We start from the raw sequence: 112926 nt of genomic DNA, 5'->3' as shown, positions 1-112926 counted from the left end.
GGCGTTTCGCCGATGGAGCAAAACTAATCGGCATCCCCGAACCCTATGCGAGCGCTGACGAAACCCTGATCATCGAAGCTTTTGCCGAGAACGAGCCCTTCGAATCTGTCCCCGTAGACCGCGTCTGGGTCGAACCGGGCGAGGATGTGAAGCTGGCGCTGAAGCCGGGGCGTTATCGGGTGCGAGCGGTGCGCCCGGTCATATTGCGGCCCGCTGGCTCACCAACCACACCCGGATAGCGCTGGCGAGGCCCGGCGGCGTTTCGGCCCGAATCCGCTCCGCATCGATCCGCGCGACCAGCGCGCTGATCGGCACGCCCTCGCGCTGCGCCGCCGCGCGCAGCATGTCCCAGAAAACGGGCTCAAGACTGATGCTCGTCTTGTGCCCGGCAATCGCAACCGAGCGTTTGACCGGCGGGTGGTAGGGCGTGGTCATCGCGAAGGTTTACTCCACCGCACAGGCGCGCACATCAATTTTTTGGGGTGGTTGGCGGGATACGCGGGTCGTAACGGTGCGCCATGCGCTCCGACCTTAATCAGCTCACGCAAAAGGAGAAAGACGTCCTGCGCCTTCTCGTGCGCGGGCATGACGCCAAATCGACGGCGCTCAGCCTCGGCCTGTCGGTGCACACGATCAACGACAGGCTGCGCGAGGCGCGTCGGAAACTTGACGTCACCAGCAGTCGGGAGGCCGCGCGGCTGCTTTATGAAGCGGAAGCGGCTGACCCCCAAAAAGATGCGCGCACGCTTTTGGGGGATGCGAACGCGGCGCGAGAGACCGATCCTGATCAAGTCGCCGCGGTGTCTGACCGCGCGATTCTCTTGACAGGAGGATTTGTGTTGATGCTTTCATTCACCCTCGCCGCTGCGATGCTTGCTGTGTCGGCGCTTTCCGACGATCGACCGCCTGGCGATCCGGCGACGCCACTTGAAACCGCGCAACTTCAGGAGTTCGAACGATCGGCGCTTGCATGGCTGGCGCTCGTGGACGCGAGCGATTGGACGGCCAGCTTCGCTGCGGCAGGCCAGTCCTTTCAGGAACCCAACACCGTTCAAACGTGGCGCGAGGCGTCCGAGCAGGCGCGCGTGCCCCTGGGTGCGGTGATCGAGCGGGAAACCGTCACAGCCGATTACGTCAACGCGCCGCCGCATGGCTACGTTATCATGGAATTTCGCACCGACTTTGCCAAGCGGTCCGGTGCCACCGAGAAGGTGACGCTCGAACGCGAGGGGGCGCCTGGAAAGTGGTTGGCTACGTAATCGATTGATCGGGCGCGCGGTTCGCCAAGCCTGAGGCGCCAAGTCTAAGTCACGAGGTCTACGCCGCTGTCGCCTTGTCCATTGGCGTGGTAACCGTTCCAGGCGCGCGCGGGCCGAAGGGTTGCAGGCGAAGCGCGGCGAGCGCCAGTTCGCGCAAGGGTAGGGGGCTTTCGAATTGCAGGCCGTGGCGCGTCGCGCTCTCGCCCGCTTCGCGCCAGACCACTTCGCCCCGCAGCGGCCCCATGCCGGGAAGCTGAAAGCCGATCAGGTGCCCGCGTTCGAGTGGCGCTTCGCATTCGAACTTTGCGCCGTGGGTCGAGATATCGATGAGGCGGGCGGTGTGGCTCGCGCGGTCGTCGGTCACGCGCACGGATGCGGGAATGGTTAGCCGGATGGGCCGCAGGCGAAAGGGCGCGCGCTCATGCAGGAATTCATCGAGCGCGATCGGCCCGGCAAAGCGGTAGCCCGCTTGGCTTTCGGCCTCCCAGCAGCGCTCGATCGGGTAGGTAAGGCCATTGCCCAGCGCAAGGATGAGGCGGGCCTCGGGCGGGCTTTCGTGAAGAAAGCCGAGCGTTACGCCCTCGTCCGAGACATCGCGCACCAGGCAGACATATTCGCCCGTCTGACACACGATCTTGGCGCTGCGCAGCAGGAGCGAAGAGCGCCTGACAGAGCGGGTCTCGCTCGACAATGCGAGAGCGGTTTTGGTCATCGAACACCTCCTGCCGGGCTGGCCGGCGAATTCCGGTGAACAAGACCTAGCGCCTTGTGGTTAACGACGCGTCAAGCAAGGCCCCCGCCTAAGCGCTGGCCGTGCCCTCGATCTCGATGAGGATATCCGGGTGGTAGAGCTCCCTCACCCCCAGAAGCGTGCAGGCAATCTGCGCCCCGGCCTCCGCGTGGATCGGCATGATCTGGTCCGCGACCTCCATGAAGGCGGGCACGTCAATTGTGTACATGTTGAGCCGGACGAGGTTGGCGGGCGTCATGTCCGCCGCGGCCAAGGCGTCGACCACGTTCGCCCAGGCCACCTTGTATTGCGCGACCAGATCGCCCGGATGGAGCGGCGCGCCTTCGGCGTCCGAGGCGGTCTGACCGGATAGGTAGAGCGTGCGCTCGCCGCCGCTTACTTCGACCGCGTGATTGAGGCGAAAGCCCTGCATCCAGGGGGTCGGGTTGTGCGGTGTGACCTTCATCTTTGCGCCTATGTTCGCAGCGGTCCGGGAAAGGGCCTCAATACATGTGCTGTCCGCCATTGATGCTCATCGTGGAACCGGTGACAAAACCGCCGTTCTCCGAGGTCAGGAACGCGACACCGCGCGCGATTTCCTCGGCCTGGCCCAGTCGGCCGACGGGTATTTTGGCGACGATCTTTTCCAGGACATTTTCCGGCACGGCGGCGACCATATCGGTGTCGATATAGCCCGGCGCGATGGCGTTGACGGTGACGCCGAATTTCGCGCCCTCTTGCGCCAGCGCCTTGGTGAAGCCGTGAATACCCGATTTGGCTGCGGCGTAATTGACCTGGCCGTACTGCCCGGCCTGGCCGTTGATGGAGCCGATATTGACAATCCGCCCCCATTTGCGCTCGCGCATTCCGGGAAAGGTCGCCTTGGCCATGTTGAAGCAGCCGCCCAGATTGACGCGCATGACGTCGTTCCAGTCCTCAAAGCTCATCTTGTGCAGCGTGCCATCGCGCGTAATGCCTGCGTTGTTGATGACGATATCGACCGGGCCGTGATCGCTCGCCACCTTTGCGCAGCCTTCCAGGCACGCCTCGTGATCGCCGACATCCCATTTGTACGCGGGAATGCCCGTTGCATCGGTGAAGGCCTTCGCCTTTCCCTCATTGCCCCCGAAATTGGCGATAACCGTATGCCCTTGCCGCTTGAGCCGCTGGCAAATGGCTTCCCCGATTCCGCGCGTCCCGCCGGTTACAATGGCGACTCGGCCCATGGTGATCTCTCCCGTGATCGTTTGGCGCGAGAGGGTAACCGAGCCGCCCCGTCAGGCAACACAAAACGCCCGCAAACACGGCGCATCACACTAAAGTTGTACGAAAAGGCGGCTCGATCAGAACTTGATCTGCGTGCCGACATAGACGGCCTGGCTGTCCTGATCCGCGTTGGTCAACGGGCCGAGGGGGCCGAAGCGTTCGCGTTCCTGGCTGAGGCGCACGCCCGCCGTTACGTCGATCTTGGACGAGATACGGAACGCGCCACCCACATCGACGGTCTGCGCCGCCAGATTGTCCAGGGTGTTGGCCGAGCGCCCGCTCACCCGTTCGCCCTCCAGTTCGATGCGCGGTCGCAGCCGGCTTGGCTTGTCGTTGGCAACCTGTTGGGTCGGCTCAAACTCCGAAAGATCCGGCATGCTGAGATCGCGGACCGAATCGGGCAAGGTCACGGTGCGCGCAAAGCTCTGATAACCGCGCGCCGTTCCCAGGTTGAAGCGCGCGGTGTTCAGCGAAGAAATGCCTTCACCGGCGCCCGGAGCCGCCTTGGCCGCGTTGCGCACGCTGATCGCCTGCGCGGTGTCTTCATCGACCCGAATCGCAACCGTTACGGTGCGCTTGCCCAGAGCGGGATTCGTCCCCGCGGGGGTGAAGCGCACCCCCTTTTCTCTTGACTTGTCGGCGATCCGGGCCGCCAATTCGGGGTTGACCGAGGCGGGCGTGAAGAGATCGAGCGCGCTCACTTCGCTCCTGGACGGATCGATGCCGAGCGTCACAAGGGCGAGACTGGCGGTCGGAAAGGCAAGCATGGCCACAGCGGACGCGGCGAGAAGCGGCAGCTTGAACTGCTTCGAAGCTTCCCCTTTCCTGCGCCATTCCATGACTTGTTACTCCCAAGGCCGTGCGGCTTTCCTATCTGGAAAACCTTAACTGAACGCGGCCTGATCAGCCCGCAGACTCGCGCAGTATCACAGTAGCATATGGTTGCCGTAGCGTCTTGTACAATCGATTCCGGGCTTTTCGCTTGAAGAAGCGCGTGACCTGTGGCCCCGTTCACACACGCAGTTCACACACGCGCCGCCGCCGCATGGCCTATCCGCGAGGCCCATGCTCAAGGCCCACACCCAAGGCCCCCGTACAAGACCCATGCACACAAACCTTGCTCCACACCCTTTGCTCGCCCTTGCCGCGCGCGGCGCGGCCACTATAGGATAGCCAAATGTCAAAAATGAGGAACTGCGCCGCCGTGCCTAACGCCACCTTTGCAATCTCCCGCGCCGCGCTCGCCGTGGCCGCGATCGCCGCGCTGGCAGCCTGCGGAGGCCGCGACCGGCCCACAACCGATCTGCAGTCGGCCCAGATCAACGCCATCGGCGTGAACGCCTATCTCTGGCGCGCGGCGCTGGAGACGGTCAGCTTTGCACCGTTGCTTCAGGCGGACAGCGCGGGCGGGGTCATCGTAACCGACTGGTACGCCAACCCTTCCAATCCGAACGAGAGGGTTAAGATGACCATTGCCATCCTCGATCAGGACCTTCGCGCGGACGCTCTTCGGGTCGCCGCTGTTCGGCAAATCGCCCAAGGCAATGGCTGGGTCGACGCGCCTGTTCAGGCGGCGACGGTCCAGAAGCTGGAAGACATCATCCTCACCAAGGCCCGCGACCTGCGGCGCAAAGCGGTCCAGGGCTAACTTCTCACTCGCATACGGGCGCTTGCCATGACCGACACCCGATTCGATCCGTCGAAAGCTGACGGGCGCTGGCAGCGCGCGTGGGACGAAGCGGGCACTTTCATCGCCGATTCGAACAGCGAAAAGCCCAAAAGCTTCATCCTCGAGATGTTCCCCTATCCCTCGGGCCGCATCCATATGGGCCATGTGCGCAATTACACGATGGGCGATGTGCTGGCGCGTTACAAAAAGATGCGCGGATGCGAAGTGCTCCACCCGATGGGCTGGGACGCGTTCGGCATGCCTGCCGAGAACGCCGCGATGGAAAAGAAGGTCCACCCCGGCGAGTGGACCCGGTCCAATATCGAGGCGATGAAGGCGCAATTGAAGCGCATCGGCTTCGCGCTCGACTGGACCCGCGAATTCGCGACCTGCGACCCCGAATATTACGGGCACGAACAGGCGCTGTTTCTCGATATGTACGAGGCGGGTCTGGTTTACCGCCGCCAGAGCGAGGTCAACTGGGACCCGGTCGATATGACGGTGCTCGCCAACGAGCAGGTGATCGACGGGAAGGGCTGGCGCTCGGGCGCCGAAGTCGAGAAGCGCAAGCTGGATCAGTGGTTCCTCAAGATCACCGATTTTGCCGAAGACCTGCTCGCCGGGTTGGACGAGCTGGAGGATTGGCCCGACAAGGTGAAGCTGATGCAGGAAAACTGGATCGGCAAGAGCCAAGGGCTCGAATTCAGCTTTGAGCTTTCGAACGGTGACAAGCTGCCGGTCTACACCACGCGCCCGGACACGATTTTCGGCGCAAGTTTCTGCGCGATTGCCGCCGATCACCCGGTGGCTCAGTCGTTGAGCGAGAGCGCCGACGTCGCCGCGTTCATCGAGGAGTGCAAGAAGGGCGGCACGACGGCGGCGGAGCTTGAGACCGCGGAAAAGCTCGGCTTCGACACCGGCATCACCGCGCGGCACCCCTTTACGGGCGCGGCCCTTCCCGTGTTCATCGCGAACTTCGTGCTGATGGATTACGGCACCGGCGCGGTCATGGGTGTGCCAGGCCACGACCAGCGCGACTTCGAATTCGCCACCAAATACAAGCTGCCCATCGCCCGCGTCGTTGCCAGGGATGTGTCCGAAGCCGATGCGCCGATGGGCACCGAGGCTGAGCCGGGTGACGGCGTGATCGTCAATTCCGATTTTCTCGACGGGATGAGCGTCGAGGACGCCAAGGCCGATGTGATCGCGCGCGCGGAGAAAGAGGGCTGGGGCGAGGGCACCACGGTGTGGCGCCTGCGCGACTGGGGCATTTCGCGCCAGCGCTATTGGGGAACGCCCATCCCGATCATTCACAGCCCCGATCACGGCCCCGTACCGGTTCCGCGCGATCAGCTCCCCGTGACGCTGCCTGAGGATATCGATTTCGAAACCCCCGGCAATCCGCTCGAACGTCACCCGACCTGGAAGCACACGACCTGCCCGATCAGTGGCAAACCGGCCCTGCGTGAGACCGACACGCTCGATACGTTCACGAATTCCAGCTGGTACTTCCTGCGCTTTGCCTCGCAGCCGGAGGATGCACCGTTCGACCGGCAAGAGATCGCGAAGTGGCTTCCGGTCGAGCACTATATCGGCGGGGTCGAGCACGCGATCCTGCACCTGCTCTACGCCCGCTTCTGGACGCGCGCGCTGGCCAGGATCGGTCAACTTGATGTGAAAGAGCCGTTCGCCGCGCTCTTCACGCAAGGCATGGTGACGCACGAGACCTACAGCCTCGGCGATGGCAGCTGGCTGAGCCCGGATGAGGTGACAAAGGACGGCGCCGACTGGATCGCGATCGAAGACGGCGCTCCGGTTACCGCCGGCCGCGTCGTCAAGATGTCCAAATCGAAGAAAAACGTCGTCGACCCCGACGCGATCATCGCGGATTACGGCGCGGACGCGGTGCGCTGGTTCATGCTGTCCGACAGCCCGCCCGAGCGCGATCTGCCGTGGTCGCAGGACGGCATCGAAGGCTGCGCTCGCTTCGTTCAGCGCCTGTGGCGCCTTTTCCAGCAATACGATCCCGACGCGACCGGGGAGGACAGCGCACAAGACAAGGCTCTCGCGCGCAAGGCCCATCAGGCTATCGTTGCGGTTGCCGAGGACATCGAGGCGCTCGGCTTCAACAAGGCGGTCGCCCGGATTTACGAGCTGACAGGCGCAACCGAGAAGGCCGCGCCGAGCGCCAGCCGCACCTTCGCGATCCGCACACTGATGAGCCTCGTGAGCCCGATGATGCCGCACCTCGCCGAAGAAGCCCATTCGCGTTTTGGGTCCGCCGCCGGGAACGAAGGGCTGATTGCCGATGCCCCATGGCCCGAGCACGATCCCGCGCTGCTGGTCGAGGACGAGGTGACGATTGCCGTGCAGGTGATGGGCAAGGTTCGCGATACGATAAAGGTGCCCAAGGGGAACACCCAGGAGGCGAATGTCGCCATTGCCATGGCCAGTAAGAATGTGATTCAGAACCTGGGTGGCAAAGAGCCGAAGCGCACAATTTATGTCCCTGAACGACTGATCAACTTTGTTGTCTGAAAGCACCTCGCATCACCCTGAACTTGTTTCAGGGTCCACCGCCGCTACAACCGTGATGCTCGCAAGTGAGATGGATGCTGAAACACGTTCAGCATGACGAGATCGGAAGAGTTTAAATGAGACCGCACGTGTTCGCGATTCTGGCGGCCCTTTGCACGTCCCTATCGGCTTGCGGGCTCCAGCCGATGTACGCCGGGGGGGCGAGCGCTCCGGTGGCGCAGGGGCTTGCGGCGATTGACGTCCCGCCGATCCCCGGACGTTCGGGCTGGCTTTTGCGGAACGCGCTGGTTGAGCGGTTCGAAGCGGGGGGCACGGCGACGCCCGCTTTTCGTCTGGATGTGCGCATCGACGACGCGCTCGAAGCTTTGGGCGTGCTCAACGATGACACGATTAGCCGCGAGCGCCGGATCCTGCGCGCCCGTTACCAGCTGATCGAGCTTGCCACGGGTGAGATCCTCCTGGACGCGACCTCGGGGGCGGACGCGGGTATTGATGTTGTCTCCAGCGAATACGCGACCATTGCCGCAGAACAGACCGCGCTTGAAAACCTTTCCAAAGAGGTGGCCGAGCGCATGGCGACGCGTGTCGCTCTTGCTCTGCGGGAGCGTGCCGAGGCGTCCTCGCCCGGCGAATCATGAAGGCCGCCAACAAGGACTTTGTCCGGGGCCTTCCACGATCGGTCGCTCAGGCCTCGATCTTCTTCTTCTGCGGACCGGACGAAGCGGGCGCGAGCGCAGCGGCGGAGAAGGTGATCGCGGCTCTACCCGATCCGGGAGAGCGGATCGAATTGTCGGGCGCCGATTTGCGCCGTGATCCAGCGAGCCTCGGCGATGAAGCGCGCTCGGGCTCGCTGTTCGGCGACAGTCGGCACATTTACGTCCGCGCAGCAGGAGACGAGGCGCACGACGCGCTCAAGACCCTGATCGAGACGGCGCAGGCCGGTGCGGGCGACGCGGCGCCGGTCGTGATCGTGGCGACATCGGCGACCGACAAGTCGCGCACGGCCAAGCTGCTCGAGAAGCGCGATGACGCGCTGGTCGGCATGTTTTACCAGCCCGATCTCAACTCCGTGGCGGCTTCGGTTCGCTCGATGGCGGACGCGGCGGGCCTCAGGCTGAACGGCGACCTTGCAGAGCGTATCGCGCGCGCCGCGGGGCTCGACGTTCGTCTCGCGCAGTCGGAGGTGGATAAGCTTGCGCTCTATTGCGACGCCGATCCGCAATCGCCGAGCCCGGCGAGCGTGGAGGATTACGCCGCAATCGGCGCGGCGACCGAAGAAGACGGATTTCAGCCGCTTGTGAACGCGGTGCTCGGCGGAGAGCTGTCGCGGCTGCCGCGCGAGCTTCACCGTATGCGCGAACTGGGCCTCAATCCGGTCGGACTGCTTCTGGCGATCGAGCGGCGTGCGGCGCAGCTCGCGCAGATCACGGCCAAGCTGGGGCCGCGAGGCAGCCTGGACGGTCTCAACAAGGGGGAGAAGGCGCAACTGGGCATCTTCTGGCGCGAGGAACGCGATATTCGCCAGCAGCTTGCGCGTTGGCAGGCGCGCAAGCTCGATCGCCTGATCCCGCGCCTTACCGCCCTGCACCGCCGACTGCTCGCCAACAGCCAGGCGGCAGAGACCTTGCTGGCGCAGGAATTGACGGAAATCGCGCGCTTTGCGGCGCGCCGGTAACACTCCGGCGCAATTTGTCTTTTCGCACCTGCAAAATTGTGGTGCTTGCGGGTGGACGTCTACATGGGTAATTGCACGTAGATAAGCCGCAAGAAGCGGGGTTAGTGGCTAATGAACAAGCTTGGCGCCATAGCGCTTGAGGCGGCTCAACCGGACCAGGTTGAGCGCAAGATCGTCGCCTCGCTCGAGCGTCGTCGGCTTCGCGCTTACATTCTTCTTCTGATCATCGACGCGGCTGCGCTGCACGGCGCCTTCATGCTCGCCTCGCGCCTTTATCTTGGGTCCTGGGGCGAGCAAGAGATCATTCTGGCCGCGCAGGCGCTGTTGCCGGTCTACTTCACGATCGCGCTGTACAACCGCACCTATAGCCTGCGCGCGCTGGCGGATTGGGTCTTTGCCCTGCGCCAGGCGGTCACCGCGCTGATCATCTCAAGCGCGCTGCTCGCTTTCCTGGCCTTCTACACTAAGTCGAGCGCGGAGTTTTCGCGCGTGTCGGTGACGCTCGGGCTCCTTTTCTTTGTCGTATCGATTGTCGCGGTGCGCCGGTGCATCCCGCTATTTGTCGACACGTTCTGGGAAGGGCGCGTGCGCAACGAGCTCGTGATCGAAGACGGCGGCCCGCAATTCGGGCTTGAAGGCGCGGTGTCGATTTCGGCCGAGAAGTACAATCTCGATCCCAGCGCGCATGATCCCTTCATGCTGGATCGCCTGGGCAAGCTGCTGCGCAATCAGGACCGGGTGGTGGTCAGCACGCCAAGCGAACGGCGAGAGAACTGGGCGTTCCTTCTGAAATCAGCCGGGGTGCAGGGCGAGATTGTCAGCGAGCCCGCTCACCGACTGGGCGCGCTCGGCGTGCACCGCTACGAAGACAAGGGGCGCACCACACTGGTGGTCTCGACCGGGCCGCTGGGAGTGCGCGCGCGGATCACCAAGCGCCTGTTTGATGTGACCGCAGCGCTCGGCGGTCTCCTGGTTCTTGCACCACTGTTTGCTGTGATCGCCCTATTGATCAAGCTGGAGGATGGCGGCCCTGTGCTGTTCATCCAGCGCCGGCTTGGGCGAGGCAATCAGTTCTTCGATATGTACAAGTTCCGCTCCATGAGGCCCGAAGGCCGCGATCTTGACGGCACCCGATCGACCGCGCGCGGCGATGAACGCGTGACGCGCATCGGCGATTTCATCCGCAAGACCAGCCTTGATGAGCTGCCTCAGCTGTTCAACGTCCTGCTCGGCGATATGTCGATTGTCGGTCCGCGTCCGCACGCGCTCGGCAGCCGGGCGAACAACAAGTATTTCTGGGAAGTCGACGGGACCTATTGGCAGCGGCACTGCCTCAAGCCCGGCCTGACCGGTTTGGCGCAGGTTCGCGGCCACCGCGGCGCGACCGAGCTTGAAAAGGACCTCACCGACCGGTTGCAATCGGATCTTGAGTATATCGACGGGTGGTCCTTGCGCCGCGATGTCGAGATCGTCTTCAAGACGCTTTGGGTGCTCCAGCACGACAACGCGTACTGAAGTACTGAAGCCCGCCCGCACTAGTCTTGCGAAAGGCCGCTCGGCGGGCTCAGTTTTCGGGCTCGTCCTCTTCCTGCGGCACGGTGAAGGTGCCACGCACGCGCCCGTTCGTCGAACCCGCAGGAGCGCTGCCACCCGACGCCCGGCCATCCACACTCGAAATGCCTGTATCGAGGTCGATCACAAGGCGACCGCCCGAAAGCGTGTTGTTGCCCTGGCGAAGCCGCACATCGCCCGAAAGCGTGATGATCCGGCGACTGAAATCGTAAACAGCCGTGCTGCCCGTCGCCCGCTGGTTGCCGCGCGCCACGCTCACACCGCCGGTTGCGGTAATCTGCTTGAGCTCAAGCGTTGAGGCGTTGAGGTAATTGAGCTGCATGCGCGCCGCGCGAACGGTCAGGTCGTCCTGCGTCACGATGACGTTGTCGGAAAAGACCACGCGGTCCTCGCGCTCTTGCGCCACGATCCGGCCAGCATCGATATCGACCGGCGCGCGGGTGTTGTGCGCGGAGAAGCCTTGCGCGCTCAGCTGCATGTCTCCCATCAGGGCCAGCGTCAGCGTAAACCCGCCCAGCGCATAGACGATGGACAGCCCGGCAAGCGAGGACGCTCGACCGATCGTGCGTTTTAAGGTTTGCGTATCGCTCATTCGGGCATACTCACTTTGCCTGGGATCACGGTGAGGCGCGCGTCGCCGTCGAGCGTGACTGTCCGCGCGGCAAGATCTGCGCGCATGGATTTTGCCGTGAAATTCCCCGCCGGGATTTCGCCCGTCACACCCTTGTCTCCCACCATCTCCCGCCTCTTAAGGCTCACCGATACACCAGAGGCCGTCATCCGGTATCCATCCGCTGCGATCAATTGCACAGGACCGTCAATGTCCACGACATCCTCGTCGATGTCGTAGACGCCGCCATTGGCCGAGAGGCGCGCCGGGCCTTCGGGCAGCAATATTTGGGCGATCAGATCGTCCATGCGCACCAGCCCCTCGACGCTTGAGCGCTGAATGGCCTCGCCCGCCGTGATGGAAAAGGGCCGCCCCTGATCGTCGCGCCCGCGATACATGGCGTTGTCCACGCGCAGGCGCTCGTCAATGACCGACACTTCGTTGCGATCGAGCAGAAAGCTGACTTCGCCGCGAGGGGAAAGCGGGGTGATGACCATCAACGCCGCGATCACGCCGACGCCGATGGGCAGGACGCGGGCCAGAAAGCCAACCAGCTTGTCGTGACGACCGCCGGGCGCGGCGAAATGCTGGCGCCGACTGCGCAGAGCCTTTGCCTCGCTCGTTTCTATGCGCCGCTTGATGACCATTTGGTGTGCCTTGCATTCTCCGGGCTCTGGCCTGCGTCCGGCCTTCTCAGGGTCTATTCGTGGCTGAAGATATCGCGATCCGCCCAACCGGCAATGTCCAACGATGCGCGGGTGGGAAGAAACTCAAAGCACGCCTCAGCCAGATGCAGGCGCCCTTCGCGTTCAAGCCTCACCGTCAGTTCGTCGCGCAGCCGGTGCAGATAGCGGACATCGGACGCCGCGTATTCGCGCTGGTCATCGCTCAGGATCGGACCGCCCCAGTCCGAGGATTGCTGCTGTTTCGACATGTCGACATCGAGCAGCTCTTTCGAAAGGTTCTTCAGCCCGTGCCGATCGGTGTAGGTGCGCACCAGCTTGCTGGCGATCTTGGTGCAGAAAACGGGCGCGGCCATCACCCCCAGATAATACTGGATCGCCGCGAGATCGAACCGGGCGTAATGGTAAAGCTTAACGCGGCTTTCGTCGGCGAGGATCTTGCACAGGTTCGGCGCGTCGTATTCGCTGCCAACGCCAAAGCGCACGAGATGCTCATCGCCCGAACCATCGCTGATCTGCACGACGCAGAGCCTGTCTCGGGAGGTGATGAGACCCATTGTTTCCGTATCGACGGCAAGCGCGCCCGTTCCCTGGAGCACGCCTTCGGGCAAGTCTTCTTCGTGAAAATGCACTGTCATTGTGTTCGCCCTCTACGCGGATTGGGGATAGGTGGGAAGGGGTGTGTGGTGGGGCTCGCCCGGGTCGCGCTAACCTGGGCTCCATGACCGCTGAGTCCATCCCTGAAAGCTGGCGAGACACGCTGGATCCCGCGCTGGCCAGTCCCGAAGCGCGTCGTCTGGGTGGCTGGCTGCGCGCCGAGGAAGGCGCGGGCAAAGCGGTCTACCCCCCGCGAGGGAGCCGGCTGACCGCGCTGGCGCTCACCCCGCTCGATACGGTCAAGGTCGTCATCCTCGGGCAAGACCCCTATCATGGGCCGGGACAAGCGCATGGTCTGGCGTTTTCCGTGCAAGACGGCGTCAAGGTTCCCCCCTCGCTGGTGAACATCTTCAAGGAGATGGAGAGCGATCTCGGGCTCGCGCGTCCGAGCCATGGCAACCTGACCAAGTGGGCCGAGCAAGGCGTCCTTCTGCTCAACAACACGCTGACGGTCGAGGCGGGCAAGGCGGGCAGCCACGCCGGGCGCGGCTGGGACGCGATCACGGACGCTTGCGTCGCAGCGGTGGCGGAGCGCGGGGATCCCACCGTGTTCATCCTGTGGGGCAGCCATGCGAGGAAGAAGGCGGGGCGGATAAGAGCGCTCGGCTCCGGCGCGCATCACCTGGTGCTGTCGAGCCCGCATCCCAGCCCGCTCTCGGCGCACAATGGCTTCTTCGGTTCAAAGCCGTTCAGTCAGGCGAACGCGTTTCTGGAAGCGAATGGGCGCGGGGGCATCGACTGGGCGCTTTGACGCACTTTCGACAAGTCAAAGCGGGCGGCTCGGGCGAGTGCTGCTAGCTTTGACCCCGGTGTCCGAGCGCGGCTTCGAGAACCAGTTCGACCCGCTCTTCCACGCTCGCTTTTGGGAGTTCTACAACCCCGATCTTGAGCGCCGTCAGATCGCGCCGCAAGCGGTCGGCCTCGTCTCGCGCCATTTCGAAGGAGTGCGGACGATCCGGCGTGCGCTCGTAGATCTCGGGCCAGGGCGGGGCGAAGAACACCGGCTGTGCGTAGGAGAACCCGCTCGGTATCAATTCGGTGATCGGAACCTTGGTTCGGCTCGCGCGGCCTGACAGGGCATCGAATAACCCGCGATCGTGAAATGTCGGTGCATCCTCGGGCACGGGACAGTCGAGGTCGGCGAGCGACATCGCGGTAACGGCTTCGAAAAACCCGAGACGGTCCTCCCAGGGCTTCGGACCGCCGCGATGGATCACGCGCAGGCCGGGTTCGTGAACGACGCTATATCCGCGCGCTTCCAGGCGATGGGCCAGCGTCGACTTGCCACCGCCCGAGCATCCGGTGATCAGGTAGCGCCTGTTCACACAGCGTTCCAAGCGCTTTGCGGCCAGCGCGGGTCGGTCAGCGCGGCAGCTCGCTTGCGCCCATCAGCGCTTCATCGACGCTGCGCGCGCATTGGCGGCCTTCGCGGATGGCCCAGACGACAAGGCTTTGACCGCGCCGCATGTCGCCGCAGGCGAAGACGCCTTCTTCGCTGGTCGCGTACCGCTCGGTGTCCGCCTCGACATTGCCACGGTCCGTCAGCGCAACACCGCTCTGATCGAGCAGGCCCTTTTTCTTGGGGCCAAGAAAGCCCATTGCGAGGAGGATCAGATCGGCCTTGATCGTGAATTCGCTGCCGACGATCTCGCGCATCTTGCCGTCAACCCATTCCACCCGTGCGCATTCGAGCCCGGTGACGGTCTCGCCATCGCCGATCACGCGCTTGGTCAGCACCGCCCAGTCGCGCTCCACGCCCTCTTCGTGGCTCGACGAGGTGCGCAGCTTGACCGGCCAGTCGGGCCAGGTAAGCCCCTTGTCTTCGTGCTCGGGCGGCTTGGGCATGATCTCAAGCTGGGTAACGGACGCGGCGCCCTGGCGGTTCGAGGTGCCCACGCAGTCCGAGCCGGTGTCGCCGCCGCCGATGACGACGACATGCTTGCCCGTCGCAAGCAGGCTGCCGCGCGGCGCGGCGCGCAGTTCGTCATCGCCCGCATTGCGCTTGTTCTGCTGGGTCAGGAACTCCATCGCCAGTCGCACGCCATTCATTTCGGCGCCCGGAATGCCCAGAGGGCGCGCGTCCTCGGCTCCGCCCGCGAGCACGACCGCGTCGAAGTTCTCCTTAAGGCTGGCGAAGGATACATCGACGCCGACTTCCTTGCTGGTGCGGAATTCGACACCTTCGGCTTCCATCTGCACCGCGCGGCGATTGATGAGGTGCTTTTCCATCTTGAAGTCGGGAATGCCGTAGCGCAGCAGACCGCCGATGCGGTCGCTCTTTTCGAACACGGTGACGCTGTGCCCGGCGCGCGCGAGCTGCTGCGCGCAGGCGAGTCCGGCGGGGCCGGAGCCCACAATCGCGACCGACTTGCCCGTCTTGGTCTCGGGGATCTGTGGGTGGACCCAGCCTTCCTTCCAGCCCCGATCGATGATCGCGCACTCGATCGATTTGATGGTGACCGGCTGGTCGATGATGTTGAGGGTGCAGCTGGCCTCGCACGGAGCGGGGCAGATGCGGCCGGTGAATTCGGGGAAGTTGTTCGTGCTGTGCAGCAGGTCGAGCGCGGTCTTCCAGTCGTTCTCGTAGACGAGGTGGTTCCAGTCCGGGATCAGGTTGTTCACCGGACAGCCATTGTGACAATAGGGAATGCCGCAATCCATACAGCGCGAGGCCTGGTCCGAAAGCACCTTGTCGCTCGGCTGCACCACGAATTCGCGGTAATTGTTCAGGCGCTCTTTCGGGTCGAGATAATCGCGCTCGCGCCGATCGAGTTCCAGAAATCCGGTGTCTTTGCCCACGTTTGTTCTACCTCAAATCAATTCGTCATTGCGAGCGAAGCGAAGCAATCCAGAGCGTTTGAGCTCAGCGGCCCTGCATTGCCGCGTCGCTTCGCTCCTCGCAATGACGGTATCAACACAAGCTACTCCGCCGCCACGCTTGCGGCTTCTTCGCGTTCGGCCTCCAGCGCTTCGAGAGCGCGCTTGTAGTCCCGCGGCATGACCTTGACGAAGCGCGGCAACGCTGCGTCCCAGTCCGCCAGGAGTTCGTTCGCGACGGCGCTGCCTGTGTGCAGCTGATGCCGCTCCACCAGGATACGCAGCCGCTCCGCGTCGTGGCGCAGCATGTCGCCCATGCCGAAGTCGTGCACCGAACGCCCGCGCTGTTGAGGCCGCCCTGTTCCCTCGTCCAGATCCGCTTCGGCGCTGATCGGCAAAAGATCGACCTGCGCGTGATTGACCAGCGACTGAAACACGCCGTCCGGATCGTAGACGTAGGCCACCCCGCCGCTCATGCCGGCAGCAAAGTTGCGCCCGGTCTTGCCGAGCACAACCACCACACCGCCCGTCATATATTCGCACGCGTGATCCCCGGTGCCTTCGACCACCGCGATGGCGCCCGAATTGCGCACCGCAAACCGCTCGCCGGCGACGCCGTTAAAGTAGGCCTCGCCCGCAATCGCGCCATAGAGCACGGTGTTGCCGACGATGATGTTCTCGTTCGCGTTGCGCGGCGCGCTATCGGGCTGGCGCACAATGATCCGGCCGCCCGAGAGCCCCTTGCCGACGTAATCGTTGGCATCGCCAACAAGGTCGAGCGTGACGCCGTGGGCGAGCCAGGCGCCAAAGCTCTGCCCGGCGACGCCGGTGAGGTTGATGCGAATGGTTTCGGGCGGCAGGCCGTCATGCCCGTGCGCCTTGGCGATTTCGCCCGACAGCATCGCGCCCACCGTGCGGTTCACATTGCGGATGTCGCAATCGATCTGCACCGGCTTTCTCGCTTCGATCGCGTTCTGGCACTCGGCAATCAGTCGCACGTCCATGGCGCCGCCCAGACCGTGATCCTGGCTCTCGGTCTGGCGCAGGCACGATCCGTCCTGAAGCTCGGGCTTGTAGAGGATGCGGTCGAGACTGATCCCGCGCGCCTTCCAGTGGCGGTGCACGCGGTTCATGTCGAGCCGGTCCACGCGCCCGACCATCTCGTCCAGCGTGCGAAAGCCCATTTGCGCCATGATCGCCCGCAGCTCTTCCGCCACGAAGAAGAAGTAGTTGATCACGTGTTCGGGTGTGCCGGTGAAACGCTTGCGCAGAATCGGGTCCTGCGTCGCAACGCCGACCGGGCAGGTGTTGAGGTGGCACTTGCGCATCATGATACAGCCCGCCGCGATCAGCGGCGCGGTGGAGAAGCCGAACTCGTCCGCGCCTAGCAGCGCTCCGATGGCGACATCGCGTCCTGTGCGAAGCCCGCCATCGACCTGCACCGCGATGCGGGTGCGCAAATCGTTGAGAAGCAGCGTCTGCTGCGTTTCGGCAAGGCCGATCTCCCACGGGCTGCCGGCGTGCGTCAGAGATGTGAGCGGCGAGGCGCCCGTTCCGCCATCATAGCCCGAGATCGTCACATGGTCCGCGCGCGCCTTCGAAACGCCCGCCGCGACCGTGCCCACACCGACCTCGGAGACAAGCTTGACCGATATGCGCGCCTCGGGCTGCACGTTCTTGAGATCGTGGATCAGCTGCGCAAGGTCTTCGATCGAGTAGATATCGTGATGCGGGGGCGGCGAGATCAGTCCGACCCCCGGCGTCGAGTGTCGCACCGCGCCGATCCGCTTGTCGACCTTGTGTCCGGGCAACTGGCCCCCTTCGCCGGGCTTTGCGCCTTGCGCCATCTTGATCTGGATATCGTCGGAGTTGACGAGGTATTCGGTTGTCACGCCGAACCGCCCGCTTGCCACCTGCTTGATCCGGCTGCGCATCGAATCGCCGTTCTCGAGCGGCTGAAAACGGAACGGCTCCTCGCCCCCCTCGCCCGTGTTGGATCGCCCGCCAATCCGGTTCATGGCGAGCGCCATGGTCGAGTGCGCTTCGTGGCTGATGGAGCCAAGGCTCATCGCGCCGGTGCTGAAACGCTTGACGATCTCGCTTGCGGGTTCGACCTCGTCGATTGGCAAGGGCGTTTCGGCGGTCTTGAACTCCATGAGCCCGCGGATCGTCAGCAGGCGTTCGGACTGCTCGTTGATCGACTTCGCGAATTCTTCGTATGTCTCCGCCTTGTTGCCGCGCACGGCGTGCTGGAGTTGGGCCACGTTCTGAGGGGTCCACGCGTGTTCTTCGCCGCGCAGGCGGAACTGGTAGATCCCGCCCACATCGAGCATTCCCTCGTATAACGGGTTATCGCCATAGGCCTGCGCGTGGCGGCGCACAGCCTCTTCGCCGATTTCCGCCAGACCGATGCCTTCGATCGTGGTGGCGGTGCCGGTGAAGTAGGTCTCGACGAACGCGCTTGAGAGGCCGACTGCATCGAAGATCTGCGCGCCGCAATAGGACTGGTAGGTCGAGATGCCCATCTTCGACATAACCTTGCGGATGCCCTTGCCGATCGCCTTGATATAATTGGCTTCCGCCTGGGCAGGCTCAATCTCCGGATGCTTGCGGGCGCGAATTTCTTCAATGGTTTCAAACGCGACGTAAGGATTGATCGCTTCGGCGCCATAGCCGGCGAGCACGCAGAAATGGTGCACTTCGCGCGGCTCTCCGGATTCGACCACCAGGCCGGTCTGCATCCGCAGGCCCTGGCGAACGAGGTGGTGGTGCACCGCAGCCGTCGCCAGCAGCGCGGGCATGGGGATGCGGTCCGGCCCTTGCTTACGGTCAGACAGCACAAGGATGTTGTGATCCTGCAAGACCGCTTCGGTTGCGGCCCAGCACATCTCCTTGATCGCGAATTCGAGGCCTTCGACCCCGCTCTCGGCGTCCCATGTGATATCGATGGTCGCGCAGCGAAACGCGCCGTCGAGCGTGGTCTCGATCGAACGGATCCTGGCGAGATCCTCATTGGTGAGGATAGGCTGTTCGACTTCGAGCCGTTTGTGCGTGCCCGCGTCGCGCCCGAGCAGATTGGGCCGCGGGCCGATCATCGAAAGCAGGCTCATCACCAGTTCCTCGCGGATCGGATCGATCGGCGGATTGGTGACCTGCGCGAAGTTCTGCTTGAAATAGTCGTAGATCAGCCGGGAGCGACTGGAGAGCACCGCGATCGGCGTGTCGGTTCCCATAGAGCCGATGGGATCATCGCCTTTGAGCGCCATCGGTTCGAGGAACTTCGACAGGTCTTCCTGCGTGTAACCGAACGCCTGCTGCGCTGCGAGCAGGGTGGGTGTTTCCTTGTTCTCATCCTGCGGAAGCTCGGCAAACTCCGGATCGACAATGTCCAGATCGTCCAGCTTGAACTGCGCCTGGTCAAGCCATTGGGCGTAAGGCTGCGCGGCGGCGAGATTGGCCTTTAATTCGCCGTCCTCGATGATGCGGCCTTCTTCAAGGTCGATCAGCAGCATCTTGCCCGGTTGCAGGCGCCATTTGCGGGTGATGTCCGCCTCGTCGAAGGGCAGGACGCCGCTTTCCGAAGCCAGACAAACGATATCGTCCTTGGTTACACAGAAGCGTGCGGGCCTGAGGCCGTTGCGGTCGAGCGTGGCGCCGATCTGTCGGCCATCGGTGAAACACACCGCCGCCGGGCCGTCCCACGGCTCCATCAACGCGGCGTGATATTCGTAGAACGCCCGGCGCCCCTCATCCATAAGCGTGTTGCCGCCCCAGGCCTCGGGCATCAGCATCATCATCGCATGGGCAAGGCTGTAGCCACCCGCCAAAAGCAATTCCAAGGCGTTGTCGAGGCAGGCCGTATCGGATTGGCCATGCGGGATGATCGGCCAGATCTTGTCGAGATCGGGGCCGAGCAGATCGCTTTCCATCGTGCGGCGGCGCGCGTTCATCCAGTTCACATTGCCGCGCACGGTGTTGATCTCGCCGTTATGCGCGATCAGGCGGAAGGGGTGGGCCAGCCGCCAGCTCGGGAACGTGTTGGTCGAAAAGCGCTGATGCACCAGCCCCAGGGCCGAAACGCAGCCGGGATCGCGCAGATCGTCGTAAAAGCTGTTGACCTGATCGCACAGCAACAGGCCCTTGTAGACGATCGTGCGGCTCGAAAAGCTCGGCATGTAGAGATCGTTCAGGCTGGGAAGGTCGTGCTTTCTGGCGAGATCTTGCAGCGGGTTCTGGACCTGCTTGCGGATCACCAGAAGCTTGCGCTCAAAGGCGTCCTGATCAGGTGTCGTCTCTCCGCGCGCAATGATCGCCTGTTGCATCACCGGCATCGAATCGATGACAGCGTCGCCCAGCCCATCGAGCGTCGTGGGCACATCGCGCCAGCCAATCAGGCGCTGGCCTTCCTTGGCGATAAATCGCTCGAACCGCTCAGTAATAAAACTGCGCGCGGCCTCATCCTGAGGCATGAAGCACTGCGCCACCGCATAATCTCCGGGCTGCGGAAGCGAACGCTCGTGCGCATCGGCCCATTTGCGGATCAACGGATCGGGTATTTGCAGAAGGATGCCCGCGCCATCCCCCAGAAGCGGATCGGCTCCCACCGCGCCGCGATGATCAATTCTTTCAAGGATTTGCAGCGCCTGGCGCACAATGTCGTGGGACTTTTCGCCTTTGATATGCGCGATCATGCCCACGCCGCAGGCGTCGTGTTCGTTGGCGGGGTCGTAGAGACCCTGGGAGACCGGGTGTCCCATGGTGTGCGTTCATCCTGTCAGATGCCGGCCCTGGCGATGCGTGCACATTGGCGGTGTGCCAAGGGTGCTGTTGGGGAGCCAGACGGCGTGCTCTCAGACCCTGTGCTGAAAACGAGTCAGAACAAGGAGCGTTTCGCTCACTCCCTTGCCAAGCAAAAAATGGTTTTGCAACCGCGCAGTGCGACGGAATATTACGCCTGAGTAAAGCTTGCCTTTAACGCTGTTGCGTGCAGCTTACGCAAAGTCGCGCGAGCGTGAGGATTTTGCATCCCTTTCGGACCTGGTCTTGGGGCCGGATTGCGCTGCCAGCGGGTTGCCGGCTATCAGGCCGCGCCCTGCAGGTTCTGGAGCTTTGCAAGTGCCTCGCGCAGATCGCGCTCGGCATCGCTGGGCGAAGAGGGGCTCGGACCGCTGGCCTGCCCGCCGAAAGATGCGCCAAAGCGCCCCGGTTTGCGGGTTTTCTTAGTGACTGGCGCTGGCGTGCGTTCGTTCTCGGTGAAGGCTTCAAGCACCTTGAGCGCCTCCGCCAATGCGCGTTCGCGCTCCGGACCGATGTCCGGCAGCGTGCGCGCAGCGCCGCTTTCCGAACGTGTCGGCTGAAGATCGTTCAAGGCCGCTGCGAAACGTTCGACCAGTTGGACAAGACTAAGGTCCCCCGGCGCGGTCTGACGCAGTTTCTCAACGCCCGATTGGGCCGAGGCTCTGGATGCCAGCAAAAGCGCCGAAGCGGCGCTGGCGGCGGCCTTTTCCGCTTCTTCAAAATCGCGGTCCTCTTCGACCTCGGTGTACGCGCCAAGGTCAAGCTCCTCACTCGCGGCGGCTGGCGGGGCCTTTGCAGGCGCCGCTTGCGTCTCCTCATCGACATCGGGCGCGTCGGCGCGTTCGGTAACCGCGTCCTGTATATTGGCGCTCTCACGCTGGTCATCGATGCGATCGACCTCGGCTGGCGCAACAGGATCGTCTTGCTCGCCAATCTCCTGGTTTTCCTCGCCAAGATCCGAGGCGGGGTCGATCGGAGTTGGGGCGAATGGAATAAGGTCATGTTCGGGGTCGCTATGCGTCGGTTCAGCCTGCGCACCGCGTGTCAGCGATTGGCGCAGCGCGCGCGCGACCAGCGCCGCAACGGCGCCTCCGATGATCGCAGCGATGGCGGCGATGCTCAAGCGAGCGGAAGGCCCAAAGCCCAGAAGCGCCGAGAGCCCCGTCATGTCGGCGTTTGAGAGAGACAGAACGCTCAGGCCGAGCAGGGCCGCGCCCCAGACCGCAAGGATCGCAACGAAGAAGCGATGGCGAGCAATGGCTTTCGTTGGAAGGGCGGCGAGAGCCAGATGACGCCATGAGCGCGCCGCGACCTTGGCGTCGTCCTTGGCTTTCTGTTCCGCGGCCTTGCGCTCGGCGTTCGCCCGCGTTTCTTCACTTGCCATGGCGCCCCACACCTTTCAGTCCCTGCGCTTGGGAACCGGCACGCGATGCGCGAGGGCCTCACCCTTGCGCGCGCGCTTTCTCTTCGTCTGTCCGCGATCTCACAGTGGCATTCGCCCGCGCCGAGATGTCGGACGGTCCTCCGCTTTCGCGCTTAAGAATGGTTAACAGGTGATGGTAAACGGAATGATAACGTTCCACGTTGCGCGCCCAGTCGTGACGCTCGTGAACACGGGCGAGGGCTGCTGCGCGCATCGCGGGCCACACCTCGCGCGCTGTCAGCAGCTCTGAAAGAGCGGTGGCGCACGCCGCAGGGTCGTCGGCTGAAAACAGCGCGCCGGTGACCCCGTCTTCGATCAGTTCGCGGTGCCCGCCGACATCCGATGCGGCCACCAACCGGCGCTGCGCCATCGCTTCGAGCGGTTTGAGAGGGGTGACAAGATCGGTCAGGCGCGAGCGCTTGCGCGGATAGGCGAGAACGTCGATGAGCGAATAATGGCGCTCGACCTGCGTGTGGGGAACGCGGCCTGCAAAAATCACCGTATCGCGCTCGGGTAGCCGCTCTGCGGCGAGGCGCCACGCCTCTTCCATGTTGCCACCGCCCACCACAAGGAGCCGCGCGCCGGGATGCTCGGCGCGCAACATCGGCATGGCGGCGATAAGATCATCGACGCCTTCATAATCGTACAAGCTGCCGACATAGCCGATCACGCTCGCGCCTTCGACAAGCCCCAGCGCTCTGGCCAACGCGTGATCGCGTGGCGGCGGATCGCCGAAAAGCGTCAGATCGACCCCATTGCGCATCACCCCGATCTTGCCCGCTGGAAGGCCGCGCGCCGCGAGATCATCGCGCAGGCCGTCGCAAATCGTAAAGACCGCGTCCGCCTGGCGCGCCACTTCGGTCTCGACAGCGCGGGTAAGGCGGTATTTGGCCGAGCCTTCGACGCCGGTTTTGTTGCCGACCGCGGCGTCTTCCCAGAACGCGCGGATCTCGTAGACGAACGGGACGCCTAAAGCTCTCGCCGCGCGCAAGCCCGCGGCTCCGCACAAGGCGGGGGAATGGGCGTGGACGACGTGCGGGCGCCACTCTTTTGCGATAGTCTTGATCGAGGCGGTGAGCGCGCTGACCTCTCGCAGCTCGCGTACCAGAAGGGGGCCGGCGGCCCCTCCAGCGGTGCGGTGGAATGTCAGCCCCTCGATGCGCTCCACCGCCCCAGCCTCGGATTTCCCGGAGACTTCGGCTGCATGGCGCGGGCCGGTGACCGCGCGCACCTCCAACCCGATCGCCTGCTGCGCCTTGAGTATGGCGCGCGTGCGGAACGCGTAGCCGCTGTGCAGCGGCAGCGAGTGATCGAGAACGTGAAGGACGCGCATCATGATCTGAAGGCCTAGCCTCGACGTGCTTAACGAGGCGTCAACTGCATTGCCCTATCGTCCGTTTGCGGGCGTTACCCATGGCGTCGCAAAGACAGCGCGCGAGCATGATCGATTACATTGCCCTTTCCATTGGCCACGGCCTGCTTGCGCTGGCTTTTCTGCGCTTGGCCGCGCGCGGGCAGGTTGACGTCGATCCCTTGCTCGAAAAACTGCGGAAGACGAACCAACAGCGCCAGGCTTCTCGCCGCTCGAAGCCCGGTACCAAGCCGTTGAGACAGGATCGGGCGACCTGATGCTGGGCGCGGTCTTCCTCGCTTTTGCGGCCTATGTGTTGCTGCTCGGTTTGCGTCGACCGTTCTTGTGGGTGCTGCTCTACATCTACATCGATATCATCGCGCCCCAGCGTATCGCCTGGGGGCTTATCGAGAACCTTCAGATTTCGCTGATCGCCTTCCTTGCCGCGTTTGGCGGATATGTCGTTCTTGATCGCAAGGAGGCGGTCGGCTTCTCTATGCGACAGGGCCTGTTGCTTGCCTTGCTTGCCTACTGCTTCTGGACGACCGGGAACGCGGAGTTTCCCGAAGCCGCGCAGACGAAATGGGACTGGGTGTGGAAGGCGCTGGTTTTCGCAATCTTCCTCCCCTTCACGCTAACCACGCGCGCGCGGCTCGAAGCGCTGGCGCTGACCCTTGTTCTGAGCGTCGGCATGATCGTGATTGCAACCGGCATGAAGACGGTGCTGGGCGGTGGCGGGTACGAAAACCTCAATTTCTTCGTCGATGACAACAGCGGGATCTACGAAAGCTCGACGCTCGCGACGGTGGCGATTGCGCTCATCCCGTTGATCTGGTGGTTCACGCGGTATGGCACTATCTTCCGGCCGCACTGGACGGTGAGCGCGTTTGCCGCCGGGCTCATCTTCGCCTGTCTGCTTATCCCGATTGGCACCGAGGCGCGCACGGGCCTTGTCTGTATCGCCGCGCTTGGCGTTCTGATGCTGCGCTACACAAAGCGGCGCGCGCTTTATCTGGGCGGAGCCGCCGCTCTCGGCCTCGCCGCTCTGCCTTTCCTGCCGCAGAGCTATTATGAGCGAATGGCCACGATCGCCGAGCCTGACGGGGACGAGAGCGCCTCCACCCGTGTTGCGGTTTGGAAATGGACGCTCGAATATGTCGAGGACAAGCCGCTTGGCGGAGGCTTCGACGCCTTCCTTGGCAACAGCTTCACCTATCGCATGCCGGTGAGGGCCGAGAGCGGCAATACGAGCGTTGTCGAGTATGTCGAAGTGACCGACGAAGCGCGCGCGTTTCACTCCGCCTTCTTCGAAGTTCTCGGTGAGCAGGGCTGGCCGGGGCTGACGATCTGGCTGGCGCTGCACGCGCTGGGTCTGTGGCAGATGGAGCGGATTGCGCGGCGCTGGCGCGCGCGCGAACGCGCTGGGTTTGCAAAAGACCGCGACGCTGCGGGCGATCCTGGAGACGATGAAGGGTGGATCGCTCCCATGGCCACCGCGCTCCAGCTGGCGAGCCTTGTCTATCTGGTGGGAGCGACCTTCCAGGGGATTGCCTATCAGCCGGTCATGCTGATGATCATCGGATTGCAGATCGGGCTCAATTCCTATTGCCGCCGGATCGAATCGGCGCGCGGTCGCGGCGTCCTGCAAAACCGCCCCGAAACGCGCCCGGGAACCCGTCAGGAGCGCTCCGGCCCAGCCGAGCCCACCTCGGCCAAAAGCGCTGCGTCCAGCGATACCGTAACGGCATAGGCCGCCGACCCTGCCGCAGCGCCGACGGGGCGTTGCCTTGGCCTTTCCTATGCGTCATGAAGCCCCCTGAAAACAGCGCCCCACGCACGGGAACGCGCGCATCGACGAGAGGAGGAGCTTTATGACCCCGCAGGATCTTGCCGCGAAAGTCGGCGAAAACATTGGCAGCAGCGAATGGGTGGAGATGAGCCAGGAGCGCATCAACCAGTTCGCCGATGCGACCGGCGATCACCAGTTCATTCACGTCAACGAGGAAGCCGCCAAAATGACGCCGTTCGGCGGCACCATCGCGCACGGCTTCCTAACACTGTCGATGATCCCCTATCTCGGCGCCAACAGCGATATGCCCAAGATCGAGGGCGTGAAGATGGGCGTGAATTACGGCGGCAACAAGACCCGCTTCATCGCGCCGGTCCGCGCCGGCAAACGCATTCGCGGCCATTGGAAACTGGTCGAGATGATCGAAAAACGCCCGGGCCAGTGGCAGCAGACCGCCGAGATCACGATGGAGATCGAAGGCGAGGACAAGCCCGCTCTGATCTGCGAATGGATCACGCAGTATTTTGTTTGATTATTCTGTGAGCCCCGGCGAAGGCTGGGACCTCCTTCATCCCCGCGCAACATCTCTTGAGATCCCGGCATTTGCTGGGACTCGCGCAAGTTAAAGGACACCTTCAACCATGTCACGCGACGCAGTCATCGTCTCCACCGCCCGCACGCCGATTGGGCGCGCTTACAAGGGCGGCTTTAACGCCACGCCGGGCGCCACGCTCGGTTCGTATTCCTTTGCCGCCGCCGTCGAGCGCGCCGGCATCGACCCGGCCGAAATCGACGACGTTGTCTGGGGCAGCGCGCTTCAGCAGGGCGCGCAGGCGGGCAATATCGGCCGCCAGGTCGCGCTGCGCGGCGGGGCTCCGGTGACCGTGTCGGGGCAGTCGATCGACCGCCAATGCTCAAGCGGCATGATGGCGATCGCCACCGCAGCCAAGCAAGTCATCATCGACAACATGGACGTGGTTGTGGGCGGCGGTCAGGAATCGATCAGCCTCGTTCAGACGCCCGATATGCGCGTTGCGCCCGATCCCTCGCTGATCGCGATGCACAAGGACATCTACATGTCCATGCTCAACACCGCTGAGACCGTGGCCGTGCGCTACAATGTCAGCCGCGAAGCGCAGGACGAATACGCGCTGCAATCGCAGATGCGCACCGCCGCTGCGCAGCAGGCCGGCAAGTTCGACGACGAGATCGTGCCCGTGACCACCACCATGATGGTCAAGGACAAGGAGACCGGCGAGGTTAGCCAGCAAGAAGTCACCATCGAGAAGGATGAGGGCAATCGCCCGCAAACCACGCTTGAGGGTCTTGCAGCGCTTAATCCTGTCATGGGGCCCGACAAGTTCATCACCGCGGGCAACGCCTCGCAGCTGTCGGACGGCTCGTCCGCCTCGGTCGTAATGGAAGCCAAGGTTGCCGAGAAGAAGGGCCTTGAGCCCCTTGGCCGCTATGTCGGTATGGCGGTCGCGGGTACCGAGCCCGACGAGATGGGCATCGGCCCGGTCTTCGCGATTCCCAAGCTGCTGGAGCGCACCGGGCTCAAGATGGACGATATCGGCTTGTGGGAGCTTAACGAGGCCTTTGCCGTGCAGGTGCTCTACTGCCGCGACAAACTGGGGATCGACAACGACATCCTCAACGTCAATGGCGGCTCGATCTCGATCGGTCACCCCTATGGCATGACCGGCGCGCGCTGCGTTGGCCACACTCTGATCGAGGGCAAGCGCCGCGGCGCGAAGTATGTCGTGACGACGATGTGCGTGGGCGGCGGCATGGGCGCAGCGGGGCTGTTCGAGGTCTTCTAGACGCGTTGGCTTGCGCTCACGGCTAGCGGGCTAACGCTCGCGCCTGAGCGGAAGGCGGCCTATCGGTCGGCGCGCGGTCGCGCTTTGACTGCCGTGACCAAGAGTTAAGGGCGGCGTGGAGAGCGATCTCTGCGCCGCTTTTTCGTGTTTGCAGATGACAGATTGGCGCGTTTCGCGGTACGCTGCGCGCGGGATCACCCCAGAGAGCGCCTCCATGATTACAAGCGACTATCTGCGCTCGATGGCGCGCTACAATCGCTGGCAGAACGATAGCCTTTACGAGGCGGCGGCAGGGTTGTCCGATGCGGACCGGCGGCTGGATCGCGGCGCGTTCTTCGGTTCGATCCACGGCACGCTTTCGCACATCTATTGGGCTGACCGCATCTGGCTGTCGCGCTTCGATTTGTGTGAGCCTCCCGACGTTCCGAACCGCGAAAGCGCGCGGTTTGTCGAGGATTTTGGCGAGCTAAGGGCCAAACGGACCGAACTGGATGCGACGTTGATCGAGTGGTGCGATGCCTATGAGCCGGGACCGATCAAGGGTTCGCTTGAGTGGTACAGCGGAGCCATCCGTGCGAACGCCAAGGCGCCGCTGACCGTGATCCTCACTCACCTTTTCAACCACCAGACCCATCACCGTGGGCAAGCCCACGCGATGCTGACCGCCGCTGGGGCAAGGCCGAAGGACACGTGCCTGTTCATCATGCCCTTGGACCTGTGGCCCGAGGCATAAACTCAGGCGCTTAGACGCTGGGATCGAACGGTGCGGTTCGAGCGGCTCGGTTAAGGGCCAAAGCGGACCGGTTCGATATCCTCATCGCGGTTTTTGTCCATCGCAATCATCTTGGGCACTCCGCCCAGTCCGCCAAAATCCACCGCGTTTAGATCAATCATCCGCACTCGCCGGTTGTGCTGAGTGTGATAGTAAAAGCGCAGCTTGTTCATATCGGCTGATGATGTGAACTGCGTCGAACTGAGCACCAGGCCACCTTCGTGCTCTTCTCCGCCCGTTACGCCGTGCGCCGGCACATTGAAGTTATCGAGGATGCGGAAGCTTTCACGCACTGTGTCATAGCCACCTTTAGTGGGGCGCGATGTCTGGCTGAAAGCCACTGCGCGCACAAAGCGCGAGGGCGGGGTGAAATCGCCAGGCAGCCCGATCATACCGCTGCCAGCGCCCAAAGGCGCAAAGTCCACCTTTGACACCGTGCGAGTGGGGAGTGCGGTAGCCGACAGGTTGATGTAGTTGCGAAGGTTGGTGATGTGCCAGTCATAGGCTGGCGAATTGGTGATCACGCCGAGCGGCGCTTCATGGAGTTTGACCTCCTTGCCGACCACTTCGATAACCAATCGGTCTCCAGTTGCATCAGCGACGAAATAGTGGACCGGAGGCGTGAAACCGAGCGCCGGCTCGGCCACGCTTACAATTTCGAGGTCGGCCATCGCTTCGCGCACTTCGGCAACGGTTGCGAAATTGCCAAGGAAGTAATTGATCACATCGGTCGGTCCGAGCGAGGCGGCGCGGCGTTCTTCATTCATTTCCGGGAAGTCGGCAAAGCCAGGCAGATAGAAAATCCCTCCCGACAAGCCCTTTTCGTTAAGGCCATCCGTGGTGAGCAGCTTGCCCAAGCCTGTGGCGCCGACATATCCATACTTGGTGGTCCAAGTCGCACCCGCCTTACCGTCAGCCATGGTTGCCGCCATGGCAAAGCCGGGCGGGATAAGTGTGACGGAAGATTCAAGGTCGAACGCGCTCCATTCCATGGTGCGCGCGCGAATGTGAGACCCGTCTTCGCCTTGCAACATTATGCCAGTGCAGGCTTGCGCGGCCTGCGCGAAACAAAGCGCCCCGGCAAGCGCCGCTGCGAGGGTGGATTTGAGTGAAGCAACTTTCATGACGAACATCCTCTCCTTTTGCCCCGTGATACTTTGTATCTTTGATGGCAGGCTTATCGAAGACCATTTGAATGGCCATTCATTCATTGTCGCGATTTGTAGCTGGATTATGCCTCAGTCAGATGACAAGGGCTAAGCTGCAAAGTCTTACCGGAAGAAGTTGCCCGCTTGATAGGTGATCGCTTCGATCACTTGCGTGGCGCTTGCGTTTTCGCTGATCAGCCCGGTCCCTTCGCCCACCGTCACATGCGCGCGGGAATAGTCCTGCGCCGCGACGCCGGCTTTGTAGTCGGCGATGGCGGCCTCAGGATCGGCGCGCAGTTCGTCGAGCCGGTTTTCCCACTTGCGATGGAGGGCGTTTCGCAGCGCGCGGAAATCGTATTCGGCGGGCCAGTTCTTCTCGCGCAGGATATCGAACACGCCCGAGCGCGCGGTGTCGTCGCCGCCTGCTTGCACCGCTTCTGCAATGGCGGCGTCAGCTGCGAGCGATTCCTGCGTTGCCCATAGCCGCGAGCCGATCAACGCGCCATCCGCACCGAGTGTCATCGCGGCGGCCAGCCCTCGCCCGTCCGCAACCCCGCCCGCCGCCAACAGATCAACGTGAGGCGCGTGAGCCGCCAGCCAGTCGGCGATCTCGGGGACGAAGGTGAAGGTGCTGCGCCCCTGGGCCGATTTCATGCCGTGCCCACCCGCTTCAACGCCCTGGCCGACGATTACACTGGCGCCGGCATCGACCGCTTGCGGCAACTGCGCCATGGTCTGGATCTGGCAGATAAGCGGAACACCGCGCGCCACGATGTCGCGCGCAAGCTCGCTCGGATCGCCAAACGACAGCATGATTGCGGCGGGAGGCCTCTCGCGGTCCAACACGTAGTCAAGCGCCGAGCGGTCTTCCTTCATCCTCCAGGTGATGAAGCCGCATCCCAGCTGGGCCGCCGCTTCTGGCTGCGTTGAAAGCGCCTGTGCGGCGATACCGTATTCGCGCTGCGTCCAGCCTGGATCGCCATAGCCCCCGCCGATTAGCCCGAGCGCCCCGGCCTTGGCGCACGCCGCCGCCAGCTCACCGCCCGAAGCCAGCGCCATCGGCGCAAGCGCAATCGGAGTTGTGAGCCCAAAGCGTTTGGCGAAGGGGCTGTTTGCTAGGCGATCACTCATCGCGCCCACATCTATCGGGGCCGCGTTTTGGCTTCAACGCAAATGCGCTTGCCTGTCGCTTGCCGCGAGGCTTCTGTCCACCTTCGAGTTTGGCCGGGAGTGAGCTCTTTTCATGCACTCACGTTATGGTGCGCTCGCGCAGGCAATGACGGCTGCTTGGACTTGCTCCGTTAGGTCAGCGCTCTTGCGCGTGCTCGGCGATAAACTCCTCGACCACCGGCGCGATCTTGTTGCGCCAACGGCTGCCGTTGAAGATGCCGTAGTGCCCGGCGCCTTCGGCCATGTAGTATCGTTTCTTGTCCTCGGAGAGGCCGGTTGCGAGCTTCAGCGCGGCCTTGGTTTGGCCAAGGCCTGAGATGTCATCGCGCTCCCCTTCGATCGCGAGCAGCGCGGTGTCGGTGATTTTGGAAAGGTCGACGACTTCGCCGCGGTGCTCGAAGGTTCCGTTCGGGATCGAGTGCTTCTGGAAGACTTCCTCAACCGTCTGAAGATAGAATTCCTCCGTCATATCGCACACGCTGCGATACTCGTCGTAAAAGTCCTTGGTCGCCTGCGCGCTGTCCTGATCGCCGGCCGTGAGGTGTTTGAACATCTCGTAATGGCTCATCATGTGGCTTTGCAGGTTCATGCTCATGAACGCCGAAAGCTGCATGAAACCGGGATAGACGCGGCGCCCCGCGCCAGGATACTTGAACGGCACGGTCGCGATAACGCTTTGACGGAACCACTCGATCGGGCGCTTCATCGCATGGTTGTTCACGCTCGTCGGGCTTTCGCGCGTGTCGATCGGCCCTCCCATCATGGTGAGCGTCAGCGGCGTGGCGGGCGACTTGTGCAGATTGAGCAGGGCGGTTGCCGCGTAGGCCGGCACGCTGGGCTGGCAGACGGCCATCATATGCGGACGCCGCCCTTCGTTCTTGGTTGTGATGTGCTCGAGAAACTCGATCAGGTAATCGATGTAGTCGTCAAGATCGAACGAGCCTTCCTCAACCGGCACGACCTTGGCGTCTGCCCAGTCGGTGATGAAAACCTCGGCGTATTCGAGCATCCGGGCGACCGTTCCGCGCAAGAGCGTCGCGTAGTGGCCGCTCATCGGAGCAACGATCAAGATCCGCGGCCGGTCCTTCCCGATCCCCGCCACGCGAAAGCGCTTCAGGTTGCCGAAGGGGCGCCGGAGGACGGTTGCCTCGGTTACCGGGTAGAGCTTGCCGTCCACCGGCACTTCCTTGATGCCGAACTTGGGCTTGTCGTAGCTCGCCGTCGCGTGCGCGAGGACATCGAGCGCGTTGGCGGTGATTGGCGCGAAATTCGAAAACCCGAACGGAACAGCGGTTCGCCCGAGCATCTCGGCGCTCATCGAGGCCAGCGAGCTGACCGAGTTCATCCAGTTGCGCTGCAATTCGTACGCTTGGTACAGCATGAGATAGTTCCCTTCGTCCAATTCGCCCGAAACTAATCGAAGCCAGGCGATCCACGCGCGCAAGGGCTGATCCGGCATCCTCTCACGGCGGCGCGTCGAGGCCGTTCCCGTGGCCCTAACACGACTTGAGCAGGGCTCTTTTGGAGCCCCTGTTTCCCGCTTACTTGGAGATTCTTATCCTATTGTGCAATGCACAATTTCCCCGTTGAGACGCTGCACCCCCGAAAATTTGCGCTTTTACACGTGAAATTCCGAAGGATTCCCCCTAAGTCGTCGGCTCAATGACCGGCGAAATCGCGCACCTTTCCCAAGACGATATCGAAGAAACGCCCGCCGATGCGGCGTCGCCGAGCGGCGCGGGGGACGAGCCCGCGACGCTCGAAGATGAAGCCGACGGGGCCAAACCGCGCTCGCTAAGGCCGCTGGCCATGATCTATCGCGAAGCCGGAAAATACCCGCGAGAGGTCTTCTTTGCCTTCTTGGCGTTGGTGATCACCGCCGCGGGGACCTTGGCGCTGGCTCCGGCGGCGCAGTTGATCGTGGATCGCGGCTTTGGGGGCGGGGCAGGCGACCAGCCGGGCGATATCGCGCGATGGTTTCGCTACCTCTTCCTTCTCGCAATCGTTATCGCGCTCGGCACGGCGGCCCGGTTTTATTTCGTGAGCTGGATCGGTGAGCGGGTGGTGGCCGATATCCGCGCCAAGGTTCACCGCAACCTGATGCGCCTTTCTCCCGGATTCTACGAGGAGAACAGCCCCAAGGAGATCGCCAGCCGGATGACGTCGGACACCGCGATCATCGAAACGGTGGTAGCGACCACGGTCTCGATTGCCTTGCGCAATACGTTTCTGGCGGTCGGCGGGACCGCGTATCTGTTCTGGTTGCTGCCCGAACTGACGGTGTGGCTGGTGGTCGGCATTCCCGGTGTGATGATCCCGATCATCATTTTCGGTCGCCGCATTCGCAACATCTCGCGCGATAGCCAGGATCGGATCGCGGATGTCGGTGCGATGGTTTCCGAAGTGCTGGGCTCGATGAAGATCGTGCAGAGCTTCAATCAGCAGCGGCGCGAGGCGGATCGGTTTGCCGAGGCGGTGGATCGCACGTTCCAGACCGCGCGGCGGCGGATCATATTGCGCTCGGTGATGACGGCGCTTCTTATCTTCGCGATCTTCGGCTCAATCGTCCTGCTGCTTTGGCGCGGCGCCGAAGGCGTTGCGGCGGGCGAGATAACCGGTGGCACGATCCTGGCATTCATCTTCGGCGCGATGCTGGTGGCGGGCTCTTTCCAGGCGCTTTCGGAAGTCTATGGCGAGTTGCTGCGCGGCGCGGGCGCGGCGTCCCGCCTGGCTGAACTGCTCGCCGCCGAGCCCGATATCGCTCCACCGGCGCGCCCGGAACGCCTCCCCGTCCCGGCGCGAGGAAGCCTCTCGTTCCGCAATGTGACCTTCCGCTACCCCGCCCGGCCAGAGGTCGCGGCGCTGTCTGACTTCAGCCTTGAGATAGAGCCGGGGGAGACAGTCGCGATCGTGGGTCCCTCGGGCGCCGGCAAATCGACGATCTTCCAACTGGTCGAGCGGTTCTACGATCCTCAGGCGGGAACGATCCGCCTAGACGGAGTGCCGCTCACCAAGGCCGACCCCGCCGATATACGCGAACGGCTGGCGCTCGTGCCGCAGGATGGTGCGCTGTTCAGCGCCGACGCGCGCGACAATCTGCGTTACGGCAAATGGGACGCGAGCGACGCGGAAATCTGGGAAGCGGCGCGTGCGGCCAACGCGCAAGATTTCCTGCTGGATCTGCCTGAGGGGCTCGACACCTATCTTGGCGAAGGCGGCACGCAATTGTCGGGCGGGCAACGCCAGCGCGTGGCGATCGCCCGCGCGCTGCTGCGCGACGCGCCCATCCTGCTGCTGGACGAGGCGACCAGCGCGCTCGACGCCGAAAGCGAACAGCTTGTGCAGCAGGCGCTTGACGCGTTGATGGAGAACCGCACGACGCTGGTGATTGCGCACCGGCTGGCGACGGTTCGCGCCGCCGATCGGATCGTGGTTCTCGAAGAAGGCCGCATTGTCGAACAGGGAACCCACAGCGAGCTTGCGAGCGCCGGTGGCCTCTACGCTCGCCTCGCCTCGCTGCAATTTGCCTCGAGCGAAGCCGCCTGAAGCACAGTCGGCACGGGCATAGCTCGATCACAGGGCGTTGACTTGGCGCGCGCGCGTGCCATGGCGCGCAGAACATGACACTATTTCAATTGCTCATCATCGCGATTGTGCAGGGGATCACCGAGTTCCTGCCGATATCCTCATCCGGGCATCTCATCCTCATTTCCTTTTTTACGGGCTTTGAGGATCAGGGGCCGCTGATCGACGTCGCCGTGCATGTCGGCTCTCTGCTCGCCATCATCGTCTACTTCTTCAAGGACACGTTGACCCTTGCGCGCGGGGGATTTGCCAGCATCGGGATCGGAGCAAAGGCTCCGAAGGCACCCGCCGAGCGGCGCCTGTTCTGGTGGATTGCGCTCGGCACCGTTCCAGCGGTCGTATTCGGCCTCTCGATCAAGCTCGGCGTGTTCAACGGCCTTGCGGCCAGCGTGTTTGGCATCACCATCGTGGATGATGACCTGATGTCCTCGATCCGCTTCACCGACCTCATCGCCTTTAACCTCATCACGTATGGTATCCTGCTGGGCCTGGCGGATTGGCTGGGGCGTGAAGAGAAGGTGTTTGAGGATATGACCTGGCGCGATGGTTTGCTCGTCGGGATGGCGCAGGCGCTCGCGATCATTCCGGGCACCAGCCGGTCGGGCGTCACCATGACGGCCGCGCGTGCGCTGGGCTTCAGAAGGGTGGAGGCCGCGCGTTTCAGCTTTCTGCTCTCGATACCGGCTGTGGCCGGGGCCGGCGTGTTGATCGTGCCGGAGATTTTCGAAGCGGGTACTCAGCTGGCGCTCGATGCCCTGATAGCGGGCGGGATGACCTTTCTGGCGGCGTTTCTGACGATGGCGTTCCTCATGAACTTCCTGAAGCGCGCCTCGATGATGGTCTTCGTCCTCTACCGTGTCGCCATGGGCACCGCCTTGCTTGTCTTCTTTTGAGAGACGGCCTTTTCCGCAGAGTAAGACTCGACGAACTCGGAACCCGAGAGCCGCTCGCACATTTGAAAGGCAATACCTTCGTGTCACTCGGGCTTGACGGCCCGACAAGTTGACACACAGTTAATGTCAACACCCGGAAACAGCATCTGAATGGCTCTTCTCGTACTCTTTGTTCTTGGCACAACCATCGGTTGGCTCGCGTCGATCCTCGCTCGCACCGAAGCCGCCGGAGCTATCCTGCGGCAAATGGGCATCGGTATCGTTGTTGCGATTGGCTGCGGCCTGGCTGTGAACAGCGGCAGCGTGCTGGGCGGGCTTTCGCTACTCGCGCTTGGTGTCGCCGCGGGTGTCACGATAGCGGTTCTTGTGTTCTATCACGCGGTGCTCAGCCGCGGGGCCGATGTGGAAGCCTAAACGGGTTTCGCCCCGCTCCCGGCTCCTCCGCGCAGGTGATATTCCTGCGTCCCCCGGTTCAGGACATTGTCCACATCGATGACCGCGCTGTTGGCGTAAGTGAACCCGGCAGGCAGGTTGCGATAGAGGCGATCAAAATCACGTTCCACCGTCTGCCGGTAGAGATCCTCGAAGCTCTCGATCACAAAATAGGTCGGCTGAAGATCGCTGATCACGTAATCGGTGCGCATCACCCGGTCGACGTTGAGCATGATGCGATTGGGGCTCTCGCCCTCGACAGCGAAGACGGCTTCGGTCGGGCCTGAGAGGATCCCCGCGCCATAGGCCTTGATCCCGTCCGGTTCTTCAATGAGGCCGAACTCGACCGTATACCAGTATAGCGAGCCCAGCGCTTTCAGACGGTTGTAGCGCATCGCCTTCCATCCCGCGCGGCCATATTCCTGCATGTAATCGGCAAAGACGGGATCGGTGAGCATTGGCACATGGCCAAAGACGTCGTGAAAGACATCGGGCTCCTGAATGTAATCGAAGGTCTCGCGTGTGCGGATGAAGTTGCCCGCGGGAAAGCGCCGGTTAGCGAGGTGCCAGAAGAAGACGTGATCCGGGATCAGCATCGGCACGGGAACGACGCTCCACCCGGTCAGCGCGGTCAGCTCTTCGGACATGGCTCCGAAATCGGGAACGCCGCCTTTGCCAAGATCGAGCTTCTCAAGGCCTTGCAGAAAGGCGCTGGCCGCGCGGCCCGGTAACAGCTCCATCTGGCGTACGAACAGATCGTCCCAGATCGCGTGGTCTTCGCTGGAATACTGGGTTTGCGAGGGCTCCAGCCAATCGTCACCGACATGCGAAGGTTTCGCCAGCGGCGCGGTGAACACGCCATCGGGCAAGTCGGGCAACGCGGTGTAGTCGGTTTCCGGATCAGCAAGAGTGGCCATGTCGATCAGTTTGGGGCTAGCCTGCGCCTTGTACAAGACAAAAGGAACAAACATGGCGCTCAAAGGCAAGGAATACCGCAAGCTTCTCGAACCGCTCACCGAAGATCTTGTGGCAATGGCGCGGTGGGCACGCGTGACCGGCGCGCGCGTCGTGGTGCTTTTCGAGGGCCGCGACACGGCGGGAAAAGGCGGAGCCATCCGAGCGGTGCGCGACAAGCTGAACCCGCGCCAGTGTTACACCGTCGCGCTCAGCAAGCCGACCGAAGACGAAAACACCCAGTGGTATTTCCAGCGCTACATCAAGCACCTGCCCAGCGCCGGCCAGATCGCCTTGTTCGATCGCAGCTGGTATAACCGCGCCGGGGTGGAAACGGTCATGGGCTTTGCCAAGGACGAGGACGTTGAGCGGTTCCTTGAGCAAGCCCCGGTGTTCGAAAAGCTGCTCACCGACGATGGCATCTTGTTGTTCAAGTACTGGCTCACCACCGATCAGGAAAAACAGGAGGAGCGCCTGCTGGAACGGGCGCAGGATCCCCTCAAACGCTGGAAGCTTTCGCCGATCGATCTCGCCGCGCGTGAGAAATACGACGCCTACACCAAGGCGCGCGAGGCGATGCTCAAGGCCACCCATTACGAGCACGCGCCTTGGACTCTGGTCGACTTCAACGATCAGAAACGCGGGCGTTTGACGCTGATCCGCGACCTGCTGGACCGCCTGCCCGATACCTATGTTGACCCACCAGAGATCGACCTGCCGGATCTTGGCCGAAAGCCCAAGGCCGAGAGTTACGGTGTGCTGAAACCCATCCAGCCCTATCCGATTTGAATTGACCAAAAGCGCTTTCTGATATAAATATGATATCATAATTAATCAGGAGGTGCTTTGATGAATTCCCCGAATACGCCGGTCGCCGCGAGTAAGGAGCGCACCGGCCATGCGTTCAACGGTTATGGCATGCTGGCCTTGCTGCTTTTCCTTTTCGCGATTCCTCCGCTGTACTTCCTTGCCGGCCTCGGCCCGGCGCTTGGTCCACAAGTTGGAATCCCAGCCCTGGCGGTGTGCGCCCTCGGATTTGTTCTCATTGCCGTTGGCTTTTTCATGATCCAGCCGAACCAGGCGGTCGTCATCACGCTGTTTGGCGAATATCGCGGCACGGTGCGCAAGGAGGGCCTGCAATGGATCTGGCCGTGGATGGGCAAGAAGAAAGTCAGCGCGCGCGCTCACAACATCCATTCCGACAAAGTGAAGATCAACGATCTGCGGGGCAACCCGATCGAGATCGCGTGTAACGTCGTGTGGCGCGTCGCGGACACCGCCCAAGCGGTGTTCGACGTCGAGGACTATGAAGAGTTCGTCAATATCCAGATCGAAGCGGGCTTGCGCACGGTCGGATCGCGTCACCCCTATGATGACATGTCCGACGAGGACGAGGTAACGCTTCGTGGAAGCGCCGATGTCGTCAATTCCGAATTGCGCGAGGAGCTCAACGAGCGGCTTAAGGTCTCCGGTATCATCGTTGACGAAGCGGGTCTGACCCATCTCGCCTACGCGCCCGAGATCGCCGGTGCCATGCTGCGCCGCCAGCAGGCGGATGCGGTCATCGCCGCGCGCCAGAAGGTAGTTCTGGGTGCGGTCGGGATGGTCGAGGACGCGCTGACCAAGCTGTCGAGCGACGGGATCATCCAGCTCGATGATGAGCGCAAGGCGGCGATGGTCTCCAATCTGATGGTTGTCCTGTGTGGCGACCGCGAAGCGCACCCGGTCGTGAACACGGGGACGCTCTACCAGTAACGCAGGACCTCGTAGGAGGCAGCCATGGCTGCGCCCAAGACCAAGCCACCTGCAAAGAAGGCTTACGCGCTGCGTCTCGACCCGGCGGTTCACGCCGCGGTTGAGCGCCTTGCGGGCGCGGAACTGCGCTCGGCCAACGCGCAGATCGAGGTGCTGCTGCGCGAGGCGTTAAAAGCGCGCGGGATTGAGCCGGGCCACACCAAGCCTGCGCGCCGGGGCCGCCCGCCCAAGGACAGCGGATAGGATGATGGCTGTCAAAATCCTGCGAGTGGATGTCACCCTGTGTTTGGAGCGCGATGTTAACCGCTTGCCCATCATGGATGAAGGCGCCGCGTGGTCAATCGTAGGAACTATGATGATCCCTTGCTTGCGATCCATCCGGGCCGGGCCGCGCTGAGGCGTTGGCGGACTATGTGAGGGGAGGAGGAGAGACGACATGACAAGTCTTAGCCGACCGTGGTTCGCGGCCAAACGCTATGGCTTTGGCGCGGGCCTACCGATTGCCTGGCAGGGCTGGGCGGCTTTTGCGGGCTATCTTGCGCTCACACTGACATGCTCGATCGTGATGGAGCGCGGCGACACCATCGCTCAACGGATTGCGTTGGCTGCGCTGGTCCTTGCGACAATCGCGCTCATCAAGATTGCGAAGTCACGCACGCGCGGAGGCTGGCGCTGGCGCTGGGGAGAGGCGGAGTAGGGCCGCGCTGCGTGGACCGGAGGCGCGGCCGAGAAGCGCGGAACCCCTTGTCACAGCGCCGCTTTGGCTTCCATGATCTGCCGCCCGTCGCTCGCAAACGCACCCAGATCATAGCCGTCATCAGCGCTGCGCATCGCAAGGTGCAGCGCTTCCCCCGCAATGGCCGGGGAGACCCCGCGGAATCCGAAGTCGCGTAGCCGGTTTTCACCGAGCTCGCTCGCAGCCAGTCGCAACAAAAGGCTTGCGGTCAGCGGCCCGTGTACGACGGGGCCGCGGTAGCGCTCGACATCGCGGGCATAGGCTGCGTCATAGTGAATCCGGTGGGTGTTGAAGGTTAGCGCCGAATAGCGAAACAGCAGCCGAGAATCGGGTGTAAGGGTGCGCACCGCGTCCCATTCGCCATGCTCGAACACGCCTTCGCCCGGTTCAGGCGGACTGAGCGGAGCGTCCGGTGCGGCGGCGTTGCGGTAGACAAGCGTTTGCGTCTCGCGCACCGAAAGCGTTCCGTTCGCACGCGTTTCGTGCTCGACATCGACAAACGCAAGCTTGCCCGAGCCGCCTTCTTTCTCGCTGATGGCTACGACGCGGCTCGCGCGCTTTATGGCGGCTCCCAGCGCAATGGGCGCGATGAACTGGATCGCGCTGGAAGCCCACATGCGGCGCGACCCGGAACCGAATTGGGGGAAGGGCGGCAGAAAGCTGCCCGGGCTTTCGTCGCGGATCGGGTGTCCGTCCTCGCCCAGCGACGCGGTCGGCGTATCGGGTGTGCACAGCGCGAAATGGATGCCTTGCGGCATGGCACCATCAGAGGGCCTCGGCAGGTCAAAGGTCGCGCACCATTGAAAGGCGCGCTCGGGCGTCAGCCGGTCGCGGCTCGCCTGCTCGCGTCCGATCCAGGCGTTAAAGTGGCTCATCTAGCTGGCGCGTTCGAACACCGCGGCGATCCCCTGCCCGCCGCCGATGCACATCGTCTCAAGCCCGATCCTGGCGTCGCGGCGGCGCATTTCGTAGGCCATGTCCGCGAGGATGCGTCCGCCGGTCGCGCCGATCGGATGGCCAAGCGAAATACCCGAGCCGTTGACGTTGAGGATATCGCGGCGCGTGTCATCATCGCTCCAACCCCACCCTTTGAGCACGGCGAGGACTTGCGGCGCAAAGGCTTCGTTCAACTCGACGAGATCGATATCGTCCCAGGTGAGCCCACGCCGCGCGAACAGCCGTTCGACCGCCGGGACCGGTCCGATGCCCATACGCGAGGGGTCGCAGCCCGCCGCCGCCCAGCCGCCGAACCACAGCATCGGCTCAAGGCCGAGCTCTTCGAGCTTGTCTTCCGCAACCACCAGGCACGCGGCGGCGGCGTCGTTTTGCTGGCTGGCGTTGCCCGCGGTCACGATCGCCTCCGGATCCCGCTTGCCATCGATCGCGCGCAGCTTGCCAAGTGTCTCCATCGACGCGTCGGCCCTGTACCCTTCGTCCTTTGCGAATGTGACCGGATCGCCGCGACGCTGAGGCACATCGACGGTGACGAGCTGCGCGTCGAACTTGCCTTCGTCCCAAGCGCGCGCCGCATTCTGGTGCGAGCGAACCGCGTAAGCGTCCGCCTCCTCGCGGGTGATCGAATAGTCCTTGGCAAGGTTGTCGGCGGTCTCGATCATGCCGGTGATGACGCCAAAACGTTCGATCGGCTGGCTCATCAGACGGCCGCGCGAAAGCCGATCGTACAGCGTGATGTCGCCCATCCGCGCGCCGCCGCGCCCCTGGAGAGTGTAGTGCTCGACGTTGGACATACTCTCGCAGCCGCCGGCGACCACGACGTCGGCCATGCCGGTTTCGACCATCATCGCCGCGTTGGCGACCGACTGAAGGCCCGAGCCGCAGCGTCGATCGAGCTGGTAGCCCGGCACTTCAAGCGGCAGACCCGCCGCAAGCCAGCTCCAGCGACCAATGGCTGGCGCTTCGCCGCTGCCATAGCCTTGGGAGAACACGACGTCGTCGACCCGCTCGGGGTCAATTCCGCTGCGTTCGATCAGGGCCTTCAGGATGACGGCGCCGAGTTCCCCGGCGTTGAGGTTCGACAGTCCTCCGAGGAACTTGCCGACGGGCGTGCGCAGGGGGGTACAGATTGCGGCTCTACGGGTCATTAGCGGTCCTCGTAATTGGCGTTTTCGTCAGACAGGGCGACGGTGCCGGCGTCGATCAGTCTTGCGATGGCACCGGAAGAAAGACCCAGCTTCTCGGCCAGAACCTCTTCGGAATGTTGGCCAAGATAGGGCGCGGGAGCCGGATCGCCGACGCGCGCGCTGGGGATATTCGCGAAACTGCGCGGGGCGGGGTACTCAAAGCCCGACGGGTTGGCGGGCGAGGGACCGAACAGCGGGTTGTCGGCGACCAGAACCGGATCTTGTGCGGCTTCGTGATGCGAGCGGTAGCGCTCGAAGGTGCAACCATGCGCCGCCATGCTTTCTTCGAGCGCTGCGTAATCGCGAGCTTGCGCGGCGGTCTGAAAGATCTCGAACAGGCGGTGACGGTTCTCGAATCGCGGACGGTCGCCCCCGTCGAAGTCGACGCCCAGTTCCGTCTCGAGCTCGGCGATGGGCTGAGCGACGTCGAAAGCATCGACCAGGCCCTTCCATTGCTTCGGCGTCAGCGCGGCGACCATGAAGCGTGCGCCGTCCTTCGATTGAAAATCGCGCCCGAACGCGCCCCAGATCGCATTGCCAAGCCGCTCGCGATCGCCGCCGCGATAGAGCATCTCGGCCATCGTGCCTGAGTTCGCAAGAGTGCCGATTGCCACATCACCAAGCGGGACTCGCATCTCGCTGCCCTGACCCGTGGTGTCGCGGTGGCGCAGAGCGGTCATCAGCGCGAAAGCGGAATAGGCGCCGGTGATGAAATCCCAGGCGGGAAGCGGCTGGCTGATGGGCGGTGCGGTTTCCGGATCCCACTCTTCCGGCCCTGTCATCAGTGGATAGCCCGAGGCGGCGTTAACCGTGAAGTCCATCGCCTGACGTCCATCGTGCCACCCCATGATGCGCACGCTGATCAGACCCTCCGGGTCATCCGTCCGCTTCGCCTGCATCGCTGCATGGCTGAGGAAGCTTTGCTCCGGCAGGTTGGTGATGCACTGACCGGTCCTGGCCGCCAGCTCGACGCACAGTTCGCGTCCCTCGCCTGAACGCAGGTCCAGTGCGACCGATTTCTTCGCGCGGTTCAGGTTCTCCCAGGAAAGCGAACGCCCTTCTCGGGTCAGCATGAAGCGATCATAATCAAGCCCGCCCGCCTTGTGATCGACGCGAATGACCTCCGCGCCCATCTGCGCGCAGTAGAGCCCCGCCGTGGGCGAGGCGACAAAGCTGGAGACCTCGATAACACAGAGGTCATTCAACAATTGGTACATGGGTCAGCTACCCTTTGCGCGGACCGGAAAGGGCGGATCCGCAGATCAGTCAAAATCACCCGTTGGCCGCTTCCCATTCCCGCAGCATGTGCTTGGCGATCTGGAGCTGGAGGATCTGGGTGGTGCCCTCATAGATCCGGTAGATGCGCGCGTCGCGGAAGTACCGCTCGGCCTCGTACTCAGCGAGGTAGCCCGCCCCGCCGTAAATCTGCACCACGCGGTCGACCACGCGCCCGCACATTTCCGAGGCGAAGACCTTGAAGGCGGCCGCTTTGACGAGGATGTTCTCCCCCCGATCGGCGCGCTCGGTCACGTCTTTCATCATGCATTCGGCGGCGTAGATCTCCGTTTCGCTGTCCGCCAGCATCGCCTGGATCAGTTGGAAGCGGGCAATGGGTTCGCCGAAGGCCTTGCGCTCGTTGGCGTAGCGGATCGCGGAATTGAGCGCCCGCCGCGCGTAACCCGTCGCCGCCGCGCCGACAGAAATGCGCCCGTTGTCGAGGCTCTGCATGGCAAAACGAAAGCCCTTGCCCGTTTCACCGCCAAGCAGCGCGTCGCCCGGCACCTTAACATCGTCGAGCATGATGTCGGAGATGTGGCTGCCCTCCTGGCCCATTTTCTTGTCCGGCGATCCGGTCGAGACACCTGGCGTATCCATCGGCACCAGAAACGCGCTGACATGGGCATTCTTGGGCAGCGCCTCCTTCTCGGTGCGAGCCATGATGAGCGCGACATCGGCGTGCGGCGCGTTGGTGATGTAGCGCTTGGTGCCATTGAGGATCCAGCCATTGCCATCGGGATCGGGCACCGCTGTGGTCTGCATCGCCGCGGAATCGCTGCCCGAGCCCGGTTCGGTCAGTCCAAAGCACGCTATCTTGCCTTCGACCAGCTGGGGATACCACTGCGCGCGTTGCTCTTGGGTCGCGCCGTTCTTGAGAGCGCTCGAAAACATGCCGACATTGATCGAGAAGATCGAGCGGTAGGCGGGCGCGGCGTTGGCCATGATGTTCACGACGCGCGCGTATTGCGTCATGTTGAGCCCGGCGCCGCCATATTCCTCGGGGACGGTAAGGCCGAACAGCCCCATATCCCGCATCTCGGTAACGATTTCTTCCGGGATGCTATCGTTCTCAATGACTTCGCTCTCGGCTGGAATCAGGCGCTCGCGCACATAGCGTTCGAGCTGCTCGGCGAACTGTTCGAACGTGTCTTGGTCCATGCCGGTGTTGAAGGTCGAGGCGTCGGTAATCGGGGCGTTCATGGGATCAGTCCTGTCGCGGATCGGTCTGTTCGGGCGTCTCCCCCTCGGCGGGGCCCAGAGGTGGAAGCGCGTCGTCTGGCAGGCGCTGCGCGTCGAGCATTTCAGCCGCCTTGTCGAGCGCCTGCTTCTCGCCTTCGCTGATGGCGCCGGGGCCCTTGCCGGCCTGTTCGCCGCCGCTGCACGCCGCCAGAGGCAGCGCCGCAATCAGCGAAAAGGCGAGGCAGTTGGCGCTTGGCATGAAGGGGTCAGTCGATGATCTTGTCCACTTGATCGACCGCTTCCTCAGCCGCATCGAGCGCGTTCGAGGCGGCGTCTGCAGCCGCCTCGGCTTCAGCGGCGGCGGCTTCGGCCTGCGCAGCGACGTCGGCGGCGTTTTCAGCCGCCGCGTTGGCCGTCTCTTCGCTGACCGCTGGCGGGCCTTCCACGCCTTCCAGATCGGTCGCGTCCTCGTCTTCCACCGGTTCATCGGTAACCGGCTCAAGCGCTTCATCGGCCGCCACTTCGACCGTATCGGGCGTGGCTTCCGTTGCGCTGTCCTCAGCCGATCCGCAGGCGGCGAGCGCGAGCGAGAGCGCGCCAAGCGATGCAAAAGTGGTGAAATCCTTCATGCTGTCCTCCTCAAAACCGCCCAAGGCGCGGCCTTTCCTTTAACTAACGCTTCGGGATGTAAACGCACTACCGGTGTTAAGCCAAGGAGGAATCGCTGCATCGAAACGGCACAGCGGACAGCGCAGCCTTGGCTCGCGCCGGTGGCAGCGTAGACCTTGCGCGTCATGAGCCATGCCCCCGATCCCGCGCGCACAAGGTCACCAACGATCCGCCGGATCGCGGCGCTCCTTGTGCTTTTCGTTCCGGCGCTCGGCAATCCGGCGGGCGATACAGCGCAGGCCGAGGCGCGTTCGGCGCCGTTCACCGTCGTCGAAACGGGCAAGTCCTACGCCTCCTTGCAGCGCGCCGTCGATGCGATCGGCGACAAGCGCGGGACGATCCGGATCGCCTCGGGAACCTATCGCCAGTGCGCCGTGCAAGAGAGCGGTGTGATCGCCTATCTCGCCGCCGAGCCGGGCAAGGCGGCGCTGGAGGGCCGCGCCTGTGAGGGCAAAGCGGGCCTCGTGCTGCGCGGGGAGGGCGCCGAGGTGCGCGGGCTGACGTTTCGCAATTATCATGTACCCGATGGCAACGGCGCCGGTATCCGTATTGAGCGTGGCCCGCTCGCCATCGCCTATTCCCGCTTCCTCGACAGCCAGCAGGGCATACTCTCGGCCAGCGATCCGGCTTCAGAGATCACGATCCTGCGCTCAACATTCAGCGGGCTTGGCACCTGTGTGAACCCCGCTGGCTGCGCGCATTCGATCTATGTTGGCGGCTATGGAAAGCTCACCGTGCGAGAGAGCCGGTTCGAGCGCGGGCGCGGCGGGCATTATGTGAAATCGCGCGCGGGCGTGGTGGTGATAGAGGACAATTCGTTTGACGACGCTGGCGGCGTTAAAACCAATTACATGATCGATCTGCCCGCCGGCGCGACCGGATCGATCGCTAACAACTGGTTCGTGCAGGGCAAGAGCAAGGAGAATTACTCCGCCTTTCTTGCGCTGGGATCGGAGGAAATCCTGAACCCGTCCGATGGCCTGCGGGTGACGGATAACGAAGCGCGCTTCGTCCCTGGCGTTCGCCGTCAAAGCGCGTTTCTTGCCGACTGGACCGGCGCGCGCGTCGCGATGGCGAACAACCGTCTGGCGGCGGGGTTGACGCAATATGAGCGGCGCTAGGCTTTGAACGCGGGGGCGTAGGTGACCACGCCGCTGGGCAGCTCACCATCCAGCACCAGGCATTGAAAATACTCAGCCGGCGGGCCGGGATAACGCAGTTGCGTTTCATGGCGAAAGCCAAACCGCGGATAGTATTCGGCGCTTCCGAGTAACACGATGCCCTTGGCGCCGCGCTCGCGCATATCGGCGATGCCATGGCGAATCAGCGCACTACCAATGCCTCGATGATGCAGCTCCGGCCAGACGGATACCGGCCCTAGACCAAACCAACCCTTTGTCCCGTCTTCGATCTCAACGGGCGAGAACGCGATGTGCCCAACGATCCGTGTCGCGTCCTCCGCCACAAGCGAAAGAGCGAGATCGCCATCCTTGCGCAGCGCGTTGACAAGGTGTTGTTCGTCGCCTTCGCTAAACGGCATATCGCGAAACGCCGCCTTGGTCAGAGCGAAGATCGTGTCCTCGTCGCCCGGCGCTTCCGGCCGGATCGTGACGGCGAACTGGGGACCGCTCATAGCAACAGGTGCCCCGAGCGATCGCGCTTGGTCGCGAGGTATTTGGCGTTGTAAGGATTGTCGGGCAGTTGGTGCTGAACCCGCTCGCTCACCGTAATGCCTGCGCGTTCAAGGCTCTTCACCTTCGCGGGATTGTTGGTGAGCAGCCGGATCGACGTCGCTCCGATCAGCTCCAGCATCCGCGCCGCGGTTGGAAAATCGCGCGCCTCATCGGGCAGACCCAGCCGGTTATTCGCATCGACCGTGTCGAACCCCTGATCCTGCAAGCGATAGGCGCGCAGCTTGTTGATGAGACCAATTCCGCGCCCTTCCTGGCGCATGTAGAGAACCGCGCCCCAGCCGCCGTCTTCGCGCGCGTGCTTGTCCATCGCGGCGATGGCCGCGTCGAGTTGCGGGCCGCAATCGCATTTGAGACTGCCCAGAACATCGCCGGTCAGGCACTCGGAATGCAGGCGCACCAGCGGCTCGCGATCGCCGCTCTGCTTGCCGATGATAAGCGCGATGTGCTCACGCGTGTCGGCGGTCGAACGGAACGCGATGATCTCGCTGTCTTCGCTTGCCGCGACCGGAAGCCGCGCGCGGGTGATGACCTTGAGCGCGCCGGCGTCGGTGTAGGCGGCAAGGTCTGTCGCTTCCAGGGTGTGCGCTTCGCCTGCGTCCGCCGGATTGACCAGAAAGGCGGGCAGGATACCCGCGATCCGCGCCAGCTCCATCGCCGCGCGCGCGGTGTCATCCCAATCGAGGGTCTCGGCCTTGAACGGCCCCTTGAATGGGTTGCCAAGGTCAAGCGCCGGATCGGCAATCGGAAGGGCTTGGGCAAGGTCAAAGGGCTCGCCACCACGGATCAGGACCGGCGCGTGCGGAACCGCCGCTTCGCGCTGATTGGCGAGTTTGAGCGTTGCGGCGCGGGCGGCCGATACCAGCATGCGCGGCGCGCTTGCCTGCCGCGCGATGGCGGTTTCCACCGGCAGTAGCGTGGGCCCATCCTGAAACGCAAGCGGCCAGCCGTGGCGCAGCGCGTCCACCGCCTGCGCCGCGCGCCGTTCTGGGGAGGACGGCAAGCTCAGAGGTCGAACTCCGTTACCAGCGGGATGTGGTCCGACGGCTTCTCCCAGTCGCGCGCGTCTTCGAGCACGCGGTGCGCCCTGGCCTGGGCCGCGAGCGGGGCGCTCGCCCACATGTGATCGAGCCGTCGCCCGCGATCATTGGTTCGCCAGTTGGGCGAGCGGTACGACCACCAGCTGAAATAGCGCTCCGGTTCGGCGACGAACTCGCGCCCGATATCCACCCAGCCATGCGCGTCCTTGAAGCGCTGCAAGGTCTCAACCTCGATCGGCGTGTGGCTCACCACCTTGAGCAGCTGCTTGTGGCTCCACACGTCGCTTTCAAGCGGCGCAATGTTGAAATCTCCGACAATCAGCGTCGGACGTTCCACGTCATCGGCCCAGCGCGTCATGCGCTCCACAAAATCGAGCTTCTGACCAAATTTCGCGTTCTGCTCGCGGTCCGGCACATCGCCGCCGGCGGGGACGTAGACGTTCTCGATCACGACGTCTTTGCCAACCAGTTCCACACCCACGTGGCGCGCTTCTCCGTTGGCCTGCCAGTCGTGACGCGAAACCTCGTGGATCGGCAGGCGGCTTACCGTCGCAACGCCGTGATAGCCTTTCTGCCCGCAAATCGCCTGATGCGTGTAGCCCATGTCCGCCAGAGCCTGGGCTGGAAACTGGCTCTCCAGACACTTGATTTCCTGAAGGCACAGAACGTCCGGCGCTTCCTGGGAAAGGTATTTCTCGATGATCGGCAGGCGCAGCCGGGCCGAGTTGATATTCCATGTCGCAACCGAAACCATGGCTGCAGACTTAGGAGCGTGGCCGGGCACCGACAAGCTTTAGCTTTCGCCCCGCAACCTTGTCGGATAGGGCGCCGCACAACGTTTCCAGCATCAAAGGGGCCTGCCATGATTCGATCCTTCAAGCCCATCCTTGTCCTTGCCACTGCTAGCCTTTCGCTCAGCGCCTGTGTGGCCGCGATCAACAATACGAGCTACGCGCCCCGTGCCGGCGAAGCCCCCAGCGCTGAGCGCGTCGTATCCGCGACCGCTGCGCCAACGCGATCACCGGGGAAGGCGAAGAACGTGATCCTGCTGATCTCCGACGGGATCGGCTTTAACGGCTGGCTCGCCGCCGATTATTATCAGGGCAAGGCAGGTGCGCAGTCCTATCAAGTCGTGCGTCCCGACGGCACTCGGCCCGTTGTGCTCGGCATGGCGCACAGCTCGCTCAACCTGGTGGACGAAGAAGGACGCCTTTTGCCGAGCGCTTCGGATGTCGAGCTGGCGACGGGGGCGGTTGAGCAGGGCTACGATCCGCGCACGCGCTGGGAGCGGTTCGAAAACACGTTTGCAGGCGATTTTGCCCCGGAGGCCAAGAGCTACACCACCTATACGGACAGCGCGGCGGCAGGCACCGCGCTGATGACCGGGCGCAAGACCGCGAACGGGCGCATCAATATGGACTGGAGCGCGAACGAACGGTTCCGCACGATCGCGCAGGTCGCAATGGATCGTGGGCGCGCGGCGGGCGCGATTTCTTCTGTAATGGCCAGTCACGCGACGCCCGCTGCAGCCATCGCGCACAATGTCAGTCGCAACAATTACGATGAGATATTCAACGAGATGGTCGCGAGTGACCTCAATGTGATCATGGGCGGGGGCCACCCGCTCTATGATGCAAGCGGGCGCCCGAAGAACCCTGAGAAAGAGCGCGACTATCGCTATGTTGGGGGCTCTGAGACACTTGGCGCTCTGACCAGCGCAGCGGGTCTCAACGGCTTTGCCTTCATCGATGCGAAGGAGGACTTCGAAGCGCTCGCAGCGGGCGCCAATGTGCCTGAACGCGTGGTCGGCATCGCGCGCACCGGGTCAACGCTTCAAGCCGGGCGCGAGGATCTGTTGGACGTCGACACGCCTTCGGGCATGGCGTTCAACCCCGGCGTCCCCGACTTGCCGACCATGGCGCTTGGCGCGCTCAACGTGCTCAATCGGGACGAAGACGGGTTTTTCCTGATGATCGAAGGCGGCGCGATCGACTGGATGGGCCACGCCAACAACATGCCTCGCTACATTGAGGAACAGGTCGATTTCAACGCCACGGTCGACGCGGTTATCGCTTGGGTGGAGGCGAATTCCAGCTGGGAGGAAACGCTCGTGATCATCACGTCGGATCATGAGTGCGGCGGCATCTGGGGCGAGGGCACTTTCACCAACAGCGCCGGCGGCCCGATCGCGGTCGAGCGCACGCCCGAAGCGCTCACCGCCGCGCGCTTCAACCCGGCCGAGGATACCTTTAACGGCTTCCTCGCCGTGCAGGATCGCGGCAAAGGAAACATGCCTGGCTATCAGTTCGCCTCGGGCAACCACACCAACGAGCTGGTCCCGCTTTGGGCGATCGGCATCGGGTCGGAGAGATTTGCGCAATTCACCCGCACCGACACGCGCGCCAGGGCCCTTTGGGGTGAGCCTTATCGCTGGAATGGTGACTTCGTCGACAACACCAGCGTCTTTCAGGTGATGGAGATGGCTCTGAGGGAGTGATTGCTCCCTCGGCGGCCACCCAGAGCCTACGCCCCCCCAACGAAAAACCCCTGTCCCGGGGGCGTTGGGACAGGGGTTCCGTTTGAGCGTTCGTCACGCTTGCACAAGGCGTCTCTCAATCGAAGACCAGGGCAACAGGGGGGAAACCCGTCTTCGTCCACCTTGTATTCCTGTGTTTACGGGAGTGTGGCTTTCGCGCAAATGAACGCCCGCTTGGGTTTGTCGCGTGCTTACAACTTTTCGGCGTTGAAACGTTTATTTCGGGCGACGAGATGAGCGGCGCGGATCGCGAAAGGTGAAAGTGCTGTCTGCCACCGAAACGCCGTATCGGTGATTCGAAAGCCGCACTGTCGTGCGATAGTTCTGCGCGTCCTTTGCGACCCAGTTGACCAGCTGCAAGCCGCCGGGCGCGCGCTCATTCCGGAAGAAAATCAGGTTGATGGCACCGTATTCCGGCTTCTTGGGATCCTCGACTATCACGCTGACCACGTCCTGGCTCCCGGTCTCGACAAGGGTGCCGTAGCGCTTCACATCGCGTCCGGGATCCAGCAGCGCGCCAAGCGGAGTGTTCTTGATCGGCCAGCGTTCGACTTGCCCCACCTCGTAGTCGATCATGTAGAGCGATTTACCGTTCGAAACCATCAGGAAGTCCGCATCCGACCCGTAATCGAAGCGGATCTTGCCCGGGCGCTTGAGCGTCAGGACGCCGCGCACGCTGTTGTTCTGGCGGTCGGTCTGGGTGAAGTCCGCGCGCATTGTCGAGATGCCGCGCAGCGCGGCGACCGCGCGGTCCAGATCCCCAGGCTGCGTTTGCGCGTGCGCGGGCGAGCTGGGGTTCAGCAAGGCTGCGGTCGGAAGCGCCGCAGCGCCCAGTGCGAGCAAACCACCCGCAACCAGACGGCTGGGTCTGAAAAGGAGGTTCGAGCGGATTGTCGGCAGAAGCGTCTTCATGGCCTTCATCCTGTCTGAAGGGCCTTGAATAGCGCCTGAATCGTTGAGGGGCGAGGCGACCGCAAGCCCGACGGGCTTACTTGATCTTCGCTTCCTTGAACTCGACATGCTTCTTCGCGACCGGATCGTATTTGCGGAACACCATCTTCTCGGTGATGTTGCGCGGGTTCTTCTTCGTCACGTAGTAGAAGCCCGTGTCGGCGGTCGAGACGAGCTTGATCTTGACGGTTGCGGGCTTCGCCATGGCGGTTTCCTAAAGATCGGGTGGTGGTCGCCCAAACCAGGGGCAAACCAAAAAACAAAGGGCGGCGCTCAGCGCACCGCCGCACAGACGCGCGCCATTGGGCGATTCTGGGGGAGAAGTCAAGAATGCTCAGCATTGATCGGGCCATTCACTGCGCTTAACGGCATAGGCATGGCCGACCCGGACCGCCCAATCGCGCTCGAAGCGTACGAAGCGCTCGCCGACGGCTACGCCGCAAAGGCCGAGACCAAGGCGGAGAACGGCTATAACGAGCATCCCGCAATCCGCCGGGTGATCGGCGCTGTCACAGGCCTCGACGTTCTTGATGCAGGATGCGGGCCTGGATTCCTGACCCGCGATCTGATCGCCGCCGGAGCGAGCCGGATAGCGGCGTTCGACGTCAGCCCGCGCATGGTGGAGCTTGCCCGGGAGCGCAACGGCCCCGAAACACCGATCATCGCAGCGGACATGGCCAAGCCGCTGGATTGGCTCGCGGATGCTTCTTTTGACCTTGTGGTGTCCTCGCTGGCGCTCGATTACGTGCGCGACTGGTCGAAACCGCTCGGCGAGTTTCGGCGCGTCCTGAAGCCCGGCGGTCGCCTGGTGTTCAGCGTCCAGCACCCGCTTGGGTCCTACCTCTGGTTTCGACCGGAAACAGCATTCGGTGTGCACTACTGCGAGGCGAGCTGGCGCAGCTTCACCGAGGAGCCCGTCATCGTGCCCGACTACTACCGGTCCTTCGAGGAGATCGTCGGTCCCCTCCTGTCGGCGGGCTTCGCGCTTGCTGGCGTTCATGAGACCCGCCCGGTGCCGGAATTGGAGCAAATCGACCCCGAGAAGTACCGCCGCCATTCGACGATCCCGACCTTCATGGTGATCGAGGCGCTGCGCCAATAGTCTCACCAATCCGCCCTGCCCGGCTTGCCGCGATTGGCCTTCACTTGCCCGCGCGCTTTCTTGGCTTTGAGGCGCTGGACCTTGCCCACCCGGTTCACGCGCGTCTTGGCCCGGCGCTTGGGCGCGCGGTGGGCGGCATCGAGCATCTCTTCCAGCTTTTCGCGCGCGGCCTGGCGGTTGGCGTCCTGCGTGCGGTGCTGGCGCGCGGTGATCAGCAGATCGCCCGAGGCGGTGAGCTTCGAGCCGGCAATCTCGCGCAGCCGCGCAAAGACGGGCGGGGGCAGGCGCAGCTGGTAGACATTGACGCGCAGCTGGACTTCGGTTGCGACCTTGTTGGCGTTCTGTCCGCCCGGGCCGGAGCCTGCAAGGAAGCTCTCCGCCGCGAGGGCGTGGGCGCGATCGAGCAGCGCCCTATCCATTCTCAGCCCCAGCCCCAGCCTCTGCCCCATTCTCAGCCTCAGCCTCAACCACACCAAGCGCGACAAAGTCGGGCGGCAGCGGCGCGCGCGCTTCGATATCGGGCTTGCCATCGCGCGGCATAACCAGACCCGAGGCGTGCAGCAGGGTACGCGCGGCGCCTTTCCCGCGCTGGTCTTCCGAGCCGTAGATCGGATCGCCCAGAAGCGGCGCGCCAAGGCCTTTGTGCGCGTGAATGCGCAGCTGGTGGGTGCGCCCCGTTTCGGGAGTGAAGCGGATCACCGAGTGCGCGCCCAGCTTTTGCACCAGCTCCCAGTGCGAAACCGCTTCCTTTCCCTTCCTCGCCGCGATCATCCGCCACCCCTTCGCCTCCGAGCTGATCTTGGCAAGCTTGAGACGGATGGTGCCGCTTGTCCCCGGCGGATGGCCTGCGAGCACCGCGAGATAGGTCTTGGTCACGCGCCGCTCTTCAAACGCCTTGTTGAAGCGTTTCAGGGCCTTGGGATTGCGCGCGAGCAGCAGACAGCCGCTCGTGTCGGTGTCGAGCCTGTGCACGGGAACCGGCAAACGCTGAAAGCCCAGCTTGAGCGCGTCCAGATGGTCCTCAAGGCATTCGCCGCCTTTGCGCGGACGGTCGATCGGAAGGCCGGCAGGCTTGTCGATCACCAGCGCTTCGCCGTCTTCGAACAGGATCGGGATGTCCACGCTCACAGGGGCCCCACTCGCGCCGGAAGAGCCTCGCTTTCAACGCTTCGTCGCACGTGGAGAACGCTTGGAACACATGGAACACTGTCCTGAAGTGAAAAAGCGACCGCCTGCACCGCGCCCGCAACGCGCCGTGTCGCATCGGTGCAGGCAGGCCGTGTCTCGCTCATGTCCCTCTCATTCCACAGGCGCGCCGCGTAGGAAAGCGCGCCTCGCCGCTTGCGAGCCCTCACACCAACTTCGCCGAGAACAGCCCGCGCACCGCGTTGCCCAGCAGCAAGCCATCGGCAAGATCGTCGAGCGTCAGTTCGGCCTCGCGCGCGCTCTCCTTCTCGATCAGGAAGGCGCGCAGCACGCCGGGCAGCAGGCCCAGCGAGGTCGGAGGGGTGAGGAGAACCCCGTCGCGCTCAACGAACACATTGGTCCAGCAGCCTTCGGTAACAAGCCCATCCTCGCGCACCAGCACCGCTTCCTTCGCGCCCAGACTGCGCGCGGCAACGAGAGCGTCCTCGTAAAAGCCCCGGTCCGATGTCTTGTGCGCCAGCCGCCAGTCCGATGGATCGAGCGGATGCGGCAGCGCCGCCACGCACACCGCCTCCGTGAAGGGCTCGGGCAGGGGTGCGGTCTCCAGCGCGGTGGCGCCGCTGCGCGCGGTCAGCAGGCGCAGCTTGGCGGGCGCTTCGAGCTCGAAACACAGCGCCTGGATCTGATTGCGCGCGGCGTGGCGATCGAATTCGAAGCCGAGCGCGGCGGCGCTCTTCTTCATGCGCGCCAGGTGCAGTTCAAGGAGGGCAATACCGATTTCGGGGTTGAACTCCATCGTTTCGATCAGGTCGAAACCGGGCGCGGTAAGATCGGGGGAGGAGGCGCGCGCAAAGCCTGCCTTGACCTCGCATTCGCGTCGCTCCGCGTCGACTGCGCTGTCCGCGACGATCGCCGAGCCCACCCCCAGCACGGCGGTGCCTTGTGCGTTCTCGATCGGCGTCAGGCGCAGCGTTCGGATCGCGACGTTGAATGCGGCGCTGCCATCGGCATCGATACGTCCCATCGCCCCGCAATAGGGGCCGCGCGCGCCGCGCTCGACCTCGTCGATCAGCTCCATCGCCCGGATCTTGGGCGTCCCGGTGATCGAACCGCACGGAAAGAGCGCGCGCACCAGATCCATCGCGCCCTTGCCGGGCGCCAGCTCAGCGCGCACGCTGGAGACCATCTGGTGCACGGTGGGATAGGTTTCGACTGCGAACGGCGTATCGACCGCGACGCTGCCCGGTACCGCCACGCGGGAAAGATCGTTGCGCATCAGATCGACGATCATGAGGTTTTCCGCGCGATCCTTGACCGAGCTTGCCAGTTCCTGCCTGAGCGCTGCGTCGCGTGCCGCATCGCCGCCGCGCGGGCGCGTTCCCTTCATCGGCTTGACCTTCGCGCTGTCACCGTCAAGCGCCACGAACAGCTCGGGCGAGAAGCTCAACAGCCAGTGCGAGCCATCGTAGATCAGCCCGCCATAGCCCGCTTTTGCGCTGTGTCTGAGCTGCGCGTAGAGCGCGATGGGATCGCCGCGATAAGAACCGGTGAGCGGGTAGGTGAGATTGGCCTGATAGATGTCGCCCGCGTGGATCGCTTCGCGCAAGGTTTCGAACGCCGCCGCGTAGCCTCCTGGCGAAAGCTGCGGTTCGAGCGGGCCGAGGCGAGCGGAGCCCTCAGCCTCGCCGTGCTGCGAAAGCCACGCGGGCACCTGGTCCGGCGCGATCTGTTCCGGCTCGCGTTCGAACAGCCCCAGCCAGACGAGCGGCCCCGCCGCGCCGGTGCGTGCCTCTGCAAGACGGGCAAGTCTTGGCTCCAGCGCCAGCCCGGCCTCGTAGGCGATATATCCGGCAATCTCGCCGCGCCCTTCGCGCCGCGCCGCGTCGGCTTCGATCAGCGCCCGCTCCACATCGCTCGCACGGTAGGCCGCAAAGACCCGGGTTGGCGCGCTGTAGACGCGCGCGTGCGCCGCGCCGCTCTCGCGCGCGTCGTCGAGCAGGACGAAGGGGCCTCGGGATGCGGAAGGCTTTGACGATGCGGGCTGGCCCATAGCTCCCCCTCTAGCTGTTCCTGCATTCAAGTCGAGAGTTGACCCGCCTCGCGCGCGCTTGCACATCGGCGCAATCCATCAAACGCGAGGGGCAGACGAATATGAGCGACATCTTTCTTGGTCTGGGCGGCAATGGCGAGAACCAGCGTCTGGCGCTCAGTCGCGCCAACCGCCACGGTCTCATCGCCGGCGCGACGGGAACCGGCAAGACGGTGACGCTGCAGGGCCTTGCGGAGAGTTTTTCCGCCAACGGTGTCCCGGTTTTCGTCGCCGACGTGAAGGGCGACCTGTCCGGCGTCGCCATGCCCGGATCGCCCACGTTCAAGCACGCCGACAAGCTTGAAGGGCGTGCCGCTGAGCTGGGCATGGAGGACTACGCCTATTCGGACAATCCGGCGATCTTCTGGGATCTCTACGGCGAACAGGGCCATCCGATCCGCACGACGATTACCGAAATGGGGCCGCTGCTCCTGGCGCGGCTCCTCGATCTCAACGACACGCAGGAAGGCGTGCTTCAGATCGTTTTTCGCTACGCCGATGAAAACGGCCTGCTGCTGCTCGATTTCGGCGACCTGCAATCGATCCTGCAATGGGCGAACGAGAACGCGAAGGAGCTCTCGGGCAAATACGGCAATGTCTCGCGGCAATCGGTGGGCGCTATCCAGCGTCAACTCCTGAGCTTCGAGGCGCAAGGGGCGAACCACTTCTTCGGCGAACCCGCGCTGGAGATCGACGATTTCCTCGCCACCGACGAGCAGGGCCGGGGCTACGTGAATGTGCTGGCCGCCGACAAGCTGATGCGCAGCCCCAAGCTCTACGCCACCTTCCTGCTTTGGCTGCTCGCCGAGCTGTTCGAGAGCCTGCCCGAAGTGGGCGATCCGGAAAAGCCGACGCTGGTCTTCTTCTTCGACGAGGCGCATTTGCTGTTCGACGACGCGCCCGAGGCGTTGCAGGACAAGATCGAACAGGTGGTGCGCCTGATCCGCTCGAAAGGCGTGGGCGTGTTTTTCGTCACGCAGAACCCGATCGACATCCCCGAGGAGGTCGCCGGCCAGCTTGGCAACCGGGTGCAACACGCGCTGCGCGCGTTCACCAAGCGCGACCAGCGCGCGATCAAGGCGGCAGCGGAGACCTTTCGGATCAACGAGGAGCTCGACACCGAGGAGGTCATCACCGAGCTCAAGGTGGGCGAAGCGCTGGTCTCCACGCTCGACGAGGACGGCGCGCCCACCGTGGTTCAGCGCACGCTGATCAAGCCCCCCCGCTCGCGCCTGGGCCCGGTCACCAGAAAAGAGCGCGCGATCATCCAGTCGATCAGTCCGTTCGAAGGCAAATACGACGAGGCGGTGGACCGCGAAAGCGCGGAGGAAGTGCTGCTCGCCAAAGCGCAGGACGCGGTCGAGACCGCTGAAGAAGTTGCGGAAATGGGCGAGGAGGAGGTGCGCAAGCGCGCGCGCAAGTCGAAGTCCATCTGGGAAAAGGCGATAAGCCGCGGAACGAAGGTCGCCGCGGGCGGCCTTGCGGGTGTTGCGGCGGCCAAGGTGCTGGGCAAGAAAAGCCGCGCGAACCCGGTCGCCTCGGGCATCACGTCGGCGGCGGGCTCCATCGCCACCGACCTCGCGGGTCCGGTGGCCGGACGGTTCGTGCGCAACCTGATCGGCGGGTTGATGCGCTAGGCCTGGAACCGGCTTGGCACCGCCCGCGCAGCGCTCTGGCACCGCCCAGGCATCGCCCAGACATCGCGCAGACACTGCGCCAACGCAGTGAAGCCACTCAAACCGGGATACGAAGCTCTGCGACGAGCCCCGCGACGCTCCCCCCCACGCGGCGATTGCGCAGAACCAGCGTCCCGTCATGCGCTTCGGCAATCGCGCGCGCGAGGGTCAGGCCCAGCCCGGCGCCCCCGGTCGACCGGTTGCGCGAGGTCTCGCCGCGGGTGAAGGGCTCCAGCATGTCCGCGATCCGGCCTTCCGCGATGCCCGGACCCTTGTCCTCCACGCTGAGCGTGACCATCGGCCCGCCTTTGCCGATGTCCTGCCCGACACGCACTCGCGCCGATCCGCCATAACGCACCGCGTTGCTGACAAGGTTGCGCAGCGCGCGCTTGAGCCACGTCACCTGAACCGCCGCCACCACGCGCGGCGTGGGCCCGATTGGCACGTCCAGCGTGACCGGTTCGCCCAGATCCTCGAACTCTTCGACCACGCTGTCGGCCAGCGCGCGGATATCGACCGCTTCCGGCGCGTCGGCGCCTTCGCCTGCTCGGCCAACGCGGGCAAGCGAGAGGATGTCGTCGAGCGTCCGGGTTATGTCCTCGATGCTGTCCGCCATGCGCGCGCGTTGCGCTTCGTCGGGCACGCTCTCGACGCGGACCCGCAGCGCGGCGAGCGGGGTCTTGAGATCGTGCCCGATCGCGCCGAGCATCACATCCTTTTCATCCAGCAGCGCGGCAACGCGCGCTTCCATCTTGTTGTGCGCCGCGATCAGCCTGCGCGTGTCGACCGGGCCGGTCTCCTCCAGCTCGACGGTTTGTTCGGGCGTCTTGGAAAAGTCGTCCAAGCGTTCGGTCAACTGCGCCAGAGGCTGGGTCAAACGGCGCAGCACGAGGTAGAGCGGCACCATCAGCACGATGAAGATCACCAGTGTCTGCAGCAGGATCAGCGGCAAACCTTCGGTTTCGCTCTTGGGTTCCGGCATTCGCACTGTCAGCCAGCCGGGCGCATCCGTCGGCTTGATGGCGGCGACCAATAGAGCCCGTTTGTCCCAGTTGCGGAACGGCGGCAGGTCGACCTCGGCGATGATTCTCGAGACGTAGGGGTCATCGCCTGCGAACCGCCGCACGATGCGGATCGCGTCGGTTGGCACGTCCTGCTCGTCCAACAGGTCACGAAGCGCGGTTTCGAAGCGCGTAATGCGCGGCGCCCCTGTTTCGACGGGCGCGTCGGGACTGCGCTGCAAGCTGAGGCGCATCAGGCGCGTAAAGGGCAACCCCCCGCCCCGCCGGACTTCGGAGAGCGGAGGGGGATCGGTCCCACCGGGCGGGAACGGCATGCCGCCGGTCGCCAATTGTTCAAGGCTGCGCGGTGCGTCGCGTCGCATGGGTTGGCGGCCTCGGGACGCGGGGCCGGCGGACCGGTCGGGCCGGGCGCTGTAACTTCCCGCCGTCTCTGCAATAAGGCGCAGCGCGATCGAGTTGACCGCAGCGGCGTCGCGGCGCTGCTGCGCGGCGCGATAGAGCGCGACCGCCGAAACCGCCTGCGCCACCAACAGCGCAAGAGCAAGAACCAGGGTTACCTGACCAAGCAGGCTGTTCGGCAGGAAACGCTTCATCCGTCCGCCGATTGGCTTTGCGGTGAGACGACCGGCGCGACCCGGCGAACCTGAGCGGCAAACCGGTAGCCGCCGCCGCGCACGGTCTGGATATAATGCGGGTTGCGCGTGTCGGCTTCGATCTTGCGGCGCAATCGGCTCACCTGATTGTCAACCGCGCGGTCGAACAGGTGAGCGGTGCGCCCCTGGACCATGTCGAGCAGGAGATCGCGATCCATGACTTTGCGCGGATTGTCGAGGAAGGCGCGCAGCAGACGAAATTCCGCCGTCGAGATCGGCACTGTGATCCCCTCCGGATCGGTAAGCTTGCGCTTGAGCGGGTCGAGCGCCCAGTCCTCGAACAAATAGTGCCAGTCTTCGTCTTGAGTTTCCGGCGCGTTTCCTCGCGCCACCCGCCGCAGGACGGTGCGAACCCGCGCGACCAGCTCACGCGGCTCGAACGGTTTGAGGATATAATCGTCCGCGCCAAGTTCCAGTCCGAGGATTCGGTCCATCGCTTCGGTTTTGGCGGTAAGGAAGATGACAGGCATAGATCGCGTTTCGACCAGATGGCGGCAGAATGAGAGGCCATCTTCGCCCGGCATCATGATGTCGAGCAGGGCAATGTCGGGCTGCTTCTGGCCCGAGGGGTCGGCGTCGGCCTCGGCCAGGAGGCTGCGCGCGCGCGCAGCGCTGTCGGCCTCTGTGACCGCAAAGCCTTGTCCGGTGAGGTATTCCGCCAGGGGTTCGCGCAAGGTTGCCTCATCGTCAACCAGCAGGATGTTTGTCCGGTCGGTCTCGGGACCGTTTTGCATCGTCATCTCGCGCTCACCAACTAATTCGTGCATTGGATCGGTGCCTTGTTCAACTGTTGGGGCAGGTGGGCTCAAATCGCAAGCCGACCCGATGCGCCCCTCCTTTGCAAGAGGAGCGCACCGGGTCGGAAGTCGGGGGGATCTCACAGGGGTTTGCGCCAGGTGTTCAGGGGCGTGTCGCCCAGCGCTATGAAAAGACCCCCCGAAGCGAAGTCTGCTTATGGGTTTGTAATGTCCTGTCAGGCGCCACCTTGTCTTGAGCCATCGCGGCGACCGCGACGGGAGTGCTGGGCGGCCTCGCGTTCGGCTGCGGTGACTGTGCCTGACCCATCGGTGTCGATCCGCGCGAAGCGCGCCTGAGCGATGGCCTGGAATTCTTCGCGGCTGACCGCGCCGTCGCCGTCGGCGTCCGCGCGCGCCAGCAGGCGCCTTGCGCGCTCGCCGCGACCGCGCCGCTCGCCGGCTGCTTCCATTTCCTCGCGCGAGATACCGCCGCTGCCATCGGTGTCGAGCCGCGCGAACATCGTTGCCTGACGCTGTTCCAGACGGTCGGCCAGTTCGGCTTCGCGCTCCCGGCGCGCGGCGGTCATCTCGTCAAGGCTGATCTCGCCATCGCCGTTGGTGTCGGCGGCGGCAAAGCGTTCTTTGGCCACCGCCGTACGGTCGGCTTTGTCGAGAACGCCATCGCCATCGACATCGAGGCGGGCGAAACGTTTTGCCGCGTGCGTCTTGGCTTCCTCGAGGGTGATGTCGCCATCGCCGTCAAGGTCTGCGCCCACCATGGCGAGCCCGCGCGCGGGCTTGGGGTTGTCGGTGTTGAGAGCCGCAGCGGCAAGCCCGGCGCCGCAGAGCGTAAGGCCACCGGCGATCAGAAGGCTGACTTTGCGCATGACTGTGTTCTCCGGTTCAAGGCAGCGCGAGCGCGGTTAGCGCCGGGCTGCGATGGTTCTGGAAGCTGCGACGAACGCGCCAGTCTGGACCATATGAAGCGGCCACTCGGTATGCCTCGACAGGGGGAACGAGGCCGGGGTAAGGTTCCGAGCGCCGGGCTTGCATCGCCAGACCGGGAGCGTTTTGAGGGGGAGCGCTCCTTCGCGCGCACGCCGCAACTCACGTAGACCTTTTAGTGGGCCTGTGTCGCAGGATTATGCCAGCGATCGGGAAAATTGTCGCAAGCTGTATCGACCTGACAAAGTGGTTCATCTGCGCGCAAGGAAGCAGCGCCCCGGCGCCTTTGCGCCCTAGGGAATGCGCCTATGCGCCCTAGGGGAAGCGCCTTTGCGGCCTAGCGCGGGCGTATTTGCGTGCCTTCCCCGGCGGTAATGAAGATTGCCGTCGCGCGTTCAGCAATGTTTGCGATGTGCCACACTCCGGGTGGGTTGATGGCGTATTCGCCCGCTCGCAGCGTCAATTCTCGCAGCTCGTCTTCGGGGCCCTCTTGGATCAGCACCATCTCGCCTTGTGTGCAGATCACGACTTCCGCGCCGTTTGGGTGCATTTCCCAAGTGGGCCAGCCCTCGGTGAAGGTGCGCGCGGACACCAGCCAAGCGGTATCGCCCTTGCTCGAATGGCGCGCGGCGTAGTCGTCATACCACCGCATTCCTGTCGGATCCTCTGAAGCCGGAAAAAGCGGCGGCTGCGGCACAGCGCTCGCGCCGAGGCCCAGATGGATGAAGGTCTGAGCCAGCGAAGCGGCGTCGCTCACGCCACCGGATCTGTCATGCAGAAGACATTCAGCTTGTTGCCATCGGGATCGCGGAAATAGCCTGCGTAAAAGCCGTCATCGCCGCGCGGTCCCGGCGCGCCTTCGTCGCTGCCGCCGTTTGCGATCGCGGTGTCGTAGACCGCCTGCACCTGTTCGGGCGTCTCGACCGCCAGCGCCACCATCGTGCCGTTGCCCACACTCGCCGCTTGCCCGTCGAACGGCAGCGTTGCGGCCACGCCCGGCGCGCCGCCCATCTCGCCCCAGGCGATGAACGTGTCGAACTCCATCATCCGTCCGACGCCGAAATGCTTGGCGATCGCGTCATAGAACGCCGCCGCGCGCGGCAGGTTGTTGGTTCCCAAAGTGACATAACCGATCATGTCTGCGTACTCCCAATTGCGACTCGCCATGTAGGAACATTACAGGAACATCCGAAATGGTGCAATTGGGAGTCTTTGCCTGAGCGATCATCCGCCCCGCCTCCCCGCCCGTCCACCACAAGATAGTGGGACTATTGGTGGACGGGCGGGGAGGCGGGCGGGCGATCGGTGAGCGCTAGCGACCGTAAGACAAGGGAGCTGTCTCGCGCTCCACCCAGGCGCGATCCTCGCCTTCGAGTTGCGGCGCGAGGATCTCGCGCACCTTGACGTGATAGGCGTCGAGCCAGGCCACTTCGGCCTGGGTCAGCCCGCTTTTGTCGATCAGCCGGCGGTCGATGGGCACGAAGGTGAGGCAGTCAAAGCCGAGATAGCGCCCTTCCGCGCCCTCGATATCGCGCTCGACGGTAAGCACGAGGTTTTCGATGCGGATGCCGAACGCGCCCGCTTTGTAATAGCCCGGCTCGTTGGAGAGGATCATGCCGGCGTGCAGCTCGGCGTTGGTGCCCGCTTGTCCGCCCGTGGGCTTGGCGATGCGTTGAGGCCCTTCGTGCACGGCGAGGAAGCTGCCGACACCGTGGCCGGTGCCGTGCGCGTAATCGACGCCCGCTTCCCACAGATATTGCCGCGCGAGCACGTCCAGCTGCCCGCCCGTGGTGCCTTGCGGGAAAACCGCGGAATCGATCTGGATGTGCCCCTTGAGCACGCGCGTGAAGCGGTCTTTCATTTCGGGCGTAGGCTCCGCGCCCTCGGGCGTGTCGATCCAGACGGTGCGGGTGATGTCGGTTGTGCCCGCCGGGTACTGCCCGCCCGAATCGACGAGATAGATCGAGCCCGGCGGGATCGCGATGTTGCTTTCCTCGTCCACCCGATAATGCGGCAGCGCGGCGTGACCGCTCGCGGCGGAGATCGTGTCGAAAGAGGTGTCCTTAAGGTCGCCGTGTTCGCGGCGGAAGGCTTCTAGCTTGGCCGCCGCGCCCAGTTCGTCGACCTCGCCCGTGGGCGCGGTGACTTCCAGCCAGCGCAGGAAGCGCGCGACCGCCGCGCCATCGCGCGCCTGCGCGGCGCGGTGTCCGGCGACTTCGGCGGGGTTCTTGATCGCCTTGGCGAGGATCGTCGGGTCGTCCTTGAAGGCGAACTTCGCGCCGCCCGCGCGCAGCGCCTGCGCGATGCCTACGACGCCGAAATTGGGATCGACGCTAACCCGCTGGCCTTTGTAGTCGCTCTTGAGCGCCCCCTCGAAAGCGTCGCGGTCGCGCACGGTTACCGCGTTGCCCAGATGCTGGGTCAGTTCGGGCGTGACCTTCTCGGGAGCGATGAACAATTCGGCGGTCCCGTCGGCCTTGGCGAAGACATAGGATAGCGCGACGGGCGTGTGCGAGACATCGCTGCCGCGCATATTGAGCAGCCAGGCGATCGAATCGAGCGCCGGGATCACCACCGCGTCGAGCTTTTCGGAGACAAGCCAATCGGCGATCTCGGCGCGTTTATCGGACGAGGAGCGTCCCGCAAGCTCGTCCTCGTGCACCACCGCCACCGCATCGGATGGATCGGGCCGATCGGACCACACCGCGTCGATCGGATTGCTCTTGGCCGGGACCATTTCGATGCCCGCAGGCTCCACGTCGCTTTCAAGCGCCTCGACCCAGGCCCAGGTGTGAATCCAGGGATCATAGGCAATGCGCGTATCCGGCCCGCACACCTCTTTCAGCCACGCGCCCAGCGTGTCCTTGGGGATCGAGCGATAGGCGAACAGGCTCTCATCCACCTGTTCGCGCACCTGCACCGTGTAACGTCCATCGACAAAGATAGCCGCGTCGGTCAGCGTCACCGCCGCAAAACCCGCCGAGCCGCCAAAGCCGGTCAGCCACGCCAGACGCTGCGCGTATTCACCGACATATTCGCTCATGTGCTCATCCGATATCGGGATGATAAAGCCATCAAGTTCGCGGCGCTTGAGCTCTTCGCGCAGGGCGGCGAGGCGGGCTTCGTGCGTTTGCATCAGCATGAAATGGGTCCTTGGGTCGAGGATGAGGCGGCGCGCGCCATTGCGAAGGCGCAGAGTTCATGGTTACAAGGTAACAGCATAACCTCTTCTCTTGGCGCTTTAAACCCGCGCATCTCTCATTCAAAGGACGACGCCCAATGGCACACCTCTCGAAAACCCGTTTGGCCGCGCTTACCTGCGCTGCAAGCGTGGCCCTTGCGCCCGTCACAGCGGCGCAGGCCGATAGCCACAAGGACCAAGACTCCAAGGACATGAACAGCGTGAGCGCAAAAGCAACGCCGCCGGTCGCCAAGAAGGTGCCGCACACCTACACCCACCACGGCATCACGATCGAAGACCCCTATGACTGGCTTTACGACAAGTCCTACCCCACCGTCGATGATGAGGACGTGCTCGACTACGTAAAGGCGGAGAACGCCTATTTCGAAGCCAATATGAACCCCCTCGAAGCGCAGACCGAAGCGCTGTTTCAGGAGATGAAGGCGCGCATCAAGGAGGACGATTCCAGCGTGCCCCAGCGCCGCGGCGAATTCCTCTACTGGACCGAATACAAGGAAGGCGATCAGTATCCGCGCTTCTACCGCAAGCCCGTTGGCGCGCCGGCAGACGCGAAAGGCGAAGTGATCCTCGACCAGAACGAAATGGCCGAAGGCCTTGAATATTTTCGCCTTGGCGCGTTCGCGGTCAGCCAGAATGGGCGTTTCATGGCCTACGCCACCGACACCAACGGTTCAGAGCGCTACACCGCTCGCATCAAGGATTTGGAGACCGGCGAAATCCTTGCCGATGAAATCACCGAGATCCGCGGCGGCCTGACCTGGGTCGCGAACGACACCGCGCTCGTCTACACACCCTCGACCGAGGAATGGCGCTCGCTTGAGGTCAAGCTGCACACGATCGGGCAACCCAGCGACACCGATGTGACGCTTTATCTCGAAGAGGACCAGAGCTTCAGCGTGGGCGCCGGGCTTACCGCGCAGGACGATTACCTGATCATCGCAACCGGCGATAACGAGACGAGCGAAGTGCGCTTTGTCTCCGCAAGCGACCCTACGGGAGAGCTCACCCTCGTGCGCCCGCGCGAAAAGGGCGTCGAGTACAGCGTCGACATTCGTGAGGGCGAGATGTTCATCTGGACCAACGATGACCACGTCAATTTTCGCCTTGCCAAGGCCGCGCTGGAGACCCCGAGCGAGTGGGAAACCGTGATTGCGGGATCGGACGATTTTTACCTGACGGGGTTCAGCCTCTTCAAGGATTTCTTCGTCACCGAGGGGCGTCTGAACGGCCTCGACAAGGTGCAGATCCGGCAATACGCCTCACCGCAGACCGTCCAGTCGATAACCTTCCCGGAAGAAAGCTATGACGCGGGCTTGTCGAACAATCCGGAATACGATCAGACCAAGCTGCGGCTTGCCTATGAGAGCATGATCACGCCGGATACGGTCTACGATTACGACGTGTCCGCGGACACGCTGGAGACGCTCAAGACGCAGGAAATCCCGAGCGGCTATAACCGCGCGGACTATATCACCCGCCGTGTCGAGATCGAGGCGCGCGACGGCACGATGGTTCCGGTCAGCGTGGTGATGCACAAGGATCGCGAAAAGATCCTGGCCGAGCAGGGCATCGAAGGCCCCGGACCGCTGCACCTCTACGCCTATGGCGCGTATGGCTACGCCATCCCGCCCGGCTTCTCGACCTCGCGTCTCAGCCTTGTCGATCGCGGCTTTGCCTATGCCATTGCGCATATTCGCGGCGGCGATGACCTGGGCCGCAAGTGGTATCTCGAAGGCAAGCTCATGGAACGGACCAACACCTTCAACGACTTCGTTGATGTTGGCCGTGGGCTCATCGACATGGGGCTGACGGCTGAAGGCAGAGTAACCGCGAGCGGCGGCTCGGCTGGAGGCGAACTGATGGGCGCGATCGTCAATCAGGATCCCAAGCAATACGGCGCGGTCGTCGCGCACGTGCCGTTTGTCGATGTGCTCAACACCATGCTGAACGAGGATTTGCCGCTGACACCGGGCGAATGGCAGGAATGGGGCAACCCGATCACCAGCAAGGAGGCCTTTGCGTTCATCCTGTCCTACAGCCCCTACGATCAGGTCTCAGCGCAGGAGTATCCCCCGATGCTGGTCACCGCCGGTCTCAACGATCCGCGCGTCACCTATTGGGAGCCCGCCAAATGGGTCGCCAAGCTGCGCGACACCAAGACGGACGACAACGTGCTCTTGATGAAGACCAATATGGGCGCAGGCCACGGCGGCAAGTCGGGCCGCTGGAACTCGCTTTTTGAAACCGCCGAGGAGTTCAGCTTCCTGTTGTGGCAGATGGGGCTGAGCGTCGAGGTCAGTGAGGCGCAGACGGGCGGCTAACGCCATGCCGATCCGCAACATCGTGTTCGATGTCGGCAATGTGCTCGTCCCGTGGGACCCGACCGGCATCGAAACGCGCGCGCTCGGCGAAGAACGGATGGCGCAAGATGCGTTTGTTCCGCCTTTGCGCGGCAATCCGATCTGGCTGGCGCTCAACCGGGGAGAGTTGTCGCTTGGCGAGGCCAAGGCGCGCTATATCGCCGAACAGGGCTTTGCGGGTGAGGAGATCGACCGGCTGTGGGAGGCGCTTTTCGCCAGCTTCCCTCTCATTCCTGAGACGCGCGCGCTGATGGATGACTTGAAGAGCACGGGCTACCGCCTCTTCGCGATCACCGACAACGTTCGCGAAATCGTCGCCCGGTTGAAGCGGGACTACGATTTCTTCGATCACTTCGAGGTCGCCGCCGTTTCGGCCGAGCTCGGCTTCCTCAAACCCGATCCGCGCATCTATCGCTGGTTGCTCGGCACCGCCCGCATCGAAGCGGACGAGAGCGTGTTTCTCGACGATGTCGAGCGCAACGTCGATGGCGCGAAGGCGGTTGGGATGGAGGCGTTCGTGTTCACCACTGCGGCCAAGGCGCGCGCGGATCTGCGCGCGATGGGCGTCACGCTTCCGGAGGCGGTGTGAGCGCTCAACCAGAAGCCGCCTTCTCTCGAAGTTTCGTCGCCGAGCCGGAGCACATCGACGAGCTGGGCCACGTTAACAACGCGGTTTGGGTGCAGTGGATTCAGGACATCGCCACCGCGCATTGGGACCACGCCGCCCGGCCCGAAGATCACGCCGCCTTCTTCTGGGTCGTGGTGCGGCACGAGATCGACTATCGTGGCAACATCGCTCAGGGCGAAGTGGCCGAGGGACAAACCTACATTCCCGATCCACCGCGCGGCGCGACCTCGGTGCGCGTGGTCGAATTCAGGAACGCTCTGGGCAAGCCGCTGGTGTCCGCGCGCACGACCTGGGCAATGCTCGAGCGCGAGACCCAACGCCTTGCGCGCGTGCGGCCAGAGGTCATCGCGCCGTTTGTGCGGAGCGCCTAGGCGACCCTGCTCGCCTCTTCGGCGCTCCCTGCTTCGCCGCCCGCTTCGTCCCGCGCGCGCCGATGCCGGTCGTCGGCCGGTCGCGCTGGCGGCGCCTGATCGAAGACTGTCAGTCGCTCGGACAGCATGCGATTACGGCCCGAGGCCTTGGCGTCGTACATCAACGCGTCAGCGCGGGCGTAGAACTCCTCGAAACTCATCACCGTGCTGCTGGCGGCGGGGACTTCGATGGCGCCCGAGCTGGCGGTGACCGGCCCGTCCAGCCCCTCGACCTCCGCCGCGATGCGCATCGGGATCGCCTTGCGCAAGGCTTCGGCGCGTTCGAGCGTGCGTTCACCGCGCAAGAGCACAACGAACTCTTCGCCTCCCAGACGCGCTGCGACGAGATCCGGATCGGGCCGCGCCCTCAGGGCTTGCGCGCAAGCGACCAGAGCCGCGTCGCCGATCTGGTGGCCGTAGCAATCGTTGATCTGCTTGAAGCGATCGAGATCGATCAGCGCAAAGGTGTCGAACCCAGCGGCGAACAGTTCGGCAAAGCGGGCTTCGAGACCGCGCCGGTTGAGGAGGCCGGTCAGCGGATCGCGGGAGGAAAGCTGCGCGAGTGTTTGCGCTTCGGTCAGCGCGGCGTCGCGTTCGCGGCGGATCGCCAGGAAACGATCGGCGATGGCAAGACTGATGACGATGACCTCCAGCCCGGTGGCCACAAATATGGCCAGGTCAGCGCTTGACGGACCGACATAGAAGCCGATCCCGCGCAGGAGGCGCTCGATCGAGGCCAGGATGATCGGCGTCCAGGCCACCGCAATGAAGCGCGCGCTGCGGCTGCCGCGCGCTACCGCTTCGGCGACCGCCGCGCTGATGATGACGATCACCGGCATGAACGCGTAGAAATAGCCGCGATCATCGAAGCTTTGCGTCGCGTGGAACTGCAACGCGAAGAAGCCGGGCACCGCGATCGACCACAGCCCCGCCGCGATAGTGAGGCGGCGCATGAACCGGGATTGCGCCCTGTGTTCGAGAAACTCGGCAAGGAACAGCGCGGATATGCCTACGCCTATCGCCCAGAAGAGCGGGCCGCCAACCGCAATCGTCGTCACCGAGAACGCGGCAAAAGCCGAGGCCAATCCACCGGCAAACAGGACATAGGCCATCATCGCGATGACCATTGCCGCGTGCAAGAGAACGAAGCGCTCGCGCAGCACGATGAAGAAGCTTAGATCGAAGAAGAGTGGCAACACCAGCATACCCATCACGAAGGCCAGCGTGAGCACTTCAAACAGCGACCAGTCGGCGTCTTCGGGATAGTGGGAGAGCCGCGCTTCGGTCAGCAGCGGCACCGAATGGGGGCGTTCGATCCGCACCAGCAGCGCGTCGGTCGTATCGGTTATTCCAGGCAGGGGAAGCTGAAACACCGGGCCGGCTGCGAACGGTTGGCCTTCGCTTTCGGTCCAGGTCTCCGTGCGCAGGGTCCCGTCCCGATCCAGCGCGGCGAAGCTGATGCTCTTGTGCCGGGCGATGCGGCTGAAGAAGAAGCGGGGGGGCTGTTGGCCCTGCCAGGACTCGCGCTCGAACAGCAGCCAGGCAACCGGCTCATGAGCCACCCAATAGGCGTTCGAGCAGGTCCATCCATCGGCCCCGTTCTGAACCACCGACTGCCCGCGGCGCGCGGCCATATCGGCGAAGCGCGTCCCAAGCCCCGACGCCGCGTGGCAGCGAGGTGCGAAGCTCGGCTCGTCGCTTGCGTTGACATGGGCGAAGGCCGGCGAAAGGGTGGACGCCGGGCCAGCCGTGGGCAGCGGGACGCCGGCCAAAACGGCCAGAGCCAACACGATCGCAAGACACCGCGCGCAGATCCGAACCCAGCCCATGGATCAGGCCTAGCCACAAGCGGTTAGAATAGGCTTAAGTTTACACTGAACATCTGGGTTAAAGGGCAAACAACCCAACCCCTCGTAGAAGTCTGTATGCGCTGTGAAAACGCAGGCTGGTCGTCCACGAGTGGTTGGCATTGCCCAGCCGAGAAGAGCGGCGCGCGCCGCAGGCCTGCGACCGCGCCCGGATAGGCGACGCCACGGGCGAGGTAACGGGCGACGTAACGGGCGGCGTCATGGGCGTGTCACAGTGGACCCCTAGCGCGCAGGATTTGGAGACAGAGATAACCGGGATGACCATGCGCCGCCTCACTTCTTTCGCGTTCCGCCGCAAGGCCGCGCTCATCGCAGCGGCGGCGCTAGGGTCCTTGGTAGTGACGAGCTGCGGCGGCGATGTTTCGCGCGATTCGATCCGGGCGGTGGGTTCCTCGACCGTTTACCCTTTTGCAAAACTGATCGCCGAGAGCTTCTCGCTCTCCAACCCCGATTACAAATCGCCCCTGATCGAGCAGACGGGAACGGGCGGGGGCATGCAGCTCTTTTGCCAGGGCGTTGGCGCGGACACGCCCGACATGGCCAACGCCTCGCGCCGGATGAAGGTGAGCGAGTTCGAGAAGTGTCAGGCGAACGGCGTCACCGACATCATCGAATTGCAGGTCGGTTTGGATGGCATCGCGTTTGCGTCCGCGCGGGGCGGGATCGAGCTGAACCTTTCGCCCCGGATCGTCTACGAGGCGCTTGCGGCGCGGCCTTACGGCGGCGAACAGACCAACGAGACCTGGGCCGACGTCGATCCCTCGCTGCCCGACGAACCGATACTCGTCTACGGCCCGCCCAGCACGTCGGGCACGCGCGACGCGCTGAAGGAACTGGTCCTTGAAGTGGGCTGCGACACCGATCCGGCCATGAAGCGCCTCAAGGAAGAGGATCCGGACGAGCACCGCGCGGTGTGCACCGAAGTGCGCTCGGACGGCGCCTATTCGGACCAGGGCGAGCAGGACAACCTCATCGTCCAGAAGATCGAAAGCAATCCGCGCACGGTCGGGCTCTTCGGCTTTTCCTATCTCGATAAGAACGCCGACAAGGTGCAAGGCCTGCCGATGAACGGGGTCGATCCGACCTACGACAACATCGCCAGCTTTGCGTATCCCGGCGCGCGTCCACTCTACATCTACGTGAAGAAAGCGCATATGCGCGCCATACCGGGCCTCGACCTTTACCTTGAGGAATGGGTGAAGAACTGGTCGTCGGACGGCCCGCTTGCCAAGATCGGCCTTGTCGCCTCACCCGCCGATGAGATGGCGGCCAACGCTGCCAAGGTAAGCGAACGTCTGACAATGACGCGCGAGGATCTGACGGGCGAAGTGGCGGTCGCTCCCGAAGAGGCGCCCGACGCATGAGCCCCGCGTTTCGCCCCCGCAATTGCAATGGATAGGAGGAAGTTTCCGATGATAAACACGTCACAGTCCAAGGCCCGGTTCGCCTCCGCTTTGCTCGCCGGTGCCGCCTGTCTTTCGCTGGGCGCCTGCGCTGAGGAAGCCGAAGAGATCATTGAAACCGTCACGGTGGTCGGCTCTTCCACCGTCTATCCCTTCGCGCAAAAGGTCGCCGAAGACGCCGTGGCCGCCAATGAAGGTCTGGCCGCGCCCGACATCTCGTCTACCGGTTCGAGCGAGGGCATCGCGGAATTCTGCAAGGGGCAAGGCCCCGACACCGTCGATATCGTCAACGCCTCGCGCCGGATGACGCTGGACGAGTTCAACGCCTGCCAGAGCGCGGGCGTCTCCGATATTATCGAGATCAAGGTCGGTCGCGACGGCATCGTCTTCGCCGCGGCGATCGAGAAGGGCTTTGATTTCGGCCTGACCCCGGCGACCGTTTATCGCGCGCTGTCCGCGAGCCCGTTCGGCGAGGAACAAACCAGTGCGAACTGGTCCGATGTCGCGGGCGGCCTGCCGGACGAACCGATCATTGTGTACGGACCCTCCGAAACCTCCGGAACGCGCGATGCACTGCTTGATGTGATCATGATGCCGGTGTGCACCGCCAACGCTGCCATGGTGGCGCTGGAGGAGAGCGATCCCGAAGCCTTCGAGACCAATTGTCACGCGCTGCGCAATGATAGCGCCTATGTCGATCAAGGCGAGAAGGACGAGCTGGTGGTCAGCAAGATCGCCAACAATCCGAGCGCGATCGGGATTTTTGGCTACTCCTATCTCGAAGAAAACGCGGATCGGATCCGGGGCCTGACGCTGGGAGGGGTCGCGCCCAATGCCGAGACGATTGCCGACGGCAGCTATCCGGGCTCGCGCCCGCTCTACCTGTACGTGAAAAAGGCGCATATCGGCGTGACACCGGGTATCGAGGAATATCTTGCGCAATGGGCCAAGAGCTGGAGCGCGGACGGGCCGCTCACACAGATCGGCCTCGTCCCGGCGACCGGGGAGGTGCAGGAAAAGAGCGCGGCGGCGATCGCCAATTCGACCGCGCTCACCCAGGCTGATTTCGAGGAAGCCGCCGAATAGGGCGCCGATCAGATCGGATTGCCGTCGCGATCGCGGAAGATTTCGCGGCGGCCCACATGGTTGGCCGGGCCCACAAGCCCCTCGCTCTCCATGCGTTCGATCCATTTGGCCGCGGTGTTGTAGCCCACGCCCATCTGGCGCTGGAGCCACGATCCGCTCGCCTTCTGGTTCTCGATCACGATCTGGCAGGCCTGGCGATATTTGCGTTCTTCGGGGTTGTCGGACGCGGTGAGATCGTCCTCGAAGGTGAGGCCGCCCTCTTCGGGCTCTTCGGTGACCGCATCGACATATTCCGGCTCCCCCTGCGCGCGCCAGAAATCAGCGACCGCTTCGACTTCCTCGTCGGAGACGAACGGTCCGTGGACGCGCACCATCGCGCCGGTGTTGGGCTTGTAGAGCATGTCGCCCTTGCCCAGCAGCTGTTCTGCGCCCTGTTCGCCCAGGATGGTGCGGCTGTCGATGCGGCTGGTGACCTTGAAGCTTATGCGGGTGGGCAGGTTCGCCTTGATAACGCCGGTTATGACATCGACGCTGGGGCGCTGCGTCGCCATGATGAGGTGGATACCCGCCGCGCGGCTTTTCTGGCTCAGGCGCTGGATGAGGACTTCGATCTCCTTGCCCACGGTCACCATCAGGTCGGCGAGTTCGTCGACGATCAGCACGATCAGCGGCAGCGGTTCGTAATCGAGCTGCTCCTCTTCGTAGAGCTGTTCGCCCGTTTCCGGGTCAAACCCGGTCTGCACCCGGCGGCCCAGCGGCTTGCCTCTGGCGGCGGCGGCGCGGACCTTTTCGTTGAAGGAGTTGATGTTGCGCGAGTTCACGCTCGACATCATGCGATAGCGTTTCTCCATCTCCTCGACCGCCCATTTGAGCGCGCGCACGCTCTTGTGCGGCTCGGTCACCACGGGGCTGAGAAGGTGCGGAATGTCGTCATAGCTCTTGAGTTCAAGAACCTTGGGATCGATCAGAATCAGCCGGCATTCGGATGGCGTGAAGGTGTAGAGCAGGCTCAACAGGATACAGTTGAGACCCACCGATTTGCCCGAACCGGTGGTGCCTGCGACCAGCAGGTGCGGCATGGCGGCGAGGTCCGCGATGATCGGCTCGCCGGCTATATCCTTTCCCAGGATGATCGGCAGATTGCCCTTGTGCTCGGCGAAGTCCGCGCTTGCGGCCAGTTCCTTTAGCATTACCATCTGGCGATCCGAATTGGGCAGTTCGATGCCGATCACGGTCTTGCCCGGAATGGTCGAGACGCGCGCGCTGATGGCGCTCATATTGCGGGCGATGTCCTCGGCAAGGCCGACGACGCGGCTGGCCTTGATGCCCGGCGCGGGTTCAAGCTCGTACATGGTGACAACCGGCCCCGTGCGCACCGCGGTGATCTCGCCCTTGACGTTGAAGTCGTCGAGCACGTTTTCAAGCAGGCGCGCGTTGCGTTCGAGCGCGAGCTTGTCGAGGGCCGGGCCCTCGTCAACGGGCGGCTCGGCGAGCAGGTCGAGACTGGGCAGGTTGAAGGTCGCGAACATGTCGCCCTGATTGGCCTTGGCCGGGCGAGCCTTGCGCGGCGGCGCGCTGGGATCCGTGATTTCGGGCGCGCGCCGCGGCGCTTGATCTTGCACCGGAGCGCGTCCGGCCTTGGCTTTGGGGAGGGGCGCGGTTTCATCCTCGTCCTCGCCGACATCGTCATAGCTTGGTGCGGGCAACCGGGCCTGCCCAATCCCGATAAAGGGGACCCAGGACATCATCGAGCGAAGGCGGCCGATAAGCGGCCTTGCGGTGTTGCGGTCCGCGTTGTCCCACCGATCGTCCTCAACGCCGGCGCGGGAGAGGAAATCGGGCAGGGTCAGGAACGCCCGCCAGTCGATCGCGAAAATCTTGGTCAGCAGCGCGACCGCAATCGCAAGGCACACGACAGCGGCGCCGAGCGTAATCCATCCGGCCACCTCGCCGCCCATCCGGTTGGCAAGCGCTTCCACCCCGCCGGCGCCGAGCAGGCCGACAAGGCCGCCCAGCTGTGCGGGCAGCGATCCGCCGGGTGTCGGCAAGACGATGCCGAGCAGCGTCGAGAGCAGCGCCATGGCCACCACAAGCAGCGCCAGCGGTCGCCACCAGCGGGTGGTGTCGGGTTCGGCTTCCAGGTCTCCATCCTGTTCGACATCGCGCCACAACTTGCGCGCGGAGACATAGAGCAGCGGCAAAAGCAGCGCGCCGGGCACCCCAAAGCTGAAAAGCACCAGATCCGCGGTCCACGCGCCCGGCCGCCCCAGCCAATTGCCGATCCTCTCGCCGCTGGCGGCCGTCGAGAAGCTCGGATCGGTCGGCGTGTAGGTGACCAGCGCAAGCGCCAGGAAGAACATCGCCAGCAGCAGCACGCCTGCACCCGTCATCTGGACGGTTCGGCGGATCGAGCGTTGCAGCCCCGCGCGCCATTCGGCGGTGGATTTGCGGTTATGGGCGGCTCTGGTGGCCATGCGATGCTCCTTGGGTGGAGCACACCAGACGCGTGCTCCTTGGGCGGAGCATACCGAACGCACGCTCCTTGGTTGGAACACACCATGAATCCTTGCCGGAGCCCGGTCAAGCGATCTGAGGTGGCCGGAGCGCTAGCTTAAACCGTCGATCGCGGCCCATCGCGGCCAATTCATTTCCTTTGCGCGCGTCGCTGTCATGCCGCCAAGGGCGATAACCGGTATCTGCGAGCGCGCCGCAAGCTCCCGGAACAGCGATACGCCGAGACACGCCCCACCCGGATGCGAACGCGTCGGAAAGACCGGGGAGAGGAAGAGCGCGTCGGCCCCGTTCCGGTTTGCCAGAAGGACTTCGCGCGCGCTGTGAGCGGTTGCAAAGCGCATCAGGCCCTCGCGTTTGCCGAGGTTGGTGGGCGGCCCATAAATCCCGTCGGCGCCCCATTCGATCCCCTGTTCCGCATCCCCTGACAGAACGGTGAGATGATCGCGAGATCGCGCAATTTCAGCGAGTTCGTCAAAGCGCTTGCGTCGTTCGCCAGCCGCGAGATGATAGTGCCGGAAGACAAATGCGTTCCCCCGGGGCATCGCGGCAAGCGCGGTTTCGAGCTTGTCATCGTTGCGCCCATCGGAAAGCAGCCAAAGGTCCGGGAGGGTCTGGTCTTGCGGCATGGCGACGCTATAGCGCGCCAAAAGCAAGGACCACTATGGAAAGCGCAGCCACTCGGCTTGAGGCCATCGAAGAGAATATCGCCCGGGTGCTCAAACCCGCTCGGCGCGAGCGCGACGAGATCACGCTGATCGCGGTCAGCAAGACGCACCCGGCGGACAATATCACACCGTTGCTAGACCTTGGCCACCGCGTCTTCGGCGAGAACCGCGTGCAGGAAGCGCAGGAGAAATGGCCCGAGCTGCTGGAGCGCTATGGCGAGGTCGAGCTCCACTCAATTGGCCAGTTGCAATCGAACAAGGCCGAAGACGCGGTCCGCCTGTTCGACTGCATCCACGCGCTCGATCGCCCCAGTCTCCTGAAAGCGCTCGCCAAAGCAATGGACAAGGTCGGACGACGCGTGCCGTGCTTCGTTCAGGTCAATATCGGCGATGAGCCCCAGAAAGGGGGATGCCCGATCGCCGAGCTGCCCGATTTTCTGGCTAAGGTGCGCGAGACCGACGTGCCTGTTGCGGGGCTCATGTGCCTGCCACCCGCCGATATCGAACCCGCGCCGTTTTTTGCCCTGCTTGCTAAGCTCGCCGACGATAACGGCCTTGAAGGCCTCTCAATGGGTATGAGCGGCGACTACGCGACCGCGGTGCAGCTGGGCGCGACGCATATCCGCGTGGGCACCGCTTTGTTCGGCGCGCGCGGTTGAGCCGCACGCTCTCGAAACTCAGCGCGTTTATCGAGGATCGGCGCGAAGCGTTGGAGGAGCGCGCGCTGGTCCGCTTCGAAACGGGGGAGGCGCCGCAAGAGGCGCTGAGCCCGGCGGCCAAGGCGGACGCGTTTGCGCAGCGTTTCGGCTTTCAGCCCATTGGCTTCAACTGGGAGATGCTCGATCCGGGCGAGAATTGGACCGTGCCCCGCTCCGCCCGGGCCACGATGGTCGAGGCGCTTGCCACGGACATCTCGGATCGCAAGACGCTGTGGCTTGGCGATACGCGCGTGCTTCAATGCGCCGAGGCTTTTCTGGGCGCCTTTGCGCCGAGTGAACGCACCATCGTCACGAACCAACTGAACGGGCTGTGGTATCCGATTTCCGGCGCGGCGGATGAGTGGAGCTTTGTCGGCTTCGATGACGCGCCGATCGCGCTGCTGGTTCTGGTTCCGCGCGTATGAAAGCCCGCTTGGCGCCGCAACCAAGAAGGGGCGCCCCATCTCTGGAGCGCCCCCTTCAAATCTCAATCAAGCCATTTGGCATCAGAACTCAAACAGGAGCTCAACACCGACATTGCGACCGCGGCTGAGTGGGGAGAAGGTGCCACCGCCGGGATTGTTGGCAAAGGGCTGGTTGACGCCGGTGGACAGCGGTCCACCAAACGGCACGATACCGAGCTGGGTGTCTCCGCCAGCCTGCACTTCGTCAAACAGGTTGCGCCCGTAGAGCGAAACCGAGAAGCCATCGACCGGCGTTACCCAGGTGATGTTCGCCTCCAGGTTGCTGATGTCCTGAATCCAGCCCAGATTGTTATCGGTGTAGGCGAACTCGTCACGATACTGGTAATTCACGCGGGTCAGGATTTCGTTGCCGCCGTCCAGCAGCAGCTCGTGGATCAAGCCCATGCCCCAGGTGACTTCCGGCACGCGGGGAAGACGCAGATCCTCATCCGCCTCATCGATCACGCCATCGCCGTTGATATCGCTGAAGATCTCATCATACTCATCGTTGATGAGGCCGATATTCGCCGTCACGATGAGCGAATTCGACAGGCGAATGCGCGATTCCGCTTCGAAGCCGTAGATAGACGCATCGGCGGTGTTGAAGATCGACTGGACAACGCTTCCGTCATCGGGGTTCACCTCGTTCACCTCGCGCTGCATGTCCTTGATCATCGTGTAATAGGCGGCAACGTTGAGAGTGAAGACGCCATCGTCGGTCTGGAACTTGCCGCCGATTTCGAAGGTATCGACCTGCTCTTCATCGAAGTTGAAGTCACCCGTATCTGCGACAACCGCTTCGAACGCCTGAGGCGCGGTGATGCGGAAGTTATAGCCGCCCGAACGAAAGCCTCGGGTCCAGTGGCTGTAGATCTGGCTGCTGGCGAATTCATACTGCAGGCCCAGCTTCGGTGAGACGTTGCGGAAGCGCACATCGTCTTCAAAGCCGTTCGAGTTGCCGGTGAAGGGGTTTGTCCCGGTGGTCGGGCAGGTCCCGTCGACAACCGAGCATTCGGGGCGCACTTCGATGTAGGTGACCGCCGCGTCCTTGGTTTCCTGGCTCCAGCGGACACCCGCGATGATCGAGAAGCTGTCCGTCAGATAGATCTGGGAGTTGGCAAACAGGCCCAGCACTTCATGGTCCTGTGCACCGCCGCCATAGAAGGGCAGCGGAGTGGCGAACGGCAACTCGCGAACTTCGGTGTACGCGATACTCTGATCGAAGTAGAAGCCGCCTACGGTCAGATCGAACGTGTCGGTCGACACAGCGTAGCGGATTTCGTTCGAGATCTGATCCTGCACCGTTTCCGTGTTCGAGTGGAAAAGGAATTCGGTCGTCCCGTCGATATCGCCGAGCGTTGTGCCCGCGTAATCGCGATAGCCGAAAATGTTGGTCAGCGTGCCCGGACCAACATCCCACTCGGCGGTGAGCGATCCGGTCCAGATTTCGTTGGCGTAGGCGCCGGGTTCGTCGATTGCAAAATCGAACGTGTCGCGCTCGAAGATGCCGCGGTTCTGAGCCGAAGGGCCATCGCCCTCGCTGTCGAAATAATCGAGCTTGCCGGTGATCGTGAGATCGCCGAGCCGCGCTTCGAGAGCGCCTCGGATGATGTAGGTCTCGGCAGCGCCGTGGTTGGAGCCGTCGAACTGATTGATGAAATACCCTTCATCGTTGTTGTAATAGCCGGCCACTTTGAAAAGCAGCGTGTCTTCGATGATCGGACCCGAGAGCACCGCGCTGGTCGTGTAGTTCTCACCGCCGCGACCGCTGTCGATCGGGCCGTCCACAGCGGCGCGAATCTGGCCGCTGAATTCCTCGGTCGGGTTGCCGGTGTTGACCACCACCGCACCGCCGGTCACGTTGCGACCGAACAGCACGCCTTGCGGTCCGCGCAGGATTTCCACGCTTTCCACGTCGAAGATGTCGAAGACGACGCCGCCGTTGAAACCAAGGTAGACGCCATCGACGAACACGCCAACGGTGGGGTCGATCGACGGGATCGAGGAGTTGATACCAAGACCACGGATCGAGAAGTTGGCCGTCCCGCGGCTGGTCCCGATTTGGTCGAGCGACACGTTCGGCGCCTGAAAGCTGAGGCCTTGGATGTCGCGGACTTTAAACGCTTCGAGCGTGTCTGCGTTGAACGCGGTGACGGCGAGCGCCACGTCTTGGACGTTCTCGACGTTTTGCGTCTTTGTGCCGGTGACAACTATGTTGTTGATAGCATCGAGCGAGCTTTCACGCTCGGGCGTTTGCTCTTCGGCGGTCACATCGTCTGCTGTTTCATCTTGCGCAAATGCAACACCAGGTGTGGCCAGAGCGGCGAGGGCGCAGCCGGACGTAAGCAGCGCGAAACCGCGCCGCATTCGATAGGGGGTTTTCATGATTTACCTCTCCTGACGTAGGGGAAATTCGGCATGAACAACGAGTCACGCAATTGCAACTTATTTTCAGCTCGAGCCGATTTCTTAGCAAAGTGTGACTATTTTGCCGCGCCCTCGAGCTGTCTCTGCCGCTTGTCGCTGGCCGCGGCGAGCAACGCAGCGCGGATCTCTGACAGCCGGGCTTCGCTGGTGATTTTCGCTCTGGTGAGATCGGTCACATAAAAGGTATCCGCCGCGCTTTCGCCATAGGCGGTGATATGCGCGGACTGAACAATCACTTTCGCCTCGAACAGCGCGTAGGCCAGCCGGTTCAAGAGCGCGGGCCGGTCGCGCGCGCTCACTTCGATGACGGTGAAGCGGTTGGAGGCCTCGTTATCGAAGGTCACCGCCGGGGCGATACGAAAGGCCTTGGAGCGCGAATGGCGCAGCGGGCGCGCGGCGAGCTTCTGGACGAGCTCGCCCTTGCCCATCAACGCGTCGCGAATGCCGGTTTTGAGCCGCTCGATCTGAGCCTCTTCGCTGAACGGTTTGCGGTGCCGGTCCTGCACCAGGAAGTTGTCGAACGCGGTCCCGTCGCTTGCCGTGTGAATGCGCGCGTCAATGATGTTTGCGCCCGCCAGATGAATGCCCCCGGCGATGCGAAAGAACAGCCCCGGGTGATCCTGCGCAATGACGCTGACGAGGCTTGCTCCGCGCTCCTCATCGACGTCGCAGCGGATGGAGAGCCGTTCGCCCGCCGCTTGCGCCTCGGCGTGTTGCCGCAGATTGCGTGCGATGATGTCCTCGGGCTCCGCAACCCAATAGGCATCGTTCATCAACGCGCCGATATCATCCACCAGCCCGCTTGCCGAGCCGAGCCGCGCGCGCACCGCCGCGCGCTTGGCCTTCACCCGCGCCTTGCGCCCGCGTCGCTTGTGACCCAGCCGCAGCCGTTCCTGCGCCGCATCGTACAACTCGCCAAGCAATTGCCCTTTCCAGCTGTTCCACACGCCAGGCCCGACCGCGCGGATATCGACGGCGGTGAGGATGGCCAGGTTGCGCAGGCGGTCGAGCGTGTGAACCTCAGCGACGAAATCCTCGATCGTCTTGGGATCGGTGAGATCGCGCTTCTGCGCGGTGCGGCTCATCAAGAGGTGTTCGAGCACCAGCCAGGCGACCAGCTCGGTCTCCGCCTTGTCGAGCCCGAAGCGCGGACACAGCCGGCGCGCTACTCCTGCACCCAGAACCGAGTGATCCCCGCCGCGACCCTTGGCGATGTCGTGAAGCAGCACGGCAACGAACAGCGCTCGGCGAGAGGATACTTTGTGGATTTGCTTGGTGGCGCGGGGATGGTCCGCTTCGAGCAACCCGCGCTCGATCTGACTCAACAGGCCAATCGCGCGGATCGTGTGCTCATCGACCGTGTAGTGGTGGTACATGTCGAACTGCATCTGCGCGTTGACCCGGCCAAAGTCGGGCACGAACCGTCCGAAGACCCCTGCCTCGTTCATCCAGCGCAGGGCGGTTTCCGGGTCGCGCTTGCCGCACAACAGATCGAGGAAGAGCGCGTTGGCGCGCGCATCCTTGCGCACTTTCGCATCGATCAGTTTGGCGTCGCGATCCGCAAGCCGCATGGTCTGCGGATGGACCTCAAGCCCTTCGGCCTCGGCAAGGGTGAACACTTCGATCAGCCGCACCGGGTCGTCTTCGAACCAGTTTTCGCAGGGCGCCCGGATCGCTCCGTCTGCGACGACGAAGCCGGATATCGCGCGCAGCTTGGCCGAGCGGTTTTTCGAGAACACACTCGTTTTACGTGCCTTGCGAAACTCCTCCTCCAGCGCGGAGAGGAACACGCCCGAGAGGCTGCCCACGCGTTTGGCTTGCAGGAAATAGTATTGCATGAAGCGCTCGACCGCGCTTTTTCCCGGACGGTCGGCGAAGTTCATGCGCTCGGCGACTTGCCGCTGAAGATCGAAGGTAAGCCGGTCCTCGGCCCGCCCGGCCAGTTCGTGCATGTGACAGCGCACGGCCAGCAGAAAGCTCTCCGCCCGGCGAAAGCTGCGATACTCGCTCTTGGTCAGCAGGCCGACACCCACCAGCTCCGCCGCCGTTTCGGTGCGGTGGATGTACTTGCCGATCCAGTAGAGCGCCTGGAGGTCGCGCAAGCCTCCCTTGCCTTCCTTGACGTTGGGCTCCACGACATAGCGGCTGTCGCCCATCCGCTCGTGCCGCTGATTGCGCTCGGCGAGCTTTTGCGTGACGAATTCGCGCTCGCTGCCGCGCACGACCTCGCGCCAGAACCGCGAGCGAGCTTCCTCATAGATCGCCTGATCCCCCCAGACGAGCCGTGCTTCGAGCAGCGCGGTGCGAATGGTCAGGTCTTCCTTGGCCATGCGCATCGTGTCGCTGACCGTGCGGCTCGAATGGCCGACCTTGAGACCAAGATCCCACAACAGATAGAGCATCGCCTCGATCACCTGTTCGCACCACGGCGCGCGGCGCATGGGGGTGATGAAGGCGATGTCGATGTCCGAATGCGGCGCCATCTCGGAGCGCCCGTATCCCCCGACCGCCAGCACGGCGAGACGTTCGGCAGCGGTGCGGTTGGGCGCGGGGTAGACGTGCGCCGTCACGTGATCGTAGATCACGCGCAGCAATTGGTCGGTCAGGAACGCGTGGCCCGCCGTGCATTCGTGCCCGGCCGACGGCTTGCTGGCAAACCGCTGAGCGAGTTCACCGCGCCCCTTCTCGACCGCGTTGCGCAAAGTGTTCAGGATGTGGGGCCGGGCCTTGTCTCCATGCGCCTCCACCAGCTTGGCGATCGATTCCGCGATCGTGCGTCGATCGAAAATCGCGCGCTGGCGCGGCAGGCCGCGCGGCGACTTGCGCGGCGGGCGCGGCGCCTGGAGCTTCCGGGGCGAACCGGCCGCAGACGCGCTCACGCCCACACTCCTCGCCGGTTCGCCCACCCCCGGATCAGCGCGCGCTCAGGCCGCCGCAAGCTGTTTGGTGTACTGTTCGCGTAGGGCCTTCTTGTCGACTTTCTGTGTGCCAAGGCGCGGAAGTGTTTCATGCACCACGAAGATATGGTCTTCGTCCGGCACCTTGAAGGGGGCGATATGCTTAAGTAGGAATTCGCGCAGAGCCGCCGGGGTGACGGTTTCGCGACCCTTCTTCGTCAAGATCACCGCCGCGGGCACTTCGACAAAGCGTTCATCGGGAAGTCCGAAGACCGAGCATTCCGCGATGTCTTCGTGCGCGTAGATCGCGTCTTCGACCTCGATGCAGCTGATATTCTCGCCGCCGCGGATGATGATGTCCTTCTTGCGATCGACAATGTAGAGATAGTCGTCCTCGTCGAGATAGCCGAGATCGCCGGTGCGGAAATACTGATCCTCGGTAAAGGCGGCCTTGGTCGCCTCCTCGTTTTTCCAGTAGCCCAGGAAATTCGCGACCGAGCGGATGCAGATCTCGCCTACGCTGCCCTGCGGCAGTGTGTTGCCATCGTCATCGAGGATGGCGAGATCGACGATCGGCTTTGACGCCGTGCCGGTGGAGCCGGGCTTGGCGAGGTAGTTCTCGTTGAAATTGCCGCATCCCACCGCGTTGGTTTCGGTGAGACCATAGCCCAGAAGCGGGAATCCGCCGGGAAAGCTTTCCTTGATCTTGTTGACGTGCTCGACCGGACGCGGCGAGCCGCCCGCGGCAAAGCTTTTGCACGTAGAAAGGTCGTAGTCCCCGCGGTTGGGGTGGCTGGCGATCTCGTAGCTCATCAGCGGCACACCGACGAAGTAAGAGACCTTCTCCGCCTCCATCAGGCGCATTGCTTCTTCCGCGTCCCATTTGGGCATCAGCACCAGCTTGCGACCGATCGCAACGCTTTGCAGGAACAGCGGGACTTCGCCCGTGACGTGGAACAGCGGCACGGCGACCAGCGCGCAGGGCTGTGCAGAGAGGTCCTCGCCCTGGCTTTCCAGATGCGCCTTTGCCATCGCGCTTTGCGCCACATAGCTCATAATGCCATGGACGACGCCGCGATGATCTGAGTAGGCGCCCTTTGAATTGCCGGTCGAGCCCGAGGTGTAGAGGATCGTCGCAAGGTCATCGGGGGTCAGTTCGCCGAGCATTCTCATCGCCACCGACGAGGCCTGATCAGCGGGCGCGGCCCAGACTTCGGCGAGACCTTCTGACGGCGCGCCGCCGTGCTCGAACAGGACGATCTTGGCGTCGTGTTCGACACCTTCCAGACGTTTCGCGCGGCCCGCATCGGCCAGCACCACTTTGCATTCGCAAAGGTTGATCCCGTAAGCGAGTTCCTCGCCCGACCAGAAGCCGTTGATCAGCGTGGCGCAGCCGCCCGCCATCAAAATGCCGATCTCGGCGATCATCCAGTTGGCCGAATTGCGCGCCGCTATCCCCACGCGGTCGCCTTTCTCGATCCCGTGTCTGGTCACCAGGCCTTCCGCCACGCAGGCGGCGGCCGAGTACACTTCGGCAAAGGTCATGCGCACGTCGCCATCGACCAGGAACACGGCATCCTTGTGCTCGCTTTGCGTGCAAAAATGCGCAAAGTAGTGCGCCAGTGTCGGCGGGGCTGCGGCAAAGGCCGGCATTTCGACGCCGCCGCGCTCGAACGGCGCTGTGGCGAACGGCTGACCCTCGGCGGTCAGCGCCGTGATGATTGTGTCCAGCGCTTGGTCCAGCTGAGTGGGCATGCGATTGTCTCTCCTCTTGATCCCATTGTATTTCTTGCAGGCGCCGCTTTGATCGGGGACGGCAGCCCTGTATCCGCTTTGGGGCATCGGCGCACGGGTTTCCAGAGGTCTGGAGCCCGAGCGCTCCATGACGTCTCAGGAGCGGGGCACTTTCCCCGAACCGGATCCTATGCCAAAGACGCGCGGCAGAGACGCCGCCCGGCTGATAATCACTCTTAAGAGGTTCGCATCGTGCTGTCACTACTTGCTGAGAGCGCCCAGTTGGGCGCCCTTCTCGGCGCCGCCACCGGAGCCGTCGAGGCTGTCGAGCCGATCTACTGGTCGGATCTGGGAATGCGGCCCTACCTCTTCGAGATCGGCGGCTTCCAGCTGCGCTATTATTCGCTCGCCTACCTGCTGGGTGTGCTGTTCGCCTATTGGCACTTGTCCAAGATGATCAAGCAGCCCGGCGCGCCTCTGGCCCAGCGCCACGCGGATGATCTGTTCTTCTACTGCACGCTCGGTGTGATCGTGGGCGGACGGCTGGGCTATGCCGCGTTTTACACCGGAGGGGCTTCCAGCATCCCCAGCGCTTTCACCACCTTTTCCGGCGAGGGCTGGGTGAGCTGGCAATTGCTGCGCGTATGGGATGGCGGCATGAGCTTTCACGGCGGGCTGATCGGCGTTTTGCTGGCGATCGCCTTTGTGACCTGGCGCGACCGGCTCTCCTTCATGCGGGTGTGCGACTACATCGCGGTCAACGTGCCAATGGGAATGCTTCTGGGGCGGCTGGCCAACTTCAACAATGGCGAATTGTGGGGGCGTGAGACCGATGTGGCCTGGGGCATGGTGTTTCCCAATGCGGGCGAGGTCGTGCGCCATCCCAGCCAGCTCTATCAGGCGGGGCTCGAAGGGCTGGCGCTTCTGATCATACTGATGCTCTTGTTCTGGCGCACCAAAGCGCGCTATCGACCCGGCCTCTTGGTCGGCATCTTCACGCTTGGCATGGGGATGGCGCGTTTTGTGAACGAGTTTTTCCGTGAGCCCGACGAACAGCTGTCTGATTTCGCCGTGCAAACCGGTTTGTCGATGGGACAATGGCTGACGCTTCCGCTGATCCTGGCCGGGTTGATTGTCACGCTTTACGCCGTGACGAGGAAGCCCGTGGGCAGCGGCCCGGGTTCGAGCGCGGGCTCCCAGACGGCGACGGCCTGAGCGAGGACAGTATCTGGCGCAAGCGTCTGCGGTTGATTGAGCCGGACGGGACCGTCATCGAAGTGCCGGAGATGGACCCGGCGCAAGGCGAAATCTGGAATGAGGCTGAATTGGCCGCGGAGCCGATCGATTCCGACACGTCTGTCCTCGCCAAGGGCGGCAAAGCCCCACGCCGGGCCGCAAAGAGATCGGGTTCAGGGTCAAGAAAAGGAGGTGCGGGAGGGGCCGCATACTCTGATATCGGTGCATTCTTCACCCGGGGACGCCTGCGGCTGATCGAGGCTGACGGGACTGTGACCGAAGTGGTTCGCGCCGCGCCCGGCTGGATCGCGCCAGCGGGCGCCATGTCGGGTGCCAGGTCGGGTGGCGATGCCGGAGGGCGCGGCGCGTCCGCAAAGGCTCAGACGGCCAAAGCGGAAGCCGAAGCAAAAGCGCGCAAGGCCGCCCAGGAAGAAGCGCGCCTCGCCAAGGAAGCCAAGGAGAAGTCCGAAGCCGAAGCGGCCGAAAAGGCGCGGCTGGAAGCCGAAGCGAAGGCCAGGGCCGAAGCGGAGGAGAAAGCTCGCCTCGAAGCCGAAGCGAAGGCGAAACGCGAGGCGGAAGAAAAAGCGCGGCTGGAGGCGGAGGCCAAAGCCAAGGCAGAAGCGGAAGAGAAAGCCCGCCTCGAAGCGGAAGCGAAGGCCAAGGCGGAAGCCGAAGAGAGAGCTCGCAAGAAAGCGGAAGCGGAGGCCAAAGCCAAGGCGGAAGCGGAAGCAAAGGCCCTCAGGGAGGCGGAGGCAAAGGCCAAAGCCGAAGAAAAGGCCCGGCTTGACGCGGAAGCCAAGGCGAAACGCGAGGCGGAAGAGAAGGCCAAGCGCGAAGCGGAAGCGAAGGCCAAGGCTGAGGCAGAGGCCAAAGCGAAACGCGAGGCGGAGGAGAAAGCAAAGCGGGAGGCCGAGGAAAAGGCCAAGCGCGAGGCCGAGGAGAAAGCGCGGCTAAAAGCGGAGGCGAAGGCCAAGGCGGAGGCCGAAGAGAGAGCCCGCAAGAAAGCGGAAGCGGAGGCCAAAGCCAAGGCGGAAGCGGAAGCGAAGGCCCGAAGAGAGGCGGAGGCAAAGGCCAAAGCCGAAGAAAAGGCCCGGCTTGAAGCGGAAGCCAAGGCAAAACGCGAGGCGGAAGAGAAGGCCAGGAAAGAAGCCGCCGCCAAGAAAGCCGCCGAAGCCAAAGCGAAGAAGGAAGCGCAAGCCAAAGCCGCAGCGGAGAAGAAGGCGCGCCAAAAGGCAGAAGCGGACGCCAAGGCCAAGGCCGAAGCGCAGGCCTTGGCCGAAGAAGCGGCACAAGAGGCCCAAAAGGCCAAAGCGGAAAAGAAGGCCGAGAAAGCGGACGCCGCCTCAACCTCGGCCGACATCGATCTGCTCGAATCCTACCGTCGTCTCATTCCCACCACCGGCCCGATCAGCCTTTCGCAATTCATGGGCGAATCCAACGCGCGCTATTACGCGAGCCGCGATCCGCTTGGCGAGGCGGGGGATTTCATCACGGCGCCCGAAGTCAGCCAGATGTTTGGCGAGCTTATCGGGCTGTGGTTCGCCGATCTGTGGGTGAAGATGGGCTCATCCAAGAACATCCACTATGTAGAGCTTGGCCCGGGTCGCGGCACGCTGTCGCAAGACGCCTTGCGCTCTGCGGCGCGCTACGAATTCGACCCCAAGATACATTTTGTCGAGACTTCGCCAGCGCTGCGAGATATCCAGAAAGAGAAGTTTCCCGACGCGATCCACCACGATGATCTCTCAACGCTGCCCGAAGATCGACCGCTGCTGATTGTTGCCAACGAGTTCTTCGATGCCCTTCCGATCAAGCAGCTGATCCGCTCCGCCGATGGCTGGCATGAGCGTATGGTTGGACTTGATGGCAAGGATTTGCAGTTTGTCGCCGGCGAAGAGCGAGTGGATGACCTTGTCCCACCCAGTTGGGTGAACGCCGCGCAAGGGACGATGATCGAGACCAGCCCGGCGGCCAACGCGCTCATGGCCGAGATCGCCACGCGGCTCAAAAACCAGGGCGGCGCGGCCTTGATTATCGATTACGGCCCGCTCGAAGCGCGCTCAGGCTCGACGCTGCAGGCCCTCATGGACCACTCAAGCGTCGATCCATTGCGGTTTCCCGGCGATGCGGACATCACCGCCCATGTCGATTTCGAGCGCCTGGGCCAGATTGCGGAGGAAAACGGGGCGGAGGTTATGGGTCTGCAAATGCAGGGCGAATGGCTCCACCAGATGGGGATCGAGACCCGGATGGAAGCGCTCAAGCGCAAGGACCCGAGCGAGGCCGATGTCATCCAGCGGCAATACGACCGGCTGATGCGCGATGACCAGATGGGCGCCTTGTTCAAGGTGCTCGGCGTGTGCGGGCGTCGCTGGCCGTTTGGATTTGGGTTCGATTGACGCGGATGTAACTTTGTGGGCGCGCGCCGCGAACCGGTGTTCGAGCGCTGAGATATCCTCGCGCCCGGGAGGCCTGCCATGACCGCTCGAAAACCTCATAACCGGTTCGCCCTTCTCGGCGCTTTTGCTGGTGTTCTCGCTGGTGGAGGGGCCGCCACGCACGCCGCCGAACCGATCGCCGGGCGCTGGGTCACCGAAGAAGGGGATGCGATCATCACGATCAGCCCGTGCGGACCGACGGTGTGCGGGCGGATCTCCCAATTCCTCGTGCCCCCGCCCGACGGCGCCGACCAGCGCGACATCTACGATCCCGATCCCGCCAAGCAGAAACGCCGCCTGATGGGCCTGCCGATCCTGACGGGCTTTGCCGAGGAAGAGACGCTGTGGCGCGGGCGGATCTACGATCCCAAGAGCGGCAGGAGCTACCGCTCGGTCGTGCGCCGCAAGGGGGCCAACGCGATCGAAGTGAAGGGTTGCATCAGCTTTTTCTGTCAGACGCAGATATGGAAGAAAGCGTCGTGACGCAGGCGTCGATCAGAGCCCGATCGTCTCCGCCAACCGACGCGCGGCGGTTTCCGGCATGACCTTCCGGTCGTCCTCACGATCGACCGAATAGTTGGCTTCCTGCATCACCTCGACGCTGATCGCGCCGATCAACGGCTCAAGCGCGGCGACGGCGGCCTCGTTCTTGGCCAGTTCGGGGCTAAGCATCAGCATCGCGTCGTAAGAGGGCAGCGCCTCGCGCGGGTCGTCGAGCAGGATGTAAGTGTCCGCTGCTAGCCGGCCATCGCTGCTGTAGGCGCTGATCGCGTCGGCCTCGCGCGCCTCCAGAGCGTTGAACATGAAGGTGGGCGAGAAATTGCGGGTCTCCCTGAACCGCATGCCATAGGCGTCGCGCACGGCGATCCATTCGGGCCGCTCGAAGAACTCCGGATCGCCGCCGACGGCAAGGCGCGGCGCAACCGCGGCTAGGTCTTCAAGCGAGGTGACGTTCAGCTCCGCAGCCCGGTCGCGGCGCATGGCAAAGGCGTAGGCGTTTTCGAAACCCAGCCGCCCGAGCACGCGTGTGCCGGTGTTTTCGCGTTCCCATTCGACGATCTGCCTGAACATCTCATCGCGACCTGGATTATCGGAGCGTTTCAGCTCGTTGGTCCAGACTGTCCCAGTGTAGTCGACCGAGATATCGATGCTGGAACTCGCCACCGCGCCGTGCAGGATCGCGGAGCCCAATCCCGTGCGGTATTCGACTGCGAAGCCCTCCTTCTCAAGCTGTTGGCCGATCAGCTGAGCAAGAATAATGCTCTCGGAAAACTGCTTGGATCCGATGACGATCGTGTCCTCGTTATCGTCACCGAATTGCGCCGAAAGCGCAAAAGTGAGACCGATTGCCACCGTCGCCAGACCCCCGCCCCATTGCCACCTGGATCGCTTCGCAAGGCCGCGCTCGATAAGGCCCAACAGCGCATCGGCCACCATCGCCAGCCCTGCGCTTGCAAAGCATCCCGCGAGTACCAGCACCCAGTTCTGCGTCTGAAGTCCGGCAAAGATCGGATCGCCCAGGCTGGGCTGACCGATCGTGGTCGAAAGGGTCGCAGCGCCAATGGTCCACACGCTCGCGGTGCGGATGCCGGCCATGATAAAGGGCGCGGAGAGCGGCGCTTCGACCAGAGTGAGTTTCTGCCAGCCGGTCATGCCAACTCCGTCGGCTGCTTCGAGCACGCCGGGGTCGAGATTGGCCTGCGCGGTCACCGCGTTGCGCAGGATCGGCAACAGCGCGTAGAGCGCGAGCGCCAGCAGCGCAGGGAGGAAGCCGAGCGTTGGCAGTTCTTCGCCAAAGACAGCGCGCAGCGACAGCAGCACGGGGAAGAACAGCGCGAGCAGCGCCAGGGCGGGGATGGTCTGCACAAGGCTCGCAAAACCGAGCGCGATGCGCGCCACCGCTTGCGAGCGAGCCGCCCACACCGCGAGCGGAAGCGCGACGAGAATGCCCAGCCCGATGGCGCTTGCTGCCAGCACAATATGCGCCGTCAGCTTGTTGCCCAGCGTGAAGAGCGTCTCCCAAAAGCCGCTCATGACGCTGCTCCCTCACCGGATGAGGGAGAGGAAGCGTGCGTTTTGCGGGCGATTCTCTGTTCTAACGCGGCAAGCTTTTCGGCCTGATCGCGCGGCACAGCGACCAGGCGTTGCGCGATCGCGCCACCCTTGCCGGCGAGCAGCGCGCTCGGGCGTTCATCCGCCACGAGGCGACCGGCATCCATCACCAGCACGCGGTCAGCAAGCAGCAGGGCTTCGGCCATGTCGTGCGTGACCATGATAGTGGTAAGACCGAATTCCTCGTGCAGCTCGCGCACGCGCTCTCCCAGAGCGTCGCGTGTGATGGGGTCGAGCGCGCCGAAGGGTTCGTCCATCAGCAGCAGCTCCGGATCGCCGGCGAGCGCCCGGGCCACGCCGACACGCTGGCGCTGCCCGCCGGACAGCTCGTCGGGCATGCGGTCCGCCATTTCCGGTTCAAGCTCCACCAGCGTGAGCAGCTCGGCGATCCTTTCGGGCGAAAGCGTTTCCCCGGCCAAACGCGGACCGATGGCGATGTTCTCGCCCACTCGGAAGTGTGGAAAGAGGCCAATTCCCTGAAAGACATAGCCCACCCTTCGGCGCAGGGTGGAGGGCTTGAGTTCGGTGACATCCTTGCCGCCAAACAGCACGCGGCCCGCCGAGGGCTCGACCAGCGTATTGACCATCTTGAGCAAGGTCGATTTGCCCGAACCCGACGCGCCCACCAGCGCTACGAACGACCCTCTTGCAATGCGACAGGTAACACCGCCCACCGCGATAACCTCGCCGCGCGCCCCATAACGGCGCTCGACCGCTTCGAAATGAAGCAGCGTTTCGGCGTCGCTGTTGGTGTCCCCCATGATGACCGGTCTAGCTTGCGCGGCCTTGTGTGGTGGCCTCTTCGGTCTCGTCCGTTTCGGGCTCGGGAGGAGGCGTGTAGGCGATACGCTTGATCTCGATCGCGCGCCCCGCGGAGTTGGTGATGCGCATCACGCCATCAAGGCCCGGCCCACCATGTGACCAGCAATCGCCGTCCCCCGTGTCGGGCGAAAAGCATAGATCGCGGTCCGCGTTCTGCTCCCAGGCTCCGGTGAAACGAAGCTCTCCGTTCACAAAGTCGCGGTATCGGCCATCGGGGTCGATAAAGGTGGTGAAGACCTCACCCTGGGCGCCAACGGCAAGCCAGGCGGTTTCGGCCATCGCCACGCGCTCTTGCGATGGCGTGTCTGGCGATGCGTCGGCTTCGCCGGGGGCGGCGCTGTTGCTGTCCGACGAGCCGTCCGGGGCTTCGCACCCGGCCAGGGCCAGGGCCAGGGCCAAGGCAAGGGCAGGGGCTATCATGGCCCCAAAGATGGATCGATTTCGCGTCTTGGCAGGCATGGCACTTGGGTGTCTAGAGAGGCGGGAGCGCTGCGCCAACCCCCGGCGGGGCTTGCGCGATCAGTCGGATAGCCGCCCCAAAGGCAGGGTGATGACCGCGCGCAGGCCCGTCGCTTGCCAACTCGATTCTATGGCGCCGCCAAGCTGGTTCTCGATCGCCATTCTCATCAGGCGCGAGCCGAACCCTTCGCTCTGCGGCGGCTGAGTAGTCGGACCGCCGGTCTCCTGCCAGGTGATCGTGGCGCTTTCGACCTCGCGGGACACGCGGATATCGACTGTGCCTTCGGCTTCGCTGAGTGCGCCGTACTTCGCCGCGTTGGTCGCCATCTCATGGAACACCAAAGCGAGCGGGGTGGCCGCCCGGGCGCCAAAGCTGACGCGGTCGCCGCTGATTTTCACCGCGTTAGCGCCGGGCGCGCCGTAAGGCTCCATCAGCGCGTCGAGCAGGCCCTTGAGATCCTTCTCCTCGATCCGGTTGATCTGCAGCGTAAAGTCCTGCGCTCTCGATAACGCTCGGATCGTATCGGTCAGCGCTTCGGCGAACACCGCATGGGTTTCATCGCCGCGCGCGTGCAGGGCGATCAGACCCATGACGACCGAGAAAATGTTCTTGATCCGGTGCGCGAGTTCGCCGGCGAGCAATTCGCGCTCTTTCGATAGGCGCGTCGCGTCGTCGATATCGGTCAGGGTGCCAAACCAGCGCGCGGTCTCGGGATCATCGGTCGAAGGGACGGCGCGGCTGAGTACCCAGCGATAGCTTCCATCGCCCTGACGCATGCGCCATTCGTCTTCGAACGGTTTCGCCTGCTGGATCGCGTCGACGAATTTGGGGCGTGTGCGTTCGAATTCGTCGGGATGGATGACCGCGCGCCAGTCTTCGATATGGCGGGGCGCTGCAAGGCCCGTACGCTCGCGCCAGCGCGCGTTGACGTAATCGAACCGCGCGCCAGGCCCGGCGGACCAGGCGATGTCGGGCACGCTGTCGATCATGGATTGCAGCCGCTGCGCGCTGACGCGGATCGCGTCGGTGGCTTCGCCGGCCTGGCGGTGGGCCAGGAGACGCCGCTTCACCGCTTCGGCCAGAACACTGAGACCTTCGCGTTGGACTGGAGTGAGGCCCTCGGGCCGCGCGACAATATCGAACACGCAAAGGGCGCCGAGCGGTGCGCCTTCCGCTGAAATGAGCGGGGCGCCCGCATAAAAACGCAGGTGTTCCTCGCCCGTTACCAGACGGAATTCGGCGAAGCGTGGATCCTGCGTCGCGTCCGGAACAATCAGCAGTTCGCCCTTTTGCATCGCGTGGGCGCAAAAGCTGGTCGACCGCGGCGTCTCCGAGACCGTCACCCCTTCGCTGGCGAGGAAGATCTGGCGCTCCGCTTCGACCAGAGTGACCGTGGCCGAAGGCGTGTCGCACAGATGCGCGGCAAAGCGCGCCAGGCGCGCCAGTTCCGCATCGCCAAACAGCTCCGAGGGCGCGTAGCTCGCCAGCGTGACAAGGCGTTGTTCCTCGTCGCACAGATGCGCTGCGGGGTCGGTGCCGCTTGGCCAGGGGCTCAATTCAGAAACGGTCAAAACGCCTCCCTTGCGCGCCGCCATACAGGAACGCGCCCGTGCGTCAAAACACACCGGTTCCTGAAGGGTTGGCCGGCAACAGCGCGCGGTTCCTATCGTTGGCGTTGGCCTTTCTCCAAGGCGTTGCTAAGGCACGCGCAACATGAAGAACAGCCCCGGCAAGCGCTTTGGCGTCGCCGGGATTATGGGACGAGAACACACCATGCGAGCCACCCCCGATTTCGACTTTCAGCTCGGCGAAGCCGGCGAAATGATCCGCGAGACCACCGCGCGCTTCGCCGATGAAAAGATCATGCCGCTGGCCGAGAAGACCGACCGCGAAGACCGCTTCCCGCGCGAGCTCTGGCAGCCGATGGGTGAACTGGGTTTGCACGGCATTACAGTCGAGGAAGAGTGGGGCGGGCTGGGCCTTGGCTATCTCGAACATGTGATCGCGGTCGAAGAGGTGTCGCGGGCGAGCGCCAGCATCGGCCTCTCCTACGGCGCGCATTCCAATCTGTGCCTCAACCAGATTCGCCGCTGGGGCAATGACGAGCAGAAAGCGAAGTACCTGCCCGGCCTCATCTCAGGCGAGCATGTCGGCAGCCTTGCGATGTCAGAGGCCAATGCCGGGTCCGACGTCGTATCCATGAAGCTCAAGGCCGAGGCGGTGCAGGGCGGCTATGTCCTCAACGGCACCAAGTTCTGGATCACCAACGCGCCTGAAGCTGACACGCTGGTCGTGTACGCCAAGACCGATGGCAGCGCCGGATCGCGCGGGATCACCGCCTTTCTGATCGAGAAGGGCGACGAAGGCTTCTCGATCGGTCAGAAGATCGAGAAGGTCGGCATGAAAGGTTCGCCCACGGCAGAGCTGGTGTTTGATGATTGCCATATCCCTGAGGACCGCATCATGGGTCCGGTCAATGGCGGCGTCGGCGTGCTGATGAGCGGTCTGGATTACGAGCGCGTGGTGCTCGCCGGATTGCAGCTCGGGATAATGCAGGCGTGCCTCGACACGGTCATCCCCTATCTGCGTGAGCGCAAGCAGTTCGGAAAGCCGATCGGGTCTTTCCAGATCATGCAGGCCAAGATCGCCGACATGTATGTCGCGCTGCAATCCGCGCGCGCCTACACCTATGCGGTGGCCAAGGCGTGCGATGCGGACCAGACAACCCGCTTCGATGCCGCGGGCGTGATCCTGTTGGCGAGCGAGAACGCCTTTCGCGTGGCCGCCGAAAGCGTGCAGGCTCTGGGCGGCGCGGGCTACACCACCGACTGGCCGGTCGAGCGCTATATGCGCGATGCCAAGCTGCTCGATATCGGCGCAGGGACCAACGAGATCAGGCGGATGCTGATCGGCCGCGAACTGATCGGGGCGGCGGGGTGATTAGCCAGTCGGCCTCAACCGCAGCCGCCCGCGACGCTATGCTTCTCGGTCTTGTCGTTGCCGATCACTTCAATGCCCTTCGAACCGGTGATCCCAGCAAGCGGGATAGTAACCGTAAACGGCTTCATCGCGGTCATGCAGAAGCCGCCCGGAAGCGATCCTTCCACCTCAATGCCCCAGTATTCGGGGCAATCGATGTATATCATCGGGCTCAGCCGGACGTCCATATTAGCGCAGGGCGCCTCTCCGCTGACAACCAAGAAAAATGTCCCGCTGACAAGTCCCGGTACGACCTCAGATTCTTCGAAGTTTATAAGCCGCGTACTTTCGCTAGGCCTGAGTGTTTCGGTAATATTCCCCATGACCATCTCACCCTCTCCTTCGACTCGGTCGAGTCGATTAATTGTACCATATTTATTACTTGGGCAGGGAGACTATGACCGCACCCGTTCTGACTTCCAAGCTCGACCGCGAAGCGCCTGACGCCGAGGCGCGGTTTGATCATAACAGGGCGCTGGCCGAGGAGCTCCGCGCGACCGTTGCCGAAGCCGCTCTCGGCGGGCCGGAGCGCTCGCGTGAGAGGCATGTGTCGCGTGGCAAGCTGCTGCCCCGCGAGCGCGTCGAGCGCCTGCTCGATCCCGGCTCGCCCTTTCTCGAAATCGGCCAACTCGCTGCGAACGGCATGTATGAAGACGACATCAACGGCGCTTCGCTAATCTGCGGGATCGGGCGCGTGTCGGGCCGTCAGGTGATGATCGTGTGCAACGATGCCACCGTCAAAGGCGGCACCTATTACCCGATTACGGTCAAGAAGCATCTGCGCGCGCAGGAGATCGCGCAGGAGAACCGTCTCCCTTGCATATATCTCGTCGATTCAGGTGGCGCGAACCTGCCGCATCAGGCCGAGGTGTTTCCCGACCGCGACCATTTCGGGCGCATCTTCTTCAATCAGGCCAACATGTCCGCGCTCGGCATCCCGCAGATCGCTTGTGTGATGGGCAACTGCACGGCGGGCGGGGCCTATGTGCCGGCCATGTCCGACGAGACGGTGATTGTGCGCAATCAGGGCACGATCTTCCTTGCAGGCCCTCCGCTGGTGAAAGCCGCGACCGGCGAGGAAATCAGCGCCGAGGATCTGGGCGGCGGCGATCTTCATGCGAAGAAATCGGGCGTGGTCGACCATCTCGCGGAAAATGACGAGCACGCGTTGACGATAGTGCGCGATATTGTCAGCCACCTCGGAAACCCGTGCGCTCCTGCGGAAGCAGGAGCCCATATGCCGCACCAGACTCCTGCTTTCGCAGGAGTTCACAGCGGAATGTGTGACCCGCGCCCGCCCAAGTTCGATGCGGAAGACCTCTACGCCATCGTCCCCGATGACGTGCGCGCGCCTTATGACGTGCACGAGGTGATCGCGCGGATCGTCGATGGCAGCGAGTTTCACGAGTTCAAGCAGCACTACGGCTCCACGCTGGTCTGCGGTTTCGCGCATATCTGGGGGATGCCGGTGGCGATCCTTGCCAATAACGGCGTGCTGTTCTCTGAAAGCGCGGTCAAAGGCGCGCACTTTATCGAGCTTGCCTGCCAGCGGCGCATCCCACTGCTGTTCCTGCAGAATATCTCCGGCTTCATGGTCGGCGGGAAGTATGAGGCGGAAGGGATTGCCAAGCACGGCGCGAAGCTCGTCACCGCTGTTGCCACCGCCACTGTGCCCAAGATCACCGTGGTGATTGGCGGCAGCTTTGGCGCGGGCAATTACGGCATGGCAGGGCGCGCCTATTCCCCGCGCTTCCTGTTCACCTGGCCCAATGCGCGCATCAGCGTGATGGGCGGCGAACAGGCCGCGAGCGTCCTCGCAACCGTCCACCGCGATGCCGACACATGGAGCGAGGAAGAAGCCGAAACCTTCAAAGCGCCGATCCGCCAGAAATACGAGGATGAAGGCAACCCATACTACGCGACCGCGCGTTTGTGGGACGATGGCGTGATCGACCCCGTGCAGACGAGGGACGTGCTAGGGCTGGCTTTTGCTGCGACGCTCGAGGCTCCGATTGCAGATCGGCCCGCGTTTGGCGTTTTCAGGATGTGATGCGACGCATTGGTATGCCCGAAATATTCGAAGAGCTTGAGCCACTTGGCGTAGTTCTCGAGTATTCCTTTTTTGAAAATGCGAGGGAAAGCCGCCACCATGATCTGCAGGCTATTGACGCGCATTTGACCCATGCAGATCAACCCGCGGCATGTCTGCCAGACCGAACACAATGGCATCTGGATAATCACGGGGTTAGTGCCCTTCTCCAGATCAGTCCGCGTCCTTTAAACTACGATCAGTTCCTGGGCAGTTATTGCGATCCCAAAGATCAGATGCTGATCCTAAGAGGTTCGGGTGAAGTTGCGGGGGGCACAACCCTTCAAGACCCTCGATATGATATGATTGGGGAGCGCAAGATCAAAAGCTGGGGTCAGAGTCCTCCAGACCTCCATGATCCGGGCGAATATGCTTATGCCTTTGCTCAACCGCCCTATGGACTTCGCGGAAGCCGCGCAGAAGCCGTCCGCTTGTTTCGAAAGACTACTGAGATCTTGCTACCTGATTGGGACGATGCAGTGATTCATGATTGGAGCGGCGATGATCTAAGTAAGGTGGATGGTTATTTCGACAGTGGGATGGAATGGTGGGGGGTTTTCCTATTCACGATCTTTCAACCTTCGATCGAAAGGCTGATCGTAATTTCTGGCTCAACCACCGACTGAATCTCCCACCTTCCCTTGCGTAACTCTCCCGAGGGCCCCACACAGGGGGAAGGGAGATCATCCATTTGCGCCACAACGAAACCCGTAACGTCACGCTTCTCTCGCGCATCGTCAACCGGATCATCCTGTTCTTCTACTGGCAGCGCGGCTGGAAGATCGTCGAGCGCTTTCCTGGAGGCGTGAAGAAGTGCGTTATCGCGGGCGCGCCGCACACCTCGAACTGGGATTTTGTCTTCTTTGCTGGCGCGACAAAGAAGCTTGGCATTCAGCCCAACTTCATGGGCAAGCACACCCTGTTCCAGGGCATGATGAGGAACTTCATGCTGGATATGGGCGGCATTGGAGTTGACCGGAGCAAGCCCGGCGGCACCATTCAGCAGATGAAAGAGGAGTTTGCGCGGCGCACCGAACTCAACCTCGTCATCGCGACTGAAGGCACCCGCAGCTCGGATGGCAAGTGGAAATCGGGTTTCTACAACATCGCCAAAGCCGCCGGCGTGCCTATAGTCCTCGCCTATGCGGACAACGAAAAGCGCACGATCGGCTTCAGCCCGCCCATGATGCCCAGCGGCAATTACGGCGAAGATCTGCTCAAGATTGCCGAGTGGTTCCGCTCAAAAATCCCTGATCTGGATCGTTTCGAAGCGCTCGAACAGCAGGCGCGCGACATCATCGCGGGTCGCAACGATATCTGACCGACCGGTCCGAATGCGACGAGGTGTTGCACCTCAGTGATACACCGCATGTTGCGCTGCACAAGTTTTCCGGCTAGAGGTTTAAGACCGGCTCCGGCGCTCCTATGTGGGCGCGCAGATCAGGAGACTAGACGGTCATGGCCCTTTCACCCGAAGCCCGGGACAGCGAACGCAAGCGCATCGCGCAGATGGTTCTTGACCTGGTGAAAGAGCGCGGAACCGAGATATCCTATTTGGTGGCGTTCACCGAAAGCGGCCTTGCGCGCAGCCGTTTCGAGCAGATCTTCGCCGACTACGACGAGCTGTTCGACGCGGTAGCCCAAATCTGGCTCAGCCCGCATATGAAGGTAATGGAGGAGGTGCTTGCCTCCGATCTCCCCCCGCCGCGCAAGATGTACGAATTCTACCGTCGCCGCTTCGTCATCTCGCGCGATCGTTTCCGCGAGGATCCCGAACTCTACACGGTCATCAGCGAAATGGGCGCTGCGAACTTTGAAAAGGTGCGCTCTTACGTCGATCTGGCGGATCACTATCTCGCTGAATTGATCGTTCAGGCGCAGGCCGATGGTTACTTTTCAGGGCTCGAGATCGATGAAGCGCTCTCGCTGGTTAACCAGATGATTGCCACCTATTCGATGCCGGACGCGATCATCTACCTTGGCGACAAGTTGACCGAGGACAAGCTGGCGCGGATCATCGATACGATCTTTACCGGGCTGTCGGGTGAGATGGGCGATGGCGCGCGCGGTGTGAACACTCTCAAGGTTCTTAACTAAGCGAGCCGCCTGGCACGGCGCTGCCTACTTTCGGCGTCTGAATTGCACCACATTCGCCGGCGGCTTTTTGCGCCGTAGGCGCGCTCGACCCTCGGCGAGCGCGTATTTCAGACTGCCGCCCACCATGACCGCGCAGATCACCAGCAACGCGGCCCCCCACACCCAGTGCGGAAGCCATAGCGCCGCTTCCATCTGCCCCGTGTCGGACAGCATCCGCTTTCCGCCAATGACGGCCTGTTCGGAAAACAGATAGTCGAAGTCGCGCAGCATGCTCATCGCGCCCAGCACGCCCAGAAACTGAAGCGTGAAGCGCGCGGCGTTGCCCGGCGCACGCCACGCGATGAGCGCAAGCGCCGCGCCAACCAGCGGCAATACGAAGAAGCCCACGGGCGAGCGGACATAGACGATCACCGAGGCGAAGATCGCCGCCGACATCGCCCAAAGAGCAGGGCGCCACAGTCTCTCATGCGCGCTCGCCAGGATCATCAGCGATCCCAGCGCGCACGGAGCCAATGGGCCGCCCGCCGCGATAGCTGCTCTGGCGAATGGCGATAGGTCCGCGCTCACCCGACTGAGCGCGACGCCAGACCCGTCTGCGAGAATGTGCAGCCTCTCGAAGTCCTGGCCCAGCAAAAGCGCGGTCATCCCATGGCCCATCTCGTGAAACCACGTCGTCAGGATCATGAAGGGGTAGATGACGTAATTGCCAAACGGAAAAGCGGGGAGCGCGAGGACGACGATCGCGGCGAGGATGAGACGCCCGACCTGTTCGGCCTGGCTGCCGGGCTGGACCAGAGGTTCCATCGCGCTCGCTAGGCCTCTTGTGTGCGTGCAGGGGGCGGCGAGCTTGCCGCTTCGCTCGCTTGCGCCTGGAGCACCCCGGACGGGCCCGCCGGACTGGCGCCCTCATCGGCTCCGACCTTTGCGCGCCCGTGCTCGGTGGCTTCTTCATCTTCGTCGCGCTGCTCGCGCAGGATCGACCACGAGGCGAGGAACAGTCCCGCGACCAGAGGGCCCAGAACAATCCCCGTAAATCCGACCAGCGCCAAGCCTCCCAAAGTTGTCACAAGAATGATCCAGTCGGGGATGCCCGTATCGCGGCCGACAAGGATCGGGCGCAGGATATTGTCGACCGAGCTGATGACGACAAACCCTGACACAAGTACAAAGATACCCTGCCAGATGGCTCCCGAGAGCAGCAACGCCACGCCCACAGGCACCCAAACCAGCGCGGTCCCGACCGCCGGGATCAAAGCCAGGATCGCCATCAGCACGCCCAGAAGCAAGGCGGACTGCACACCCGCGATAAACATCGTGATCGCTCCAAGCGTCCCCTGGACGAGGCCAACGACCCCTGAACCCTTTATCACCGCGCGCACGATGCCCAGGAACCGCGCAGCGAGGCGATCCGCAATCTCGCGCTCGACCGGCATGGAGCGCAGGATGGTCTCGCCGATCCGGTTGCCATCGCGCAGAAGGAAGAACGTAACGTACAGACCGACGCCAAAGCTGAGCACGAAGTTGAGTGCACCCCCACCGATCGAGATCGCCTGCGAGGCGATAAAGCTCAGGATCGCGCCGAAGAACTCTTCCACGCGCTCTTGCAAGGTGGCGATGTTGTTGAGGTCGTTGTCGACAATGTAGTCTTGCACAACCTTCGGCAGCCCATCGAACAGGGCGTTGATCGATGTCGCAATATCGAGCTGGCTCTCGCGCACGCTGTCAAGCAGGTCGAGCGCCTGAGCCACAACCAGCGTGCCGACCCAGAAGGCCGGCAGGATGACGGCGAGCAGGATAATCGACAGCGCCATCAGGGCCGCCGGATTGCGCTTGCCGCGGCACACTTTCAAGCACCATTTGTAGAGCGGCTGAAACATGATCGCTGCGAGCGCCGACCACAGCAGGGTTGTTGCAAACGGCCATACGATCACCACGGCCATGAAAGTGACCGCAGCCAGAATCAGTAGGAAGCTGGCCTGCTTGATCCCGGTCGTGTGATGGTGTTCGCCAGTCATGCCTTCCCTGTCTACAGCGCTCCGGCCGATGGGTTCCACAATGCGCTTGGCGGACCAACCGGCAAGCGCGGCGTGAGCCTGTCAGACATCGAGGTTGGCAACGTTGAGCGCGTTGTCCTGAATGAATTCACGGCGCGGTTCGACCACATCGCCCATCAGGCGCGTGAAGATCTCGTCGGTCACGTCGGCGTCCTCGACCTTGACCTGAAGCAGCGCGCGGTTTTCGGGATCAAGCGTGGTCTCCCACAGCTGTTCGGCATTCATTTCGCCAAGGCCCTTGTAGCGCTGGATCGAAAGGCCCTTGCGCCCGGCCGCAAACACCGCTTCCAGCAATTGCGTCGGTCGCATGATTGCGTCGTCCCTTGCAGGTGCGGGCTCGTCGGCTTCGACGTCGTCGCTCGGCACTGTTTCGGGCTCTTCGGGCGCGTCGCTTGCCTTGATGAAGCGCACAGGGGCGGCGTAGGCGTCTGCCTGCAATCCGGCGAGCCCGTGGAGTTTGTGCGCTTCCGTGCTGCCGAGGAAGCGTGCGTCGATATCGTGCACATCCGTGACGCCGCGCCACAGACGCGAAAGCTGAACCGAACCGTCGCCGAGCAAGGCGGCGTTCCACCGCGCTTCGGGGTCGCCAAGCTGCATGCGATGGGCGGTCGAATCGAGCGCGGCGGCGCGTGTTTCAGGAGTAAGCTCGGGATCAAGCGCGCCCGATAGCGCCATCTGCTCGACAATCGCCGTGTCATAGCGACGCGGCACGAAGGCAAGCAGGTTCTTGAGGCGCAACGCGTGCTCAACAAGGCTGCGCAGATCTTCGCCCGAACGCTGGCCGCCTTGCGTTTCCAGCAAACGGCCCTGAAGTCCTGCGTCGACCAGATACCGATCAAGCGCCGCCTGATCCTTCAGGTACACTTCGCTGCGTCCCTTGGCGACTTTGAAAAGCGGCGGCTGCGCAATAAACAGATGCCCGGCCTTGACGATATCGGGCATCTGGCGGTGGAAGAACGTGAGCAGAAGCGTGCGGATATGCGCCCCGTCAACATCGGCGTCGGTCATGATCACGATCTTGTGATAGCGCAGCTTCTCGATATCGAACTCGTCACGTATCCCGGTGCCCATCGCCTGGATCAGGGTGCCGACCTCTTTGGAGCTGATAATCCGATCAAACCGGGCGCGCTCGACATTCAGGATCTTGCCCTTCAGCGGCAGGATCGCCTGAAACTGGCTGTCGCGCCCGTTCTTGGCCGAGCCGCCCGCGCTGTCACCCTCGACGAGATACAGCTCGCATTTCGACGCGTCGCGTTCGCGGCAGTCGGAAAGCTTGCCGGGCAGGCTGGCGACGCTCATCGCGCCCTTGCGGCTCATCTCGCGCGCCCGGCGCGCCGCTTCACGCGCGGCGGCGGCGTCGACGATCTTCTGGATGATCGCCTTGGCGTCGTTCGGGTTTTCTTCGAGCCAATCGTTCATCTTCTCGCTCATCAGCGATTCGAGCGGCTGGCGCACCTCCGAGGACACAAGCTTGTCCTTGGTCTGCGAGGAGAATTTCGGATCGGGCAGCTTCACGCTGACAATCGCGGTGAGCCCCTCGCGCATGTCCTCGCCCGAAAGTGAGACCTTTTCCTTCTTTAGAAGGCCTGAGCGATCCGCATAGGCGTTGAGAGTGCGCGTTAGCGCCGCACGAAAGGCAGCGAGGTGCGTGCCGCCATCGCGCTGCGGGATGTTGTTGGTGAAGGTGAGGACGTTCTCGTAATAGCTGTCGTTCCATTCCAGAGCGACATCGATGCCGATGCCGTCCTTTTCGGCGGACACCGAAATCGGCTCCGCGATCAGAGCTTCTTTGTTGCGGTCCAGCCATTTCACGAAGGCCGCAATGCCGCCTTCGTAGAACAGGTCGTGCTCGATCACGTCTTCGTGGCGCTTGTCGCGCAGCAGGATGCGCACGCCGGAATTGAGAAAGGCGAGCTCGCGATAGCGGTGTTCGAGCTTGTCGAAATCGTATTCGGTGACGTTCTTGAAGGTCTCGTCCGAGTGATGGAACGTGACCCGTGTGCCCTTCTTGAAGCCGTTTTCGTCCGGATTGCGATCGACCTTGGGCGCGTCGCCCAGAACCTTGAGCGGCGCGACACTGTCGCCGTGTTCAAAGCGCATCCAGTGCTCTTTGCCGTCGCGCCAGATCTTGAGTTCCAGCCACTCTGAAAGCGCGTTCACGACGGAAACGCCAACGCCATGCAGGCCGCCCGAAACCTTGTAGGCGTTATCATCAGAGGTGTTCTCGAATTTTCCGCCTGCATGCAGCTGCGTCATGATGACTTCGGCCGCCGAGACGCCCTCTTCCTTGTGCATGCCCACCGGAATGCCGCGTCCGTTATCTTCGACCGACACGGAGCCATCGGGGTTCAGCTCGATCAGGACGAGGTCGCAATGCCCCGCCAAAGCTTCATCGATCGCGTTGTCCGACACCTCGAAAACCATATGGTGCAGGCCCGATCCGTCATCGGTATCGCCGATATACATGCCTGGGCGTTTGCGCACCGCATCAAGGCCTTTGAGGACCTTGATCGAGTCCGCGCCATATTCGCCATTCTGGCGGGCTTTTTCGGGGGTTTGCGAAGTGTGTTCGTCCATGCCCATTATATAGGCGTTGCGCGCGCGATTCCCAAATGCACTGGCCGATGCGGATCAGCTTTTCCACCGATGGTGCCGCTTTGGCGTTTCAGCTCCTAAGGCGTGGCGGGAAAGGCCAGTCGGAAGTGGATGACGCCTTGCCATACTTCCTGGTGCAGCAGCGGGATCAATCCCTCGCGCACCGCAGCCGGAAACTGTGTCTGGTAGCAGTTCAGCGCGTCCTGCGTCGCCCCAAGATCGGCAGACTTGTACCGGATCCGGTCGGTCAGGAGATCAGGCGAGGTTGTGGCCCAGCTGTCGAACCCGGGAAGGACACCTGGTTCGACCTGAGGGAAGGCGGCGTATAGCAAATCCGGCCGGTCCAGGCCCATCTCCGCCACCACTTGTGTAACGAGCGCGCTAATCATTCGGTGGTCGGCGTGCCCATAGCCGCCGTCGGGGCCCCATGTCACGACCACTTCGGGCTTGGCCGCAAGAATGGCCTCGCGCGTCTGGGCCAGCGCCCGCTTTGCCGCGCTGTCGTCCGCGCGCGCCATCGTTGCAAGCTCGCCATCGCCCAGCTTCCAGAAAACCGGTTCATCAAGGCCCAACGCGAAGGCCGCGCAGCGCCCCTCCTTCTCGCGCAGTTGCGCAAGTTCCTCACCGCGCGCAAGCTCGCTCGATCCCGGACCCGCATCACCGCTTGTCGCGAAGACCAGCGTCACTTCGCCGCCACTGCGCGCAACGCGCGAAAGGACCGGCGCGATCGTGATTTCGTCATCCGGATGAGCCAGGATCGCTAGCATGGAAGGCGGGGCCGGGCGCGCCGGTGTGACGGGCTCTGGCTGGCTTGCAGGCGCTTGGCGCTGCAAAATCGCTTCGTCAGAAGTTCTCGCGCGACCGGTATCGCCATCGCCGACAGCGCCCGACGCTGCTGTCGCAATCAGCGCCAGAACGGGCGCCAGTGTCCTCGACAAATGGCGGTGTTTCATAGGGCCCTCCTCACGCGCGACCTTAGCCCAATCCCGCCGCGCGCCTAGCCCCCAATCACCGGGCTGCGATCCACCGCTTGCGCGCTGGGCACGGGTAAGGCACGCTTGGTTCATGCATCACATCAACCCGACCGACCCGGCTATGCGAGACCAGATTGTCGAGGCGCTTGAGCAACCGTTTGGCTCCTTCCCGGACATTCTGACAGGCTGGGCGCGCGCGCAACCCGACGCCATCGCGCTGATCGATGATCACCGCGCGGTTGCCTGGGCCGAGCTGATCGGGCTCGTTGAAAGGATTGCCGCCCGGCTGGTCGAGACGGGACTGGAACGCGGGCAGTCGGTTGCGATCCTGGGGTATTCCAGCGTCGAATACGCGCTCGTTTTCCTCGCTGCCGTGCGCGCGGGCGGTGTCGCAGCGCCTCTCACGACCAGCGCGTCCCCAGGGCAGTTGGAAGGCATGGCGAAGGACTCAGGCGCGCGGCATCTTTTCATCGACGCCGCCAAGGCCGCAGAACTCGGCCCGGACTTCATGGCGGACCTGATCCGCGTGCCGCTTGAGGAAATCGAGGGTTGGATGGCCCCGCCGGGCTCGCGCGCGCCGGCCATCGCGCCCGATCGCAGCGACCCGTTCAACATCATCTATTCCTCGGGCACGACCGGCATTCCAAAGGGGATTGTCCACTCGCATCTGATGCGCTGGCGTCAGTTCGGCGCGACCGCCCTGTCCTATCTGAGCGCGCAGCTGCCGGTCCGCTCGCTCGCTTCCACGCCGCTTTATTCGAACACGACGATGGTCGCCTTTCTGCCGCCCCTGCTGGCGGGCGGAACGGTGCGGATAATGGGCAAGTTCGATTGCGCGCGCTGGCTTGAGCACGCGCAGAACGATCGCACCACCATCACGATGCTCGTGCCAGTCCAGTATCAGCGGCTGATGGACTTCCCCGAGATCGGCAGCTTCGACCTTAGCGCGCTCACGCTCAAATATTGCACGTCGGCGCCCTTCTCCGCCGAGCTCAAGCGGCAAGTGCTGGATCGCATTCCCGGCGGGCTTATCGAGATCTATTCGATGACCGAAGGCGGGGTGGTGTGCCTGCTGGCGTGCCATGAGTTTCCCGACAAGCTCCACACGGTCGGTCGACCCGCACCGGGCAGCGAGATGAAGGTACTCGACGATCAGGATCGCGAAGTGCCGGCGGGCACGCCGGGAAACCTCATCGGCCGCAGCCAGACCATGATGTCGGGCTACAAGAACCGCCCGGACAAGACATCGGAAGCGCAATATGTCGACGCCGAAGGGGGCGTGTGGATGCGCATGGGCGATATCGGCCGTGTCGATAAAGACGGGTTCGTCGAGCTTGTGGGCCGGGCCAAGGACATGATCATTTCGGGCGGCTTCAACATCTATCCCAGCGATCTCGAAGCGGAGCTTGAGCGCGAAGAGGCGGTAATCGAAGCTGCTGTCGTGGGCGTGCCTTCACGCCAATGGGGCGAGACGCCGGTGGGCTTCGTTGTCCTGCGCGAGGGCGACGGGGATTGCGAGGCGATCCTTGCCGAGGTGAACGCGCGGCTTGGCAAGACGCAGCGCCTATCCGCGCTTTACGCGATCGACGAGATGCCACGCAGCCATATCGGCAAGCTTCTCAAGACCGAACTGCGCGCTCATCTGGAGGATTGATGCAAGGCCGCGCTTATTCCTCGTCATCGCCGAACAGTGTGAAATCATCGATCGCGATCGCAAAGACTATCAGCGAGGCGACGAGAACTCCGCCAGAAACGACCAGCACGGTTTCGACAGTATCCAGATTGCTTTGGTCATCGAGGCCTTCAACCGCTCGACCGTTGAGCATGAGCGTTTCGCTGCCGTCAAGCGTGATGCCGATGCGCCGCTCTTGCCAGCGCAGTTCATCTTGCCGTGCGACCAATCTCAAATCTTGCGAGGGGGCCCGGTGGCGCGCGATGATTTCGAAACGCGGCGCTGTCTGGCGGCGGTCCTTTGACTCGCCAAGAGGAATGGTGATCGCCGCGCTAACGCGCGTTTCGCGGTCAAACGCGTCGAACGACTGAGCCGCAGCGGGCGGTGAAAGGCCTAGGCCGATTAGGGACAGCGCCAGCAGGCGGTTTGGCAAGAATTTGGACCAAAACATCTCATTCCCTTTCGAACGGCGGCTCAGGTTTTCTGAGCGTCTGTGCCCCTTGTAGAGAAATGAGTATGCGGATGAAGCTGTTTCAGCATAAGTGCCTTAAACGGCGCGGCTCTTCGCTGAATGAAGAGCCGCGCCGAAGCGGTCACGACCGCAGGGCCTAGATGATGTAGGCGTTGAACGAGGCCGCGCTCGCGCTCAGGGCGAGGACGAGGGCGACCAGCTTTTCCGACATAAACGTCATGCCGTATCTCCTGATGCGACGCGCACCGCGCGCGTCTGTCTTGCAGCAATAGATACGAAGCGGCTTGGTGTTTGGTTAGTCCGTCAAGCAACGAAATAACAAATTAGTGTAATAGAAATTGTTGCTCAGCGCAGCGCTAGCGAGCTTTCGGATCGAGCGAGCGAAGACGCGACCGCCAGGTGGGGGGTAGGAGCGGCCGCGCCTTGCTCGCTGCATGGGTGCCGGTTGGCCCGGGTCTCTCACGCCGATCCCGGGGCGCGAGCGGATCCGGGCGCTTGACGAGATCTTGGTCCAGGGGAAGACCACATCCAGACCGCCGCAATCAGAGCCAGCGCCTGAGCGCTTGCGTCTCAAGTTCCGCGGAGGATGCCTCGACCAGCAACTCCATTCGCTGACACGGCCCTTTTCTGCTGGGGTTTTCGGGTCGGTCAGAGCGGGCGCCGGATGGAGAGAGGAGCCTGTGCGCACCGCCTGACAAGGCACCTAGTGTTCGATTGAACGGAGGACAAATGCTCTAAATCCAAAGTATATTGCACAAGATGCAACTTGCTGGATCGTGTCGCCGGTCCAGATCGATCGAACACCCCGCGCGGCTGGACAGCGCTGGATGCGCTGGACTAACGCGGCGTTCATGAGCAGCCCGAACCTTGCAGACTCCGCCGCGCCCGACTGCATTCTGATCGTCGATTTTGGCAGCCAGGTCACCCAGCTGATTGCGCGCCGCGTGCGCGAGGCGGGCGTCTACTCCGAGATCGCTCCGTTCTCGATGGCCAAGGAGGCTTTCCGTCGCTTGAACCCGAAAGGAATCATCCTTTCCGGCTCCCCGGCCAGCGTTCCGGAGGAGGGCTCCCCGCGCTGTCCGCAGAGTTTCTTTGACGCGGGGGTTCCGATCCTTGGCATATGCTACGGCCAGCAGGTGATGAGCCATCAGCTCGGCGGCGAAGTGCGCCCGGGTCACGAAACAGGCGAGGGCGGCGAGTTCGGTCGCGCGTTCCTTACGGTTACCAAGGATTGCGCGCTGTTCGACGGTCTCTGGCAGCAGGGTGAGCGCCACCAGGTCTGGATGAGCCACGGCGACAAGGTCACGCAGTTTGCGCCAGGCTTCGAAATCGTCGCCACCAGCGACGGCGCGCCCTTTGCCGTCATCGCGGATGAGAGCCGCAAGTTCTACGGCACGCAATTCCATCCCGAAGTGGTTCATACACCCGATGGTGGCCGGTTGCTCGCCAACTTTGTCCGGCATGTCTGCGGCCTTGCGGGCGACTGGACGATGGCCGAGTTTCGCAAGACGAAGATCGCCGAAATCTGCGAGCAAGTTGGCGACGGGCGCGTCATCTGCGGGCTGTCGGGCGGGGTCGATTCCGCGGTCGCGGCCGTGCTGATCCACGAAGCGATTGGCGATCAGCTGACCTGTGTCTTCGTCGATCACGGCCTGATGCGTCTGAATGAGGCCGAACAGGTGGTGACGCTGTTCCGCGATCATTACAACATACCGCTCGTCGCCGTGGACGCCGAGGAAAAGTTCTTGGGCGGCCTTGCGGGCGTGTCCGACCCTGAAAAGAAGCGCAAATTCATCGGCGGGGCGTTCATCGATCTGTTCGAAGCCGAAGCGAAAAAGGTCGGCGGCGCGGATTTCTTGGCGCAGGGCACGCTATACCCGGACGTGATCGAGAGCGTGTCGTTCACCGGCGGGCCCTCGGTGACAATCAAGAGCCACCACAATGTCGGCGGCCTGCCCGAGCGCATGAACATGGCGCTGGTCGAGCCGCTGCGCGAGCTGTTCAAGGACGAGGTTCGCGAACTTGGTCGTGAGCTTGGCCTGCCCGAAGCGTTTGTGGGCCGCCATCCGTTTCCGGGGCCGGGGCTTGCCATCCGCATCCCCGGCGAAGTCACCAAGGAGCGCTGCGATATCCTGCGCAAGGCCGACGCGATCTATCTTGAAGAGATCCGCAATGCTGGGCTCTACGATGCTATCTGGCAGGCCTTTGCCGTGCTACTCCCGGTCAAGACGGTGGGCGTGATGGGCGACGCGCGCACCTATGACAGCGTGTGCGGGCTTCGCGCCGTGACCAGCACGGACGGCATGACGGCCGACGTCTATCCCTTCGATGCGGCGTTCCTGACGCAAGTGGCGACCCGCATCGTCAACGAAGTAAAAGGCATCAACCGCGTGGTCTATGATTACACGTCGAAACCGCCGGGGACGATCGAATGGGAGTGATAGTCAAATCACTCCCACCAGAAAAGTTACGCCGCCTTGTCTACCAATGTCTCAAGATTTCCCGGAAAAATCCGTTCGGCAAAAGCATTGCCGACGATGCGGGCATCTGCCTCCGTCAGATTCTTCACCGTACCGACTAGGGCGTTGCCATCGAAAAAGGCGCGAGGCGAACTGTGAAAAGTCAACAACTGGAAAAGACGAAAGAGAACGTGCCCATGATCTTCGCCAATAGCCTGCCTAACCAATTTGTCGTAGTCGGGCTCGACGCTGATATGGTCCCATTCAAGGGTGCACCATTTTCGCGCTTTAATAATCACCATAAATGGCACGTTTCGTTGTTCACAATCATAGAACCAATCATCCCGCGCGACTTTATCGCTCTTTGAAATTACACGCCAAGCCGGATGAGGAAAATCCAGACCCATGAATGAGAACCGAAGCCACTCCGAAGAACCTGCTTCATAACCTAACTCAAGGCAGCGAGCTTCAAAGGCTTCAAAATCGGCAACAAACACTCGACAACCGCCGATGCTAGTCGAGGATGATAAAAATGCTGCGTGAGATTTGAAGCCAATTAGCGCAGCGATAGCCTCCGATGCATGAGATGACTTCATCTCAAAGTCACTCATTAGATGGCGTTTTAAAAGCCGCGAGTTTTGATCTGTTGGAATGTACACAGCCATATCACTCTCCAGAAGGCCGACTGAAACGCCATTTATATCAGTGAGCCAAGGAAAGGATTCTGGCTCTAGGAAAAGCAGGGCTTGTTTAGCTTGGCGTCATGCTTGGAAGCTACTCCTGATGGACAACATACGAAAATATGGTTTGTGTGAAAGGTAGCTCAACTGCAAATTCACAACCTTCGATGACTGATCTGTTGGCACCTTTCGCGATCTAGGCGCGTTAGCCTATCAGCCTGTCCAATTAGGAACTCAAATGAAGGATATCGTCCTGTGCATGCATCCCGCATCATCGCCGCCGCCACTCTCTTACTCGCCGCCGCGTGTGCGCAGGCGCCCTCCGAACCCGCGCCTCTGGTCGAAGGGTCCTGGGCCGTCGATGCGGACGCCTCCAGCCTCTCCTATGTTAGCGTCAAATCGGGCGAGATTGCCGAAAGCAACACCTTCTCGGGCCTTTCGGGCAGCGTGTCGCCCGATGGCGCCGCGACACTGGAAATTGACCTGTCGACGATTGAGACCAAGGTCGACATTCGCAACGAACGCATGCGCGATATCTTTTTCGAGATCGCGGACCATCCCACGGCCAGCGTCACCGCGTCGATCGATCCGGCGGCGTTCGAAAAGCTTGGCGTGGGTCAAAGCGTGACGCAGCCGCTCAAGGCGACCCTGAACGTCAAGGGCGTCGAAGCGCCGATTGAAACGCAGGTATCCGTGACACGCACCGGCGAAGACGGAGTGCTTGTTACATCAACAGAGCCCGTTATCGTCTACGCCGACGCGCTGGAGCTGACCGAGGGTCTTGCGACCCTGCAGGAGCTTGCCGGTCTGCCTTCGATCACACCCGCCGTGCCGGTGACGTTCTCGATCGCGTTCACGCGTTAGAGGCTCCCAAAGCGAAAAGCGTGCAGCTTGACCTTGGCCCCGATTCTCGAACGCAGACTCTGCGGCGCGCGCAAGCGGCGCTGATCGAGCGCTTCGGGCGGATCATCCGCCCGCCCGAAAAGCGCCGCGATCCGGTCTGGGTGCTGGTGCATGGAGTGATCGGCGCGCAAACGAAAACGGCGGCGTCCAACGCGTCGACCGATACGCTTTTGGCTGAATACGGCACCTGGGAGGCCGTTGCGGCGGTGAGCGTTCCCGAACTTGAGGCGCGGCTTCATCGTCAGACATTCCCGAGCGTTGCTGCGGAGCGTCTCAAGGCGTGCCTCAACGCGATTATCGAGGAGCGCGGCAGTGTCGATCTGCGGCACCTGTCGAACTACGACACCGCCGAGGCGATGGCCTGGCTCGAAACGTTGCCCGGCGTCGCGCGCAAGAATTCCGCGGGCGTCATGAACGCGAGCACTTTTGAGCGCCGCGCTATGGTGATCGACGGCCACCACCGGCGCATCATGCAGCGCATGGGGATCGTTCCCGCCAGGGCGGACACGGCGAAGACGTATGATACCCTCATGCCAGTCGTGCCCGGCGAATGGTCCGCCGCCGATATGGACGAACATCATTTGCTTTTGAAGAAGCTCGGCCAGACCCATTGCCGCCCACGCCGCGCGCAGTGTGAAGGGTGCCCAGTGCGTTCGGATTGCCCTACTGGTAGAGCCTAAGCGCGGACGGGCCAGCGCAGCACTGTGCGCTGCGCGTACCAGCCCGAAACCGCCGCAATGGCGAGCCCGCCAGCGAGAAACAGATAGGTGCCAACGTCAGGACCGCCGCGCCAATCCGCGTCGAGCAGCACGTGACTGGCCAAGGCCAGCGTCACCGCGGTGAGAACACCGGTGATGGCGCCCAACCAGTGACTGGAGCCGGCCCAACGCCGCACTGCAAGCGCGATGATCGCGCCGATCGGAGCGATGACCAGCGCTGCGAAAACCACAGCGGGGACGAGGAGAAGGAGCAGTCCAGTCACCAGCGCATTCACAGGGGCCTCCAGATCGCTGGTGCCGATGACGGCGCTGAGTGCAACGAGAAATACGAGCGCGATATAGCCGACCACCGCGCCGAATAGAGCGGCGAAGTACATCTCTTTGCCATCGGGCGCTTGGGCGATTTGCTGCATGGCGGGCTTTCGTGCTTGCGCTCGGCTTCGGAGGCGACAGCCTTGCCTTCTTCTTAGCCAGGCGCAAGACCGGGAACGCCACACGATCCCAAGCGCTTGCCTGGTATGCTCACACAACCGCAGGTTGAAGAGGTTTACCGCAAGCTCGCCGAAGCGATGCCGGGCCGCACCTCGAACGCCAAAGGCCCGAAAGGCCAGCCCGATGCCTTTCGCTCGTGCATCTCCTGTATGCTCTCCGCCCAATCGCTCGACCGCAACACCGCGGCGGCGACCAAGGCGCTGTTCAAGCTGGCGAAAACGCCCGGAGACATACTGGCGTTTGACGACGACGCTATCCGCGAGGCGATCCGGCCATGCGGGCTCTACAACAACAAGACCAAGAGCATCCGCAAGTTCTGCAAGGCGCTTTTGGAGGAACATGGCGGCGTCGTGCCCAGGACGCGCGAAGGCTTGATGAGCCTGCCCGGCATTGGCCGAAAGTGCGCCGACATCGTGATGAGCTTCACCTTCGGCGAAGATATCATCGCGGTCGACACGCATGTGCACCGGGTGTGCAACCGCATCGGCCTGACCAAGGCGAAGAGCGCAGAGAAGACCGCGCAGCAGCTCGAGGAACGCAGCCCCGAATGGGCGATGGCGGATGGGCATTTCTGGCTGATCCAGTTCGGCAAACGCGTGTGCCGCGCGCGCGTGCCCAAATGCGCTATCTGCGTGGTGAGCGATCTGTGCGAGACCGGGCCGATCGAGCGGGACGCGGATTGACGCTACGACGCGCTGCGTTGTTGCCGTGCGGTCCAAGACCACGCTTGCAAGCCGCGTCATTCTCGGGTTGTCTCGACCGGAACAGAAACGAATCCGGGAGAGACAAGCCATGAAAACCGCCATTACCGAAATGTTCGGTATCGAGCACCCGATCATCCAGGGCGGCATGCATTATGTCGGGTTTGCCGAGATGGCGGCGGCGGTGTCGAACGCGGGAGGGCTCGGCATCATCACCGGCCTCACACAAGGCACGCCGGAAAAGCTCGCCAACGAGATTGCGCGCTGCAGGGACATGACCGACAAGCCCTTTGGCGTGAACCTCACCTTCCTTCCCAGCCTGACGCCGCCCGATTATCCGGGCCTTGTGCGCGTCATTATCGAAGGCGGGGTCAAGGTGGTCGAGACCGCCGGACGCAACCCTCAGGAAGTGCTCCCCGCTCTGAAGGACGCCGGGATCAAGGTGATCCACAAATGCACCAGCGTGCGCCACTCGCTGAAAGCGCAGGCCATCGGCTGCGACGCGGTGAGCGTCGATGGGTTCGAGTGCGGCGGCCATCCGGGAGAGGACGATGTGCCCAACTTCATTCTTCTGCCGCGCGCGGCGGATGAGCTGGAGATTCCGTTCGTTTCCTCAGGCGGGATGGCCGATGGTCGCAGCCTTATCGCCAGCCTCGCGATGGGCGCGCAGGGCATGAACATGGGCACGCGCTTCATCGCCACCAAGGAAGCGCCGGTTCACGACAACGTGAAGCAGGCGATTGTCGAGGCCTCCGAGCTCGACACCCGGCTCGTCATGCGCCCGCTTCGCAACACCGAACGCGTGCTCAACAACGCCGGGGTCGAACGCCTGCTTCAGAAGGAAAAAGATCTGGGCGACGCGCTGACGATACAGGACATCCTGCCCGAAGTCGCCGGGGTCTACCCGTCGATCATGCAGGAAGGCGACATGGACAAGGGCGCGTGGAGCTGCGGCATGGTCGCCGGCCTGATCAACGATATCCCGACCTGCAAGGAGCTTATCGACGGCATCATGGAAGAGGCCGAAGCGATCATTGCGCGGTTGAACGCCATGACCGGAATGCACGCTTCCGCGACCGCATAGCGCGCGGTTAACGCGTCCATAGGTATCCAACCCGGGTAAACACATAAGCCGAAAACCAGTAGGTTTCTTGAGTTCTTGAAAGGCCGGTCCGCTGTGGGAAGGCGACCGGCTCGCGATTGGCGCCGATGCGTCGGCGCGCGGTCTTCACGGACAAGGGGTCTAACTTGGATGACCGCCGGCGTTTCGGCGGCGAGGGAGTGTGCATGGAATACGCAGCGGGTTTCGGAGTCTGGGTGGCCGTGGTCACCGGAATGTGCGTCTTTAGCTGGCTGGCCGGGGATCTGGCCGGGTCAGCGCGAACCCGACGGCTTTACGCCGAGCCGCATCAGCCGGATACGCTTTCAGCGAGCGCAGCCGCGCTTCGCGTGGAAGAGTGGCGTGTGGAGGGTACCACACATCCGCTTAAGGCGGCCTTGCTCGAGGAAGGCGCGAACGCCGAACGCGCGACCTCGGGTGGCACGGACCGATCAAGAGAGCAGGCGGAGCGCGCCGAGTGGCGCCGAGTGCGAAGGGAAGCCCTCGCCGCCATGGGCTCGCGGCCCCATCCGCAAACGGATGCGGACGCAATACACCGAGCGCACACCGCGCCGGTCCGGGTTCTCTGGGAAGCTCCATTGGCTACTCTGAGACCTCGGGAACAGGCGCCCGAAGCGGAGCGGGTGCTGCGGGAATATGGCCGATCGGTCGATGCGCTCAATCGTTCTTCAGGACGCTATGCCCAGAGCATTGCGCCTTCACGCGATACGTCATGATAGGGGGGGCGGGCGACCGCTCGCGAGGCCTCGTCTCAAGTTGGAGGGGGACACCGGCTCGTTCTCATCGAACGTCCGCAAACGTCATCGACAGCGCGTCGAAGCCGGCGAAAGGCTGGAAACCTAGCCGTTGCCCTCGTTCTCATCCTTGTCCACGCGCGTGTAAGGTACGAAGTCTTCGAACATCACCGCGCCGGTGAAGATCTGCGTCAACGGATCGACGGTCGTCGCGATATCCTGCCGACAAAGCTGGGCGCCACCGCCAAAACGGCGTGTGATCAGGGTGTCGCGATCACGGATTTGATCGGGGCGAGTGGTGCGCTGCACGTAGATCGTGTTGCCTCGCCCGAACACATAGGCCGTGCGGTCGATCGTGGTCATCTGATTGGTGGGCAGCATGCGGATGCAATCTTGCGGTTCGCCCGCCACGCGCCCTTCGAGCATCTTGGCCAGGCGCTTTTCGCCCTTGATTTGCGCCTTGGACTTTTTCTCTTCGGTTTTCTCAGGCGGGTCCGGCTCCTCATCCTGAGCAAGCGCCGGAGAGAGCAAAAGCGAAATCCCGGCGAGCGCGGAGAGAGTAAGGGACGTGCCCCGGCGTTGTGAGATTGTGTTTGTGGCCATGGCAGCAAATCTCCCTCAGATTATGGAGGACAGACTAGCAAACCTATCTGAACCGGCAATGAGCGGCGGCACCGGTCGCGCCGGGGCCGCTGCGACGCCTTATTCGTATTCGAGTGTGACAGTGAATTCGCCCTCATACACGCCTGGCGCCTGGTCCTCCGCCACCTGAAGGCGGCCGGCGATCGTGAACGCGAAATAGCCATCCGGGTTGGCGATACGGAACCGGGTCGGGCGCGTCGTGATCAGGATCGGAGGCTGGCTGCCGATCGTCACCTGATCGTAGAGCATGGTTTCGGTCCCGCCGACGCGGGTGAGAGTGTACGTGTTCTGATTGATGTTGATCAGCACCCGTTGGTTGAACTGACCATAACCCCAGAACCGAGCCGGCTGTTGTGTGCCGGTTTGCACGGTGATCCCGTTGGTCGTCGTGATGGCACCGGTCGAATCCATGAAAACCGTGCCGTCGCTGTTGCCGGGAATGATGATGCCAAAATCGAGATCGGTCTCTTTGACGAAACTGAGCGGCGTAACGAGAAAGGCCCGCGCATCGGCCGTTTCGGTTTCCTGCGCCTGCGCCGCCGGCGTAAGCAGGGCGAGCGTCGCGGTAAAGATCGCGATGGCAGCCGCCCATTGCCGGACATATGCCCGTGGCGCTGCAGCGATCGCGCGCCATAACCTTCTCAAAGTCTTGGTCATTTTACTTTTTCGGGCCCTGTTGCAACGTCGAGGGCGGCTCGCACAGCGCCTGGTCCACGCCGGTTCGCGGTCCGCCTTGGATCGTGATTTACGTCCGAGATGTTAAGAATGATTTGAAACCGAATCCGGCCAGAGGGCTCGCGCGCAACGCTTTGGCCCTTTTCTGGCCCTGGCTCTGAGCAATCGAGGGGTCCCGCGACGAGCCCGGATCAGCTTTGCGCGGTGTCCGCCGGGCCGCCGCGAAGGATGAAACGGCGGTCGCAATAGCCGCAATCGACGTAGCCGCGTTCGCTATCGATCTCGAGAAAGACCCTCGGATGGCCAAGGGCCGCGGGTCGATAGCCCGCGCCGCCGCGGATTTCGCCCGCCCCGTCGCAGCTTACGCGGCTTTTCTCAACAAACGTGATCTCTCGATTGAGCGTCATCATGGGCTCGGAATTAGTCGCGCTTCCGGGCAAATTCAATCGCCGTTTTTGGGCAAATCGCAAGCCGGGCTCACTCGTA

Annotated in this window: 105 protein-coding genes (2 of these 105 only partly in view); 46 read left to right on the top strand and 59 right to left on the bottom strand. The window is 63.2% G+C overall.

Annotation, left to right across the window (positions count from 1 at the left end):
* Positions 1-239: the final stretch of a hypothetical protein gene (locus QNI87_RS07300; protein ID WP_300595521.1), read on the top strand. Its footprint begins 979 nt before the window's first position; 239 of the gene's 1218 nt are visible here — the last part of the coding sequence; its start codon lies beyond the left edge, outside the window; its stop codon occupies positions 237-239.
* On the opposite strand, the gene QNI87_RS07295 is transcribed toward QNI87_RS07300, so the two are convergent.
* Positions 199-435: a ribbon-helix-helix domain-containing protein gene (locus QNI87_RS07295; RefSeq protein WP_300595520.1), complete on the bottom strand. Its 237-nt coding sequence runs from the start codon at positions 433-435 to the stop codon at positions 199-201. The genes QNI87_RS07300 and QNI87_RS07295 overlap by 41 nt on opposite strands.
* An 83-nt stretch (positions 436-518) precedes the next feature.
* On the opposite strand from QNI87_RS07295, the gene QNI87_RS07290 reads away from it, so the two are divergent.
* Positions 519-1259: a DUF4019 domain-containing protein gene (locus tag QNI87_RS07290; protein ID WP_300595519.1), complete on the top strand. Its 741-nt coding sequence runs from the start codon at positions 519-521 to the stop codon at positions 1257-1259.
* Between the two features lie 58 nt (positions 1260-1317).
* On the opposite strand, the gene QNI87_RS07285 is transcribed toward QNI87_RS07290, so the two are convergent.
* The 4 genes from QNI87_RS07285 to QNI87_RS07270 all read right to left on the bottom strand — a co-directional run bounded on the left by QNI87_RS07285 (position 1318) and on the right by QNI87_RS07270 (position 4094).
* Positions 1318-1971, bottom strand: coding sequence for a PilZ domain-containing protein (locus tag QNI87_RS07285; RefSeq protein ID WP_300595518.1), 654 nt, complete (start codon positions 1969-1971; stop codon positions 1318-1320).
* An 88-nt stretch (positions 1972-2059) separates the two neighbouring features.
* On the bottom strand, positions 2060-2455 hold the full coding sequence (locus tag QNI87_RS07280) for a RidA family protein (RefSeq protein ID WP_300595517.1): 396 nt from the start codon (positions 2453-2455) through the stop codon (positions 2060-2062).
* A 37-nt stretch (positions 2456-2492) separates the two neighbouring features.
* The gene (gene phbB / locus QNI87_RS07275) at positions 2493-3215 is read right to left on the bottom strand and encodes an acetoacetyl-CoA reductase (RefSeq protein ID WP_300595516.1); all 723 of its coding nucleotides are present in this window, start codon (positions 3213-3215) and stop codon (positions 2493-2495) included.
* Between the two features lie 117 nt (positions 3216-3332).
* Positions 3333-4094 (bottom strand): hypothetical protein, encoded by a 762-nt coding sequence (locus tag QNI87_RS07270; RefSeq protein WP_300595515.1) that lies wholly within the window; start codon positions 4092-4094, stop codon positions 3333-3335.
* A 347-nt stretch (positions 4095-4441) separates the two neighbouring features.
* On the opposite strand from QNI87_RS07270, the gene QNI87_RS07265 reads away from it, so the two are divergent.
* The 5 genes from QNI87_RS07265 (at position 4442) to QNI87_RS07245 (ending at position 10652) form a co-directional block, all read left to right on the top strand.
* Positions 4442-4903: a DUF3576 domain-containing protein gene (locus tag QNI87_RS07265; protein ID WP_300595770.1), complete on the top strand. Its 462-nt coding sequence runs from the start codon at positions 4442-4444 to the stop codon at positions 4901-4903.
* Positions 4904-4930: 27 nt separating this feature from the next.
* Positions 4931-7462, top strand: coding sequence for a leucine--tRNA ligase (gene leuS / locus QNI87_RS07260; RefSeq protein ID WP_300595514.1), 2532 nt, complete (start codon positions 4931-4933; stop codon positions 7460-7462).
* A gap of 116 nt (positions 7463-7578) precedes the next feature.
* The gene (lptE, locus tag QNI87_RS07255) at positions 7579-8100 is read left to right on the top strand and encodes an LPS assembly lipoprotein LptE (RefSeq protein WP_300595513.1); all 522 of its coding nucleotides are present in this window, start codon (positions 7579-7581) and stop codon (positions 8098-8100) included.
* Positions 8097-9137 carry a DNA polymerase III subunit delta gene (gene holA / locus QNI87_RS07250; RefSeq protein WP_300595512.1) on the top strand — a complete coding sequence of 347 codons (1041 nt, stop codon included), beginning with the start codon at positions 8097-8099 and terminating at the stop codon, positions 9135-9137. The genes lptE and holA overlap by 4 nt, the downstream gene beginning before the upstream one ends.
* A gap of 111 nt (positions 9138-9248) precedes the next feature.
* Positions 9249-10652, top strand: a complete 1404-nt coding sequence (locus QNI87_RS07245) for a sugar transferase (RefSeq protein ID WP_300595511.1) — start codon at positions 9249-9251, stop codon at positions 10650-10652.
* A 49-nt stretch (positions 10653-10701) separates the two neighbouring features.
* On the opposite strand, the gene QNI87_RS07240 is transcribed toward QNI87_RS07245, so the two are convergent.
* Genes QNI87_RS07240 through QNI87_RS07230 form a run of 3 tightly spaced genes read right to left on the bottom strand, consistent with a single transcriptional unit; the run spans position 10702 to position 12640 of the window.
* Positions 10702-11301, bottom strand: a complete 600-nt coding sequence (locus tag QNI87_RS07240; protein WP_300595509.1) for an LptA/OstA family protein — start codon at positions 11299-11301, stop codon at positions 10702-10704.
* Positions 11298-11966: an LPS export ABC transporter periplasmic protein LptC gene (gene lptC / locus QNI87_RS07235; protein WP_300595508.1), complete on the bottom strand. Its 669-nt coding sequence runs from the start codon at positions 11964-11966 to the stop codon at positions 11298-11300. The genes QNI87_RS07240 and lptC overlap by 4 nt, the downstream gene beginning before the upstream one ends.
* Positions 11967-12019: 53 nt before the next feature.
* Positions 12020-12640: a ribonuclease D gene (locus tag QNI87_RS07230; RefSeq protein ID WP_300595507.1), complete on the bottom strand. Its 621-nt coding sequence runs from the start codon at positions 12638-12640 to the stop codon at positions 12020-12022.
* An 83-nt stretch (positions 12641-12723) separates the two neighbouring features.
* Between QNI87_RS07230 and ung the strand changes: the two genes are divergently transcribed.
* A complete protein-coding gene (ung, locus tag QNI87_RS07225) occupies positions 12724-13410 on the top strand; it encodes a uracil-DNA glycosylase (protein WP_300595506.1) in 687 nt (228 codons plus the stop codon).
* A gap of 43 nt (positions 13411-13453) precedes the next feature.
* Here ung and QNI87_RS07220 read toward each other — a convergent pair whose 3' ends face one another.
* The 5 genes from QNI87_RS07220 to QNI87_RS07200 all read right to left on the bottom strand — a co-directional run bounded on the left by QNI87_RS07220 (position 13454) and on the right by QNI87_RS07200 (position 23032).
* Positions 13454-13984, bottom strand: a complete 531-nt coding sequence (locus QNI87_RS07220; protein WP_300595505.1) for an AAA family ATPase — start codon at positions 13982-13984, stop codon at positions 13454-13456.
* A 37-nt stretch (positions 13985-14021) separates the two neighbouring features.
* Positions 14022-15458, bottom strand: a complete 1437-nt coding sequence (locus QNI87_RS07215) for a glutamate synthase subunit beta (protein ID WP_300595504.1) — start codon at positions 15456-15458, stop codon at positions 14022-14024.
* A gap of 122 nt (positions 15459-15580) precedes the next feature.
* Positions 15581-20233, bottom strand: coding sequence for a glutamate synthase large subunit (gene gltB, locus QNI87_RS07210; RefSeq protein WP_300595503.1), 4653 nt, complete (start codon positions 20231-20233; stop codon positions 15581-15583).
* Positions 20234-20556: 323 nt separating this feature from the next.
* The gene (locus QNI87_RS07205) at positions 20557-21657 is read right to left on the bottom strand and encodes a hypothetical protein (protein WP_300595502.1); all 1101 of its coding nucleotides are present in this window, start codon (positions 21655-21657) and stop codon (positions 20557-20559) included.
* Between the two features lie 58 nt (positions 21658-21715).
* Positions 21716-23032, bottom strand: a complete 1317-nt coding sequence (locus QNI87_RS07200; RefSeq protein ID WP_300595501.1) for a TIGR04063 family PEP-CTERM/XrtA system glycosyltransferase — start codon at positions 23030-23032, stop codon at positions 21716-21718.
* A gap of 77 nt (positions 23033-23109) precedes the next feature.
* Between QNI87_RS07200 and QNI87_RS07195 the strand changes: the two genes are divergently transcribed.
* The 5 genes from QNI87_RS07195 to QNI87_RS07175 all read left to right on the top strand — a co-directional run bounded on the left by QNI87_RS07195 (position 23110) and on the right by QNI87_RS07175 (position 27392).
* Positions 23110-23325 (top strand): hypothetical protein, encoded by a 216-nt coding sequence (locus QNI87_RS07195; RefSeq protein ID WP_300595500.1) that lies wholly within the window; start codon positions 23110-23112, stop codon positions 23323-23325.
* Positions 23325-24797, top strand: coding sequence for a DUF5935 domain-containing protein (locus QNI87_RS07190; RefSeq protein ID WP_300595499.1), 1473 nt, complete (start codon positions 23325-23327; stop codon positions 24795-24797). The genes QNI87_RS07195 and QNI87_RS07190 overlap by 1 nt, the downstream gene beginning before the upstream one ends.
* 121 nt (positions 24798-24918) lie before the next feature.
* A complete protein-coding gene (locus QNI87_RS07185; RefSeq protein ID WP_300595498.1) occupies positions 24919-25368 on the top strand; it encodes a MaoC family dehydratase in 450 nt (149 codons plus the stop codon).
* A gap of 109 nt (positions 25369-25477) precedes the next feature.
* Complete coding sequence (locus QNI87_RS07180; RefSeq protein ID WP_300595497.1) at positions 25478-26659, top strand: acetyl-CoA C-acyltransferase; 1182 nt, start codon at positions 25478-25480, stop codon at positions 26657-26659.
* Positions 26660-26873: 214 nt separating this feature from the next.
* A complete protein-coding gene (locus QNI87_RS07175) occupies positions 26874-27392 on the top strand; it encodes a DinB family protein (RefSeq protein ID WP_300595496.1) in 519 nt (172 codons plus the stop codon).
* Positions 27393-27442: 50 nt separating this feature from the next.
* Here QNI87_RS07175 and QNI87_RS07170 read toward each other — a convergent pair whose 3' ends face one another.
* The 3 genes from QNI87_RS07170 to phaZ all read right to left on the bottom strand — a co-directional run bounded on the left by QNI87_RS07170 (position 27443) and on the right by phaZ (position 31130).
* Complete coding sequence (locus QNI87_RS07170; RefSeq protein WP_300595495.1) at positions 27443-28555, bottom strand: choloylglycine hydrolase family protein; 1113 nt, start codon at positions 28553-28555, stop codon at positions 27443-27445.
* Positions 28556-28702: 147 nt separating this feature from the next.
* Positions 28703-29710 (bottom strand): nitronate monooxygenase, encoded by a 1008-nt coding sequence (locus QNI87_RS07165; RefSeq protein ID WP_300595494.1) that lies wholly within the window; start codon positions 29708-29710, stop codon positions 28703-28705.
* Between the two features lie 175 nt (positions 29711-29885).
* A complete protein-coding gene (phaZ, locus tag QNI87_RS07160) occupies positions 29886-31130 on the bottom strand; it encodes a polyhydroxyalkanoate depolymerase (protein WP_300595493.1) in 1245 nt (414 codons plus the stop codon).
* A gap of 281 nt (positions 31131-31411) precedes the next feature.
* Here phaZ and QNI87_RS07155 point away from each other — a divergent pair, with 281 nt between their 5' ends.
* The 3 genes from QNI87_RS07155 to QNI87_RS07145 all read left to right on the top strand — a co-directional run bounded on the left by QNI87_RS07155 (position 31412) and on the right by QNI87_RS07145 (position 34641).
* Complete coding sequence (locus tag QNI87_RS07155) at positions 31412-33295, top strand: ABC transporter transmembrane domain-containing protein (protein ID WP_300595492.1); 1884 nt, start codon at positions 31412-31414, stop codon at positions 33293-33295.
* A 74-nt stretch (positions 33296-33369) separates the two neighbouring features.
* Complete coding sequence (locus QNI87_RS07150) at positions 33370-34227, top strand: undecaprenyl-diphosphate phosphatase (protein ID WP_300595491.1); 858 nt, start codon at positions 33370-33372, stop codon at positions 34225-34227.
* A gap of 150 nt (positions 34228-34377) precedes the next feature.
* Positions 34378-34641 carry a hypothetical protein gene (locus QNI87_RS07145; RefSeq protein WP_300595490.1) on the top strand — a complete coding sequence of 88 codons (264 nt, stop codon included), beginning with the start codon at positions 34378-34380 and terminating at the stop codon, positions 34639-34641.
* Here QNI87_RS07145 and phhA read toward each other — a convergent pair.
* Positions 34638-35576 carry a phenylalanine 4-monooxygenase gene (phhA, locus tag QNI87_RS07140; RefSeq protein WP_300595489.1) on the bottom strand — a complete coding sequence of 313 codons (939 nt, stop codon included), beginning with the start codon at positions 35574-35576 and terminating at the stop codon, positions 34638-34640. The two genes, QNI87_RS07145 and phhA, sit on opposite strands and share 4 nt — an antisense overlap.
* A 52-nt stretch (positions 35577-35628) precedes the next feature.
* On the opposite strand from phhA, the gene ppk2 reads away from it, so the two are divergent.
* The 4 genes from ppk2 (at position 35629) to QNI87_RS07120 (ending at position 38065) form a co-directional block, all read left to right on the top strand.
* Entirely contained in the window at positions 35629-36402 is a 774-nt protein-coding gene (gene ppk2, locus QNI87_RS07135; protein ID WP_300595488.1) for a polyphosphate kinase 2, read from the top strand.
* A gap of 60 nt (positions 36403-36462) precedes the next feature.
* Positions 36463-37368, top strand: coding sequence for an SPFH domain-containing protein (locus QNI87_RS07130; RefSeq protein ID WP_300595487.1), 906 nt, complete (start codon positions 36463-36465; stop codon positions 37366-37368).
* 24 nt (positions 37369-37392) lie between these two features.
* Positions 37393-37611, top strand: coding sequence for a toxin-antitoxin system HicB family antitoxin (locus QNI87_RS07125; RefSeq protein WP_300595486.1), 219 nt, complete (start codon positions 37393-37395; stop codon positions 37609-37611).
* A 193-nt stretch (positions 37612-37804) separates the two neighbouring features.
* Positions 37805-38065, top strand: coding sequence for a hypothetical protein (locus QNI87_RS07120; protein ID WP_300595485.1), 261 nt, complete (start codon positions 37805-37807; stop codon positions 38063-38065).
* 50 nt (positions 38066-38115) lie between these two features.
* Here the strand turns inward: QNI87_RS07120 and QNI87_RS07115 are convergent, their stop codons facing one another.
* From QNI87_RS07115 to QNI87_RS07090, 6 genes are read right to left on the bottom strand one after another with little or no spacing between them, the layout of a single operon-like run.
* A complete protein-coding gene (locus QNI87_RS07115; RefSeq protein WP_300595484.1) occupies positions 38116-38979 on the bottom strand; it encodes a MaoC/PaaZ C-terminal domain-containing protein in 864 nt (287 codons plus the stop codon).
* Entirely contained in the window at positions 38980-40206 is a 1227-nt protein-coding gene (locus QNI87_RS07110; protein WP_300595483.1) for an acetyl-CoA C-acetyltransferase, read from the bottom strand.
* Entirely contained in the window at positions 40206-41462 is a 1257-nt protein-coding gene (locus QNI87_RS07105) for a CoA transferase (RefSeq protein ID WP_300595482.1), read from the bottom strand. Before QNI87_RS07105 ends, QNI87_RS07110 begins: the two co-directional genes overlap by 1 nt.
* 55 nt (positions 41463-41517) lie before the next feature.
* The gene (locus QNI87_RS07100) at positions 41518-42723 is read right to left on the bottom strand and encodes an acyl-CoA dehydrogenase family protein (RefSeq protein ID WP_300595481.1); all 1206 of its coding nucleotides are present in this window, start codon (positions 42721-42723) and stop codon (positions 41518-41520) included.
* A 4-nt stretch (positions 42724-42727) separates the two neighbouring features.
* Positions 42728-42961: a hypothetical protein gene (locus QNI87_RS07095; RefSeq protein ID WP_300595480.1), complete on the bottom strand. Its 234-nt coding sequence runs from the start codon at positions 42959-42961 to the stop codon at positions 42728-42730.
* A 7-nt stretch (positions 42962-42968) separates the two neighbouring features.
* Positions 42969-43331: a hypothetical protein gene (locus QNI87_RS07090; protein ID WP_300595479.1), complete on the bottom strand. Its 363-nt coding sequence runs from the start codon at positions 43329-43331 to the stop codon at positions 42969-42971.
* A 165-nt stretch (positions 43332-43496) separates the two neighbouring features.
* Here QNI87_RS07090 and QNI87_RS07085 point away from each other — a divergent pair, with 165 nt between their 5' ends.
* A complete protein-coding gene (locus QNI87_RS07085; protein WP_300595478.1) occupies positions 43497-44492 on the top strand; it encodes a right-handed parallel beta-helix repeat-containing protein in 996 nt (331 codons plus the stop codon).
* Here the strand turns inward: QNI87_RS07085 and QNI87_RS07080 are convergent.
* The 3 genes from QNI87_RS07080 to QNI87_RS07070 are packed head-to-tail and all read right to left on the bottom strand — an operon-like array spanning position 44489 to position 46856.
* Entirely contained in the window at positions 44489-45004 is a 516-nt protein-coding gene (locus QNI87_RS07080) for an N-acetyltransferase (protein ID WP_300595477.1), read from the bottom strand. The two genes, QNI87_RS07085 and QNI87_RS07080, sit on opposite strands and share 4 nt — an antisense overlap.
* On the bottom strand, positions 45001-46071 hold the full coding sequence (gene ribA / locus QNI87_RS07075; protein ID WP_300595769.1) for a GTP cyclohydrolase II: 1071 nt from the start codon (positions 46069-46071) through the stop codon (positions 45001-45003). The genes QNI87_RS07080 and ribA overlap by 4 nt, the downstream gene beginning before the upstream one ends.
* Positions 46068-46856 carry an exodeoxyribonuclease III gene (locus QNI87_RS07070; RefSeq protein ID WP_300595476.1) on the bottom strand — a complete coding sequence of 263 codons (789 nt, stop codon included), beginning with the start codon at positions 46854-46856 and terminating at the stop codon, positions 46068-46070. Before QNI87_RS07070 ends, ribA begins: the two co-directional genes overlap by 4 nt.
* A gap of 108 nt (positions 46857-46964) precedes the next feature.
* On the opposite strand from QNI87_RS07070, the gene QNI87_RS07065 reads away from it, so the two are divergent.
* On the top strand, positions 46965-48599 hold the full coding sequence (locus QNI87_RS07065; protein ID WP_300595475.1) for an alkaline phosphatase: 1635 nt from the start codon (positions 46965-46967) through the stop codon (positions 48597-48599).
* A 255-nt stretch (positions 48600-48854) separates the two neighbouring features.
* Here QNI87_RS07065 and QNI87_RS07060 read toward each other — a convergent pair whose 3' ends face one another.
* Both QNI87_RS07060 and rpmG read right to left on the bottom strand, forming a co-directional pair.
* On the bottom strand, positions 48855-49550 hold the full coding sequence (locus tag QNI87_RS07060; RefSeq protein ID WP_300595474.1) for an outer membrane lipoprotein carrier protein LolA: 696 nt from the start codon (positions 49548-49550) through the stop codon (positions 48855-48857).
* A 76-nt stretch (positions 49551-49626) separates the two neighbouring features.
* Positions 49627-49794, bottom strand: a complete 168-nt coding sequence (gene rpmG / locus QNI87_RS07055; RefSeq protein ID WP_300595473.1) for a 50S ribosomal protein L33 — start codon at positions 49792-49794, stop codon at positions 49627-49629.
* Positions 49795-49965: 171 nt separating this feature from the next.
* Here rpmG and QNI87_RS07050 point away from each other — a divergent pair, with 171 nt between their 5' ends.
* Positions 49966-50691 carry a class I SAM-dependent methyltransferase gene (locus tag QNI87_RS07050; protein WP_300595472.1) on the top strand — a complete coding sequence of 242 codons (726 nt, stop codon included), beginning with the start codon at positions 49966-49968 and terminating at the stop codon, positions 50689-50691.
* A gap of 2 nt (positions 50692-50693) precedes the next feature.
* On the opposite strand, the gene arfB is transcribed toward QNI87_RS07050, so the two are convergent.
* From arfB to pabB, 3 genes are all read right to left on the bottom strand, one after another.
* The gene (gene arfB / locus QNI87_RS07045; protein ID WP_300595471.1) at positions 50694-51110 is read right to left on the bottom strand and encodes an alternative ribosome rescue aminoacyl-tRNA hydrolase ArfB; all 417 of its coding nucleotides are present in this window, start codon (positions 51108-51110) and stop codon (positions 50694-50696) included.
* The gene (locus QNI87_RS07040) at positions 51103-51813 is read right to left on the bottom strand and encodes an RluA family pseudouridine synthase (RefSeq protein ID WP_300595768.1); all 711 of its coding nucleotides are present in this window, start codon (positions 51811-51813) and stop codon (positions 51103-51105) included. Before QNI87_RS07040 ends, arfB begins: the two co-directional genes overlap by 8 nt.
* A 229-nt stretch (positions 51814-52042) precedes the next feature.
* Positions 52043-53887 (bottom strand): aminodeoxychorismate synthase component I, encoded by a 1845-nt coding sequence (pabB, locus tag QNI87_RS07035; protein WP_300595470.1) that lies wholly within the window; start codon positions 53885-53887, stop codon positions 52043-52045.
* Positions 53888-53988: 101 nt separating this feature from the next.
* On the opposite strand from pabB, the gene QNI87_RS07030 reads away from it, so the two are divergent.
* Positions 53989-55563 (top strand): helicase HerA-like domain-containing protein, encoded by a 1575-nt coding sequence (locus tag QNI87_RS07030; protein WP_300595469.1) that lies wholly within the window; start codon positions 53989-53991, stop codon positions 55561-55563.
* A 97-nt stretch (positions 55564-55660) separates the two neighbouring features.
* Here the strand turns inward: QNI87_RS07030 and QNI87_RS07025 are convergent, their stop codons facing one another.
* From QNI87_RS07025 to QNI87_RS07000, 6 genes are all read right to left on the bottom strand, one after another.
* A complete protein-coding gene (locus QNI87_RS07025) occupies positions 55661-57217 on the bottom strand; it encodes a HAMP domain-containing sensor histidine kinase (protein WP_300595468.1) in 1557 nt (518 codons plus the stop codon).
* Positions 57214-58011 carry a response regulator transcription factor gene (locus QNI87_RS07020; protein ID WP_300595767.1) on the bottom strand — a complete coding sequence of 266 codons (798 nt, stop codon included), beginning with the start codon at positions 58009-58011 and terminating at the stop codon, positions 57214-57216. Before QNI87_RS07020 ends, QNI87_RS07025 begins: the two co-directional genes overlap by 4 nt.
* 239 nt (positions 58012-58250) lie before the next feature.
* Complete coding sequence (locus QNI87_RS07015; RefSeq protein ID WP_300595467.1) at positions 58251-58901, bottom strand: EF-hand domain-containing protein; 651 nt, start codon at positions 58899-58901, stop codon at positions 58251-58253.
* 395 nt (positions 58902-59296) lie between these two features.
* Positions 59297-59716: a cupin domain-containing protein gene (locus QNI87_RS07010; RefSeq protein WP_300595466.1), complete on the bottom strand. Its 420-nt coding sequence runs from the start codon at positions 59714-59716 to the stop codon at positions 59297-59299.
* Positions 59713-60096, bottom strand: a complete 384-nt coding sequence (locus QNI87_RS07005) for a VOC family protein (protein WP_300595766.1) — start codon at positions 60094-60096, stop codon at positions 59713-59715. The genes QNI87_RS07010 and QNI87_RS07005 overlap by 4 nt, the downstream gene beginning before the upstream one ends.
* 175 nt (positions 60097-60271) lie before the next feature.
* Positions 60272-62101 carry an aminopeptidase P family protein gene (locus tag QNI87_RS07000; protein WP_300595465.1) on the bottom strand — a complete coding sequence of 610 codons (1830 nt, stop codon included), beginning with the start codon at positions 62099-62101 and terminating at the stop codon, positions 60272-60274.
* A gap of 251 nt (positions 62102-62352) precedes the next feature.
* On the opposite strand from QNI87_RS07000, the gene QNI87_RS06995 reads away from it, so the two are divergent.
* Genes QNI87_RS06995 through QNI87_RS06985 form a run of 3 tightly spaced genes read left to right on the top strand, consistent with a single transcriptional unit; the run spans position 62353 to position 65520 of the window.
* Complete coding sequence (locus QNI87_RS06995) at positions 62353-64482, top strand: S9 family peptidase (protein ID WP_300595765.1); 2130 nt, start codon at positions 62353-62355, stop codon at positions 64480-64482.
* A gap of 4 nt (positions 64483-64486) precedes the next feature.
* Positions 64487-65110 (top strand): HAD family phosphatase, encoded by a 624-nt coding sequence (locus QNI87_RS06990; RefSeq protein WP_300595464.1) that lies wholly within the window; start codon positions 64487-64489, stop codon positions 65108-65110.
* Positions 65107-65520, top strand: a complete 414-nt coding sequence (locus QNI87_RS06985; RefSeq protein ID WP_300595463.1) for an acyl-CoA thioesterase — start codon at positions 65107-65109, stop codon at positions 65518-65520. The genes QNI87_RS06990 and QNI87_RS06985 overlap by 4 nt, the downstream gene beginning before the upstream one ends.
* Here the strand turns inward: QNI87_RS06985 and QNI87_RS06980 are convergent.
* Positions 65517-67388 carry a diguanylate cyclase gene (locus tag QNI87_RS06980; RefSeq protein WP_300595462.1) on the bottom strand — a complete coding sequence of 624 codons (1872 nt, stop codon included), beginning with the start codon at positions 67386-67388 and terminating at the stop codon, positions 65517-65519. The two genes, QNI87_RS06985 and QNI87_RS06980, sit on opposite strands and share 4 nt — an antisense overlap.
* A 302-nt stretch (positions 67389-67690) precedes the next feature.
* On the opposite strand from QNI87_RS06980, the gene QNI87_RS06975 reads away from it, so the two are divergent.
* Together QNI87_RS06975 and QNI87_RS06970 are read left to right on the top strand one after the other, a co-directional pair.
* A complete protein-coding gene (locus tag QNI87_RS06975) occupies positions 67691-68791 on the top strand; it encodes a substrate-binding domain-containing protein (protein WP_300595764.1) in 1101 nt (366 codons plus the stop codon).
* Between the two features lie 48 nt (positions 68792-68839).
* Positions 68840-69916: a substrate-binding domain-containing protein gene (locus QNI87_RS06970; protein ID WP_300595461.1), complete on the top strand. Its 1077-nt coding sequence runs from the start codon at positions 68840-68842 to the stop codon at positions 69914-69916.
* An 8-nt stretch (positions 69917-69924) separates the two neighbouring features.
* Here QNI87_RS06970 and QNI87_RS06965 read toward each other — a convergent pair whose 3' ends face one another.
* Both QNI87_RS06965 and QNI87_RS06960 read right to left on the bottom strand, forming a co-directional pair.
* Entirely contained in the window at positions 69925-72390 is a 2466-nt protein-coding gene (locus QNI87_RS06965; protein WP_300595460.1) for a DNA translocase FtsK 4TM domain-containing protein, read from the bottom strand.
* A gap of 132 nt (positions 72391-72522) precedes the next feature.
* Positions 72523-73077, bottom strand: coding sequence for a thiamine phosphate synthase (locus QNI87_RS06960; RefSeq protein ID WP_366146171.1), 555 nt, complete (start codon positions 73075-73077; stop codon positions 72523-72525).
* A 14-nt stretch (positions 73078-73091) separates the two neighbouring features.
* Between QNI87_RS06960 and QNI87_RS06955 the strand changes: the two genes are divergently transcribed.
* Together QNI87_RS06955 and QNI87_RS06950 are read left to right on the top strand one after the other, a co-directional pair.
* The gene (locus tag QNI87_RS06955) at positions 73092-73754 is read left to right on the top strand and encodes a YggS family pyridoxal phosphate-dependent enzyme (RefSeq protein WP_300595459.1); all 663 of its coding nucleotides are present in this window, start codon (positions 73092-73094) and stop codon (positions 73752-73754) included.
* Positions 73751-74218, top strand: a complete 468-nt coding sequence (locus QNI87_RS06950; protein ID WP_300595458.1) for a hypothetical protein — start codon at positions 73751-73753, stop codon at positions 74216-74218. The genes QNI87_RS06955 and QNI87_RS06950 overlap by 4 nt, the downstream gene beginning before the upstream one ends.
* An 81-nt stretch (positions 74219-74299) precedes the next feature.
* On the opposite strand, the gene QNI87_RS06945 is transcribed toward QNI87_RS06950, so the two are convergent.
* The 3 genes from QNI87_RS06945 to QNI87_RS06935 form a co-directional block, all read right to left on the bottom strand.
* Positions 74300-76642, bottom strand: a complete 2343-nt coding sequence (locus QNI87_RS06945; RefSeq protein WP_300595457.1) for a TonB-dependent receptor — start codon at positions 76640-76642, stop codon at positions 74300-74302.
* Positions 76643-76740: 98 nt separating this feature from the next.
* Positions 76741-79491 (bottom strand): [protein-PII] uridylyltransferase, encoded by a 2751-nt coding sequence (locus QNI87_RS06940; RefSeq protein WP_300595762.1) that lies wholly within the window; start codon positions 79489-79491, stop codon positions 76741-76743.
* A 117-nt stretch (positions 79492-79608) separates the two neighbouring features.
* Positions 79609-81336 (bottom strand): class I adenylate-forming enzyme family protein, encoded by a 1728-nt coding sequence (locus QNI87_RS06935; protein ID WP_300595456.1) that lies wholly within the window; start codon positions 81334-81336, stop codon positions 79609-79611.
* Between the two features lie 333 nt (positions 81337-81669).
* Between QNI87_RS06935 and lgt the strand changes: the two genes are divergently transcribed.
* The 3 genes from lgt to QNI87_RS06920 all read left to right on the top strand — a co-directional run bounded on the left by lgt (position 81670) and on the right by QNI87_RS06920 (position 85472).
* Positions 81670-82530 (top strand): prolipoprotein diacylglyceryl transferase, encoded by an 861-nt coding sequence (gene lgt / locus QNI87_RS06930; protein ID WP_300595761.1) that lies wholly within the window; start codon positions 81670-81672, stop codon positions 82528-82530.
* Positions 82413-84950 carry an SAM-dependent methyltransferase gene (locus tag QNI87_RS15735; RefSeq protein ID WP_366146170.1) on the top strand — a complete coding sequence of 846 codons (2538 nt, stop codon included), beginning with the start codon at positions 82413-82415 and terminating at the stop codon, positions 84948-84950. Before lgt ends, QNI87_RS15735 begins: the two co-directional genes overlap by 118 nt.
* Before the next feature lie 78 nt (positions 84951-85028).
* Complete coding sequence (locus tag QNI87_RS06920; RefSeq protein ID WP_300595455.1) at positions 85029-85472, top strand: DUF2147 domain-containing protein; 444 nt, start codon at positions 85029-85031, stop codon at positions 85470-85472.
* A 12-nt stretch (positions 85473-85484) separates the two neighbouring features.
* Here QNI87_RS06920 and QNI87_RS06915 read toward each other — a convergent pair whose 3' ends face one another.
* From QNI87_RS06915 to QNI87_RS06900, 4 genes are all read right to left on the bottom strand, one after another.
* Positions 85485-87023 (bottom strand): ABC transporter permease/substrate-binding protein, encoded by a 1539-nt coding sequence (locus tag QNI87_RS06915; RefSeq protein WP_300595454.1) that lies wholly within the window; start codon positions 87021-87023, stop codon positions 85485-85487.
* Positions 87020-87862: an ATP-binding cassette domain-containing protein gene (locus QNI87_RS06910; RefSeq protein ID WP_300595453.1), complete on the bottom strand. Its 843-nt coding sequence runs from the start codon at positions 87860-87862 to the stop codon at positions 87020-87022. Before QNI87_RS06910 ends, QNI87_RS06915 begins: the two co-directional genes overlap by 4 nt.
* A gap of 10 nt (positions 87863-87872) precedes the next feature.
* Positions 87873-88343, bottom strand: a complete 471-nt coding sequence (locus QNI87_RS06905; RefSeq protein WP_300595452.1) for a hypothetical protein — start codon at positions 88341-88343, stop codon at positions 87873-87875.
* A gap of 99 nt (positions 88344-88442) precedes the next feature.
* Complete coding sequence (locus QNI87_RS06900; protein WP_300595451.1) at positions 88443-89954, bottom strand: HWE histidine kinase domain-containing protein; 1512 nt, start codon at positions 89952-89954, stop codon at positions 88443-88445.
* A 202-nt stretch (positions 89955-90156) separates the two neighbouring features.
* Here QNI87_RS06900 and QNI87_RS06895 point away from each other — a divergent pair, with 202 nt between their 5' ends.
* Positions 90157-91323 carry an isovaleryl-CoA dehydrogenase gene (locus QNI87_RS06895; RefSeq protein ID WP_300595759.1) on the top strand — a complete coding sequence of 389 codons (1167 nt, stop codon included), beginning with the start codon at positions 90157-90159 and terminating at the stop codon, positions 91321-91323.
* 14 nt (positions 91324-91337) lie between these two features.
* On the opposite strand, the gene QNI87_RS06890 is transcribed toward QNI87_RS06895, so the two are convergent.
* Positions 91338-91550, bottom strand: a complete 213-nt coding sequence (locus tag QNI87_RS06890; protein WP_300595450.1) for a hypothetical protein — start codon at positions 91548-91550, stop codon at positions 91338-91340.
* A 209-nt stretch (positions 91551-91759) separates the two neighbouring features.
* On the opposite strand from QNI87_RS06890, the gene QNI87_RS06885 reads away from it, so the two are divergent.
* From QNI87_RS06885 to QNI87_RS06870, 4 genes are all read left to right on the top strand, one after another.
* Complete coding sequence (locus QNI87_RS06885; protein ID WP_300595449.1) at positions 91760-93412, top strand: carboxyl transferase domain-containing protein; 1653 nt, start codon at positions 91760-91762, stop codon at positions 93410-93412.
* Between the two features lie 14 nt (positions 93413-93426).
* Positions 93427-94077, top strand: coding sequence for a hypothetical protein (locus QNI87_RS06880; protein WP_300595448.1), 651 nt, complete (start codon positions 93427-93429; stop codon positions 94075-94077).
* 65 nt (positions 94078-94142) lie between these two features.
* Positions 94143-94772, top strand: coding sequence for a lysophospholipid acyltransferase family protein (locus tag QNI87_RS06875; RefSeq protein WP_300595447.1), 630 nt, complete (start codon positions 94143-94145; stop codon positions 94770-94772).
* A gap of 137 nt (positions 94773-94909) precedes the next feature.
* Positions 94910-95548, top strand: a complete 639-nt coding sequence (locus QNI87_RS06870; RefSeq protein ID WP_300595446.1) for a hypothetical protein — start codon at positions 94910-94912, stop codon at positions 95546-95548.
* A 24-nt stretch (positions 95549-95572) separates the two neighbouring features.
* On the opposite strand, the gene QNI87_RS06865 is transcribed toward QNI87_RS06870, so the two are convergent.
* From QNI87_RS06865 to QNI87_RS06850, 4 genes are all read right to left on the bottom strand, one after another.
* Positions 95573-96352 carry a M50 family metallopeptidase gene (locus QNI87_RS06865; RefSeq protein WP_300595445.1) on the bottom strand — a complete coding sequence of 260 codons (780 nt, stop codon included), beginning with the start codon at positions 96350-96352 and terminating at the stop codon, positions 95573-95575.
* An 8-nt stretch (positions 96353-96360) separates the two neighbouring features.
* A complete protein-coding gene (locus tag QNI87_RS06860) occupies positions 96361-97563 on the bottom strand; it encodes an AI-2E family transporter (RefSeq protein WP_300595444.1) in 1203 nt (400 codons plus the stop codon).
* A gap of 81 nt (positions 97564-97644) precedes the next feature.
* Positions 97645-100179 carry a DNA topoisomerase (ATP-hydrolyzing) subunit B gene (gene gyrB / locus QNI87_RS06855; protein WP_300595443.1) on the bottom strand — a complete coding sequence of 845 codons (2535 nt, stop codon included), beginning with the start codon at positions 100177-100179 and terminating at the stop codon, positions 97645-97647.
* A 95-nt stretch (positions 100180-100274) separates the two neighbouring features.
* Complete coding sequence (locus QNI87_RS06850) at positions 100275-101150, bottom strand: PIG-L family deacetylase (RefSeq protein ID WP_300595442.1); 876 nt, start codon at positions 101148-101150, stop codon at positions 100275-100277.
* Positions 101151-101262: 112 nt separating this feature from the next.
* Between QNI87_RS06850 and QNI87_RS06845 the strand changes: the two genes are divergently transcribed.
* Positions 101263-102825, top strand: a complete 1563-nt coding sequence (locus QNI87_RS06845; protein WP_300595441.1) for an AMP-binding protein — start codon at positions 101263-101265, stop codon at positions 102823-102825.
* Positions 102826-102838: 13 nt separating this feature from the next.
* On the opposite strand, the gene QNI87_RS06840 is transcribed toward QNI87_RS06845, so the two are convergent.
* Complete coding sequence (locus tag QNI87_RS06840) at positions 102839-103294, bottom strand: hypothetical protein (RefSeq protein WP_300595440.1); 456 nt, start codon at positions 103292-103294, stop codon at positions 102839-102841.
* Between the two features lie 872 nt (positions 103295-104166).
* Between QNI87_RS06840 and guaA the strand changes: the two genes are divergently transcribed.
* Positions 104167-105756: a glutamine-hydrolyzing GMP synthase gene (guaA, locus tag QNI87_RS06835; RefSeq protein ID WP_300595439.1), complete on the top strand. Its 1590-nt coding sequence runs from the start codon at positions 104167-104169 to the stop codon at positions 105754-105756.
* A 26-nt stretch (positions 105757-105782) separates the two neighbouring features.
* On the opposite strand, the gene QNI87_RS06830 is transcribed toward guaA, so the two are convergent.
* Entirely contained in the window at positions 105783-106439 is a 657-nt protein-coding gene (locus QNI87_RS06830) for a hypothetical protein (RefSeq protein WP_300595438.1), read from the bottom strand.
* 270 nt (positions 106440-106709) lie between these two features.
* Here QNI87_RS06830 and QNI87_RS06825 point away from each other — a divergent pair, with 270 nt between their 5' ends.
* Both QNI87_RS06825 and QNI87_RS06820 read left to right on the top strand, forming a co-directional pair.
* Entirely contained in the window at positions 106710-107318 is a 609-nt protein-coding gene (locus QNI87_RS06825; RefSeq protein WP_300595437.1) for a YceI family protein, read from the top strand.
* A 20-nt stretch (positions 107319-107338) separates the two neighbouring features.
* The gene (locus QNI87_RS06820; RefSeq protein WP_300595436.1) at positions 107339-108037 is read left to right on the top strand and encodes an endonuclease III; all 699 of its coding nucleotides are present in this window, start codon (positions 107339-107341) and stop codon (positions 108035-108037) included.
* Here the strand turns inward: QNI87_RS06820 and QNI87_RS06815 are convergent.
* Positions 108034-108489 carry a hypothetical protein gene (locus tag QNI87_RS06815; RefSeq protein ID WP_300595435.1) on the bottom strand — a complete coding sequence of 152 codons (456 nt, stop codon included), beginning with the start codon at positions 108487-108489 and terminating at the stop codon, positions 108034-108036. The genes QNI87_RS06820 and QNI87_RS06815 overlap by 4 nt on opposite strands.
* 105 nt (positions 108490-108594) lie before the next feature.
* Between QNI87_RS06815 and nth the strand changes: the two genes are divergently transcribed.
* The 3 genes from nth (at position 108595) to QNI87_RS06800 (ending at position 111105) form a co-directional block, all read left to right on the top strand.
* Positions 108595-109251: an endonuclease III gene (gene nth / locus QNI87_RS06810; protein WP_300595434.1), complete on the top strand. Its 657-nt coding sequence runs from the start codon at positions 108595-108597 to the stop codon at positions 109249-109251.
* Between the two features lie 109 nt (positions 109252-109360).
* Positions 109361-110353, top strand: a complete 993-nt coding sequence (locus tag QNI87_RS06805; protein WP_300595433.1) for a nitronate monooxygenase family protein — start codon at positions 109361-109363, stop codon at positions 110351-110353.
* A 164-nt stretch (positions 110354-110517) separates the two neighbouring features.
* Positions 110518-111105, top strand: a complete 588-nt coding sequence (locus tag QNI87_RS06800) for a hypothetical protein (protein ID WP_300595432.1) — start codon at positions 110518-110520, stop codon at positions 111103-111105.
* Between the two features lie 123 nt (positions 111106-111228).
* Here QNI87_RS06800 and QNI87_RS06795 read toward each other — a convergent pair whose 3' ends face one another.
* From QNI87_RS06795 to QNI87_RS06780, 4 genes are all read right to left on the bottom strand, one after another.
* The gene (locus tag QNI87_RS06795; RefSeq protein ID WP_300595431.1) at positions 111229-111726 is read right to left on the bottom strand and encodes a hypothetical protein; all 498 of its coding nucleotides are present in this window, start codon (positions 111724-111726) and stop codon (positions 111229-111231) included.
* A 99-nt stretch (positions 111727-111825) separates the two neighbouring features.
* Entirely contained in the window at positions 111826-112422 is a 597-nt protein-coding gene (locus tag QNI87_RS06790; protein WP_300595430.1) for a DUF4402 domain-containing protein, read from the bottom strand.
* Positions 112423-112631: 209 nt separating this feature from the next.
* Positions 112632-112847, bottom strand: coding sequence for a zinc-finger domain-containing protein (locus QNI87_RS06785; RefSeq protein WP_300595758.1), 216 nt, complete (start codon positions 112845-112847; stop codon positions 112632-112634).
* 70 nt (positions 112848-112917) lie between these two features.
* Positions 112918-112926, bottom strand: the 3' portion of a protein-coding gene (locus QNI87_RS06780; RefSeq protein ID WP_300595429.1) for a DUF4402 domain-containing protein. Its footprint extends 570 nt past the window's final position; only the last 9 of its 579 coding nucleotides appear in the window; its start codon lies beyond the right edge, outside the window; it ends in the stop codon at positions 112918-112920.

This window comes from Erythrobacter sp. (assembly GCF_030066995.1).
In the GTDB taxonomy this organism is placed as follows: Bacteria; Pseudomonadota; Alphaproteobacteria; order Sphingomonadales; family Sphingomonadaceae; genus Erythrobacter.
The sequence above is the reverse complement of the archived record's forward strand: the minus strand, read 5'-3'. Positions and strand labels throughout refer to the sequence as shown.

Excerpts from the sequence above, each read along its gene's own strand:
- ung (WP_300595506.1), top strand. The coding sequence starts at position 12,724 with ATGACCGCTGAGTCCATCCCTGAAAGCTGGCGAGACACGCTGGATCCC.
- QNI87_RS07125 (WP_300595486.1), top strand. The coding sequence starts at position 37,393 with ATGGCTGCGCCCAAGACCAAGCCACCTGCAAAGAAGGCTTACGCGCTG.
- QNI87_RS07290 (WP_300595519.1), top strand. The coding sequence starts at position 519 with ATGCGCTCCGACCTTAATCAGCTCACGCAAAAGGAGAAAGACGTCCTG.
- QNI87_RS07070 (WP_300595476.1), bottom strand. The coding sequence starts at position 46,856 with ATGGTTTCGGTTGCGACATGGAATATCAACTCGGCCCGGCTGCGCCTG.
- QNI87_RS07015 (WP_300595467.1), bottom strand. The coding sequence starts at position 58,901 with ATGCGCAAAGTCAGCCTTCTGATCGCCGGTGGCCTTACGCTCTGCGGC.
- QNI87_RS07120 (WP_300595485.1), top strand. The coding sequence starts at position 37,805 with ATGACAAGTCTTAGCCGACCGTGGTTCGCGGCCAAACGCTATGGCTTT.
- QNI87_RS07280 (WP_300595517.1), bottom strand. The coding sequence starts at position 2,455 with ATGAAGGTCACACCGCACAACCCGACCCCCTGGATGCAGGGCTTTCGC.
- QNI87_RS07025 (WP_300595468.1), bottom strand. The coding sequence starts at position 57,217 with ATGAAGCGTTTCCTGCCGAACAGCCTGCTTGGTCAGGTAACCCTGGTT.
- QNI87_RS06815 (WP_300595435.1), bottom strand. The coding sequence starts at position 108,489 with ATGCAGCAAATCGCCCAAGCGCCCGATGGCAAAGAGATGTACTTCGCC.
- QNI87_RS07270 (WP_300595515.1), bottom strand. The coding sequence starts at position 4,094 with ATGGAATGGCGCAGGAAAGGGGAAGCTTCGAAGCAGTTCAAGCTGCCG.
- pabB (WP_300595470.1), bottom strand. The coding sequence starts at position 53,887 with ATGGGCCAGCCCGCATCGTCAAAGCCTTCCGCATCCCGAGGCCCCTTC.
- QNI87_RS07170 (WP_300595495.1), bottom strand. The coding sequence starts at position 28,555 with ATGAAAGTTGCTTCACTCAAATCCACCCTCGCAGCGGCGCTTGCCGGG.
- QNI87_RS06915 (WP_300595454.1), bottom strand. The coding sequence starts at position 87,023 with ATGAGCGGCTTTTGGGAGACGCTCTTCACGCTGGGCAACAAGCTGACG.
- gltB (WP_300595503.1), bottom strand. The coding sequence starts at position 20,233 with ATGGGACACCCGGTCTCCCAGGGTCTCTACGACCCCGCCAACGAACAC.
- QNI87_RS07085 (WP_300595478.1), top strand. The coding sequence starts at position 43,497 with ATGAGCCATGCCCCCGATCCCGCGCGCACAAGGTCACCAACGATCCGC.
- QNI87_RS07205 (WP_300595502.1), bottom strand. The coding sequence starts at position 21,657 with ATGGCAAGTGAAGAAACGCGGGCGAACGCCGAGCGCAAGGCCGCGGAA.
- QNI87_RS07020 (WP_300595767.1), bottom strand. The coding sequence starts at position 58,011 with ATGCAAAACGGTCCCGAGACCGACCGGACAAACATCCTGCTGGTTGAC.
- phbB (WP_300595516.1), bottom strand. The coding sequence starts at position 3,215 with ATGGGCCGAGTCGCCATTGTAACCGGCGGGACGCGCGGAATCGGGGAA.
- QNI87_RS07265 (WP_300595770.1), top strand. The coding sequence starts at position 4,442 with ATGAGGAACTGCGCCGCCGTGCCTAACGCCACCTTTGCAATCTCCCGC.
- QNI87_RS06975 (WP_300595764.1), top strand. The coding sequence starts at position 67,691 with ATGCGCCGCCTCACTTCTTTCGCGTTCCGCCGCAAGGCCGCGCTCATC.
- QNI87_RS06890 (WP_300595450.1), bottom strand. The coding sequence starts at position 91,550 with ATGGACGTCCGGCTGAGCCCGATGATATACATCGATTGCCCCGAATAC.
- QNI87_RS07080 (WP_300595477.1), bottom strand. The coding sequence starts at position 45,004 with ATGAGCGGTCCCCAGTTCGCCGTCACGATCCGGCCGGAAGCGCCGGGC.
- QNI87_RS07240 (WP_300595509.1), bottom strand. The coding sequence starts at position 11,301 with ATGAGCGATACGCAAACCTTAAAACGCACGATCGGTCGAGCGTCCTCG.
- QNI87_RS07175 (WP_300595496.1), top strand. The coding sequence starts at position 26,874 with ATGATTACAAGCGACTATCTGCGCTCGATGGCGCGCTACAATCGCTGG.
- QNI87_RS07130 (WP_300595487.1), top strand. The coding sequence starts at position 36,463 with ATGAATTCCCCGAATACGCCGGTCGCCGCGAGTAAGGAGCGCACCGGC.
- QNI87_RS06965 (WP_300595460.1), bottom strand. The coding sequence starts at position 72,390 with ATGGCCACCAGAGCCGCCCATAACCGCAAATCCACCGCCGAATGGCGC.
- QNI87_RS06920 (WP_300595455.1), top strand. The coding sequence starts at position 85,029 with ATGACCGCTCGAAAACCTCATAACCGGTTCGCCCTTCTCGGCGCTTTT.
- QNI87_RS07060 (WP_300595474.1), bottom strand. The coding sequence starts at position 49,550 with ATGAAGACGCTTCTGCCGACAATCCGCTCGAACCTCCTTTTCAGACCC.
- QNI87_RS06995 (WP_300595765.1), top strand. The coding sequence starts at position 62,353 with ATGAACAGCGTGAGCGCAAAAGCAACGCCGCCGGTCGCCAAGAAGGTG.
- QNI87_RS06910 (WP_300595453.1), bottom strand. The coding sequence starts at position 87,862 with ATGGGGGACACCAACAGCGACGCCGAAACGCTGCTTCATTTCGAAGCG.
- QNI87_RS15735 (WP_366146170.1), top strand. The coding sequence starts at position 82,413 with ATGGCTGACGCTTCCGCTGATCCTGGCCGGGTTGATTGTCACGCTTTA.
- QNI87_RS07115 (WP_300595484.1), bottom strand. The coding sequence starts at position 38,979 with ATGAGCCACTTTAACGCCTGGATCGGACGCGAGCAGGCGAGCCGCGAC.
- phhA (WP_300595489.1), bottom strand. The coding sequence starts at position 35,576 with ATGGCCACTCTTGCTGATCCGGAAACCGACTACACCGCGTTGCCCGAC.
- nth (WP_300595434.1), top strand. The coding sequence starts at position 108,595 with ATGCTCACACAACCGCAGGTTGAAGAGGTTTACCGCAAGCTCGCCGAA.
- holA (WP_300595512.1), top strand. The coding sequence starts at position 8,097 with ATGAAGGCCGCCAACAAGGACTTTGTCCGGGGCCTTCCACGATCGGTC.
- phaZ (WP_300595493.1), bottom strand. The coding sequence starts at position 31,130 with ATGCTGTACCAAGCGTACGAATTGCAGCGCAACTGGATGAACTCGGTC.
- QNI87_RS07005 (WP_300595766.1), bottom strand. The coding sequence starts at position 60,096 with ATGATCGGTTATGTCACTTTGGGAACCAACAACCTGCCGCGCGCGGCG.
- QNI87_RS07165 (WP_300595494.1), bottom strand. The coding sequence starts at position 29,710 with ATGAGTGATCGCCTAGCAAACAGCCCCTTCGCCAAACGCTTTGGGCTC.
- QNI87_RS06970 (WP_300595461.1), top strand. The coding sequence starts at position 68,840 with ATGATAAACACGTCACAGTCCAAGGCCCGGTTCGCCTCCGCTTTGCTC.
- QNI87_RS06955 (WP_300595459.1), top strand. The coding sequence starts at position 73,092 with ATGGAAAGCGCAGCCACTCGGCTTGAGGCCATCGAAGAGAATATCGCC.
- lptC (WP_300595508.1), bottom strand. The coding sequence starts at position 11,966 with ATGGTCATCAAGCGGCGCATAGAAACGAGCGAGGCAAAGGCTCTGCGC.
- QNI87_RS07155 (WP_300595492.1), top strand. The coding sequence starts at position 31,412 with ATGACCGGCGAAATCGCGCACCTTTCCCAAGACGATATCGAAGAAACG.
- QNI87_RS06865 (WP_300595445.1), bottom strand. The coding sequence starts at position 96,352 with ATGGAACCTCTGGTCCAGCCCGGCAGCCAGGCCGAACAGGTCGGGCGT.
- QNI87_RS06880 (WP_300595448.1), top strand. The coding sequence starts at position 93,427 with ATGCCCGAAATATTCGAAGAGCTTGAGCCACTTGGCGTAGTTCTCGAG.
- QNI87_RS07030 (WP_300595469.1), top strand. The coding sequence starts at position 53,989 with ATGAGCGACATCTTTCTTGGTCTGGGCGGCAATGGCGAGAACCAGCGT.
- QNI87_RS07180 (WP_300595497.1), top strand. The coding sequence starts at position 25,478 with ATGTCACGCGACGCAGTCATCGTCTCCACCGCCCGCACGCCGATTGGG.
- QNI87_RS07110 (WP_300595483.1), bottom strand. The coding sequence starts at position 40,206 with ATGACCCGTAGAGCCGCAATCTGTACCCCCCTGCGCACGCCCGTCGGC.
- QNI87_RS06795 (WP_300595431.1), bottom strand. The coding sequence starts at position 111,726 with ATGGCCACAAACACAATCTCACAACGCCGGGGCACGTCCCTTACTCTC.
- QNI87_RS07100 (WP_300595481.1), bottom strand. The coding sequence starts at position 42,723 with ATGAACGCCCCGATTACCGACGCCTCGACCTTCAACACCGGCATGGAC.
- QNI87_RS07095 (WP_300595480.1), bottom strand. The coding sequence starts at position 42,961 with ATGCCAAGCGCCAACTGCCTCGCCTTTTCGCTGATTGCGGCGCTGCCT.
- gyrB (WP_300595443.1), bottom strand. The coding sequence starts at position 100,179 with ATGGACGAACACACTTCGCAAACCCCCGAAAAAGCCCGCCAGAATGGC.
- QNI87_RS06895 (WP_300595759.1), top strand. The coding sequence starts at position 90,157 with ATGCGAGCCACCCCCGATTTCGACTTTCAGCTCGGCGAAGCCGGCGAA.
- QNI87_RS07195 (WP_300595500.1), top strand. The coding sequence starts at position 23,110 with ATGGCGTCGCAAAGACAGCGCGCGAGCATGATCGATTACATTGCCCTT.
- QNI87_RS07190 (WP_300595499.1), top strand. The coding sequence starts at position 23,325 with ATGCTGGGCGCGGTCTTCCTCGCTTTTGCGGCCTATGTGTTGCTGCTC.
- QNI87_RS06990 (WP_300595464.1), top strand. The coding sequence starts at position 64,487 with ATGCCGATCCGCAACATCGTGTTCGATGTCGGCAATGTGCTCGTCCCG.
- QNI87_RS07230 (WP_300595507.1), bottom strand. The coding sequence starts at position 12,640 with ATGACAGTGCATTTTCACGAAGAAGACTTGCCCGAAGGCGTGCTCCAG.
- QNI87_RS06935 (WP_300595456.1), bottom strand. The coding sequence starts at position 81,336 with ATGCCCACTCAGCTGGACCAAGCGCTGGACACAATCATCACGGCGCTG.
- rpmG (WP_300595473.1), bottom strand. The coding sequence starts at position 49,794 with ATGGCGAAGCCCGCAACCGTCAAGATCAAGCTCGTCTCGACCGCCGAC.
- QNI87_RS06885 (WP_300595449.1), top strand. The coding sequence starts at position 91,760 with ATGACCGCACCCGTTCTGACTTCCAAGCTCGACCGCGAAGCGCCTGAC.
- lptE (WP_300595513.1), top strand. The coding sequence starts at position 7,579 with ATGAGACCGCACGTGTTCGCGATTCTGGCGGCCCTTTGCACGTCCCTA.
- QNI87_RS07065 (WP_300595475.1), top strand. The coding sequence starts at position 46,965 with ATGATTCGATCCTTCAAGCCCATCCTTGTCCTTGCCACTGCTAGCCTT.
- QNI87_RS06845 (WP_300595441.1), top strand. The coding sequence starts at position 101,263 with ATGCATCACATCAACCCGACCGACCCGGCTATGCGAGACCAGATTGTC.
- QNI87_RS06850 (WP_300595442.1), bottom strand. The coding sequence starts at position 101,150 with ATGAAACACCGCCATTTGTCGAGGACACTGGCGCCCGTTCTGGCGCTG.
- guaA (WP_300595439.1), top strand. The coding sequence starts at position 104,167 with ATGAGCAGCCCGAACCTTGCAGACTCCGCCGCGCCCGACTGCATTCTG.
- ppk2 (WP_300595488.1), top strand. The coding sequence starts at position 35,629 with ATGGCGCTCAAAGGCAAGGAATACCGCAAGCTTCTCGAACCGCTCACC.
- lgt (WP_300595761.1), top strand. The coding sequence starts at position 81,670 with ATGCGGCCCTACCTCTTCGAGATCGGCGGCTTCCAGCTGCGCTATTAT.
- QNI87_RS07000 (WP_300595465.1), bottom strand. The coding sequence starts at position 62,101 with ATGCTGATGCAAACGCACGAAGCCCGCCTCGCCGCCCTGCGCGAAGAG.
- QNI87_RS06905 (WP_300595452.1), bottom strand. The coding sequence starts at position 88,343 with ATGATAGCCCCTGCCCTTGCCTTGGCCCTGGCCCTGGCCCTGGCCGGG.
- QNI87_RS06980 (WP_300595462.1), bottom strand. The coding sequence starts at position 67,388 with ATGGGCTGGGTTCGGATCTGCGCGCGGTGTCTTGCGATCGTGTTGGCT.
- QNI87_RS07105 (WP_300595482.1), bottom strand. The coding sequence starts at position 41,462 with ATGTACCAATTGTTGAATGACCTCTGTGTTATCGAGGTCTCCAGCTTT.
- QNI87_RS06785 (WP_300595758.1), bottom strand. The coding sequence starts at position 112,847 with ATGACGCTCAATCGAGAGATCACGTTTGTTGAGAAAAGCCGCGTAAGC.
- QNI87_RS06805 (WP_300595433.1), top strand. The coding sequence starts at position 109,361 with ATGAAAACCGCCATTACCGAAATGTTCGGTATCGAGCACCCGATCATC.
- QNI87_RS06870 (WP_300595446.1), top strand. The coding sequence starts at position 94,910 with ATGGCCCTTTCACCCGAAGCCCGGGACAGCGAACGCAAGCGCATCGCG.
- QNI87_RS06830 (WP_300595438.1), bottom strand. The coding sequence starts at position 106,439 with ATGGCTGTGTACATTCCAACAGATCAAAACTCGCGGCTTTTAAAACGC.
- QNI87_RS07185 (WP_300595498.1), top strand. The coding sequence starts at position 24,919 with ATGACCCCGCAGGATCTTGCCGCGAAAGTCGGCGAAAACATTGGCAGC.
- QNI87_RS06860 (WP_300595444.1), bottom strand. The coding sequence starts at position 97,563 with ATGACTGGCGAACACCATCACACGACCGGGATCAAGCAGGCCAGCTTC.
- QNI87_RS07090 (WP_300595479.1), bottom strand. The coding sequence starts at position 43,331 with ATGAAGGATTTCACCACTTTTGCATCGCTTGGCGCGCTCTCGCTCGCG.
- QNI87_RS06790 (WP_300595430.1), bottom strand. The coding sequence starts at position 112,422 with ATGACCAAGACTTTGAGAAGGTTATGGCGCGCGATCGCTGCAGCGCCA.
- QNI87_RS07295 (WP_300595520.1), bottom strand. The coding sequence starts at position 435 with ATGACCACGCCCTACCACCCGCCGGTCAAACGCTCGGTTGCGATTGCC.
- QNI87_RS06945 (WP_300595457.1), bottom strand. The coding sequence starts at position 76,642 with ATGAAAACCCCCTATCGAATGCGGCGCGGTTTCGCGCTGCTTACGTCC.
- QNI87_RS07200 (WP_300595501.1), bottom strand. The coding sequence starts at position 23,032 with ATGATGCGCGTCCTTCACGTTCTCGATCACTCGCTGCCGCTGCACAGC.
- arfB (WP_300595471.1), bottom strand. The coding sequence starts at position 51,110 with ATGGATAGGGCGCTGCTCGATCGCGCCCACGCCCTCGCGGCGGAGAGC.
- leuS (WP_300595514.1), top strand. The coding sequence starts at position 4,931 with ATGACCGACACCCGATTCGATCCGTCGAAAGCTGACGGGCGCTGGCAG.
- QNI87_RS07145 (WP_300595490.1), top strand. The coding sequence starts at position 34,378 with ATGGCTCTTCTCGTACTCTTTGTTCTTGGCACAACCATCGGTTGGCTC.
- QNI87_RS07285 (WP_300595518.1), bottom strand. The coding sequence starts at position 1,971 with ATGACCAAAACCGCTCTCGCATTGTCGAGCGAGACCCGCTCTGTCAGG.
- QNI87_RS07245 (WP_300595511.1), top strand. The coding sequence starts at position 9,249 with ATGAACAAGCTTGGCGCCATAGCGCTTGAGGCGGCTCAACCGGACCAG.
- QNI87_RS06840 (WP_300595440.1), bottom strand. The coding sequence starts at position 103,294 with ATGTTTTGGTCCAAATTCTTGCCAAACCGCCTGCTGGCGCTGTCCCTA.
- QNI87_RS07050 (WP_300595472.1), top strand. The coding sequence starts at position 49,966 with ATGGCCGACCCGGACCGCCCAATCGCGCTCGAAGCGTACGAAGCGCTC.
- QNI87_RS07150 (WP_300595491.1), top strand. The coding sequence starts at position 33,370 with ATGACACTATTTCAATTGCTCATCATCGCGATTGTGCAGGGGATCACC.